Origin of the sequence: Flavobacterium panici (genome assembly GCF_903819335.1) — a bacterium.
GTDB lineage: Bacteria > Bacteroidota > Bacteroidia > Flavobacteriales > Flavobacteriaceae > Flavobacterium > Flavobacterium panici.
The window spans coordinates 252,016-335,730 of sequence record NZ_CAIJDE010000044.1 but is presented as its reverse complement, the minus strand read 5'-3'; the positions used below and the strand labels follow the sequence as shown (position 1 = coordinate 335,730).

Sequence of the window (83,715 nt, the reverse complement as noted above, 5' to 3'; positions counted from 1 at the left end):
GAATACAAGATTTTGATTTAAGTGAAAAACAGATTAAAATTATTATTGAAAAACTAAAAGTTTTCAATGAAAAAAAGAATTAAATAATAAAAATTTAATTTAAAATTTAATAAAAAAAATATTTTATGCTTTCCTAAAAAAAGTTTACTAAACTTTTGGTTTTTATTATATTAAAATTAACTTTGTCTATAGGATTAGTAGAGTTATAAAATAATATTCGAAACCAAAAAAGCTATATTTTGAAAACAACCGAAAGCATATCGTATTATATTCTTCCAAAAAATGATACTTATAACAATTGTTGTTATATGTGCTTCTGTTGTTAATTACCAACGCAATCCGTTCGTTATTAGATTAAATTCTAAATCTAAAAAACGAAATCTCAATTTCATCACCAGATTACTTTTATTGAAAATACAATCATCTAATTGATGCATAAACTGCAGCAAAAGGATTTTTGAATATACCTATATTTTAAAAGAAAACAATTAACCAACTAAAAAATAACTAAAATGAAAACAATGCAAACCTGCTGCTGTAAATAAAAAAAGCCATTTCTGCGGCAACAGAAATGGCGAGGCTTAAAGAACATTTATCACTAAATCAAGGAAACAATCAGAGTGCTGAAAATTCAGCTCTCAGGGCGCCTTGTTAATTACTTAAACCATTACAAAGAAATGAAAAAAAATATAAACCTCATTTTATGGGTTACAATTTTGTTAACATCCCTGCAATTTCAGGCACAAAATACAACACCGCTTATTCAATCTAAACTCGACGGAACGGTAGTCGATGATATTACAAATCAGCCAATTATAGGTGCATCAGTAACAATTAAAGGTACAACTCACGGTGTACAGACAGATGCTGAGGGAAAATTTTATTTTCAAACGGGTCAGAAATTTCCTTATACCTTAATCGTAAGTTACATAGGATATAAGAAACTAGAATTTATAGTAGAGAAAAATCCGGTTACGATTCATTTAAAAGAAGAAAGACAAGAACTGGACGAATTAGTTGTTGTGGGTTACGGAACTCAAAAGAGAAAAGACATTACGGGTTCTGTAGCTTCTGTTCCAAAAGCCAACTTATCCCAGGTAACTTCATCGGCAGATAACTTATTACGAGGCGCTGTTGCCGGTGTGGTAGTTACACAAAGTTCTGGTCGTCCTGGTGCCTCTTCAAGTGTACGTATACGTGGCGGAAACTCAATCACAGCGGGTAACGAGCCTTTATATGTAGTAGACGGAATTTTAATTTATAATGACAACAATAACAGTTCTGCCGGAATATCAAATGCCGGAGCAAGCTTAAATGTTTTGTCTACTATAAATCCTGCTGATATTGAATCTATTGAAGTTCTTAAAGATGCCTCTGCAACTGCAATTTACGGTTCTCGTGGTGCAAATGGAGTTGTGATTATTACAACTAAAAAAGGAACTAAAGGACAAGATAATATTTCATATCAAGGTTACTTTGGATTCCAAAATGTTTCTAAAAGACTTCATGTAATGAATGCCAGCCAATGGGCTAGTTTACGAAATGATGTTCAGGCAAGTATTGGTCAGGCTCCGTCTTTTTCTGCAGCGCAGATCGAAGCTTTTAAAACTTCTGGAAGTTACGACTGGCAGGATGCAGCATTTAGAACTGCGGCTCCGGTTCAAAATCATCAATTATCATTTTCAGGCGGAGACGAAAGATCAAGATATGCCGTTTCTGCAGGATACTTTGATCAGGAAGGTACTGTTTTGGGATCTGATTTTAGACGTATCTCTCTTCGTATCAATTACGAAAGAAACTATTCTCAAAACTTTAAATTTGGTATTAATGCCAATTATAGTAACTCACTTTCTAATGGTATAGCTAATAACGGAAGCGGCGGAAGAAATCCAAACCCTTTGGTTAGTGTTTTGTTAACTGCTCCTGTAGTGCCAATTAGAAATGAAAACGGAAGTTATAATGTAACTAACAATCCTTATGCAACTTCTGTTAACGGTTTTGTTCCAAACCCAATTAATGATTTGGAAAATACAATTAACGAAACTAAAATAAATAGAATTCTAACCAGCTTATTTGGTGAATATAAAATCACTAAAAAACTGACTGCTAAAGTTGCTGTAAGCGGTGACGTTATCAATACAAAACAAAACTATTATGCCCCTGCAAATACCTCAAATGGTGCAGGAACAAAAGGTTCAGCAGCTGTTGGAGACAGATTGGTAAGTTCTGTACTGAATGAAAATACTTTAAACTATAATACCAACTTCGGTGAAAATCATAAATTCTCAGCTTTAGGAGGTTATACACTTCAATACACACAAGGCGAAGTGGTTACAGCTGGAGCTAATACATTTGTAAATGATGCCAATACGTATAATGCACTTCAGGATGGTGTTGCGGTAAAACCTGGCAGTGATGCTTTTGAAAGTGTTTTAAAATCATGGCTGGCGAGAGTTAACTATTCTTATAAAGGAAAATACAACTTTACACTTTCTGCTCGTGCGGATGGATCTTCAAGATTTGGTTCTGAGTCACTTTGGGGTTATTTCCCTTCAGCAGGTTTCTCATGGAATATTACGGATGAAGAATTTGCAAACAACATTAAAGGTGTAACGGAGGCTAAACTTAGACTTACTGCCGGAACAACAGGAAACCAGGAAATTGGGAACTATTTAGCTTTGGCTCAAATGGGTTCTGTAAACTATTCTTTTGGCGGAACATTATACACTGGTCTTGCTCCTACCCGATTGGCAAATCCGGATTTGAAATGGGAAAAAACAACGCAATATAATGTTGGTTTAGATTTATCATTATTAGAAAGAAAAATCAATTTTGTTTTTGATGTGTATTACAAAAAAACAAACGATTTGTTAATCAGCGTTCCGGTGCCGTTAACTTCAGGATATGCAAGTGTACTTCAAAATATTGGAGGTGTTGAAAATAAAGGTATCGAGATTGGTTTAACAACTGAAAACCTTAAAACAGAAAATTTCTCTTGGAATTCAAATGTAGTTTTCTCTGCTAACAGAAATAAGGTTGTAGCTATAGGAAACGGAGTAAATCAGTTTTTCCCTGTAGTACCAAACGGTTCTTTATTACAACAGCAGCCGGTTACGGTAAAAGTGGGATTACCATTAGGAACTTTTTGGGGATACAGAACAAATGGAATTTTCCAGACTCAGGAAGAAGTTAATACACAGCCAAAAATCAACAGTTTAGCGAACACAAAAGTGGGGGACAGAAAATATGTTGACACAAACGGAGACGGTGTAATTACTGCTCTTGACAAAGGAAATTTAGGTTCATCTCAGCCAAAATTTGTTGGAAGTTTCAGTAACACGATTTCTTATAATGATTTTGATTTGAACTTTTCTTTCCAGGGTTCTTATGGCGCGAAAATCTTCAACGCTTTAAACCAGCAGTTAGAAATTTCTACTCTTGGAACAAATGCTAATGTTACGTTAGAAGATCGTTGGACACCAACAAATCCAAGTAACGAAATTCCGAGAGCAACAAGTTCACCGTTAGGAATTGTTTCTGAGCGTTATGTAGAAGATGCTTCTTTCTTGCGATTAAAATTAATCACGCTTGGTTATACATTACCTAAAAGTACCTCTAAAAAACTGGGAGCAAAAAGCGTAAAATTCTATGTTTCTGCAGAAAACCTTGTTACATGGACAAAATACACTGGTTATGATCCAGAGGTAAGTTCATACGAACAAAACAACTTATATCCGGGAATTGATTTTGGTTCTTATCCAAACTCAAAAACATTCATCTCGGGCTTGAACGTAACTTTCTAAGTAAAAAAATATATCAAAATGAAAAAGATTATAATAACATTCCTTTTAAGTGTCGGACTATTTGTATCGTGCACGGACCTGGAGGTAACACCAACCTCTTTTGTAACCGAAGATAAATACTTTATAACCCAAGATGACGCCGTTGCGAGTGTAACTGCAGTTTATGCTTCTTTAAGCCTTGATCCGGGAGAGCAGAGTTTATTCGGAAGAAACCTTTATTTCCTTACAGATATGGGTTCTGATTATGCTGCAGCCGGAGTTTCTGCAACAAACCCACAAGTTAGAGCGATGAGCAGTTTAACACATGATGCAACAAATGACCGTGTACAAGTCGCGTGGAGACAAATTTATGCAGGAATCAACAGAGCCAATATTTCTATTGATAATATCCCAAAAGTATCTGGTTCTGAAGTTGTAAAAACAAGATTAATCAATGAAGCTAAATTTATCCGCGGATTACTTTATTTTCAGGCTGTTCGTATTTGGGGCGGCGTTCCAATTGTTTTACACGAACCAACTTCTATTCAATTAGAAAGTTTAAAATCAAGAAGAGAATCTGTAGATAATGTGTATGCTCAAATTATTTCAGATCTAACCGCTGCCGAAAGTTTACCTGCAGCTTATTCTGCTCCAGATGCCGGACGTGCCACTTCTGGAGCTGCAAAAGCAATTTTGGCAAAAGTGTATTTGACAAGAAAAGATTATCCAAATGCTATTTTAAAAGCAAGAGAAGTTATTAACGGCGGATACGGTTATGCTTTGTTCGAAAACTTTCAGGACATTTTTACGAAAACAAAAAAGAATGGAAAAGAACATATTTTCTCTGTTCAGTTTGAGCCAAACCAAGCCGGAAACGGATCTAGCGGAAGCACATTTCAATCTACCTCATTTACTGGATTTACAGCTACAGAACCTGCAGATATTATTTCAGATGTAGCCTTGTTTTATGATATTTATCAACCTGGAGATACTCGTAGAGATGTAAGTTATGCTAAACAATTACTTAATCCAACAACCGGAACGCTGTATACTTTTCCTAAACCTATTTTCAAAAAATATTTGGATTTAACCAATTTAGCAACTCCAGGAAACGTAGCGATTAACTTCCCTTTAATTCGTTATGCAGACATTTTATTGTCTTTGGCGGAAGCCATAAATGAGCAAGGTGCACCAACTGCAGAAGCTTATGAATTGCTTAATCAGGTAAGAAGAAGAGCTTACGGAAAACCAATTGCAACACCAGATGCAACTGTAGATTTAGTTGGATTAAACCAAACCACTTTTAGAGCTGCCATTCAGGAAGAACGCAAAAAAGAATTTGTTCAGGAAGGACAACGCTGGTTTGATTTAGTTCGCTGGGGAACTTTAGTTACTGAAGTTAAAAAAGTTACGGCTAAAAACTCGGTTTCAGAACGTAATAATTTATATCCGATTCCGCAAAGCGAAAGAAATATTGATCCGGTAGGATTGCCACAAAATCCAGGTTATTAATAAAATGATAAAAAAACTGTTCATCCTTGCCCTATTGGTTGCTGCACAATCTCACCTATTTGCACAGAAAAAGCAACCTAACATCATCGTCATTTTGGCGGATGATTTAGGTTTCTCAGATATTGGTGCTTTTGGCTCAGAAATTAAAACGCCAAACCTGGATAAACTTGCTAAAAACGGGCTTATTCTAAACCAGTTTTATAATGCAGGCCGCTGCTGTCCTTCGCGGGCTTCATTGCTCACGGGTTTATATTCACATCAGGCAGGTATTGGCGATATGGTTCAGGATAAAGGATTTCCGGCTTATCAGGGATATTTAAACGAGCATTGTATCACTATTGGGCAAGCACTTAAACAGGCAGGTTACAGTACAATTGTTTCAGGAAAATGGCACGTTGGTTTAGTGCCATCAGCCTGGGCAGTTAATAGAGGATTTGATGATTCTTTTACATTACAAAACAACGGGAGCAGTTATTTTAACTCGGAGCCTTTATATAACGACGGAAGAAAAGTTACTTTTTTGAAAGGAGATAAAGAAATTATCCGCACAGATACTTCAACTTATCTGACTCAGGAAATTACCAATTTCGCCATTAGTTCTTTAGAAAAACAGCACAATCAGCAAAAACCTTTTTTTCTGTATGTTGCTTATAATGCTCCACATTGGCCCATTCAGGCATTGCCGGAAGATATTGCAAAATACAAAGGCAAATACCTAAAAGGATGGGATAAATTGAGAGCAACTCGTTTTAAAAAATTAAAAGAACTGGGAATCATTGATAAAAACTGGGACTTATCCAATCGTTTTGAAAAAGTGCAGGATTGGGAAAAACTAAGTGTCGAAGAAAAAGACAAATGGGATACCCGAATGGCAATTTACGCTGCCATGATCGACAGAATGGATGCCGGAATTGGAGAAATCCTGCAGAAAGTAAAGTCATTGGGTGAAGAAGATAATACGCTTGTTCTTTTTCTTTCGGATAATGGCGGAAGTGCTGATGATGTAAAAAACTGGAATTATGTTACACAAAAAAATGGAACACAAGGTTCAGCTGCATCGATTGATAGTTACGAAAGTCCGTGGGGAAATGTGAGCAACACGCCTTTTCAACTATTCAAAAAGAACACGCACGAAGGCGGAATTGCTTCTCCTTTTATTGCTTATTATCCAAAGTATATTAAGTCCGGAACAGTAAGTAACAGAGTAAGTCATGTGATTGATATTTTCCCGACTTGTCTGGAATATGCCCATTTTCAATATCCTGATGCTTTTCAAGGAAAAAGTCTCACACCTTTAGAAGGAATCAGCTTAAAAAAGGAATTTGAAGGACAACAATCTGATGCGCATGAAGCTTTGTTTTGGGAACATGAAGGTAGTAAAGCAGTAAGAAAAGGCCAGTGGAAAGCAGTAGCCGAAAACAATCAGCCTTGGGAATTATACAATCTTGCTACAGATCGAACAGAAACAAAAAACGTAGCAAAATTAGAACCGAAAATACTCCAAACCCTAATTGAGTTACATCAAAAATGGGCAGTAAAAGTAGGTGTCGAAGATTGGAATAAAATAAAATAACTCGCTGGGTATAATATTTAAACCCATAGAAGCATAGATTTTATAACTAAAAAAGAATGCAAAAAGAAACACATTTCTTTCACATAGTTAAACTCTGTGCATTTAAACTAAGTGAAACGCCTTTTTTTGAGAGGACAGAAGCTATGTTTCTATGTGTTAAACATTAACATCAACGAGTCAAAATAGCAGAGTTAAACAGTGATTACGAATTAAATAACTAAAAATTTAATCTAATGAAAAAGTTTAAAAATAACATTGCAATCAAAAGTCCGCAAAAAGGGCTTTTGATTACTGTATTGCTTCTTGCACAATTGAGTTTTGCGCAAACAAAACCAGAAGAATTTAAAGGAGTTATTGGCAAAACCTTAGCCGAATCCAAAGAATATTGGCCTGAACCGGTCACGCCTCCTAAAGGTTCCCCAAATGTCGTTTGGATTATTCTGGACGATGTAGGTTATGGCGCTTCAAGCGCTTTTGGAGGTCAAATCGAAACTCCGGTTTTAGAAAGTTTAGCCAACAACGGATTGCGATATACCAATTTTCATACAACGGCAATTTGCGCTCCTACCCGCTCTGCTTTATTAACCGGAAGTAATTCGCATAAAGTACACGTTGGAGGATTCTCACACACGATTATGTCGGCTGGATTTCCGGGTTGGGACGGAAGATTACCTTCTAAAAATGGAACCGTTGCTGAGATTTTACGTGACAAAGGATACAATACTTTTGGCGTAGGTAAATATGGGATAACGCCTGACGAAGAAGCAACAGATGCCGGACCGTTTGATCACTGGCCAACCGGAAAAGGATTTGAACATTTCTACGGCTTTTTAGGTTCTGCAACAGATCAGTATAAACCTGATTTAATTGAAGATCAAGCTCATATTACGCCTGACGGAAGACATCTTAGCGAACAAATTACCGATAAAGCAATTAGTTATATTCAGAAACAACAAAAAGCAGCGCCGGGAAAACCATTCTTTTTATACTATTCTCCCGCAGCCGTTCATGCACCTCATCAGGTAGCTCAAAAATGGAGCGATCCGTATAAAGGAAAATTTGATGATGGTTGGGATGCTTATCGCGAAAAAACACTAGCTAATCAAAAGAAACTTGGCGTTATTCCTGCTGATGCTGTTTTACCGGAACGCAATTCACTGATTGCAGACTGGAAAAAATTAACGCCGGATCAAAAGAAAGTATATTCAAAATTCATGGAAGTTTATGCCGGATATTTGACGTATACCGATTATGAAATTGGAAGATTGATTACTTATTTAAAAGAAAGCAATCAACTTGAAAATACTGTTGTTTTTGTTTTGATTGGCGATAATGGAGCCAGTAAAGAAGGAACACTTCAAGGAGCTGTAGACAGACAAACCTATGTAAATGGTGATACAGAAGAAAAAGTATTCCAAAATAACTTAAATAGAATTGGCGAAATTGGAACAGCTCAAACATACACCAATTATCCTTTGGGTTGGGCTCAGGCAACTAATACGCCTTTCAAATATTGGAAACAAGATGCCAATTCTGAAGGAGGAACACATAATCCCTTGATTGTTTATTATCCAAAGGCAATCAAAACTCCGGGAATCAGAACGCAATACAGTCACGTAATTGATATTTTACCAACAACTCTTGATATTTTGGGCGTAAAAGCACCGGAATCTATCAGAGAAGTTAAACAAGACACTATTCAGGGATATTCATTTTACAATTCCTTGAATGATGCAAAAGCCGTTTCCTTACATAAAATTCAACATTATTACATCTTTGGATCAAGAGCCATTTATAATGACGGTTGGAAAGCAGCCGCCGCACATCATCCCAATTCAATTGAAGTAAAAGAAGCTTTGAATAATAAAGTAAATCTTCCTCCAAGTGATTTTGACAAAGATGTTTGGGAACTATACAACATCAACGAAGATTTTAACGAAAGAAAAGATTTAGCTAAAAAATACCCTGAAAAAGTAGCCGAATTAAAAAAACTTTTCGATCAGCAAGCCAAGAAAAACAATTTATATCCTTTAATAGACTGGCAGGATGTTTACCTAAGAAAAATACACAAAACGCCGTCTACCGAAGGAAAATCTGCTCAGGAATTATTAACCAAAGCAAACAAGTAAAAAAATTTACTTAAAAATTCTACTAAATCCATAGATAAATAAATATTAAAAAAAGAAATAATGAAAAAATTTGAAATTAACTCAAAAATCAAAAGTTCCGGAAAAGGTTTTTTGATTACGGCATTGCTGGCTGTACAGTTTGGCTTTGCACAAGATACTCAAGAGTTCAAAGGAACAATTGGTAAAACATTAGCCGATTCAAAAGAATATTGGCCAGATCCTGTAAAAGCGCCAAAAGGTGCACCAAATATTGTCTGGATTTTATTAGATGATGTTGGATTTGGAGCTGCAAGTGCTTTTGGAGGTTTAATCCAAACTCCAACTTTTGAAAATCTGGCTAATAATGGTTTACGTTATACCAACTTTCATACAACCGCAATTTGTGCGCCAACGCGTGCTGCATTATTAACGGGAAGAAATTCTGGAAGAGTGCACGAAAGCGGATTTTCACACACTATTTTATCGGCTGGTTTTCCTGGCTGGGACGGAAGAATTCCTTCTGATAAAGGAACAATTGCAGAGATTTTACGTGAAAACGGATACAACACTTTTGCAGTTGGTAAATATGGGGTAACTCCAGATGAAGATGCTACAGATGCAGGACCATTTGACAGATGGCCAACCGGAAAAGGTTTCGATCATTTCTACGGATTCCTTGGTTCTCAAACAGATCAATACAATCCTGATTTAGTGGAAGATCAGGCGCATGTGAAACCAGACGGACGTCACTTAAATGAATTAATTACAGATAAAGCAATCAGCTACATTCAAAAACAACAAAAAGCGGCACCTGGAAAACCATTCTTTTTATACTATGCGCCGGGAGCTGTTCACGCACCTCATCAGGTTGCTGAAAAATGGATAGAGCCTTACAAAGGAAAATTTGACGAAGGTTATGATGTGTATCGTGAAAAAGTATTAGCAAACCAAAAGAAATTAGGCGTTGTTCCTGCTAATGCGGTATTACCAGAGCGTAATGCACTTATTACAGATTGGAAAAAATTAACTCCGGATGAAAAGAAAGTATACGCAAGGTTCATGGAAGCTTACGCCGGATTCCTGACTTATACTGATGCTGAAGTTGGAAGAGTGGTAAATTATCTAAAAGAAAGCGGCCAGCTTGACAACACTTTGATTTTTGTTGCTATTGGCGATAACGGAGCAAGTAAAGAAGGAACTTTACAAGGAACAATCAACCAAAGTTTATTCTCTCAAGGAAAAACAGAAGCAGAAAATCTTCAAAGTAATTTAAACAATATTGGAGAAATTGGAACTGCAAAAGGTTTAAATACAAACTATCCTTTAGGATGGGCGCAGGCAACAAATGTTCCTTTTAAAAACTGGAAACAAGATGCACATTCTGAAGGTGGAACGCGTAACCCGTTAATTGTTTTTTACCCAAATGGAATTAAAGAGAAAGGCGGAATCAGAAATCAATACAGCCACGTAACAGATTTATTGCCAACAACTTTAGAAATTGCCGGAATCAAAGCGCCGGAATATATCAAAGGAATTAAACAAGATATTATTCAGGGATCTTCTTTCCAGGCTTCTTTAGACAATCCAAAAGCTGAGTCATTGCACAAAGTTCAGTACTACTATATCTTTGGAAACAGAGCTATTTATAAAGACGGATGGAAAGCAGCTGCGGCACATTTACCAGATTCATTTGCTGTAAAACAATCTTTAGGTAAAAACGAAAAACCTGTTGCAAGCAATTTTGATACTGATGTTTGGGAGTTATATAACTTAAATGAAGATTTTAACGAACGTAACAATCTGGCTAAAAAATATCCTGAAAAGTTAGCTGAACTTCAAAAATTATTTGATGAGCAGGCAAAAGAAAACAATGTTTACCCATTGATTGACTGGCAGGATGTTTACAACAGAAGAATCCACAATACAGGAGCAGATAAAGGTAAAACTTTGCAAGATTTAGTGAAGCAAGTAACTAAACCTGCAGATACTGAAACTGCAAAATAATCATTTTCACAACCTGCAAGGTTTTCAAAACCTTGTAGGTTTATCAATAAAAACAGAAGATTCTAACAAATTAGTGAAAAAATAAAAAATAAAACTCGACTATATCCATAGAATTAGAAGTTAAATTATTTATTTTTACATTAACATATTAAAATTCAAAAAGATATGAAACGAGTAGATTATGAAATCATAGGAAAAAAAATTGTCGTTGGGGCAATTGTATTTTTAGTTCCGCTGGTAATTTTAGCTGGAGGATTAGCATTAATTAATCAATTTTTAAAATAAGAAATCATGGCAATAGTTCAAAAAGAAAAACTAACAAGAGATTTAAGTATCAGTTTATTAATTTACAGCTTGCCAGTAGCGGCAATTTTCCTGTATTTTAAATTAACAGGCGGAGCGGTAAGCGAATCGCATATTGCACTTCCTTCATTTTTAGAATTCGCAAAACCAGCATTTGAAAACATCCGCACGTGGGGATTAACCGTTTTCATGGTAGTTTTGGGAATTATAGAATTTGCGGCAGGTTTATATGATGACGAATGGACAGGCGAAGAACGTAAAGTAGATATCGTTTGTTTCTTAGCTCCAAAATTACTTTTACCTCCAGTAATTGCATTTTTCAGCTTAACAGCTTTACCTTATTTATTACCAAATTTAGCTAACACACTTTCATGGGTTCCGTTTTGGGGAGGATTTTTCCTAATCGCAATTGCCGATGATTTAACACAATACTGGTACCACAGATTACACCATCAAGTACCATTTTTATGGCGTTTTCACAGAACACACCACTCTGCTCCATATATGGGAATGGCGATGGCTTCAAGACAAAACTTTATTTACACGGTTTTCTTTTCTCAAATTTATTTGACTGCAACTTTAACTTATTTAGGTTTAGGATTACCGGCTTTATTTGTTTTGGTAATTAAAAGTTTCATCACTTTAGGCGCGCATTCAAGCATTGCATGGGACAAACCATTTTACAAATACAGAGTTTTACATCCAATTGCATGGGTTTTAGAAAGATTAATTTCTACTCCGGCAACACACCACGCACATCACGCAGATACAAGCGGCGACGGTGTTGGACATTTTAAAGGAAACTTTGGAAACATGTTTTTCATTTGGGACATGATTTTCGGAACTGGATTAATCACTCGTAAATTCCCGGAATCTTACGGAACAAAATCATACAAACAAGAAGAATGGTACGCACAATTTTTATGGCCAATATTCAAATCTAAAAAAGAAGGAAGTTCTCTTGCCGAAGGCGTATTGGCATTTCCATTAAAAGCAAAACCTGTAGAAAAAGCAGCAGAAACTGTTGAACAAACTCCGGTTTTAGAGCAAGCTTAATTTTAAAAAGCAATAAAAAATATAAAGTACGGCAGTGTATTCAAATTAACCTTGAATACGCTGCCAGCTTTTATCAAAACCTTTCCATCATGAAAAATAAAATAAATATTACCACACTAATTCTGCTGTTTACAATAGTAGGTTTTTCGCAAAATAAAAGCACAACTACAGTTTCATTAGATGTTTATTACAGCAAAATTCAGGCTGAAAAAAAACCACAGATAATTGATGCCCGCGGTGCAGAAGAATTTGCTTTAAACCATATTAACGGCGCAGTAAACTTCAATTTAGAGTCAAAAGATTATGCTGAACAAGTTGCAAAATTAGACAAATCAAGACCTGTTTTTACGTACTCAATTGGAGCCGGAAGAAGCGTTTGGTTAGCAGACGATTTATTAAAAAAAGGTTTCAAAGAAGCCTACAGTTTAGAAGGCGGAATTGCCAACTGGATTGGAAACGGAAAACCTTTTTATGCCAATTCTAAAAGCAAACTGACTTTAGCAGAATACAACAAAATCGTTGCTGATAATAAAACCGTTTTGGTAGACATTGGTTCTAAATATTGCGGTGCGTGTATAAAAGTAAAACCAGTTCTGGAAACCATTAGAGCGCAATACGGAGAAAATTTAAAAATCGTAGAAATCGAGTTAGAAACCAGCCCGCAAGTAATCGCCGATTTAAAAACGGTAAAGGTCTTCCCTACTTTGATCTTATATCAAAATGGTAAAATCGTTTTCAAAAAAGACGGTTTAGGCGATTTGAAAAATGATGTTGATGTGGCTTTAGCTTCGAAATAAATTCAAATCATCATTCTTAAAATACATGAAAACTTTGTCAAAGTTTCAAACTTTGACAAAGTTCGCTACAATCGTGTCAGGCTGAGCGAAGTCGAATGTCAGGCTGAGCGAAGTCGAAGCCCGCGCTAGAAACTCTACAAAGATTGAATTTTCGTACAACGGACTTCACATAGCTTGTCATTTCGAGGAACGAGAAATCGCACTAGTGATTCCGTAACGAAACCCACACAGTTTGTCATTTCGACGAAGGAGAAATCTCCACGAGTAACTCCGCAACGAAAATCCAATCTCTGTAGAGTTTCTTGCGAAGATTTCTCCTTCGTCGAAATGACAAAGATTATGAAATATACCCTAATTCAAAAACAAAATATAACCAACCATAATGGCAAACTATAAAAAAATAACAAAAATTATTCTACCCATTTTAATAGTACTCCTTATCCTCGCAGCATTCTTATTATGGCCCATAAATACAGACGGAACATTAATTAAAGCAGATGAAAAACTAGCCGAAGGAAAAACAGCATTTCTGTCTCAAAAAGATACAAATTCAGAAAAAAAGCCAAACATTATAATTCTCGTTGCCGATGATTTAGGCAAATATGATATTTCTCTTTACGGAGGAAAATCAACGCCAACACCACAAATTGATTCGCTTGCAGCTTCTGGAGTAACTTTTACCGATGGATATGTTTCAGCATCGATTTGTTCGCCTTCGCGTGCGGGATTATTAACCGGACGTTATCAGGAACGTTTCGGGCATGAATATCAGCCGGGAGATCGTTATCCAAAAAACAATTTAGAATATTATGCATTCAAATATTTAATCAACACGAACAGCTGGCGATTAAATGATAAAATAAATTACCCAAACGAAGCTTCAATCGCAACGCAGGGATTACCAAAATCTGAAATTACGTTTGCTGATTTAGCTAAAAAACAAGGTTATAATACTGCAATAATAGGAAAATGGCATTTGGGTCATAACAAAGGATTTTTTCCTTTAGACAGAGGTTTCGATTATCATTACGGATTTTATCAGGCTTTCTCTCTTTACACGCCGGAAGATGATAATCCGGATATCATCAACCACCATCATAAAGATTTTACTGATAAAATGATTTGGGGGAATGGCCGCGTTGGAATTGGACAAATTCGCCGCGATACCACTATCATAAAAGATAAAAAATATCTAACCGAAACTTTTGCAGATGAAGCAGAAACTTTTATCGACAAAAATAAAAACAAACCATTTTTATTGTATGTTCCGTTTAATGCTCCGCATACGCCATTTCAGGTTCGCAAAAAATATTACGATCGTTTCCCGAATGTAAAAGACGAAAACAAACGTGTCTATTTTGCAATGATCAGCGCACTTGACGATGCCGTTGGAAGAATTAGGGAAAAAGTTAAAAAAGAAGGTTTAGAAGAAAACACTTTAATCTTTTTTATCAGCGACAACGGTGGTGCCGATTATACTTTTGCAACAACAAATGCGCCATTAAAAGGCGGGAAATTTTCTCATTTTGAAGGCGGTATAAATGTTCCGTTTGTACTTTCGTGGAAGGGAAAAATCAAACCGCATACTGTTTATAAAACTCCGGTAAGTTCATTGGATATTTTTAGCACAATTGCAGCCGTTACTCATTCTGGTTTACCAAAAGACCGAGTTTATGACGGAATTGATTTAGTTGATGTTGTCAATAACAATAAAGAAGCACACAAAGATTTATACTGGCGTTCAGGCGATGCAAAAGCCATCAGAAGCGGTGACTGGAAATTAATCATCAGCGGAAAAACGCATGAAAAATGGTTGTATGATTTATCAAAAGACAAATCTGAAACTACAGATCTGGCGACAAAAAATCCTGAAAAAGTAAAAGAATTACAAACTGCTTTACAAATCTGGGAAAAAGGTTTAATCAAACCACTTTGGCCTAATTTGACTTATTATGAATTCGACTTTGGTAAACAAAAATACTTTGTTGATTTATAACAATTACAACAGTCCTGCAAGGTTTCCAAAACCTTGTAGGTCTTTCATTTTAAATACTATATCACTAACTAATACCTACAAGGTTTTGAAAACCTTGCAGGAAATCAAAAAATAAATGTCAACTCAACCTAAACAATTTAACATACACGAAGACTGGACAGTCGTAATTTTAGGATTTATAATCATCGGGATTTCCCTTTTTATATTTCTTCCCGAAGTTCCTGTTTTCGGCTGGTCAAATACTACAGATTTATTTACGAAAGTATTTGATTTAGCAAACCTTAAAATCCTTTTAATTCAGTTTTTATATCTCATTTCAATTGGCACAATCGGAGCATTTTTAATTGGAAGATCCGTAAAATATTTTCTATTTACTTTTCCGATAGTTTATCTTTTAACCTTGATTGCACTTATTCTTGCGGGAAATTCAGCCATAAAATCTATCAATTTAGAAGCCGTAATTTTCAGTTTGATAATTGGTTTAGCAATTGGGAATTTCTTCAAACTTCCGGAATGGTTTCGTTCATCGCTTTCTACAGAAGTCTTTGTAAAAATCGGATTGGTATTATTGGGAACCGGAGTAATTTTTTCAGATATATTAAAGGCAGGTTCATTAGGCTTAATTCAGGCATTGGTTGTTGTGATATCCGTCTGGTATTTTGCCTTTTGGCTTTGCCGAAAATTAAAAGTCGACGACGAATTAACGATGATGATTTCGAGTGCCGTTTCTATCTGTGGTGTTTCTGCAGCCATTGCAACTTCGGGTGCCATAAAAGGCGATTCAAAGAAATTATCGTATGTCATTTCGATTGTTTTGGTAACTGCAATTCCCATGATGATTTTCATGCCGATTATTGCCAAATATTTCAATTTCCCTGAAGAAGTAACCGGAGCCTGGCTTGGCGGAAGTATTGACACATCTGGAGCCGTTGTAGCATCTGGAACTTTAGTTGGCGAAACGGCTTTAAAAATCAGCACAATTGTAAAATTCTCTCAAAACGTTTTGTTAGGATTAGCTGCTTTTGCCATTTCCGTTTATTGGACGTATTCGCATAATACTACTTCAGAAGCTGCAGAATCAAAACCAACTTTAAAAGTGATTTGGGAACGTTTTCCAAAATTCGTAATTGGTTTTATCGGTGCTTCTTTAATCTTTTCCTTTTTAATTTCTCCCGAAACCAGAGACGGCGTAAAAGACAGTTTAAAAAACCTGCAGGGAATTTGGTTTGCATTAGCTTTTACAAGCATAGGTTTAGAAACTAATTTTAAAGATTTACTGAGTAATAACAGCCGTAAGCCATTGTATGCTTTTTTAATTGCACAATTATTCAATGTGATTGTTACGTTGATTATTGCGTTTTTGCTTTTTAGTTAAATTTTTTTCGCCACGAATTGCACGAATTATCACGAATTAAATTTGTGGAAATTTGTGTAATTCGTGGCAAACCCATTTAGTATGTCATTGCGAGGAACGAAGCAATCTCATTTGCTAAATCAAACTTTGTGTCTTATTGTTAGTGTGGTTGCTTCGTTCCTCGCAATGACTAAGCTATTTTTTTATTTTCACACAAAAAATCAATCAATTAAAAATCAATCAATTACCTTTTTAAAACATACCTGCACCCCATTATATCACATCTTTTTTTCAAAAAAAGCAAAGATTAATTTGGATATTACAATATTAAATATAACTTTGTCTATAGAATTAGTAGAATTTAAAATTAAAAACTTACATTTTGAAAACAACAGTCAATAATACGTATCCCATTCTTCGTAAAAAAAACACTTATAACACCTCTTGTTATATGTGCAGCTGCTGTTAATTCTTCCTTATACGTTCGCTTTGAATCGGTTTAAAATTAAAAACGGAAACTATAAATCGAACTGTGTTTATTCCCAAATTTTATTGAAATATTCCTTTGATGCTTTTGCCTCAGAAGATATCACGTTATACTAAATCAAAAATGAAAATAGAGACGACAAACTAACATTCTTTTTGATTACCAAAGGTCATTTCTGCGGCAACAGAAATGACCTGATTTTAAGAACATTTATCACTTACAAAAACAAAAAAACAAACGACAAAAAGTACATTGCAATGAATACAAAAATTACAAAACTTCTTTTTTCTATTCTCTTAACCGGAGTTGTAACTTCTCACGAGTTACATGCTCAAACAGAATCAAAACCCAATATTATTTTGATTTTGGTTGACGATATGGGGTATTCAGATTTAGGAAATTATGGTTCCGAAATTAAAACACCAAATCTCGATAAGCTAGCTACAGAAGGTTTACGCTTACGCGAATTTTACAATAACTCAATTTGTGCGCCAACACGCGCTTCCCTCCTAACCGGACAATATCAGCATAAAGCCGGAGTTGGATTTTTTGATGTTAATTTAGGTTTACCGGCTTATCAGGGTTATTTAAATAAAGAATCTTTGACATTGGGAGAAGTTTTCCGTTCTGGTGGTTACAGCACGCTTTTATCGGGAAAATGGCACGTAGGTTCTGAAGATCAGGCGCAATGGCCAAATCAAAGAGGTTTTGATAAGTTTTACGGAATCTTAAAAGGAGCATCGAATTATTTTGATACAAAACCACTTCCGTTTGGAAAAACACCATATCCGGTAAAATTAATCCGCAATAATGAAGAATTACATCCAAAAGACGATTCGTATTATTTTACAGATGAAATAGGAAATAATGCCGTCACTTTCCTTGATGAGCAAAACAAAGAAAATAAACCTTTCTTTTTATATCTGGCTTTTACGGCGCCACACTGGCCGCTGCAGGCAAAACCTGTTGATATTGCCAAATACAGAGGGAAATTTGATGAAGGCTGGGATGTTTTAAGAGAAAAGAGAATCCAGAAACTAAAAGCCAGCGGGATTTTACCTGCCGATCAAACTATATCGCCAAGAGATCCTGAAGTTCCGGAATGGAATAAGTTAAGCTACGACGAAAAACAATTCTGGAAAGCTAAAATGGAAGTATACGCCGCAATGGTCGACAATATGGATCAAAACGTTGGCAAAGTTCTGGACAAATTAAAAGCGCTTAAAAAAGACAAAAACACGTTGATTGTTTTCATTTCAGACAATGGCGCTCAGGGCGGATTTAATACCTATAATCCGCTTGGAAGAGGCTTGGTTCGAAATGATGGACCAGTTGGAACTTCGGGTTCATTTGACTATCAGGAACAAAACTGGGCTTATTTATCGAATACACCATTGCAGCAATATAAAAATAATATGCACGAAGGCGGTTTCAGTTCTCCGTTTATTGCTTGGTTTCCATCCAAAATAAAAGCAGGCAGAATCGAAAAAGGAACCGGACATATTATTGACCTCGCTCCTACTTTCTATGAACTAGCCGGAATAGATTACCCAAAAGAATATAATGGTGTGACGACAAACGCTTTGGTTGGAAAAAGTTTGTTGCCTGTTTTATTTAATAATGTTTCACAGGTCGATAGAGGCGCACCATTATTTTGGGAAAGAGCAGGAAACAGAGCTGTTCGCGACGGAAAATGGAAATTGGTTTCCATTTATCCTTCTTACGAATGGGAATTATACGATCTTGAAAAAGACCGAGGCGAAACGACAAATGTCGCTCAGCAAAACCCGGGAATTGTAAACAACCTTTCGGCTTCTTATTTTGAATGGGCTGACAAAACCGGAGTGGTTGAATACAGCAAATTCAAACTAAAACCAGAAACAATGCCAGGCGGTGCGGCGTTAAAAAAATAAAATTATTTTCTAACCATAAAATTAAATCAATATGAATTCATTTTATCAGGAAATTGCAAGACAGCATCAGGAATTATTAATACTTCCTGAAAAGAAATTAATCCATCAGTTTATAGATGAATTGTTTTCGATTTTGTTTTCGAATACTTCAAAATCCTACGGTATTGTGGCGATTATTGAAAATAAATTTGATGGATTAGAAAAACAATTTGACGAGCTTGTTTTAGACTTTGCTCCTAAAAATCAAAATACCAAAAGGCAGACGGAAACCTTTTTTGAAGCCCTGCCCTATTTACATAAAAAAGCGTTGAATGACGCTCAAACTATTTTTGCAAAAGATCCTGCAGCCAAATCTTTAGAAGAAGTATTATATTCGTATCCAGGTTTTTTCGCTATTGCCGTTTATCGATTTTCTCATCAGCTTTGGAAGCAGGATTTAAAATTATTAGCCAGAACAATTTCAGAATACGCGCATATTAAAACCAGCATAGAAATTCATCCGGGTGCCAAAATAGGAAATGATTTTGCGATTGATCACGGCACCGGAATCGTTATTGGCGAAACCACAATTATTGGCAATAATGTTCAAATTTATCAAGGCGTTACGCTTGGTGCTTTGAGCGTTAAAAAAGAGGAAGCTTTTATCAAAAGGCATCCTACAATTGAAGACAACGTTATTATTTACGCCAACAGCACAATTCTTGGCGGACAAACAACTGTAGGCAGAGATTCTATTATTGGAGGAAATGTATGGCTGACGTATTCTGTGCCTTCCAATTCGGTTGTTTACCATAAAAATGAGATGAAGGTTAAGGACAATAATCCTTTTCCCGAACCCATTTTTTATTCTATTTAAATTGAGTATAATTTTTTAACACATAAACCGTCTTGTAAACTTTGTCAAAACACAAAGTTTGTCATTCCGAGGAACGAGGAATCGCACTCGGATATCTACAAAGATTGGCGATTTTGTTTGCGGAATTACTAGTGCGATTCCTCGTTCCTCGGAATGACAAAAAAGTGTTTAAATTACTCAATAATTGAAGCATAAAAATATCAAACACATGAAATATCAGAACATTTTAGAAACCATTGGCAATACGCCGCACATCAAGCTCAACAAGCTTTTTAAAACCCACGAGGTATGGATTAAATTAGAAAAAGCAAATCCGGGATCGAGTATCAAAGACAGAATTGCGCTGGCAATGATTGAAGATGCGGAGAAAAAAGGACTTTTAAATCCTGATTCAATTATTATTGAACCAACATCCGGAAATACCGGAATTGGACTTTCGCTTGTGGCAGCCGTAAAAGGTTACAAAGTAATTATTGTAATGCCGGAATCGATGAGCGTGGAACGCCGAAAAATTATTGAAGCGTATGGTGCTGAATATGTTTTGACGCCGAGAGAAAAAGGAACTTCTGGCGCGGTTGAAAAAGCAAATGAACTGGCTTCAACAATTAAAAACTCTTTTCTGCCTTCGCAATTTACAAATCCTGCAAATGTTGCGGTTCATGAAAGAACAACGGCACAGGAAATCCTAGCCGATTTCCCGGACGGAATTGATTATCTAATTACCGGCGTTGGAACAGGCGGTCACATTACCGGAGTTTCTAAAATATTAAAACAGCATTTTCCCAATTTAAAAACGATTGCCGTTGAGCCAGCACTTTCTCCCGTTTTAAGTGGTGGAATTCCTGCTCCTCACCCATTACAGGGAATTGGTGCCGGATTTATTCCCGAAGTTTTTAACAGAGAATATATTGATGAAATTGTTACTATCGAAAAAAATGACGCTTTTTCATTCGCAAAAAAATTAACCAAGGAAGAAGGGATTTTTGGAGGAATTTCGACCGGAGCTGCATTAGCTGCCGTTTCTAAAAAACTGAAAAATATTCCCGAAGATGCCGTAATCCTGACTTTTAATTATGACACCGGAGAACGTTATCTTTCTGTTGAAGAATTATTCGATTTTTTCTCCTAAAAAACAACAAATCAAAATCTTACAATAAAATAAAACCCGTAATTTTAAGAAATAAATCTTAGAATTGAATAAAAATAAAATAATTAACCGAAAAACCTTAAAACTATGGCAGAATTAGAAAAACAACAGACCGCATTAGGCGATGTTGCTGCAAGACAGTTAGCAATTGCAACTCGTACCGTTCCTCAAATTGGAACTATTACTCCACGCTGGTTAACGCATTTACTACATTGGGTTCCGGTAGAATCGGGTGTATTTCGTTTGAATAAAGTAAAAAATGCCAATCATATCGAAGTAGATTGTTCGGCACGCGATGAAAGAGTTTTACCAAATACTTTCGTTGATTATATCGAAAATCCGAGAGAATACAATCTGGCTGCCGTACAAACAATTGTTGATGTACATACGCGTGTTTCTGATTTATACAGCAAACCATACAACCAGATTTCAGAACAGCTTCGTTTAGCTATCGAAACTATTAAAGAACGTCAGGAAAGCGAATTAATCAATAATAAAGATTATGGATTATTAAGCAACGTTGCTCCTTCTCAAATTATAAAAACAAGAACGGGCGCACCAACTCCGGATGATTTAGATGAATTGTTGACAAAAGTGTGGAAAGAACCAGGTTTTTTTCTTTTACATCCTTTAGCAATTGCAGCTTTTGGACGCGAATGTACACGTCGTGGAGTTCCGCCCCCAACAACTTCTTTATTTGGATCACAATTTTTAACATGGAGAGGAATTCCGCTTATTCCATCTGATAAATTACCAATCGTAAAAGGAAAATCAAAAATTATTCTTTTAAGAACAGGTGAAAGCCGTCAGGGCGTTATCGGATTAATTCAGCCGGGATTACAAGGCGAACAATCTCCTGGATTATCAGTTCGTTTTATGGGGATTAACGAAAGAGCCATTGCTTCTTATTTAGTATCTCTTTATTGTTCTTTGGCTATTTTGGTAGATGATGCTATTGCTGTTTTAGAAGATGTAGAAATAGGAAAGTATCATGAGTACAAATATTAACAACAACGGTTTACCAAACATCGACGATTTGCAAAATTTAGCAAACGAGTTGTTTAAAGCTTTACCGAATGAATTTCCAAAAGAAATCTCATTAAGTCCGGATAAAGCCGAACATCCTCGTGCGACAAAGATTGCAGAAACGATTTTGCACGCCGGAAATGTTGATCAGTTTGGTCAGTTTCCAGTAGTAAGTCCGTCGAGTACACCGCCTGCGCCACCTGCATTTAGCGGATTTGGAGCTTCTCCATCTGTAATAAATTACGGAAATGGAGCTTCAGCTTTGTACCCAAATGCCGGAGCAGGCTTTGATCCGCAAAACAGAAATTCATCTTCAGGAGTTCAGGAAAACCATGATTTAAATATCAATGATCCGCATACCGGATTTCATGATATTAATTTGAAAAACGGAAAATCTCCACAACTTAATGAAGAAAGTCTTTTTTCGGGGTTTTCATTGAACCATCAATATTTGCCATTTCAAACAGAGAATTCTTCTTTTGAGATCGAATTACAGGCTGCTTTGGCATCGGTTGATACACAGTTTAAGAAACGTGAAGATTTTCCGTTAAACGGAAATGAAGTAGCAAATTCATACTATTTTTTAGATCAGAATCCTTTTGCTTTTGATAAAAGAAGTACAGATATCATTGTTGGAAATTCATTCGAACATAAAGAAATCAATCTTTTTAAAGGACATAATTTTGATGCTGCATTGGTAAAAAAGGATTTTCCGATTTTAAGAGAAACCGTAAACGGAAAGCCATTAGTTTGGTTTGATAATGCGGCAACAACTCAGAAACCACAATCGGTAATTGATCGAATTGCGTATTTCTATGAACATGAAAATTCAAATATTCATCGTGCGGCACATGAATTAGCTGCCCGCGCATCTGATGCTTATGAAGCGGCTCGTGAAAAAGTAAAAGCTTTTTTAAATGCTTCTTCTGTAAACGAAATTGTTTTTGTGAGAGGCGCAACAGAAGGAATAAATCTGGTAGCTTCGACTTGGGGCGAACAGAATTTAAATTCGGGAGATGAAATTATTGTGAGTAATCTGGAACATCATGCGAATATCGTTCCGTGGAAACGTCTTGCTGATAAAAAAGGCTTGAAATTAAGGGTAATTCCTGTTGACGACGACGGTCAGATTCTGCTGGATGAATATGCAAAACTGCTGAATTCTAAAACACGTTTGGTTGCTTTTACACAAGTTTCAAATGCATTGGGAACGGTAACTCCGGCGAAAAAAATAGTGGAAATGGCACACGCTGCCGGAGCAAAAGTTTTGATCGACGGCGCACAATCGGTTTCGCACATGAAAGTTGATTTGCAGCATTTAAATCCGGATTGGCTGGTTTTCTCAGGACATAAATTATTTGGTCCAACGGGAATTGGAGCATTATACGGAAAAGAAGATTTACTAAACGAAATGCAGCCGTATCAATCTGGCGGAAATATGATTCAGGACGTAACTTTTGAGGAAATAAAATACCACAAAGCACCGAATCGTTTTGAAGCCGGAACAGGAAATATCGCCGATGCCATTGGCCTTGGTGCCGCAATTGATTATGTAACCAAATTAGGAATTGAAGCTATTGGTCAATACGAGCATTATTTGTTAGAATATGCCACAAGACTTTTAAAAGAAATTCCGGGTGTACGATTAATTGGAACTGCAAAAGATAAAGCAAGTGTATTGTCTTTTAATTTACAAGGTTATTCAAACGATCAGGTTGGACAAGCTTTAAATAAAGAAGGTGTTGCTGTAAGAACCGGACATCATTGTGCACAGCCTATTTTACGCCGAATGGGAGTCGAAACAACAGTTCGTCCTTCATTAGCATTTTATAATACAACCGAAGATGTCGATACTTTTATTAAAACCATTTGGGAACTTAAAAAAGTTAGATTCTAAAAAAATAGAGAGAATGCAATTGATACATTCTCTCAAAAAGATAATTGCTTTTTTTGATATTTTAAGTAATTATACCCTGAAAGCGATTGTTTTATAACAGTCGCTTTTTTTATTAAAACTACGCTTTTTGGCGATAAAAAAACAGTACTTTTTTTAACGAAATTATTCTGCCTTACATTTTTATCAAAAAATCAAACAATTTTCATCAAAAACCAACAAACACGTATAGAAAAGTTATCAATATCACAAAACTGGTTGTAATTGTTATTTTTAGTGTTAAATTATCGCTAAAAATTAACATTAAATTAGGATATTTGAGAGACTAATTTAAACGAAATGAATATGAAAATTAAATTAAAACATTGCTTGTGGTTGTTTTTACTATTTGTACAAATAGCTGCAGCACAAGAATCAATTTCCGGAAAAGTAACAGATAAAAAAGGCCTGCCAATTCCCGGAGCAAATATTGTAGTACAGGGAAAAAATATCAGTGCTCAAACTGATTTTGACGGTCTTTTTAAAATCGCCGCTAAAAAAGGCGAAATATTGGTTGTAACTTATGTAAGTTATAAAACTGTAGAAGTTCCTGCTTCTAATAATATTACAATCCAACTCGATGAAGTTCAAAATGAACTTGAAACCGTAGTTGTTGTAGGTTACGGAACACAATCGAAAAGAAATCTAACGGATAATATCGCGCGTGTAACTGCAAAAGATATCCAGCAGATTCCGGTTTCAAACGTACAAAATGCTTTGGTAGGTAAACTGGCCGGAGTTCAAATTACACAGACAAACGGTAAGGTCGACGGAGGTATTAATATTCGTGTGCGTGGTGCGGCGAGTATTAGTGCAGGCACGCAGCCTTTGTATGTTCTTGACGGAATTCCGTTAATTAATGATGATGAATCAAGCAACGGTGCGCCAACCAACCCGTTATTGACTTTAAGTACTAATGAAATTGAATCTATAGACGTTTTAAAAGATGCGTCTTCGGCAGCAATTTATGGTGCACGTGGAGCAAACGGAGTTGTTTTAATTACTACTAAAAAAGGCCGTGAAGGAAAAGGAACTTTTACGGTAAACCTTTCGCAAGGAGTTAGTGAGGCTACCCATAAAAGAAAATGGCTTAATGCAAAACAATACGTTGAATTATTGCAGGAAGCCGGAAGAAACGTTAACGACTTAGAATCTGTTGAAGATGAGTTAGAATATCTATCTCAGGGAACGGACTGGAGAAATGGTGAAGTCGATACAAACTGGCAGGATATTGCTTTAAGAACAGGTTATACTACAGATGCTGATTTTTCTGCTTCTGGAGGAGATGAAAAAACAAAGTATTTCTTTTCTGGTGCATACAATAATACAACTGGTATTGTTGACAGTAATACTTTAGAAAGATTTACAGCGAGAACAAACGTATCACATAAAGTTACAGATCGTTTAACTTTAGGAATGAACCTTGGTTTTTCGAGATCTTTAATTCACAGGGTTCAGGATGATAATTCATTTTCTTCTCCACTTCAATCTGTTGCTCAGGCGCCAATTTCGCCTGCAAGATTAGAAGACGGAAGTGCAAACCCTAATACAGAATATTCAAACTACCTTTTAGCAAAAGATAATACGTTCTGGAAAACGATTATGCGCAGACTTACAGGTAAACTTTTTGCTGAATTTAGAATCCTTAATTCATTAAAATTTAATTCTGATTTCTCATACGATCTTTTATCACAAACAGAAGATTACTGGCAAGGTAAAAACGCTCCTTTTATGGCCACAGACGGAGCTGTATTTGCGACTTCTGTAAATACAGAAAATTATGTTTCGAGTAACTATTTTACATTTGATAAAACATTTGCAGAAAAACATACTTTTAACGTTGTAGCTGGTATGGAATTCAACAAATACAACAGAAGATATCAGGATGTAAACAGTATTTATTTCTCAAGCGATGATTTTCAAACTGTTGACGGTGGAGCTGAAGTAAATGAAGGTCACGGAAATGAAACGGATTATGCGTTTGTTTCTCAATTTGGAAGATTGAATTATTCTTTCCAGAATAAATATCTTTTAAAAGCGAGTATTCGTCGTGATGGTTCATCTCGTTTTGGAAAAAATGAACGATTTGGAGTTTTTCCAGCCTTCTCTGCCGGATGGGTTATTTCGCAAGAAGAGTTTTTAAAGGATAGTAAAGCTATTTCCAACTTAAAAATAAAAGGAAGCTGGGGTAAATTAGGAAATGCTGAAATCGGGAATTTTGCTTCTCGTCAGCTTTACAGACCAAATCCTTATAACTTAAAATCAGGTCTTACATTTGATCAGCCTGGAAATGATGATTTGACTTGGGAAAAATCAGCTCAAACAGATTTTGGTGTTGAAATTGGTTTTATAGACCGATTTTCAATCGAAGCAGATTATTACCAAAAAGATACTGACGGATTATTATTTGAAGTTCCGTTACCAATAAGTTCCGGAGCGGCTTCTATCAATAAAAATATTGGAAAAATAAGAAGTAATGGTTTTGAACTTACTATCAACACTAAAAATATTGATACAGAAAACTTTAAATGGAATACGAGTTTTAATTTGACAACAAATGAATCAAAGGTTAAATCGCTTCCAAACGATAACAGAGACATTATAGTTGGATACAATATAAACAGAGTTGGAGAAAACATTTCATCTTTCTATTTAGTTGAATATGCAGGAGTTGACCCTGACAATGGAGATGCTTTATTTTACAAAAACACTAAAAAAGCCGATGGTACACGCGACCGTACTACAACAAGAAATTATAGTGAAGCAGAACGTATTATTGCAGGAAACCCTTTCCCTACTTTAATGTCTGGTTTAACAAACACAATTCTTTACAAAGGTTTTGATTTTACCTTTACATTTCAGGGAGAATGGGGCGCGAGTATTTATAATTCAGCAGGAATTTATCAATCAACTGCGGCTGATTATTTTGACAACCAAACAGCTGATCAGTTAAACAGATGGCAGAATCCTGGTGATATTACAGATGTACCTCAAGCCAGATTTGGAGGCTCAAATGGTACACAAGATTCTTCTCGTTACCTTGACAAAGCCGATTTTGTTCGTTTAAGAAATTTAACTTTAGGATATACACTTCCTAAAGATGTTTTGAAAGATTTAGGAATGAGCAGTTTAAGAGTTTATTTTACGGCTGTTAACTTATTAACCTTTACAAACTACGAAGGAAATGATCCTGAAGCAAGAAGAGATGACAGCGGAATTGGAGAAGATTTTTATTCAGCACCTCCGGCGAGAACAACAGCAATTGGTGTAAACTTTAATTTTTAAAAAGAAAAAGATGAAAGCAAATAAACTAATCCTATTTATATTTTTCGCTGCGTTTTTTACAAGCTGCGAAAATGAATTAGACATAGAACCTAAACAGAGAGAAGACGCTAATACAACATTAAGTACCGAAACCGGAGTAACAAATGTACTAACCGGAACTTACGCTCTGGCAGCAAATGGAAATGCTTATGGCGGAAGGGTTTTACTTTACGCAGACTTACTTGGTGTAACAGGAGTTTTAAGCACAACCGATTTAAGATGGCGTGGTACTTTTGGAGAATTAAGACAAATGTATAGTAAAAACATGTTGTCTGATAACGTAATTATCGAAGGCACATATGCGAGATTATATGAAATTATAAACGCATCAAACACGGTTATCGAAAATATCGACAAAGTAAAAGATCCGGACAGACAAGCTGTTATGATTGGCGAAGCTAATTTTTTAAGATCATTGGCTTATTTTGATTTGGTTCGTTTTTTCGCAAAACCTTATGAAACGGGTCAGACAAATAATCAGCTAGGAGTTGTAATAAGACCAAATGCTATTTACGACTTTAGCGTAGATTTATCAAAAGAAAGAAGCACGGTTGAAGAAGTTTATAAAGTTATTATAGACGGTTTAAATCTTGCTTATACAAACTTACCGGAAGATAATGGTTTTTATGCCGATAAATATGCTGCACAAGCTTTATTAGCAAGAGTGTATTTACAACAAGGCAGATACGATTTAGCCAGAGATGCGGCAAATGACGTTATTGAAAACAGCGGACATGCATTGTCACAAAATTACGCAGCTGCTTTTAATCATGATACAGATCAGGCTGAAGATGTTTTCTCAATTCAAATTACCAAACAAACGGGTGTAAACGATGCTGTAACTTTTTATGCATCTGAAGGTAACGGAGGACGAGGCGGAGATTTTTCTATTCGTGATGCTTATCTGGAAAAATTCAGTGATCCTGATGACAGAGCTGAGTTTATCTATGAAAATGAAGATAATGGCAGAATTTTAACTTCTAAATTTACTGATCAGTTTGCCAATGTTGGAATTATTCGTCTGGCAGAAATGTATTTAATTAGAGCAGAAGGAAATTTTGAAGAAGGAACTGCAATTGGGAATACTCCTGTTGATGATATTAATATTATCAGAGAAAGAGCTCATGCTGATGATTTGGCAACAGTTACAATCGATGATATTTTATTAGAAAGAGAATTAGAACTTGGAATGGAAGGATTTTTAATTCACGATATTAAAAGAACCAAACGTTCCATTTTGACAGAAACCCCAGATGGAGATCCGTTATTATTAACTTATGATGCTGATAAATTAGTATTCCCAATTCCGTTAAAAGAAACAGATGCTAACAAAAAAATCACTCAAAATCCCGGGTATAGAATTTAATTGAAGGTTTCTTAAATAAAAAAAACATTCGTTTTCACGAATGGTTTTTTTATTTAAGAACATTTCTCATTTTAGATATATAATTTTAGTACAAACACTTATGTAATAAACCAAAAAAGCCATTCTCCCCACAGAATGGCTTTTTCATTTAATAACAGATTCTAAGTAATATATAAAAGGTAATTTTTAATCAATAATCATCCCAATTATGCTTCAGCTGGTACTTTCATTAATTCCTGAGCAATTGTCAAGGTAACCGGATCTAAATGCCCCGAATAAAAAGTATCTAAAAGTTCCTGAAATATTGGGTTTGCATTTTCTACTTGCGAAAACAAACTCAAAGACGAACGCAATTTACGTGCATCCAAATCTCCCAAAATAGTTTCAATAGATTTGGTCTTAAAGTTTAAAAGAAGCTGTGCAATCTCAACCAAATGTTTAGCTAAAATTGGATGATTCAAATAAGCTTGTGCTTCTTCAAGATCAGCAATGGCGTAATATTTAGCAATATCACTTTTTCCTAATCCTTTTATCTGCGGAAAAATGAACCACATCCAGTGTGTTTCTTTTTTACCTTTTTTCAATTCAGAATAAGCAGTTAGGTAAAGTTTATTTTGTGCATCCAAAAAGCGCGTTAAATCATTATTTGCGTAAGCCATCTGTAATAAATTTATAAAGGTTCAACAAATATTTGCCGTCTTAAATTCTACAGTCAAAACTACTCAGGAAGTTAATTTTTAAATTACATAATTTTCGTCTGTTGTTATATAATTTATACCTCATAAAAAAAGCTGCATCATAAATGCAGCTTTCATTAATAACAAATTGTAACCTTTTATAATTTAAATTCATTCAAAGATTTCTCAATAATTTCAAGACATTCTTTAATTTGATCTTCAGTCATAACTAATGGCGGAGCAAATCTAATTTTATTTCCGTGAGTTGGTTTTGCCAATAACCCGTTGTCTCTAAATTTCAGGCAGATTTCCCAGGCTAAATCAGAATCTTCACCGCTATTAATCACAATTGCATTCAAAAGACCTTTTCCACGAACAAGCGTAATTAAGTTATTTCTCTCCGCAATTTCGTTTAAGCCTTTTCTTAAAATAACACCTAAACGTTCTGCGTTTTCAGCCAGTTTTTCTTCTTTCACCACTTCAAGAGCCGCAATCGCAACCGCCGCCGCAATAGGATTTCCACCAAAAGTAGATCCGTGCTGACCCGGTTTAATAACATTCATGATTTCGTTATTACACAAAACTGCCGAAACCGGATAAACACCGCCAGAAATTGCTTTACCTAAAATCAAAATATCCGGCTGTACATTTTCGTGATGAACCGCTAATAATTTTCCCGTACGTGCAATTCCGGTTTGAACTTCATCGGCAATAAATAAAACATTATGTTTTTCGCATAACGCTTTTGCTTTCGCCAAATAACCTTCTGACGGAACATAAACTCCAGCTTCACCCTGAATTGGTTCCACTAAAAATCCCGCTATATTTTTTGATGAATCTAAAGCTTTTTCAAGAGCTTCAAGATTATCATATTCAATTTTTATGAATCCATCAGTAAATGGCCCAAAGTTTTTACGAGCCGTTTCGTCATTTGAAAATGAAATGATTGTAGTGGTTCTTCCGTGAAAATTGTTCTCGCAAACAATTACCTGCGCTTGGTTTTCTGGAATTCCTTTTACTTCATACGCCCATTTTCTACATACTTTCAAAGCTGTTTCAACAGCTTCTGCACCCGTATTCATTGGCAGTACTTTATCAAAACCAAAATACTTCGTGATATATTCTTCGTAATTTCCTAATTTATCATTGTAAAAAGCACGAGAAGTCAGTGTTAAAGTCTGTGCCTGATCAACCATTGCTTTTACAATTTTAGGATGGCAGTGTCCTTGGTTTACTGCAGAATAAGCCGATAAAAAATCGTAGTATTTTTTTCCGTCAACATCCCATACATAAACGCCTTCTCCTCTTTCTAAAACCACAGGAAGCGGATGATAATTATGAGCTCCGTATTTATTCTCTTTTTCAATCAAAATTTCTGATTTTGACGAAAGGGTGTTTTCTGTATGTGTCATGATATTTAACTTTAAAAAAGCAAAAGTAATAAATTTTTCAAATCTACAAGCCTAAAAAGTATATTTTGACTTCATAATAGCAATTAAAAAGTCAAAACAGCAGTTTTTAAAACAATACAGAATCAAATTTAATTTTTAGAAATTTTGACTTTATAATCTTTTATTAAAAAAAATGGCTACTTTTATGGCTATATAGTTTTGTCCCTACGGGACAATTTGTTGGGGGCGCTATATTTAATGCTACCGATATTTTATCTCTACGAGATATTTTTGAAATAATGGATAAATATCATGAAACGGTAATATCATCAATAATCCATGATATGATTATTAGAAATTAAATCAATAGCAACGTAACTCCGTTAGGAGTTAAATATCGGTAGAAAAAAGAATAAGATAACGGTAAAATGTCCCGTAGAGACTATACAGTAAAACACGAATTTATTTCAAACAAAATATTTAAAAAATAAAACGTTTAGCAACTTAACTCCGGTAGGAGTTACAGATCGGTAGAAAAAAAAAGAATTTGATCACGCTAAATGTCCCATAGGGACTATATAATAAAACACGAATTCATAATATTCTAAAAACAAAACGTATAGGGGTTTAACTCCGTTAGGAGTTGCGGATCGGTAGAAAAAAATGATTTAATTACCGTAAAATGTCCTATCGGGACATCTGAAAAAACGTATTTATTTTTAAACAATATTTGGAAAAATAAAATTTAACATTACAAAATGGATAGTTTAGACGAATTTGATATCAACATAATTAAAGAATTAGAAAAAGACGGAAGAATGGCTTTTTCTGCCATTGCGGCCAATTTGAAAATATCAAATACAATGGTGCATCAACGCATTAACCGATTATTGGAACAAGGAATAATTGGCGGTATAAAACCTATTATTCAGGAGAAAAAAATTGGTTTTGACTGGGCATCTTTTACCGGAATTACTTTAAATAAAGATTCTGATTCGGATAGAATTATCGAAGAATTAAAAAATATTCCCGAGATTACAGAATGTTATTATGTAACAGGTTCGTTTACACTTTACATCAAAATTGTAGCGAAGAATCACGAACATATGCGAAGAATTCTTTACGAGAAAATCGACAATATTCCGGGAATTGCAAAAACGGATTCTATTATTGAATTAGGCTGCGCTTTTAAAAGAAATATCATTTTATAATTAATTTATCTGGTGAAATATGTATCTACGTATATTGCTTTTATTTACCTTTTTTTGCTGTAAATCTTTGCTGTTTTCGCAGACTGCAGTTTCAAATCCATCTAAAAGTGATTTTACAAGAACACTTTCTATTTTAGCTTCTGACTGGTTGCAAGGACGTGGTGCAACTCAAAAAGGCGGTTATATGGCCTCAGAATATATTGCGTCGATGATGGGTTTATATCAGCTGAAACCTTATAGTCCTGACAGGTATTTTCAAAATTTTAAAGTTTTAGAACATACCGTAAAAAAAGCGTCTTTTGAAATCAAAAAAGGAAACAAAACTATTGCACTTTCAGAGAATGATTTTGAATTAACACCAATCTCACAATCTTTACAAAAAAATACTCAAGTCGTTTTTGCTGGTTACGGATTGAGCGTTCCTGAGGAAAATTACGACGACTATAAAAATCAAAATGTAAAAGGCAAAATAGTTGTTGTTTTGAGAGGTTTTCCAAATCATAATGACACAACTTCGGCCGTATATCAGAAATTTAAAAAATTATTTCCAGAAGAAAATAATTTAGAAGAAATGAAACTGAAAAATGCAATAAATAAAGGCGCTGCTGCTTTAGTTATTATCGATTATAATCAAAACTTTAGACTAAAAAATTCAAATCAAAATGATGTTTTTCATTCTTTAAAAAATGAATCCAGCGTTTCGATACCGGTTTTCAGATTGAGCAAATCAACAGCTGAAAAACTTTTATCAGACAATAAAATTTCATTAGAAACATTCGAAAAAAAAGCACAAAACCTTCAAACGGCTTCTGCTCTATTAAAAAACACAATTATTAATTTCTCTATTGATTTGCAGACTAGAACTTTTTCTGTTCGAAATGTTTTAGGAATGCTTCCCGGAAAAGACACCACAAAAACTATTATCGTTGGTGCGCATTATGATCATTTAGGGATTAAAAATGATTCGATTTATCATGGTGCAGATGATAATGCATCGGGAACATCAGGAATGCTGGCTTTGGCAAAAAACTGGTCAGAATCTAAAATACAGCCAAAATATAACATCCTTTTTGCAGCGTGGACTGCCGAAGAAATGGGACTTTTGGGAAGTGAATATTTTGCTCAGAATTTAAAAAATCAAAAAATCCTGCTCTGCATCAATATGGATATGATTTCTAGAAGTGCTCCCGAAGATAAAGCGCGTAGAATTCTCAGTATTGGAACGCAAAAAGAAACCGAATATTTAAAGAAAATTGCCAATGAAAGTAACGCTAAACTTCAAAACCCGTTTAATTTAGATTTATGGGAAACTAACGGACATTCTGGAAGTGATTATGCGTCGTTTACCGCAAAAGGAATCCCGATAATGACTTTCTTTAGCGGTTTTCACGAAGATTATCATACACCGCGCGATATTGATTCAAAAGTAGATTTAGATAAAATACAGGATGTATTATTTATTGTCAACAATTCTCTTTTAAAATTTATAGAAAATCAGCCAAACTAAACCAAGATAGACCATGAAAAATAAGCTACTTCTCAAATCGTTTACAATTATTTCTTTGCTATTAACGAGCTGTTTTGTTCAGGCGCAGAACCCGAAGGGAAAATTATTTATTATTGGCGGCGGCGATCGTTCTGATGATTTAATGAAACAGGTTTTAGATGTAGCAGAATTAGGCAAAAAAGATTATATCGTGGTTTTACCGATGTCAAGCGAAGAACCGGACAGTTCGTTTATCTTTTTTAAAACACAAATGGTAAAACTAACTTCAAATCCAATTGTGATGCTGAATTTCAATAAAGAAACAGCTCAAAATAAAGCCCTTACAGATTCTGTTCAAAATGCTAAATTGATTTTTATAAGCGGCGGCGATCAAACCCGTTTTATGAAAGTCGTTCATAATACTCCCATAAAAACCGCAATTTTAAAAGCCTACGAAAACGGAAGTACAATTTCCGGAACAAGCGCCGGAGCAGCCGTAATGTCTGAAAAAATGATTACCGGAAACCAGAAATTACAAAAAGAATATACAGGAACTTTTTCTGTTATTAAATACGATAATCTCGAAACTGATAAAGGTTTGGGTTTATTAAAAACGGTCGTTATCGATCAGCATTTTTTAAAAAGAAACCGTTACAACCGTTTACTTTCTGCTTTAATTGAATTTCCTGATTTAACGGGAATTGGTATTGACGAAGCAACTGCCATTATTGTTAGAAATAATAAAGTGGAAGTTGCCGGAGAAAGTGAAGTAATTGTTTTTAAGAATCCAAAAGGCATTGTAAAAGCAAAAAAAGACAATCTAATTTCGATTGAAAAATTAGAAATGAGCATTTATACTGCCGGACAAAAATTTAATATCAAATAAACATGTTTCCGTATTCTAAAATCTTAAAAATAACTTTTTTAATCTGTTTTGGTTTTCAGCTTTCGGCACAAAAAATCAGTACAAAAGAAAGCAGCCGATTAGAAAAACTGGCTGAAAAAGCTACTATAATCCGCGATAATTGGGGTATTCCGCACGTTTACGGAAAAACCGATGCCGATGCTGTTTTTGGTTTATTGTATGCACAATGTGAAGATGATTTTAAAAGAATCGAAATGAATTATATAGAAAAACTTGGTCGTCTTTCTGAAATTAAAGGCGAATCGGTTTTATATAATGATTTAGAAATTAAACTTTTAATTGATGTTGATGAAGCCAAAGCTGATTATAAAAAAGCACCAGACTGGCTTAAAAAACTTCTAAACAGTTATGCCGATGCCATCAACTTTTATCTCTATAAACATCCCGAAGTAAAACCTGCACTTTTAACGCATTTTGAACCGTGGTTTCCGCTGCTTTGGACAGACGGAAGTATTGGCGCTATTAGCACCGCAGATCTTTCTACCGGAGAATTAAAAGCTTTTTATTCTGGGAATACTGATAAAGTGGCGTATGTAGAAAGAGAAAAATATGTGCAAACAGGATCAAATGGTTTTGCTTTTGCACCATCAAAAACCGAAAGCGGGAATTCGATTTTATATATTAATCCGCATACAACATTTTATTTCAGGCCAGAAGTTCAAATTTCAAGTGAAGAAGGTTTAAATGTTTATGGCGCCGTAACGTGGGGTCAGTTTTTTATTTATCAGGGATTTAATGAAAATTGCGGCTGGATGCATACGTCTTCAAATGTAGATGTTGCGGATATGTATGCCGAAAAAATCACCAATAAAAATGGAAAACTTTTCTACGAATTCGATTCTAAACTTTTACCTGTTATCGAAAAAGAAATCACGATAAAATATCTGGAAAAAGGAAAACTAATTCCGAAGAAATTCAAAACCTACGCAACAAATAACGGTCCAATTATGGCCAAACGCGATGGAAAATGGATTAGTTTAAAATCAAATAATCGCTCGATGACAAGTTTGATTCAGAGCTGGATTCGAACTAAATCGACCAATTTTGACGATTACAAAAAAGCAATGGATTTAAAAGCCAATACTTCTAACAATACGGTTTATGCCGACAGCAAAGGAAATATTGCGTATTGGCATGGCAATTTTATTCCAATTCGTGATAAAACTTTAAACTGGGCAAAAGTTGTTGACGGCTCAATTTCTGCAACACAATGGAAAGGTTTGCACGATGTCAATGAAACCGTTCATTTATACAATCCAACAAATGGCTGGCTTCAAAATTGTAACTCTACCCCATTTTCTGTCGCAGGAAATAATAGTCCGAAAAAAGAAAACTATATTCCTTATATGGCTCCTGATGGAGAAAATTTTAGAGGTGTAAATGCCGTTCGAATTTTCAGCAATAACGAAAAATATACTTTAGACAAAGTTATCGCGAATGGTTATGACACTAAATTATCCATTTTTGAAATATTAATTTCGAGTTTAATTAATGTTTTCGAAAAAAATATAAAACCGGAATCTGTTGAATATTCAGAATTAGCTGAACCTATTTCAATTCTAAAAAGCTGGGATTATTATGCTAAAGAAAATTCTGTTGCCACAACTTTAGCCGTTGAATGGGCATATAAATTAGACCCAATTATTCAGAAAGCTTATATAGATGAAGGAGAATTAGATCAGGTTGAAAACACTAAAAACTTTGCAAAAAATGCGACTGCAGCACAAATGATTCCGCAGCTGCAAACGGTTATAAAAGAATTGAGCTCAAAATGGGGAACCTGGAAAATGGCTTGGGGCGAGGTCAATCGTTTTCAGCGTTCAAGCGGAGAAATTGATTTAAAATATGATGATAACCAACCGAGTTTACCAATTGGTTTTGGTCCCGGTTCGTGGGGAAGTTTGCCTTCTTTTAAAGCGAATTATCAAAATAATTCTAAAAAACGATACGGTTACAACGGCAACAGTTTTGTGTGCGCGGTTGAATTTGGTTCAAAAATAAAAGCAAAATCATTATTAGCCGGCGGAAACAGCGGCGACGCCAATTCAAAGCATTTTACCGATCAGGCAGAAATGTATCGAAACGGACAATTTAAAGATGTTTTGTTTTATAAAGAGGACGTTCTTAAAAATGCCGAACGAACTTATCATCCCGGAAAATAATTTTGTTTGATAAAATGTGTTAAATAAACCTCGCGAAATAGCTTCCGAGGTTTTTTTGTAACATAATATTTCTGATATTTGTTAAAAATTGTAAAAAAATGAAAAATTTAGCCACCCTTATTTTTGCTGCAATATTGTTTTCAACTACTATGAATGCACAATTAAAACCCGTAAAATATTCTGAAGGAAGCCAGGCATTGAATGGCTTATTTATAAAATCTGCTAAAAAGAGCGCTAATAATCCCGGAATCCTGCTTTTACCAGCTTGGTTAGGAATCGATAATGCTTCAAAAGGAATTGCTGGAGAGTTATCAAAATTAGGTTACCATGTTTTCATCGCTGATATCTATGGTGAAGGAAATTATCCAACAAACACTTCTGAAGCAGGAAAACAAGCCGGATTTTATAAAAGCAATCCTGAAGCTTACCAAAAACGAATTAATGCAGCTTTGCAGGAATTAGTAAAATCCGGAGCAAATGCAGATAATATTGTTGCTATTGGTTATTGTTTTGGAGGAACCGGAGTTCTTGAAGCAGTACGTGGACATCTTAACGTAAAAGGAATTGCTTCTTTTCACGGCGGTTTAGGTAAAGATGCAGCAAGAAAAACAGAACCAACTCCAGTTAAAGTTCTAATTTGTCACGGAGCTGATGATCCATTTGTTCCAAAAGAGGAAATTGTATCATTCCAACAAGAAATGCGTGATGCAAAAGCTGATTGGCAAATGATTTATTATGCAAATTCTGCACACTCTTTTACAAATCCAGAAGCCGGAAATGACAATTCAAAAGGGGCTGCTTATAATCCAGTTGCAGCAAAAAGATCTTTTGAGCATTTACAGCTTTTTTTAAACGAAGTTCTTAAAAAATAATACTTTTTATGGCGCACGGATGACACTAATTAAACAGATTTACGCTGATTATAATAAAATTAATTCGTGTAATTTGTGGCAAAAAACCAGTGCAAACCCGTTCAATCAGTATAATCCGTGGGCCAAACCAATAACCAAAATCAAATCAACCAAAAATAACCAATGTCACACAACAAAATTAGAGAAGACAAAACCTGTTTAAACTGCAGGCATGTTGTTGAGCAAAAATTTTGTCCAAACTGCGGACAGGAAAATTCAGATTCCAGAAAAACTTTTCATCATTTGTTTATTCACTTCTTTGAAGATTTAACGCATTATGAAAATGCTTTTTGGAAAACAATACGCAACCTTCTTTTCAAACCGGCAACGCTGACAAAAGAATACCTTTCAGGAAAAAGATTATCTTATCTGGCACCGGTTCGTCTTTATATTTTTATCAGTTTTATTACTTTTCTTTTAATTGCCATATTTCCAAGTAAAGTAGGCGATCAAATTAGTAAGGGTGAAAAAGAAATTTCTACAAAACTCATTAATCAGGATAAAAAAGGAACTAAAGGTGCCTACAAAACACATTTTGAATTAAAAACGATGAAAGAAATCGATTCGATTCAAAAGTATGGCAAGGAAGATGAAAAACTCTCAGAGCTTGAATACTGGCTTTATGAAAAATCAGTTCATGTTACAGAGAATAATTCTAAAAGAGAAATTGTAGAAAAATTCATTGAATCGTTTTTCCATAATATTCCTAAAATCTTGTTTATAATAATGCCATTTTTCGCTTTCTTTCTATGGATTTTCCATAACAAAAAGAAATGGTATTATTTTGATCACGGAATTTTTACGCTGCATTATTTCTCGTTTTTACTGCTCATTTTCCTCATTATGTTTATTGTAGAAAGAGTCGTTGGATTATTTGGAGAAGACAGCCCCATTAGCTTTATTGCGAGTATCGTTAATGTTGTAGGCACAATATGGATGTGTTACTATTTTTATCCGGCGCATCATCGTTTTTATGGAGAAAGCAGAATAGTATCGTTTGTTAAAAGCGTAATATTATTCTTTATTAATTTCTTTTTTATTCTATTTTTACTAACATTTTATGTTTTATACACATTTATCAATTTACACTAATATACTATAATGAAAAAAATTGTAATTCTATTATTAATTGCTTCGGCTTTTTCATGTAAAAATGCGCAGTCTGTTGCTTCGAAGGATAATTCAGATCCAACGAAATACGTGAAACTTATCTCTGAAAAAGACCTTAAAAAAATGCTTTATACTGTTGCTTCTGATGAAATGCAAGGTCGTGAAACCGGATCACCAGGACAGAAAAAAGCGGGTCTTTATATGATCGAGCAATACAAAAAAAGCGGTGTGTCATTTCCTAAAGGCGCATCTGATTATTACCAGCATATTCCTGCATCCTATTTAAATGCAAGACGTAATCAAAATTTACCTGATTCTGAGAATATCTGGGCTTATATCGAAGGTTCTGAAAAACCGGATGAAGTTTTGGTAATTTCTGCTCACTACGATCACGTTGGTATTAAAGATGGTGAAGTTTATAACGGAGCTGACGATGATGGTTCTGGAACTGTAGCGGTTATTGAAATGGCAAAGGCTTTCGCGAAAGCTAAAAAACAAGGCCACGGACCAAAACGTTCTATCTTGTTTTTACACGTAACTGGCGAAGAGCACGGTTTACACGGATCTCGTTTTTATTCTGAAAATCCTTTGTTTCCTATTGCAAACACAATTTCAGATATCAACATTGACATGATCGGACGTCGCGATGTTGAACATGCTAACACAAACAATTATGTATATGTAATTGGTGCCGACAGATTATCATCTGACTTACACAATGCGGTTGTGGCTCAAAATGAAAAATACATCAAAATGGACTTAGATTTTAAATTTAACGATCCAGCAGATCCAAATCACTTTTACGAGCGTTCTGACCACTACAACTTCGCAAAACACGGTATTCCAGCAATTTTCTTCTTCAACGGAGTTCACGAGGATTACCACGGAAAAGGCGACGAACCTCAAAAAATCGAATACGACGCTTTAACTAAAAGAACAAAACTGGCTTTCGTACTAGCTTGGGAATTAGCGAATAGAGAGAATAGACCGGTGGTTGATGAACCGATTAAATAATAAGTGACAAAGGTTCAGAGTTTTTTGAAACTTAAATCATAAAAAAAGGATAAGCTAAGCTTATCCTTTTTTTATTTATATTTTATAATTTAGCTAAAGCTCCAAAATAAAACCTTTGTCACTTTGTCACTTTGAGCCTTTGCACCTCTTCCTAGTCATTCATAGAAATCAAAAACTCCTCATTGTTTTTTGTTTTCTTGAAACGGTCGTTTACAAAATCCATAGATTCTACCGGGTTCATATCTGAAAGATATTTACGCATGATCCACATTCTTTGTAATGTTTTCTCGTCCAATAATAAATCATCGCGACGTGTACTTGAAGAAGTAAGATCGATTGCAGGGAAAATACGTTTGTTTGCAATTTTACGATCTAACTGAAGTTCCATGTTACCGGTTCCTTTGAATTCTTCAAAGATAACCTCATCCATTTTAGAACCTGTTTCTGTCAATGCAGTTGCGATGATACTTAATGAACCTCCGTTTTCTACATTTCTGGCCGCTCCAAAGAAACGTTTTGGTTTTTGTAATGCATTAGCATCAACACCACCACTTAACACTTTTCCAGATGCCGGCTGTACTGTATTGTAAGCTCTTGCTAAACGTGTAATTGAATCTAAAAGAATAACAACATCGTGTCCACATTCTACTAAACGTTTTGCTTTTTCAAGAACGATATTGGCAATTTTCACGTGTTCTTGCGGTTCTCTGTCAAAAGTTGACGCGATAACTTCTCCGCGAACACTTCTCTGCATATCTGTAACCTCCTCAGGACGCTCATCAATCAAAAGAACGATCAAATAAACTTCTGGGTGATTAGCAGCAATTGCGTTGGCAATATCTTTTAAAAGCATTGTTTTACCTGTTTTTGGCTGAGCAACGATCATTCCACGCTGTCCTTTTCCAATAGGAGAAAACAAATCGATAATACGGGTTGATATAGAACTGCCTTTTTCGGCTAACTTGAATTTTTCAGAAGGAAAAACCGGGGTCAGGTGTTCAAAAGAAACTCTGTCACGAACCACCTGCGGATCATGTCCGTTGATTTTTAATACACGAACAAGAGGGAAAAATTTCTCGCCTTCTTTTGGAGGACGAACCACACCTTTTACAGTATCTCCGGTTTTTAAACCAAATAATCTGATTTGTGAAGTTGATAAATAAATATCATCCGGTGAAGCTAAATAATTATAATCAGAAGAACGTAAAAATCCGTAACCATCAGGCATCATTTCAAGAACACCTTCACTTTCGATAATTCCGTCGAATTCAAAATCTGAATCCCTGAAATTATTGTTCTTTTTATTTTTATTGTTTTGGTTTTGATGATTCCCATTATTTCCGTTTCCGTTCCCATTTTGGTTTGGGTTTTGGTTTTGATTCGGATTCTGGTTAGGATTTTGGTTTTTATTCTGATTAGGATTAATCTTTTTAACCGAGGCAGTATTTTCAGTTTTTTCAGCAACTGGTGCTGTTGTATCATTTTCTGTAACTTCTTCAGCAGCAACTACTTCTTTTACAGTTTCTTTTTCCTTTTGCAGAGCGACCTTTTTTTCATAAGCTGACTTATTGAATTTTACAATTTTAGGTCCTTTTTTCTCCGGAGTTTTAGTTTCGACAGCTTCTTCAGCTTGTGCTGTCTGCTTTTCTTCTACAGCCGCAGGAGTTTCAATTTCCTTTGGAGCTTCCTCTACACTATCAAATTCAAGAACAGGGGCATTTTTACTGACTGTTTTTTTAACCGGAGCAATTCGGGCTCTTTTTGGCTTGTCATTATTTGCTTCCTTTTCTGCAATAGTTTCTGCAGGCGGTGCTGATGCCGCCTCCTGGTGCGCTAATATCTGAGTAATCAGAGTATCTTTTTTAACGCCATTAATCTTTATTGTTTTAGCTAATTTAGCTATTTCTTGAAGCTCAGAAAGCTTCATTTCTTTTAATGCAGAAATATCAAACATGAATTGTTCTATGAGTTTAATTATTTTAAAGGAAATACTGTAAAAAGAATAGGTAGATATTTTTTTTCAATTGCCCGCAGTATGAAGTGCTTACGGTATTATGATGCAATAATACGAATAAAATTTAATCATACAATAGTATTTTAAAAAAAGAAAATATATTTTTGTAAAACAATTTTAGATCATGATACAAAGAATTCAAACCGTATATCTAATTCTTACCTTTGTTGTTACAGGGGTTTTAATGTTTTTTATGCCGCTTTGGACATTAAATACTGGGAAAGCTTTCTATTTTATGCAAGACCAGTTTTACACAATTTTACTAGGCTTAAGCACAATGCTTACGATTGTTAGTATTATTTCATACAAAAAGAGACAAAATCAGTTTGTGATGAATCGACTGAACATAATATTAAATTTAATTTTATTAGGATTATTTGTTTACCGCTCTCTAAATTTATCTGGAGACACAACAACAATTGTGTCAGAGAAAGGTATTGGGATGTTTCTTCCTATTGTTGCTATCGTGTTATTAGTTCTTGCTAATAAGGCCATCAAGAAGGACGAAGATCTTGTAAAATCTGTAGATCGTTTGAGATAAACCTATAAACTTAATTTTTTTGTGCGAAGAGAACCCGAATTTATATTCGGGTTTTTTTGTGCCTGATTTTTAAAACAAAAGGTAAAATCTGAAATGATTTTCAAAAAACAATTTTGTAAGATAATTTATTCATAAATTTGCTTTTTGTTCTAAATTACTTATGGCAGATAAAATAAAGATACACCTTGCTGATGATCATCAGGTTCTTATTGATGGACTGACCAATTTACTGCAGACAGTTCCAAATTTTGAAATTGCCGGCAGTTCTTTGAATGGTCTCACTATATATGATGATGTAGTCCGTAATAAGGCTGATATTTTAGTTTTGGATATCAGTATGCCGCAAAAAGACGGAATTGAGGTTTTAAAAGAATTCAGTCAAAAAGGATTTCCTTGTAAAGTAATTATTTTATCCAGTTATGATGATTTAAAAATCATTAAAGAAGTAATGAAATTGGGTGCCAAAGGCTATTTGACTAAAAAATGTGCCGGTGAAAACATCATTGAAGCTATCGATGCTGTATATCAGGATCAGGAATATTATTCTGATGCGGTACGGGAAAAAATCTTTAGCATGTTTTCTCAAAATAATCCCAAATTAAGCAAGAATGTTTATACTGAAAATCCAATTTTAAGTCCGAGGGAAATGGAAATCATAACACTCATTTGCTTAGAATACAGTGGAAAAGAAATAAGCGAGCAGCTTTTTATCAGTATAAATACAGTCGAAACGCATCGCAAAAATATTATGAAAAAACTCAATATAAAAAACACCATTGGGCTTGTAAAATATGCTTTAAAAAACAACCTAATAAACCCATAAATTAAAAATCAAGAGAATAATATCCCGAAATATGTTTTTTATTAGAATTTTAATATCGCTTATTATGCTTATCTCTACTGGAGATAAGGTTTTCAGCCAGCAAAATACTACATCAAAAGAATCTAATATTTCTATTGTAAAACCAGCAAAAAAAGAGTTTTCTGAGCAATCAAAAAGAGAACAGTTACGAAACAAAAAAGTGGTAAGTCTATTTGTTGTTCTAATCGTGATTTTATTTTTTCTTTTTTATCTCGTTTATCAAAACAATAAACTAAAGCAAAAAATTAAGCGAAAAGACACCAAACAAAAAATCCTTTTAGATGTAATAAATGCAGGGATTGACAGTCAGGAAACTGAACAAAAAAAGATCGCAGCTTTTTTACATGACAATATCAATTCGCTTCTCTCTTCTGCCGGATTACATTTGAATGTTTTTACAGCTAAAAACAATATACAATCCGAAGAAATTCAAAAGGCAAAAGCTATTTTATCAGAAGTCCACGATCTGCTGCGTGATATTTCGCATGATCTTGTGCCAACTCTTTTAGTTCGTTTTGGATTGATTTATGCTTTAGAAGACTTATGCGAACGAAACTCCAATTCTAGCATTAATTTTGAGTTTACAAGTTCTGTTGCAACAGATACGCGATATTCTGAAAAATTTGAAACCAAACTCTATTTCATTGTTTCAGAATTATTCAACAATATTATAAAACACAGCGAAGCGCAAAAAGCCCAAATTTCAATACATGAAAACAACAACCAGTTAATCATTATTATTCATGATAACGGAATAGGTTTTAGTGCCGAAAAATTAAATGAAATTGAAGGTTTTGGTTTAAACCGAATTCGGGTGAGAATTAAAAAATTAAAAGGAAGTTTTTCTATAATTTCAAGAGCAGATGAAAATACGGGAACCTCAATTAAAATAAAAGTTCCGATTTCATAAAGCCTTATTTTTTACCAATCTCGATAATTTCCAAATCCTTTATTTTATCATCGTCAATAACAAAACGAAGCATAGTTCGCATTTGATGGAAACCGCTTTTTCCTGCCGCACCGGGATTCATATGCAATAAATTGTTTTTTTTATCAAACATCACTTTTAAAATATGCGAATGTCCGCAGATAAATAATTTCGGTGGATTTGAAGCCATTTCTTCCCTAATACCAGGATTGTATTTTCCCGGATAACCTCCAATGTGCGTAATCCAGACTGAAACATTTTCGCATAAAAATCTATTATGAAGCGGAAATTCTAATCTTGCCTGCGCATCATCAATATTTCCGTAAACACAACGAAGCGGTTTTAGCTTTTTTATAGTATCTGTAACATGTAAATCGCCAATATCTCCAGCATGCCAGACTTCATCAGCCTGATTGACATATTTTAAAATAACATCATCAATATGAGAGTGAGTATCGGAAAGCAGAAGGATTTTTTTCATTCTTTTTTAAAGGGACAAAGGTTCAAAGAAACAAAGATACAAAGGTTTTTTCTGTAGAGGCGCACAGCAGTACGTCTTTCGTCAGGTTTTCATTTCTTTATAAATACAAAAAATCCGATCTGTTAGATCGGATTTTTATTTACGGTTGGTTTAGACCTGACAGGTTTTTAAAACCTGTCAGGTCTGCAGCACTGTTTTTATTTCTTCGGATTTTGATTTTTAACTTCTTTCAAATCCTTAGAGTCTTTGGTATCCATCATTTCCATTAGTTTTAATCCTAATAAACCACTGATTGAACCATCAGAACCACCATTTCCAGAAATTAAAACATCTGGAATTACTTTGATGTTTCCTTTACCAATTTCCTCGGTTACTTTATATCTCGTAAAGTTATCGCCTCCCATTGCGCTAACCTGAAGCTGGTATGCTTCTGCAGTAGATTTACCAATTGCCATAATCTTTTCAGCTTCTGCAAGACCGGTTTTTGAAATTCTTTCGGCTTCGGCACTAGCATTCAGTTTAGTTGCTTCTGCCTGTGCTCCTGCTCTTGCTTTTGTTGCTTCGGCCTCTGCATTGGCACGCATTTTTGTAGCTTCTGCTTCTGCGTTTACATTCAGTTTTAAACTCGTTGCGTCCCCTTCTGCTTTCTTAACTGTAGCATCTGCAGTACGCTGAGCGATTTCAACACTTTGAGAAGCACGTACAATTTCTTTCTGCATATCAGCAATTGCCGTTTCTTTCTCCATTCCCTGACGCTGCTCTTGCGCCATTCTTTGGGTTTGGTAGGTTTTTTGCTCTTCTTCAGCCAGTTTTCTGTCTGTTAAAGTTTTCATTAATGAATCTGGCGGAACAATATCTCCAATCAGGGTATCAACCGCATTTACGTTATATTCATCAAGTACTAATTTGATATGATTTTTAGCCGATTCCTGACGCTCTTTTCTGGTTGTCAGGAACGAAATCACATCGCTGTCCTGAGCCGAGTTTCTGAAATAGTTACCAATTGTAGGCTCTAAAACCTGAGAAACCAAGTTGTTCATGCTTCCGAAACGAGCAATTACTTTTGGAGCTTCTGCTGCCGGTACGTGAATAATCTGCGCAACGTCAAGATTGAATGGGAAACCGTCTTTTGAACGAACCGTAATTGTAGAAAGATTTTTATCTAAATCGTGTGATTCGCTGCGTGCGTTTGCCCAGTTTAAAACTAAGTTCGTTGTTGGAACTGCTTCTAATTTTGTGGTGTATTTATTCAACGCATATTTTCCAGGTCCAAAAGGTTCCATCCAAACACCACGCTGTCCTTTTGAAACAATATTACCGTGTTTAAAAGTATCTCCGGTTACATCTTGTCCGTCTTCTCCAATATAAGAAATCACAACTCCAACATAACCAATTGGCACATCTGTCATTGGGTTTTGCTCAATTAAAACTCCCCAAGTATTGATATAGTAAGAACCGGCTAACATAACCTGAGGCTGCAAACCACGATTCCCGCCATGTTCCAAAAATTTATCAAAATCCTGAAAGTTATTATGATCGTTAACAAATTTACCTGCAATTTGTCCCTGCGGAATTGGTTCACCGTCCAGAGCAGTTACAATACCAATCATGTTTTCAAAAATTTTAATTTGATCTGCAATTACAATCTCAAACAAAAATGTATTAATACGGTAAGAACCCGTTGTGATAAAAGCGGTCTGACGTCCTTTTTGACCTCCATTGTCTAAAAAGGCAGTTGCATCCTGAAAATTATCACTTTCTACTTTTCTGGCTAAGATTCTTCCGGTTGGAATTTCTTTTCCGTCTTTACTTAAAACCAGTCCAATTTTTCCTTCCGGAATTAATGTAAAACCAGTCATATCTATTGAATACTGCCAAATCCACATTCCCCAGTATAAACCCGGAGCAAGTGTTTTTGCCTGATAACCGGCTTCACCTTTTGTAGCGATAATTCGGCCGTCTGGTAATGATTTGTCCGTGCCAAACAAAACGAATTTTTTGGTCACTAAACCAATTTTATCTTCTGGAACTATTACCATTCCGAAGAAAACACGTAAAATAAATTTGTAAAAAAGAATGGCAAATACAATTAAAAGTATCCACCAATAAGAGGTAATTTCATTCATAGTTTTAGATATTTAATGGTACAAACATAGGAGAAATATGAAATGTTAAAATGAAAAATTTTAAAAATTAACATTTGGAATTTTCTGACCAAAAATGTTAAAAAATGATTTTAATTATATCGTTGGAATTGTCAATTTGTGACACGATTTTTAGCTGGGCAAACTATGATTTGCATTTTGGGTTTTAAGGGATTTTAACAAAGATTCTGAGATTCTGAGAAGCTAAGGTTCTAAGTTTTGTTTTTAGATTTTTATTGAAATGGATATTTATCGATTTTAAAATATATCGGAAATATTATACCTATAATATATAATGCATTTCCAATCTGGCGTTAGACGCACTGCTGTGCGTCTCTACCCATTAATTGAGGATAAAAAAACTTAGTCCCGATAACTATCGGGATAGCAACTCAGAATCTTAGCATCTTCAAAAAAACCTTTGTACCTTTGCACCTCAGTACCTCTGTACCTTAAAAAAAACCTCTGTACCTCACAATGAGATATTTTATTCATTTTGCTTATAACGGAACTCATTATCATGGCTGGCAGTTTCAGCCTAACGCATCATCAGTTCAGGAAACTTTAAATAAGGCACTTTCAGTTTTATTGAATTCGGAGATAAATGTGATGGGTGCCGGAAGAACAGATACTGGTGTTCATGCCGAGGAAATGTACGGGCATTTTGATTTAGAAAAATCAATTGATATTCCGGTTTTGGTGCACAAGCTGAATTCGTATTTACCAAAAGATATTGCGGTTTATAATATAATTCCCGTTCACGATGATGCGCATTGCCGATTTGACGCTACAAAACGAACGTACGAATATCATATTAATACAGTAAAAAATCCGTTTTTAGAGGAATTGAGCTGGTATGTAAATCAAAAGTTAGATATTGATTTAATGAACAAGGCAGCAAAGCTTTTATTAAACCATACCGATTTTCAGTGTTTTTCGAAAGTGAATACAGATGTTAATACTTTTGACTGCACGATTTTTGAGGCGTATTGGAAAAATGAAAACAACAAACTGGTTTTTACAATTTCGGCGAATCGTTTTTTACGAAATATGGTTCGGGCAATTGTGGGAACTTTGATTAATATAGGATTGCACAAAATTACGCTGGCTGATTTTGAAAATATTATTGCCAGCAAAAACAGGGAAAAAGCCGGGTTTTCGGTTCCGGCGCATGGTTTATATTTAACCAAAATTTATTACGATTATTTATAGCTGTAGGCTATAGGCTTTAAGCAGTAAGCTTCAAGCACTTTATTAAAAGCCTATTGCCTAAAGCCTAAAGCTTAAAGCTTAAAGCATCAAAAAAAAATGAAAGCAAAAGCATTTGATACTGGTTTATTTAAAAGAATTTTAAAATATACGAAACCTTATAAGTGGCGTTATTACGGCGTTATTATTTTTGCGGTTTCGCTCTCCATATTTGCAGCACTTCGACCATACTTATTAAAGCAAACGGTCGACGGCTATATCAAGACACACGACAAAGAAGGTTTACTATTATACATTATTTTAATGGGAGGCGTTTTGTTGATGGAAGTTTTTTCTCAGTTCTATTTTGTGTATTGGGCAAACTGGCTTGGGCAGGATATTGTAAAAGATATTAGGAACAAACTTTTCAAACATATTTTAAGCTTTAGAATGAAATATTTTGATTTAGTTCCGGTTGGACAATTGGTTACCAGATCCGTTTCAGATATCGAATCGATTGCACGTATTTTCAGTCAGGGATTATTTATGATTATAAGTGATTTGATGAAAATGCTCGTGGTTTTGATTTTTATGTTTTACATGAACTGGAAGCTGACTTGGATTGTCATTGTTGCAATGCCAATTCTGGTTTACATTACCCGAATTTTTCAGCGTAAAATGCAGGTTGCTTTTGAGGAAGTAAGAACACAGATTGCCAATATGAATTCCTTTGTTCAGGAACGCGTAACGGGAATGAAAATCGTTCAGCTTTTTAACCGTGAAAAAATCGAAGCCGAAAATTTCAGGGTTATTAATGACAAACATAGAGTTGCTTGGATTAAAACCATTTTGTACAACTCCATCTTCTTCCCTATTGCCGATATTATTTCCTCGATTACTTTAGGTTTAGTAGTTGTTTTTGGCGGGTTCAAAATTTTAAACGGCGATAACTTTACCACGTTTGGAGATTTGTTTTCGTATACTATGTTCATCGGAATGCTTTTTAATCCGCTGCGCCAAATTGCAGATAAATTTAACGAGATGCAGTTGGGAATGATTGCTGCCAATCGTGTTTTTGATATTATAGATACCGAAGATCATATTCAGGATACAGGAAAAATTGAAGCTCCGGTTTTTGACGGAAGCATCGAGTTTAAACAAGTTCGTTTTAGTTATATTCCAGAGGAAGAAGTAATAAAAGGGATTGATTTATCTGTAAATTCCGGACAAACCATTGCAATTGTGGGTTCTACTGGAGCCGGGAAATCTACCATTATCAATTTGCTGAACCGTTTTTATGAAATCAACAGCGGAACAATTTACATTGACGGGCAAAATATTGAAGATTATACTTTGGCTTCATTAAGAAAACAAATCGCAGTGGTTTTACAAGATGTGTTTTTGTTTGCCGATACGATTTACAATAATATTACGCTTCATAATCCTGAAATTACCCGCGAACAGGTTTTAGATGCTGCAAAGAAAATTGGTGTTCATGACTTTATTATGAGCCTTCCTGATAATTATGATTTTGATGTAAAAGAACGCGGCGTTATGCTTTCGTCCGGACAAAGACAGTTAATTGCATTTTTACGCTCTTATGTAAGTAATCCAAGTATTTTGATTTTGGATGAAGCGACTTCTTCAATTGATACCTATTCTGAAGAATTGATTCAGCGTGCAACGGAAACGATTACTAAAGGAAGAACTTCGATTATTATTGCGCATCGATTGGCAACAATTGTAAATGCTGATAAAATTGTAGTTATGGATAAAGGTTTAATTGTGGAACAAGGAACACATCAGGAATTGTTATCGAAAACTGATGGTTATTATAAAAACTTATACGATTCTCAATTTTCGGTTGCGAATTAATTTATAAAACAATTTGAGATTTAGATTAAAAAAAATAACATCCCGACGTGCATTTTTAATTTATGTAGCCGTCTCTATTCTTATTACTGTTTCTTCTGTATATATATTGAGTAATTTGATTACTGATCTTACCGAAAAAGCAAATGAAGAGTCAGCACAGCGCAACTTTATTAAAAAGCAGGAATTTTTGTCTCAGGAATTTTCGAAATTTCTGGAACAGGAAAACAGAATAAAGCATGTTTTAAAAATAAGCCGACCAGAAGAACTGGCTTCTAACTTACATGTTTTGTCTTCGGTTCAAAACACCAATTTATTGGTAGCCAATAATTGGTTTCAGATAAATGATAATAAAATTCAGTTTGGAACCGATTCTATTTCGGATGACCTAAAAAAAGATGCAGAAGATTTTATCCAAAAAAATAAAGATCAGGATCATATCAATGTTATTATTCCGCAGGGACAAGAATGGGTCTGGAGAATTTATTTCAGACTTACTTCAAAAAATACAGTTGTTCGTTATGGTTACGATATTAACTTAAAAAAACTTGTTGATTATTTTTCCAGTATAGATGTCAAATCGACTAACAATTATGCTTTTATTTTTGATAAATCAGGAAGATGTATTTATCATCCCGAATTGAATTTTATAGGAAAAAATATTTATGAGATTTCCTCTACCCGCGCAATTGATACCATATTTACTAAAAAGCAGGATTATGCAAAAAGAGTTGCGATGTCTGAATATTTAGGGCTGGATGTTATTCGATTTACAAAAAAATTAGACCTTAGAAATACACATTGGTTTATATGTGTTAATTTCCCAAAAAATGTTAGTGACGAAAATGTAGCGTTGATTAATAAATATTCAACTTGGATTTATTCGATTACAACGGTTATGCTTTTGCTGATTTTCTATTTATTCTCATATGCAAACAGACGCGCGTATAGAGAAAAAGGAATTGCAATTAAAGAAAAAAACCGACTTCTGGTAGAGAACGAAAAAATTATAAAAGAAAAAGCCCTTATTCAGCTTCAGCATTTAAAAGAACAGATAAATCCGCATTTTTTATTCAATTCGCTTAACTCCTTATATATGTTAGTGGGAAGCGATGTAAAAACGGCGCAGAAATTTACGCTGAATCTTTCTCGCATTTATCGTTATTTAATTGATCCGCCAGAAAAAAATGTCGTTTCACTAAAAGATGAATTATTATTTATTGAGAAATATATCTTTTTACAGCAAACCCGTTTTAAGGAAGAATTGTTCTTTTCGATAAAAATCGAAGACGAAGAAGCTTTAGAAAAATTTATTCCATATCTGGCATTTCAGGTAGTGGTTGAAAATGCTATTAAGCATAATATGGCAACGGTCGAAAATCCGTTGACAACAGAAATTTTAATACAGAAAGATCAGGTAATTATTAGTAATAATCTTCAAAAAAAGGCTCACAGTGAACCCAGCACTAATTTTGGTCTAAAATACCTGTCGAGCATCTATACTTTCTACTCCAGAACCAATTTAAAAACCTCAGAAAAAGACGGCAATTTCGTTTGTATTTTACCTTTAATATCCATTCACTCCTAAAAAAAAGCCATTCACTCCGTTTTGTTTTTTTTCTGAACTAAATTCGAATAGTTTCGATGAAAATTAACTTAAACTTAACACCAAAATGAGGGAAAAGGCATTCCTACATAATGTAAAATTACTTTGCTTATTAATTTTATTATTATTCATTCCTGTTACAGTTCTTTCGCAAAAGAAAAAGAAAAAAGAAACAGAGACTGAAGTTGTAAAAGATTCTACTGACTCCAAAAAAGGAAAAAAATATAGTGATCTTATAAAAAAGGGCACATTAAAAAAAGGGCTGTTCAATATCATTCAGGTTAAGACTGATGTTTATTTTGAAATTCAGGATAGTTTATTTAAAAGAGAATTTCTGATTGTAAACAAATTATCACAAGTTCCTTTCCAAATTAACGAAGCTGGTTTAAATAAGGGAATGAATTATGAAAACAAAATCATTTCTTTTTATAAAGATACAATTGCAAAGAAAGTTTGGGTAAAAACATATGTTCCTAAAGTTTCTTCACCAAAAGAAGATGCCATTACAGCATCTGTAATTGACAATTTCTCTGAATCTATAATTGAAGTTTTTGATATTGAAACCAAAAACAACGATTCGAGCGCTGTAGTAATTAAAGTAAATAAGATTTTTGACGGAAAACAAAAAAGCTTCAATGATGTTTTGAGCAACACTGGTATTGGAGGTTCTGTAAAATCTGATTTATCGTACATAGAAAGTTTAAAAGCTTTCCCAAAAAATATTGTAATAAAATCGCAGCTTTCAACTTCTTTCGTCGAAGGCACATCGTCATTACCAATTACCCTTGGTGTGACAAGTAATATTATTTTATTGGATAAAACTCCAATGAAACCTCGTTTTTCTGATAACAGAATTGGTTACTTCTCTGAAAAGCATTGGTATTTTGCCGATGCACAGCAGGCAATGCTTGAAAAAGAATTGATTACCCGCTGGCGTTTAGAACCAAAGAAAGAAGATGAAGAACGATATTTGAAAGGTGAATTAGTAGAACCTAAAAAACCAATCGTGTATTATATTGATCCATCGACCCCAAAACAGTGGAGAAAATATATTATTGAAGGCGTACACGATTGGCAGGTTGCTTTTGAAAGAGCGGGATTTAAAAATGCAATTATTGCTAAAGAACCTACTGAAAAAGATTTAGACTTTGACATTGATGATGTACGTTATTCGGTTATTACCTATGCGGCATCACCACAATCCAATGCTATGGGCCCTTCGGTTGTTGACCCAAGAAGCGGAGAAATTATTGAAGCCGACATTATTTGGTGGCACAATGTTATGACTTCGCTTCAAAGCTGGATGCGTATTCAAACCGGAGCAATCGATCCGAAAGCAAGAGGAAATGTATTTAGTGAGGAACATATGGGCGAAGCAATTCGTTTTGTATCGTCTCATGAAGTTGGACACACATTTGGATTAAAACATAATATGGGCGCTTCTTTCGCTTATGATGTTGAATCTTTACGTTCTAAAGAATTCACGGAAAAAATGGGCGGCACTGCTCCTTCTATCATGGATTATGCCCGTTACAATTATGTAGCACAACCGGAAGATAACGTAACTGCAATTACCCCAAAAATTGGTGAGTACGACAAATACGCTATCGAATGGGGGTACAGATGGTACGGTCCAAACGAAAATGAAACGGCAAGACTAAACGAAGCTATTACAAAACATCAAAACGACCCAATTTATTTTTACGGTGAGCAAGGCTCTCAAATCGATCCTCGTTCGCAGTCTGAAGATTTAGGAAACGATGCTGTAAAAGCAAGCGAGTACGGATTGAAAAACTTAAAACGTGTTGTAGATAATATCTTAAACTGGTCCTACGATAAAGATAAGTCTTATTACGAAACTGGTAAACTGTATATTGGAGCTATCGGACAATGGCAAACGTACAATGGTCATGTATTAACCAATATTGGCGGTGTTTACTTAAACCCAACAGTTCACGGTGATAACAAACAGAGTTATGTTCCGGTTCCTGCAGCAATGCAAAAAAGAGCAGTAGATTATCTAGTAAAAAATGTAATTACAATTCCGCAATGGTTGTTTTTTAATGACGTTTTAGACAAAACAAATCCGCTGAAAGATTCTCCTTTTGGGCCTTATGAGTACACGCCATATACAATGTCAAGAGCATTACAATATGATGTTATATATAGTTTATTCAGCGATGACCGTTTACTTCGAATGACAGAAAATGAATTATATCAGCGAAATAAAACCACCGAGAAGGTTTTTACCGTAAATGAATTGTTTAAAAAAATGCATCAGAATGTATTTGCAGGAACTATCCAAAACAAATCACTTACTATTCTGGAGCGTATGACACAAAAGAATTATGTAGATGTTTTAATTATTTCGACAAATAAATTATTTGAAAAAACGGATGTTAAAAAAACAATCCAAATACAAGAAACATTACAAATGCCTCATTTATGTTCTTTAGATGATGCACATATGGCGAGAAACATTAATAATTCTTTCTTAAAAAGAGTTACAGAAGTAACATCAGATAAAAAAGGGGAATTAACAAAAGTACTTCAATTATTAAGAACAAAAAGAAGTACCGGAGATGAATCGACCCAAAATCATTACCGCGATTTAATACAACGAATCGACAAAGCTTTGAACAATACAACCTTTTAATACATAACCCAAACCCAAAACATGAAAAAAATTCTACATGCCCTACTGCTGTTCCTGGCCATCGCAGGATATGCGCAGGAAACCCGAACTATTACGGGGATCATTCAAGATGAAGCTGACTTGTCGCCAATTCCTGGTGCATCGATCTTTGTTGAGAACAATTCTATCTCAAACAAAACTGCTATGGCAGGTATTATTCAAAGTGAAGGAATCGGAACTACTACTGATTTCGACGGTAAATTCTCTTTGAAAATTTCAAAAAACATTACTTCTTTGAGAGTTACTTTCATGGGATACAAATCGTATACTCTTGAACTTTCTGCTCAAAAAAATTATACGATCAACTTAACATCTGAAACTGCAAAACTTCAGGAGGTTGTTGTAACAGGTTACCAAAAAATTGAGAAAAGAAAACTTACTGCTGCGGTTTCAAAAATCGACATGTCTGCAATCCAGCAAACAGGGGTTTCTAGTATTGACCAATTATTAGTTGGACAAATTGCCGGAGTTGCTGTAAGCACACCATCTGGAGCACCTGGAGCGCCTGCGAAAATCAGAATCAGGGGTACAGCTTCTCTTAACGGTACACAAGATCCTTTATGGGTACTTGATGGATTGCCATTAGAAGGAAATGAAGTTCCTAAAAACTTTGACAAAGACAATATCGACGTATTAGGCAACTACTCTATTGCTGGTTTAAATCCAGACGATATTAAAGATATTACGATTTTAAAAGATGCTGCTGCAACTGCTATTTACGGTGCGCGTGCTGCAAATGGTGTAATCGTGGTAACTACTAAAAAAGGTAGAGCTGGTAAAATGGTAGTAAGTTTCAATACGAATACATTTATCACACAAAGACCTGAGTTTTCTAAATTAAACTTGATGAACTCAAATGAGAAAATTGATTTAGAACTTAACATGGCAAGCCGTGCAGATTTGACTTACAGAGACACTGGCGGAGATATTTCTCGTATCCTAAACGGAGCTGGTGAATTAGACGCTTACAGAGCTGGAGGATTTTCTGCTTTAAGCCCTGCATCACAACAATCTATCAATTCTTTAAGAGGAAACAACACAAACTGGGGTAACTTATTATACCAAACAGCTATCAACACGCAGCATGGTTTAAGTTTATCTGGTGGTGGAGAAAAATCAGATTACTATTTCTCTTTAGGATACTATGATGAAAAAGGAGCGACTATTGGAACTGGTTTCAAACGTTACAACTTAACATTAAAAAACAACTACCAAATAACAGATAAGTTTAAAGTTGGTGTTGGTATTTTTGGTTCTGAAAACAAAACTACATCTTACCTTACAGATACAGATGCGTTTACAAACCCATCAAATTACTCAAGAAACGTAAATCCATATTTAACTCCATACAACGAAGATGGAAGTTATAAATATGACCCGGACATCGCTGGTTATTCTGGTCGCTATGTTCCTTTTAATATCTTGGAAGAAAGAGCAAATACTTCTTACGATTTAAAAACAAGAGCTATTAAAGCATTATTAGATGCTGAATATAAAGTTACTAAAGACTTAAAAGTAACGTCTCAATTAGGTTTACAATTAGACAATACTGCTAGCGAAAAATTTGCTGGTAAAGAAACTTATTACACAAGAAAGCAAAAAGAAAAATCACGTTATTTTACTAACGGAGCTTACAATTATTTCCTTCCGGAAGGTGGAATTATTCAAAACTCAAATACAGACTTTTTTCAGTATAACTTGAAAACAATGATAAGTTACAAAACTGAAATTGCTGAGAAACACGAAATCGAAGCAATGGTTGGTAATGAGTTAAGAAGAAACTACACAACATCTGTTTCAACTAAAGGATTTGGTTTTGATGAGAAAAATTTAACTACACAGCCAATTCTTTTCCCTAACGCTGGTTTCGCTAAGGAATCTGATTATAAACAATATGCTAAAAGTGAAAATGAAAATGCTTTTGCTTCTTTCTTCGCTACAGCAGCTTATACTTACAACAGAAAATATAGTGTATTTGGAAGTGTGAGATACGATGGTTCAGATTTATTTGGTGTAGATCCTAAATACAAATATTTACCACTTTGGTCAACATCTGCATCTTGGGCAGTGTCTGAAGAAGATTTCTTAAAAGATAACTTAACACTTTCTAACTTAAGACTTCGTGCTTCTTACGGTTTACAAGGAAATATTGACAAAAATACTTCTCCTTACGTAATGGGTACTAACGGAACAACTATTATTTTGCCAGGACAAACTGAGCCAATTATTACAGTTGACAGCCCGCCAAACGAAAAATTACGTTGGGAAAAAACTACTAACACAAACGTTGGTGCTGATATAGGTTTATTCAACAATCGTATTAGCCTTGTAACTGATTTATACGGAAGAAAAAGTTCTGACTTAATTGGTTTAAGAGCGCTTCCATTAGAAAATGGTTTCGAATATACTAACATGAACTGGGCACAAGTAAGCAATAAAGGTTACGAAATTACTTTGTCTACAAAAAACATTGACCGTCCAAACTTTCAATGGAATACAAGTATTAACTTTTCTCATAACAAAAGTAACATAGACCGTATCGAAGTACGTGATACTGACTACTTACCTAATAGAGAAGGACGTCCGGTAAATGCAGTATTCGGATTTAAAACAAACGGAATCGACGAAAACGGATATCCTTTATTTATCAATAAAAAAGGAGAAACTGTAAACTCTCAAACATTCTTTGGTTTATATGATCCATTTGCAGATATTTTCCCGGGAGAATTGGCACAGTCAAACTTATCAGCTGCTGAATTTAGAGATTTGTTTACTTACTTAGGAGACAGAGACCCTAAATTTACAGGAGGTATTACCAACACATTTAAAGTAAGTAATTTTGACTTAACAATTGCTGCTTCATTTAATATTAAACAAACTGTTACAAAAACTCCTCCATACAACGGAACTATCGTAGACAGAGGACAAAACTACAGTAGAGATATTTTAGATGCATGGTCACCAACTAATACATCTTCTAACTTACCAGGAATCACTAGTAAAGATTCAGGAACAGGAGATTCTTATATGGCATACCTATGGTATTCTGGGCAAAATCAAATTCCAACCTACAATTATTTAGATACATGGGTTAGCGAAATGAGTTATATGAGATTAAGCAGTTTGCGTTTAGGTTATACATTCCCTAAAGCATTTACAGATCAAATTAACATTTCAAGCATCAGACTTAATGTTGAAGCTAGAAACTTATTCGTAATTAGTTCTGATTACAAAGGTTACTTTGACCCTGAAACTTTCGGAAACATTTATGCACAACCAGTTCCTAAGTCATTCACTTTAGGATGTAATGTAACTTTCTAATAAAAATAAAGATGAAAAAATTCTCAAAATATATACTACTTTTTGCTGCAGCACTTGCAGTAACAAGCTGTGATGACTATCTGGATATCCAACCAGTTGGTCGTGTTATCCCGGAAACATTAGAGCAGTACCGCGCAGTTTTAACAAAAGGATACGACGTATATCCTGAACACAAATCATTAACGGCAGTTCGTACAGACGAATTAACGATGAATGAATTTAGTGATGACGTAACATACTATAGAGATATTTATATTTGGAAAGATGCAAATCCGGATCGTATTACAACTACTTTTCAATATGCAGATTTATACAAAACTATCTTTTATACGAACGTAATCATTAACGAAGCGTCTAAAAAATTAGATGTATCTCCAGAAAGAAACCAGTTAGTTGGAGAAGCGTATGCTTTAAGAGCAATGGCTTACTTTGATTTAATTAACCTTTTTGGAAAACCATATAATGCAGCAACAGCAGGTTCAGACAAAGGAGTTCCTTTAGCGTTAGAAATTGATTTAGAGCAAGCTTTCGTACCTCAGACAGTAGAAGTAATTTACAATCAAATTATTTCTGATACTCAGGAAGCTGAAAAATTCATCAACAAAGATTCTCAAACAAAAGGTTTAAACTACCGTTTCTCTAAAGTTGCTTTATACAGTTTAGAAAGCCGTATTTATTTATATGTACAACAATGGCAAAAATCGCTTGACGCTGCAAACAAAGCGTTAGCAATTAACAACGCTTTAGTTGATTTAAAGGCTACACCTGTATTTGCAACAAAATACGATTCAAAAGAATCTATTTTAGCTCTTGAAGATGGTTTAATAAACAACTTAAAAGGTGCCGTTTATGCTTCACCAGATTTAATTGCTGCTTACAGCAAAACAACTGATTTACGTTTTCCTCTATATTTCTTAGCAAGCGGAAGCCGTTACAGAATTCAAAAAGGTGGAAATATTGATCAAAAATGTTCTTTCAGAACTTCTGAGTTATATTTAACAAAAGCAGAAACTTCATTAAAACTGAACAATATTGCTGATGCTAAAACAACTGTTTTAAGTTTTATCAAAAACAGATACACTGCTACAGCTTATGTACAACTTGAAATTGAAGTTAACGCAATGAATGCTGCAGATTTAACAAATTTCATTTACGAAGAAAGACACCGTGAGTTTGCTGTTGAAGGACAACGTTGGTTTGATTTGAGAAGAACATCTCAAAAACAAATCGTTCACACTTTTGACGGTGATAATTATACATTGATACAAAACGATCCGCGATATACCATTATTTACCCAGCAGACGCGAGATTAAACAATCCCAATCTATAAATACCTATTGTTTTTTTTTTAAAGAGGTCCAGTTGCAAAGCTGGGCCTCTTTTGCATTTATTTACATCAAGAACATTGTGAACGGTTTCAAACGTTAGAACACAATAAATCACGGTTCGTTTCCTGTGGTTGAAACCACAGGCTATATTTGAAATAAAATTAAATTTTGATTAAAGCTTAAATAAACACAGCCCGTGGTTTCAACCACGGGAACACGATATAATCACAATCCATAACCCATAGTTAAAACCACAGGCTATATTTGAAATAGAAACATTGAATTTTCATTAACAATTTAATAAACATAGCCCGTGGTTTCAACCACGGGAACACAATATAATCACGATCCATAACCCATAGTTGAAACCACAAGTAATATGTAAAACATAACAAAAAAGATTAAATAACAACAAAACTGCAAACTCCTATAAAAACTTGTTGTAAAAAAACTATAGACAATTATATTTGCAAAATCATTTAAGAGCTTCTCACTTAAAAATGAAACTTTTTAACTTATCTCAAAAGGAAAATGAAAATTGCCATTGTCGAAGACGAATATCTTGCATCCACTTACCTAAAATCAATTTTAGAGCAGCAGGACATTTTACAGATAGCCGAAATTGCAGTTTTAAAATCGGTAAAAGAAGCAGTCAAATTTTTTAAACAAAACAATGTTGACTTAGCCTTTATGGACATTCATTTAGGCGACGGAAAAAGTCTTGAAATATTTGAAAAAGCCACAATCTCCTGCCCTGTCATTTTTGTTACCGCTTATGATTCTTATGCCATTTCGGTTTTCAAACACTTTACTATCGATTATCTTTTAAAACCTTTTGAAGAACAAGAACTATTAGAAGCCCTAACCAAATTCAAAAAAATAAAAGACAGTTTCAATGCCGATGCAACACTGCAATCTTTAGTTGCTATCGAAAATCCTGAAACAAACAAAATACAACGTCACTTTTTAGTAAATCACGGTTATAAACTAATTTCAGTAAACGAATCTGAAATTACCTATTTTGCCGCATCGGGAAAGCATTTATTTATCTATGTAAAATCAGGAAACAGTTATTTGTACAACAGCACGATTACTGATATTATAAACAGTCTCGATCCGTTTATCTTTTTCAAAATAAACAGAAAATATATCGTACATCGAAATATTATAAAAGAAGTCGTAAAACATTCGCATCAAAAAATCGAACTAATTCTTACCGTTCCTCCTATCGAAAACGACCCGATAATCATCAGTAAAAAAGAAATAAATAATTTCAAAAACTGGCTCGATCAATAAAAATTATTATTTCTGAAATACTAAAAATGCTAAAATTTACGCTTTCGTAGAAGATTGAAAACTGCATAATTCACAATTTGAAGTTTTAAACTGACCAAATAAGTGTCAAAATCATTCTAAAAAGTTAAAATAGCGTTATAAGAATCATAAAGTTGATATTATGTAACTTAGAATATAACTTTCTTCATTTCATAATTCTTTATCTTTGAGAGACAAAAATTTAAATGAAAAAGAAAATGCCACACAACAGATTTTATCCTAACGAAGAATTCAAAGAAATAGAAATAAACGCATCATTACAACTTAAATACGCAATTTCAAACAGAGGAAGATTAATAAGCTTTACAGACGAAATTGAAAATGGCCGAATTCTTAAAGGCGGTTTAAGCGATGGATATCCTACTTTTAGATTTAAGGTTAAAAAAGATGACAAAATCATTAACAAATATTTATTTCTCTACAAATTAGTTGCCCAATACTTTCTTCCAAAACAATCAGAAGATCAAACCTATGTCCTGCATCTCGATTACAACCGAAGCAATGACGATATCAGCAATTTACGCTGGGCAACAAAACAAGAAATGATGGCGCACAGCCGCAAAAGTCCGCGTGTGATTCAGGCAAAGAAAAACCTGATCGAACACAACTTAAAAGCCGACGGACGAAAATTAACAACCACAAAAGTCATGTTAATTAAAAAAATATTAGCAAGACCAGAACAAAAAACACGTCTTAAAATGATCGCTAAACAATTCGGCGTAAGCGAAATGCAGATCCGCAGAATTGCCAGCGGTGAAAACTGGGGACACGTGAAGGTTTAATTATTAATTGTAAATGGTTAATTGTGAATTATTAATTGACCTAACGATTGTCAGGCTGAGCGAAGTCGAAGCTCTCGCAAAACTCTTCCATATAGTTCCACGAAAGTTTAATGGTTAATTGTAAATTTGTTAATGGCTGATAATGCTTAATTAATAATTTACAATTAACCATTATTTTGTCAGGCTGAGCGAAGTCGAAGCCCGCGCAAAGCACATCCACATAGTTTCATAACAACAAAATATATAGCCACAGATTACACAGATTAAACGGATTTTAAAAATCTTTTTAATCCTGATAATCTGTGGCTTTATTATTATTTAATAATTTCTGTCACTCTGAGCGAAGTCGAAGAGCTTTTTTACAAGTAGCAGGGCTTCGACTTCGCTCAGCCTGACAAATGAATCAATATTTCAAATTTTCCACATTTTACCTTTTTACTTTTTTACATGATACTCTTTTTAAAATAAATCATTAAATTCGCAAGCACAAATAACAAAAGAAAATCGATAAGTGAGTTTCGGAATCCATAAACCTCATTTTCGATAGTTAATACTAAAAACACAAAAAATGAAATACGACGTTATTGTTTTAGGAAGTGGTCCTGGAGGATATGTAACAGCGATTAGAGCTTCACAATTAGGCTTTAAAGTAGCTGTAGTTGAAAAAGAAAACCTTGGTGGTGTATGTTTAAACTGGGGATGTATCCCAACAAAAGCATTATTAAAATCAGCTCAGGTTTTTGATTATTTAAAACACGCTTCTGACTACGGATTAAAAGTTTCTGAATTCGATAAAGATTTTCCTGCTGTTGTTCAACGCAGCCGTGGTGTTGCAGAAGGAATGAGCAAAGGTGTTCAATTCCTAATGAAAAAAAACAAAATTGACGTTATCGAAGGTTTTGGAAAACTAAAACCAGGAAAAAAACTTGACGTTACAGATAAAGATAATAAAGTTACTGAATACAGCGCTGATCACATTATCATCGCAACCGGAGCTCGCTCTCGTGAGTTACCAAACTTACCACAAGATGGTGTAAAAGTAATTGGTTACCGTCAGGCAATGACATTACCAACGCAGCCAAAATCTATGATTATTGTAGGTTCTGGAGCAATTGGAGTTGAATTTGCTCACTTCTATAACTCAATGGGAACAGATGTTACTATTGTAGAATTCATGCCAAACGTAGTTCCTGTAGAAGACGAAGATATCTCAAAACAATTTGAGCGTTCTTTGAAAAAAGCCGGAATTAAAGTTATGACAAGCTCATCTGTTGAGCGCATTGACACAACTGGTGCAGGAGTAAAAGCATTTGTTAAAACTGCAAAAGGAGAAGAAGTTCTAGAAGCTGACATCGTACTTTCGGCAGTTGGAATCAAAACAAACATTGAAAATATTGGTTTAGAAGAAGTTGGAATCGCTGTTGACAAAGATAAAATCTTAGTAAACGCTTACAACGAAACTAACATTCCTGGATACTACGCAATTGGAGACGTTACTCCAGGTCAGGCTTTAGCTCACGTAGCTTCTGCAGAAGGAATTAACTGTGTAGAAAAAATTAAAGGACTTCACGTACAGCCAATAGATTACGGAAACGTTCCGGGTTGTACTTACGCAACTCCAGAAATTGCTTCTGTAGGTTTAACAGAAAAACAAGCAAAAGAAAAAGGATACGAATTAAAAATTGGTAAATTCCCATTCTCAGCTTCAGGAAAAGCAAAAGCTGCAGGAACTCCAGACGGATTCGTAAAAGTAATTTTCGATGCAAAATACGGAGAATGGTTAGGATGCCACATGATTGGTGCTGGTGTTACAGATATGATTGCAGAAGCAGTTGTAGCTCGTAAACTAGAAACTACAGGTCATGAAATCCTTAAATCTATCCACCCTCACCCAACTATGAGCGAGGCAGTTATGGAAGCTGTTGCAGATGCTTACGGCGAAGTAATTCACTTGTAAAAATATACCGTTTTACGGTCATATATAATTTTCAATTTAAAAATCCGATTTGTGAAAGCAGATCGGATTTTTTATTTTATCATTTCGAGGAACGAGAAATCTTCACAAGAAACTCGACAAAGATTGGCGATTTACTTTGTCGAGTTTCTTGTGAAGATTTCTCGTTCCTCGAAATGACAAAAATTGGCGATTTTGTTTGTGGAGTTTCTCTGTCGATATACAAGTGCGATTTCTCGTTCTTCGAAATGACAATACTTTGTCTTAAAATCTAATTTGTGAAAGCGAGTCGTTTCTTTATGGCGTGTCCCTCCGGGTCAGGCTGTCCGCTATATCTTTTATGGCGAACCCCGCCATAAAAGGATGCCGCTCCCATCCTTCACGCACAGTAGTTTTCAAAAGATAAATTATAAATTATAGGCAATTATGATACATCTACCTGCTTTGTGAAAGCAAATCGGTTTTATTATTTCTGCATATTAAAAATCTTACTTGTCAACTTTTAAGTTGACAACATTCTCAACTATTCGTTAGACATTTGGTCATTACAAAACAAGATAGTTTTGTCATTTCGACCGAAGGGAGAAATCGCACAAGAAACTCTACAAAGTAAATCGCCAATCTTTGCCGATATACGAGTGTGATTTCTCGTTCCTCGAAATGACAATACTTTGTCTTAAAACAAAAACAATGAACAACGAGAGAAAACTTAAAATTCACACCAAATATCAAAAAAGAACACACAAACACATTACAATTCCATCAATTAAACTAGAAGGCAAATGGCTTGAAAAACTTGGATTTAAAAAAGGTGAAGTTGTAATTGTAGAGCAAAAGAAAAACAGACTTATCATTACTAACGAAAAAGATAAAAATTAAAGGCAATCTTTGTCATTCCGAGGAACGACAATCCTTTAACTAAAAACATAAACTTTAAAATTTATAAAGAAAAATTTGTTAAAAACTTCACATTAAAAAATTTCACTATCGTCTTATAATTCTTATTTTTATTCTTTATAAATAAGATTTTATGACATTACCTTTTACAGAAATAATTGAAGCCACAACTAGTGATCCTAATTTACTAATGTGGAAATTTTATGATGAAGATAAAGAAATAAAAAACGGAGCAAAACTAACCGTTCGCGAAAGTCAGCACGTAATGCTTTTAAACGAAGGTCAGCTTGCTGATGTTTACAAACCGGGGCTTCACACTTTATCTACAGAAAACATCCCAGTTTTAAGCAAGCTGAAAGGCTGGAAATACGGTTTTGAAAGTCCGTTTAAAGTCGATGTATATTTTTTCAACACACATCAATTTATCAATAATAAATGGGGAACTCCCGCACCTATTCTGCTGAATGATCCACAATTCGGGCAAATCAGAATTCGCGCTTTCGGAAGTTTTGATATTAAAATTGTTGATGTTGCCAAATTCTTCCGTCAGTATGCAGGAACTTATGAGCAGCTTACGATTTTTGAATTGCAAAACCAGTTACGAGATTTCGTTGCTCCAAAATTTGGAGAAGTTCTCGCAAACGAAAACATAACCGTAACCGACATTGCCGGAAATATTACCCAATTAGGCAAAAAAATCGAACCGTATCTTAAACCTTATTTTCTTCAATTAGGAATTGAATTAACGCAGTTTGTAATCACCAGCGTTACATTACCAGAGGAAGTTACAGCACATTATGATAAAATCACCAATATGAATATGGTAACCGATATGGATAAATTTACCAAATTCAATACCGCAACCGCAATTGGCGATAAAGGAACCGCGCTTCACGATGCAACCCAAAACGCATTGAGCATGGGAATTCTTTTAAATCAATTACAACAAAATAAAGAAACTCCGAAAGAAGAAGTAAAAGACGATTTAACATCTAAACTTCAAAAACTAAAATCTTTATTTGATGCCGGTTTAATCGACGAAGACGAATTCAAAACAAAAAAATCTGAATTATTAAGTCAATTATAATGGAAGAGAAAAAAGTCAATTCGTTTTTAGACAGACTAAAACAAAAAGCGCAAAACCAAACTAATTACGGTGGAGAAACAGAAATCAACGATGCAAAAATGAATGCAAAAGATTGTCCAAACTGTGGCGCCGGAAGAGCAAAACAAGACGGCGTAACGCATTGCGCTTATTGCGGATTTGAGTTTATAACCGTAAAACTTACAGACGGAGTTTATATTAAAAAAGAAGATAATTCAATTTAAAATCATATCACGTGTTCGGACTATTTAATAAATCAAAAGACCCAGAAAAAAACCAAAATAATAAAGAAGTCAATAAAGAAACATTTCCAGATTGGTACGCAGAACTTCAGGAAGCGCAGCAAAGATGGTTTGCCTTTTTAGAAAAACTCGAAGCAAAAATGGAAGAACTGGCAACAGCTTCGATTCCAGAATTGAAACAGCTTTTACAAGAAGATGAAGACCTTTATAAAAGAACTTTTCACAGAGTTTTTTCCGGTATTAACGGTCAGTTAAACAATATTAGAGACAAAGCCAGAGATACATACGAAGAAAAAATAAGCCGTATTTATTATGATCTCGATTCACAGATTTCTGTTTTAGATAAAAATCATGATTTACTTTCAGATTTTAGAAGCGCTTGTTCAGATCGATACAATGATTTTGACGACAAATTTGATTATTGGAGAAAACAAATCGAAAAAACTCAGGAACGCGATCTCGAAATCGAATACAAAAAAATATTAGACGAATACGAAGCCATTAAAAACAAATTCAGCTGTACGCAATGCGGCGGAAATATCGAAATCGAAAAAATATTTTTAATCGAAACCTATATTTCATGTCCATATTGTCAAACGCAAAATACATTTGCACCAAGTACACAAGGCCGAAATTTACAAAACATTGCACGAGGACTTGCCGAACAAAGAACCGCACATTTATACGAAGCTTTTGAAACCGAAGATAAAAAAGAGCGTGAATTGTATCACCAACGTCACGAATTAAGTCTGAGCAAAATACACGAATCAGACAAAAAAGTGCTGAGTGAAATTCAGGCAAAAATGGACGATCTCGAAGAACAAAGGCAATTTGTAATTAAAAATGCTCCAAAACTTTATCAGGTTTATCTGCGCGCCATGTATGACGAATGGAATAAAATTACGCCCGATTTAAAAGAGCACAACGAAAAAATGTATCAAAATCAAGTACCCAATTAATAATTATTAATCCTTAAAAATCAACAAATGTTTAAAAAACTTTTTGGAGCTCTAACTGGAGACAACAAACAAGAAAATCAAAATTACGAGCAGACACAAACATCAAATGAAAGTCATGAAGATAGTTATGAAGATAACTACGAAAATGAATATCAGGAAGTAGAATACGATCCGGAAACTTTACACGGAACGCATTATGATGTTGAAGATTTTGATGCCGAAGTTGCAGAAAGAGCCGAAGCATGGATTGCAGACGAACGCGCAAGCGGAGAAAACCTTGACGAAAAAGACATTCAAAACATATATTTCAATTACAGAAGAACGGTTTATACAGAATGGAACAATTGCGACTCTGACCAAATGATTCGTTTTGAGCACGCAAATTCTTTAAAATACAGCGGAGTTCAAACTTCAGGGTTTGTAAAAGTTGATGAAAACAATCCGTTTCTTGAACCAGTTCACGGTGTAGATTTAAGAACCTATACAGCGATGTGCCTTAAAATTAGTGCAGGAGTTGATTATCTTGAAGTTTGCAAAGCAATGGGCTTCGAATCTGTAGTTTGGGAAGAATTAAACACAATCTGGCCACAGCGTATGGGCGAAGATACTTCGTTTACAGTTACAACTTTGTTCGGACAATATTATGCTGAAAATGTAACCGTTCCGCAATTAGAAAACCTTAAAGCTGAAATTTCAGAAGAAGGTGCTGCAAATTTGGAAAGAATCAGAACAGACCGTTATTTCTACGAAGAATTAGCCGGAGCAAGACAAGCTGCATACGAATACGGAATCGATGGTGCACAATGGATTTTAGAGAACTTTGGAATCAACCTTGCCGATTTCCAATCTGTAGCAATGCAGTGGATGACAGAGCAAAACCAAAACTGGAATTCAGCAGATATCACAGAATTCCATGATTATCAACAAGCAAAGCAAAAAGAATATGCTGCAAAATTTGCTGCAGAACAAGGCGGAAATATCGCAGACGATGTGAATTTCTAAATTGATTTCTTTTCATGATAAAAAAACCGATTTGCCAAAACAAATCGGTTTTTTATTCGTTTAAATTTAACCGAATTTCAAAAGTCACTTTAAAAATATATACAATGGAAAACACACCCATTTTTTTCGCCGATGGAGAAAATCCAAAAATGATCGAAGCGTTTAAAAAAGCGCAGGAAACCTTTAAATATTTCTGGAGAGAGTTATCCTGGGAATACCGCAGAATAATTCCCGGACTTGATGTTGCTTGTGTAAAACTCGCTTTTACTCAGGAAATAGACGGAGAAACTGTAGTGGAACACATGTGGATTAATGATGTGAATTTTGACGGCGAAACTATTTATGGCGTTTTGGTTAATCAGCCAAGCGAATTAACCAATGTCAATAATGGAGACGAAGTACAAATTCCAATCAACCAAATCAGTGACTGGTTATTTGCAATTGGAGGAAAAACATATGGGGCATTTACCATTCAGGCAATGCGTTCCGAAATGAGCGACGACGAAAGAGAAGATCATGATGAAGCCTGGGGATTAGATTTTGGAGATTTCAACGATATTTTAGTCGTTAACGAGCAAAAAGAAAAACCGGAGAATCTTATAGAACATCCTATGAGCAAAAACATGAAAGACAGTCTTATAGACTTCGTAAAAAATAATCCGGAAGAAGTGACTGCACAAGATGAATTAGGTTATACTTTTTTACATAGAGAAGCCGTTGCAGGAAATCTTACTTCGGTAGAAATATTATTAGAATCAGGAGCAGATAAAAATGTAAAAACTGCCAGCGGAAAAACAGCACTTGATTTTGCAAAACAATTAAATTGGGAACATTTAATTCCTGTATTATAATATTTTTATTCAAAATCCGATTTGTAAACAAATCGGATTTTTTCTTTACATAAATATCAATTTATCTTTTTATCCTAAACCAATAATGTGGTATTTTTGCAGCACCAAATCTAATCTTCGCCTGCGATGAAAAAAATATTTTTCCTTGTTATAATAATCTTGTTCCCGGCAAGTATATTATTTTCTCAAACAAAAAAAGAAAACACAGTTACTGACGCTCAAAATGTTTTTTCAAGACCTTATGACTATGTAAATGATTTCGAAAAAATCTTAAATCCAGATCAAATTACAAACCTCACAAATACTTTAAAGGCATTTGAAAAACAATTTCTATACAAAATTACAGTTGTAACAACTTCAACAATACAGCCTTATACCTCTTTCCCTGATTATTCTTTAGAATTAGACAAATATTTGGCAAAAGATCCAAAACTAGATCCAACAATTCTAATCGTAGTAAGCAAAGAATTAAGACAAATTCAGGTTCAAAGTATTGATCTTATTCGTTATAAACTTAGCGATAACGATACCCAAAATATCATTACAACCTATGCCGTTCCCGAATTTAAAAAAGGAGATTATGGCAAAGGCTTAGAACTTGCCGTTGATCAAATTATGAATAAATTAAAAACATATTAATTTATTCTTTTAACGAAAAATCTTATATTGTATTCGTTTTAATCATAAAAAGAAAGTATGACATTAGAAGAATACAAAAAACAATTTTCAGAAGATGATGCTGTAGGATGGCTTGAAATCGATAAAGAATTTGAACGTCTTTATCCAGATCAGGAACCTAAACATTTTGCTCCGGCCATAAGTTATATGCTTGGCGGAGAACATCCGCTGGACGGCGTAAGCATTTACGAAAGCAAAAAACAAACAGATCATTTTCACTTTGTAACCTACGGATTTTCTGAGTTATATTATGATGAAAACAAAATCGAAGATGAATTTAGCAAATGGGGATTTGAACTCACTTTTAGGCTAAAACCTTTTGCCGAAGATAACGGAAACCCAAGCTGGGTAATTGCCCTTTTACAAAACATTGCCAAATATGTTTTTGACAGCGGCAACTGGTTTGAAGAATTTCATTACATGCCCGCAAACGGCCCTATAAGACTCGATACCGAAACCGATATTACAGCTTTAGTAATCGTTGCCGATCCTGAAATCGAAAAGAAACAAACTCCGCATGGTGAACTTTCTTTTTTACAAATAGTAGGAATAACTTCTGCAGAATACGAAGCCATAAAAGAAAATTCCGGAATTGTCGAAGAATTAGTTAATAAGCTAAAAGAAAACAATCCGCTGTTAATTACAGATTTAACTAGAAAATCATAAAATATCAAAAATCCGATTGGTGAAAACAAGTCGGATTTTTTGATTTCCGTCTGTTAAAAATAATTTACCCCAGCATTAATTTTAATAACTTTATCGGTAAATAATAACGCTATGAAAGAAATATGCATTGTTGAATTCACTTCTAATTTAGGTCTAAAAGAACCGAAACCAGGAAAAGAACCAGGCGTAAATCGTTTACCGGATTGGTTATGGAAACATAATTTGCATAAAGCAATTAATCCAAAAAACATCATAAGGGTTGACCCTCCAAAATATTCGAATATAAAAGATCCCGAAACCAATATTCTCAACGCAGATTCATTAGTTACCTACGCCAGAGAACAAGCCTATTTAATAAACAATTTATTGAGTGCCAATAAATTTCCGTTTATTTTAGGCGGCGATTGCAGCATTCTTTTAGGCCCCGCAATGGCTTTAAAACAAAAAGGAAATTACGGCTTATTTTATCTTGACGGTCATACTGATTTTATGGATGTTTCGCTGTCTGAAACCGGTGGCGTTGGCGGCATGGCAGCTTCAATTGTTACCGGAAACGGGCATCAAAAATTAACCAATATTCTCAATTTATCTCCTTATATAAAAGAAGAAAACCTTTGGTGCGTTGGCAATCGCGAATACGATGATGAATACGAAAATGAAATCCAAAAATCTTCGGCAACATATCTAAGTCTTCAGGAACTGCGAAAACAAGGTATTGCAAAAGCTGTAAAAACATTTCTTTCAGAAGTTGAAAACAAAAACTTAGATGGTTTCTGGCTTCATATTGATGTCGACATTCTTAACGACGATATTATGCCGTGCGTGGACAGCAGAACGCCAGACGGTTTAACCTATGATGAATTTAATGAACTTACCTCCTATCTATTTGAAAGTAAAAAACTAAGCGGACTTGAAATAACAATTCTCGATCCGGATTTAGACGAAACCGGAAAATATACCAAAGATTTCGTAAACAATATTACACTTACTTTCAACAAACATTTCAACACTTGATTTAAAAACATAAACACCAAATAATCAATATTTTAATATTATTTTTACTTACTGACAAACCGTTGTCACAATGCCATTTTACCTTTACTAAAAATAAGATTTATGGAAACGAAAGACGGAAAATTAGCAGTTTATGCCGAAACCAGAGCAGACTGGCGCAAATGGCTGACAGAAAACAGTGTAAACGAAAAATCAGTCTGGCTGATTTTGTTTCATAAAAAAAGCCAAACTAAAAGCGTAAATTTAATCGAAGCTACAGAAGAAGCACTTTGTTTTGGCTGGATCGACAGTTTGTGCAAAAAACGCGACGGCGAAAGTTATTATCTCACCTTTTCGCATCGCAATCCAAAAACCAGCAAATGGAGCAAACCCAACATAGAAAGAGTCGAACGAATGATCCAGGAAAATTTAATGACCGAACACGGACAAAAACTAATCGACATTGCCAAAGAACAAGGAAAGTGGATTACGGATTAATAGAATAATTTGGGTGTACCTATAGATCATTTTTAAAACAAAATACAACAACCCAATTTGATGAAAATAACAGAAATTACAAAAAGTGATTTTGAACCTTTAAAAATCCTGTTTTTAAAAGAAAGACGAAGAACATTTTCGTGGCTTGATACATCAGAATTTAAATTAGATGATTTTGAAAAACATACGCAGGGAGAATATATATTAGTGGCACATATTAATGAAATTCCGGTTGGTTTTATTTCGATTTGGATGCCAAATAGTTTCATTCACCATTTATATGTTGATCAGGAATATCAAGGGCAGAAAATTGGAACTGAATTATTAAAAGCAGCCATTCAAAAAACTCAATTTCCACTCACTTTAAAATGTTTAGAAAACAATATCAAAGCCGTTGAGTTTTATAACAAAACAGGATTTATAGAAAAAGAAAAAGGACGCTCTGAAAACGGAACCTACATTTTATTTGAGCTTTCAAAAGATATTAATTAAAATTCAAAACCATGAATCAGGAAATCCAGGCATACAACGATTCACAAAACGCTGAAGACAAAAAAATATGTGATATTTTAAGTGTCGAAATTAACGATTTCCTGCAAGAAGCCGAAAGCAAAATCTGGCATCGGCATCCGGTTTGGTTTTTAGACGGAAATCCTGTTGCCGGATATAGTAAACTTAAAGATTCTGTCAGACTGCTTTTTTGGAGCGGACAATCTTTTGAGGAAAGCGGACTTCAAAATGAAGGAAGCTTTAAAGCCGCCGAAGCACGTTATACAAGCCCGGATCAAATCAATATCGACGATTTAAAAAGATGGCTTGATAAAGCCAGAAACATTCAATGGGATTATAAAAATATTGTAAAACGTAAAGGCCTTTTGATTCGGCTGAAATAATTTAAACTTTTTAAAACACTTTAAAGCAACCATTTAACTTTTTTTTCATCTATAAATAAACTACCAAAATTTAAACCGATGAAAAAATATTTACTTCTTCTTGTTTTAATTGCATTCTCTTCCTGCAACGATAATGATGATAACCATTCTGACGAAAATCGTTTAGAAGGCAAATGGAGCTGGATTCGCACTTCTGGCGGATTTGGAGGACCAACCAGTTCAGAAACATCAGATCAAAAAGTTGTAATTGAGATCTCAAATTCTACAATTAAAACCTATATAAACGGAAATCTGTCCCAACAGCAGAAATTTTTTATCATAACAAAAAAATCTGTTTTTGGCGGAGACAGAAAAATGATTGTTATTGATAAAGGCGACTTCATTACACAAGAATATTATTTTGACAGGTCATTTGAGTTTCATGGCAATAAACTGTATTTAATACAAGAATGTATTGATTGCTCTACATCAGAATATGAACGCGTCAAATAATTGTAATTTGTTAATTATGAATTGTTAATTCAAAACTCAATTAAGTTAATAATCAATAATTAACAATTAATATTTAATAAATTTTTATCGATAAACAATAAATTACTATATTTGTTGCATACTTATTTTAAATCAAAATATTATGTCAACAAGATCAACTTACATTTTAAAGCTCCTATACGTAGTGTCATGGATTGCTTTTATTGGGCTTTGTATAAAAGCAGGAACACTTTTAGCCTCTTACGGAGTTAGTATGTTTATCAGCGAAGTTGGAGCAAAAAACCTGCAGTTAGGTTTAGATTTATCTTCGTTAAAAGCGTACGACGTTGTCGATTACTCTATTATGGTTTTCTCTATTACGGTAATTACAATTTTAGAAGCTTTGGTGTTTTATTCTGTCATTCAAATTTTCCTGAAGATTAATTTTGTCAGCCCGTTTCATGAAACAATTGGAAAACTGATCCAGAAAATGAGTGGATTCTCCTTACTTGTTGGCATTTTTAGCAACATAACCGTTAATTATTCTCAAAAATTTACTGCAATGGGAATTCAGCTTCCCAATCTTACCGAACATATTGGACTTGGAGATGCGTTCTTATTTTTTGCCGGAATTTTATATTTTATCTCACAGCTTTTTGCAAAAGGAATCGAACTTCAAAAAGAAAGCGAATTAACCATATAAGTTATGCCAATTATAGTAAATTTAGATGTAATGATGGCGAAACGAAAAATGTCATTAAATGAACTTTCAGAAAAAGTTGATTTGACCTTATCTAATCTTTCCATATTAAAAACTGGCAAAGCAAAAGCCGTTCGTTTCAGCACGCTCGAAGCAATCTGTAAAGTTCTGGAATGCCAGCCGGGAGATATTTTAGAGTTTGTCGAAGAATAAGGTATTAGAATTTTATTCGTAATTTCGTATTAAAGAGAACTTTAGGTTCTCTTTTTTTGTTTAATAACTTTTTAAAACCGTCAAAATGAATATCTTAATCGTATACAGCCATCCGAGCAAAAAGTCCTATACATTTCAGGTTTTAGAACAATTAAAATCTGCAATTGCAAAACAAAACTGGAATCTTGAAGTTTCAGATTTATACGCTTCTAATTTTCAAAGCGATATGTCTGAAGAAGAATATGATAGAGAAGGTTTTGCAAAACTTAATCTTCCCATTTCTAAAGATGTTTTAGCAGAACAGCAAAAAATCGAAAAAGCCGATTGTATTATTTTTCTATATCCAGTTTGGTGGAGCGATTGTCCTGCAAAACTAAAAGGCTGGTTCGACCGCGTTTTTTCGGTTGGATATGCTTACGGACAAACCGACGATTTCCCGAAAATGAAAACAATTCCATTTGGACTTGTAATCTGCACCGCCGGACATCCAAATGCTTTTTTAACCGAAATTAAAATGGCGCAAAGTATGGAAACCATAATGCTCGAAGATCGTTTAGGAAAACGCTTTGAAAATAAAGAAATGCTGATTCTGGGCGGAACTTTAGATTTGGAAAATGTGATGGAAAATCATTTTTTACAAATTCAAAAAGCCGTTGAAAATATTAAAAGTTATATTGCCTAAAAAATAGAAACTCATATTATAAAACAATCCCAAATAATGACAATAGAAGAAATAATGGACATTCAAATGTCAGCATTTAACAATAGATCCATACAACAAATGATGCCTTTGTACAGTGATGATATTAAAGTTTATAATTTTCAAGATCTTACATTAGCAATAAACGGCAAAAAAGAATGCGAAGAAATGTTTATCAACCTTTTTAAACAATCCCCAAATTTGAATGCCGAAATAATAAAATCCATCTTTTTTGATAACAAAGTAATACTTCACGAATATGTTTCTGGCCGAAATGGCGATGAAACTAAAAAAGAACAAGTTGTTATTTTTGAGATAACAAATCAAAAAATAAGCAGAATGGATATCATGAGATAATTTGAAAATTAGAAAATTAGAAAATGAGACAATTATATAATTAACTCAAAGTAAAATCTAAAATCAAAACATCTGTCCGAAATACACCTCATAATTGTCTAATTAAAACCTAACTTATTGATTTTTAAAGAATAAATTTGATATACAACTTAAAAACCATAAAAATGAGTGCATCAGATTTTACTACAGCAATATTAGTCAATCAATCTCCGGAGGAAGTTTTTAATACCGTTACAAACGTGCGCGGCTGGTGGTCAGAAGAAATTGAAGGAAATACAGCCAAACAAAATGATGAATTTAATTATCATTATGAAGATATTCATCGTTGCAAAATTAAATTGACAGAAGTAATTCCGAATCAAAAAATTGTCTGGCTGGTTGAAGAAAACTATTTCAAATTTACCGAAGACAAAACCGAATGGACTGGAACAAAACCAACTTTTGAAATCAAAGAAAAAGACGGAAAAACAGAACTTCGTTTTACCCATTTTGGTTTAACTTCAGAATACGAATGCTTCGAAATTTGCCGTGATGCCTGGACAAATTATATTCAAAACAGTCTTAAAAAACTAATAGAAACCGGAAAAGGCGAACCAAACGCAACCGGAAAACCCCAAACCGAAAACGAAAAAAAATTATCTCAAAATTAAAGGTTTTATTTGGCCCACGGGTTTTACGGATGAAACGGGTTTTCGCAGTTTATTTTAAAATATGCCACAGATTTAAAGGATTAAAATGATTAAAAAAAATCTGGGCTAATCCTTTAAATCTGTGGCAAAAAAAATAAAAAAGCAACCAGTGAAAACCCGTTTCATCCGTAAAACCCGTGGGCAAAAAAAGCAAAACCTTAGCATCTCAGCATCTCAGTAACTTAGAATCTTTTTTTCAGCTACAACAATAGTAGATTTGGCTACACCTATCTTTTTGATGTTACGCAACTTTGTAATATCAAAATTTAGAACTTATGAAAATTATAATTACAGGTTCTCTAGGGAACATCAGCAAGCCTTTGGCAAAAGAATTAATTGAAAAAGGACATTCCGTTACCGTAATTGCCAGCAGTAACGAAAGAAAACAAGAAATCGAAACCGTAGGCGCAAAAGCAGCCATTGGTTCTGTAGAAGATGTAGATTTTTTGGCTAAAACATTTACAGGCGCAGATGCCGTTTACTGCATGATTCCGCGTGCCAATTATTTTGATCCTAATTTGGATTTAGATGCTTTTACACGCAAAATCGGAAACGCTTATGCCCAAGCCATTAAACAATCTGGTGTAAAACGTGTTGTTTTCCTGAGCAGTATTGGCGCACATTTAAAAGAAAAATCAGGAATTATTCAACGTTACAATGAAATCGAAGCCGTTTTAAATCAGCTTGCAGATGTTTCGATTACGTTTATGCGTCCAACATCTTTTTATTACAATTTGCTGGCTTACATTCCTGCAATAAAAAATCAAGGTTTTATTTCTGCAAATTATGGTGCCGATGAATTAGTTCCGTGGGTTTCACCAAATGATATTGCAGAAGCAATTGCCGAAGAGCTTACAACTCCGCTTGACGGAAAAAAAGTTCGTTATGTAGCCAGCGAAGAATTAAATGGACATGAAACGGCTCAAATTTTAGGAACAGCAATTGGGAAACCAGATTTAAAATGGAATTTCATAAGTGATGAAGAAGTCCTAAACGGATTAATTTCAGTAGGAATGCAACCCAAAATCGCAGCAGGTTTGGTCGAAATGTACGCTGCACTTTACAACGGTTTATTGGGCGAAGATTATTATAAAAACAAACCGGCAGTTTTAGGAAAAACAAAGCTGGCAGAATATGCAAAAGAATTTGCAGCAATATATAATCAAAAATAGGTAATTTAGGCTATGGCAAATCAACAACCACATCGAATAAAAAGTATCAGCGAATTTCATGAGTTTAGGGATTTGCCAAAGCCTGAACATCCGCTTGTTAGCGTATATAATTTTGAAGATTTAAAATTTCTCAACGAACAAGAACCTAAAAGCCTTATTCTTGATTTTTATTCTATCGCATTAAAAAGAAATGCCAATGCTGTAATGCGCTACGGACAACAGGAATATGATTTTAAAGAAGGCGTTTTGTTGTTTATTGCGCCCGGTCAGGTTTTTTCTATTGAAGGAAATTCAGAACTGCAGCACACGGGATATTCATTACTCGTTCATCCCGATTTTTTATGGAATACGCCGCTTGCCCAGAAAATCAAACAATACGAATATTTTGGATATTCGGTTTACGAAGCGCTCCATCTTTCTGATAAAGAAGAAAAAATGATTATCGATATCATGAAAAATATTCAGCAAGAATATCAATCTAATATCGATAAATTCAGTCAGGATGTTATTATAGCGCAAATAGAATTACTTCTAACCTATTCTGAACGTTTTTATAACCGACAATTCATAACCCGAAAAATAAGCAATCATGAGATTTTGGCCCGTTTAGAAAAATTGCTGGAAGAATATTTTACAAACGATTCTTTATCTAAAAAAGGTTTGCCAACAGTTCAGTTTATTGCCGATAATCTAAACGTTTCTCCCAATTATTTAAGCGGATTACTAAAACATCTTACCGGACAAAGCACACAGCAGCACATTCACGACAAACTGATCGAAAAAGCAAAAGAAAAACTTTCGACTACAAACTTATCCGTAAGCGAAATTGCTTATGAATTAGGCTTTGAACATCAACAGTCATTCAGTAAATTATTCAAAACAAAAACAAGCATTTCTCCTTTAGAATTCAGACAGTCTTTCAATTAAAAAAAATCCAGGCAAAACACGCATAATTTTCCTATATTCGTAACAATAAAATCAAAATTATGAATCCCGTTTTAAGGAATACTTTGGCTGTTATTGCCGGAATTATTATTGGAAGTATTGTTAATATGAGTATCATTTTAATCAGCGGTTCAATTATTCCACCGCCAGATGGAGTCGACAACACAACCATGGAAGGTTTGCAAAAAACAATGCATTTGTTTGAAGTACAGCATTTTATTTTTCCATTTCTGGCTCACGCAATCGGAACATTTGCAGGAGCAGTTACAACCGCTTTAATCGCGATTAATCATAAAAAGAAATTAGCCTTGGTAATTGGAGCTTTCTTTTTACTAGGCGGAATCGTAAGTGTTTGTTCTCTGCCAGCACCAATGTGGTTTACCTTTATAGATTTGGTTTTTGCTTATATTCCAACTGCCTATTTGGCCTTGAGATTAGTTTGTAAAAAGACGCAGAAAACAGCCTATTAAAATTCAGTAAAATGAGCGGGAAACCATCCAAACAAAAACCGGCAAAAATGTGTTACGAACATATTAGCGGAAAACTTGGTCAATTGCTCGCTGTAACTTTTGCAGAAAAAGGATGGATTGCCAAGAAAAATCCCGCCGACAAACACTTTTATATTACCGATTTAGGCGAAAAAGAATTCACAAAATTAGGCATCGATATAACACAGATAAAACCTGAAGATTTATAAAAATTTTCAGGTTTTTTTAATTCAAAAAGTACTTCTAAATTTCATAACTTAGTTTGCTGTTTAATCCTGTAGATTATGACTAAGAAAGAAATCGTAGAAAACTTCTTAAAACTTGCTGCAAGCGGGCATCCGCATGAAGCCTTTAGACTTTATGTAGGCAAAAATTTTAAGCATCATAATATTCATTTTAAAGGAGATGCCCAGACTTTAATGCTGGCAATGGAAGAATCAGCAAGAAAAAATCCAAATAAAATTTTTAAAATTCATCATATCATTGCTGAGCATGATTTGGTCGCTGTACATTCGCATTTAAAACAAAATTCAACCGATTTGGGATTTGTCGTAGTTCATATTTTTAAATTCGAATCAGATAAAATAATTGAACTCTGGGATTTAGGACAGCCTATTCCGGGTGAAATGGTTAATGAAAATGGAATGTTTTGAATTAATTGTGAATTGTTAATGGTGAATTGTTAATTATTAACTGAGTCAAAAACTGAAAACTGCGACTGCGACTGAAAACTAAAAAAAATCGAGACTGAAAAATGAACCTTAAATACAAAATTCCTGCTTTATTACTTTTGACTTTTCTTTTGTCATACTGCTATTCTTCTGCACAAAAGAAAGATGCTTACACTTCTAAAATTGACAGTCTGGTTGAACATACAACTTCTCCGGTTTTTAACGGTGTTGTTTTGATTTCTAAAAATGGAAAAACAGTGTATTCAAAAGCAAAGGGTTTTGCCAATTTTGAAACCAAAAAACCTTTAACGGTAAACTCTCAATTTGAGATCATGTCAAACAGCAAACAGGTTGCTGCGGTTTTACTTTTGTTAGAAGTTGAGAAAGGCAAAGTCAATTTAAATGCTCCAATTAAAAAATATCTTCCGGAATTAACGCAGCCGTGGGCAGATTCGGTTACGGTTCATCAGCTTTTAAATCATACACACGGAATTATTGATTTGCAAAAACCTTTGGCTTTTAAACCCGGAACTCAGTTTAGCTACGGAAATTTAAGTTTTAGCCTTGCTGAAAAAATTGTTGAATTAAGTACTAAAAAAAGTTATACCGAAGTGGCGAATGTTCTTTTTAAAAAATTAAAAATGAACAATACTTTTTGTTATGCAAAAGATAAAACCCAAAATTTAGCTACGGGATATTTTAACTCAAATGGAAAGTTTGAAGCTGTAAAAACTACACAGATTACACCGCAAAGTTTAGGCGCAGACGGAGTTGTTTCTACTGTGAATGATTTATCGATTTGGAATAATAATCTTCATAAAGGAAAAATCCTAAAACCGGAAACGTATCAATTAATGTTGAAATATAATATTTCGGCACAGCATGATTTCTTCGGAAAAGCAGATGAAGGTTATGGCTACGGAATTAAAATTATTGAGAAAGAAGCGGTAAAATATGTAGGTCACACCGGTTTAGGCGACGGATTTTCATCAGTAAATTTATATTTCCCTGAAAGTGATGTCAGCTTAATTGTGTTAGAAAATCAAATGAACGAAAGCCGCGATTTGTTTTATATTTCTGAATTTAAAATCAAAAATATTTTACTGAAAAGCGATTTAGTACATCAAAAATAAAAGACAATGGCAAAGAATAAAACAGCAGAAACCCAAAGCAGTGTTATTGATTTTATAAATACTGTAGACAGCGAAGCAAAAAGAAATGATGCTTTTGAACTGGTAAAAATAATGAAAGCGATTACAGGTTTTGAACCTAAAATGTGGGGACCAAGTATTATTGGCTTTGGAACTTATCATTACAAATATGCCACGGGACACGAAGGCGACGCACCTTTGGCCGCTTTTTCTCCCAGAAAAGCCGCAACAACAGTTTATTTTTATTTACCCGAAGAAAAGAGAGAAGAACTTTTTTCAAACTTAGGAAAATATAAAGTATCTAAAGCATGTATTTACATCAAGAAATTAGCTGATATCGACGTTGAAATCTTAAAAAAGATTATTTCGCTTTCGATTGAAGAAGTTAAAAATTTATATCCCCAAAAATAAAAATGATCACATTCTTAATCGTACTATTAATAATAGTGCTTCTCGTTTACAATTTTTTACAACATCCAAAATTCGGAAAAAAGCCTTCCGGCGAAAGGTTAGCTTTAATTGAAAAATCGCCTCAATATAAAAACGGAAAATTCGAAAACCAAAATTTCACACCAGATCTTGCTGAAGGCGCGACTTATTTTAGCGTTTTAAGTGAATTTTTCTTCAAAAAAGTCGACAGGAAAATCCCAACCGATTTAATTCCGTCAGTCAAAACCAATTTACACGAAATTCCTCTCGATCAGGATGTTTTAGTTTGGTTTGGACATTCCTCTTATTATATTCAGTTAGAAGGAAAACGATTTTTAATCGATCCTGTTTTTAGCGGTAACGCCTCTCCTATTGCGGGAACTACAAAATCGTTTAAAGGAACAGATATTTACGCCGTTGATGACATTCCTGAAATTGATTATTTGCTGCTTACACATGATCATTATGATCATTTAGATTATAAAACAATTCTTCAGCTAAAGCCGAAAACTAAAAAAGTAATCACAGCACTTGGCGTTGGTTCTCATTTTGAGTTTTGGGGATTTCCAAAAGAAAATATTATCGAAAAAGACTGGCATGAAAAAATAGAATTAGACGAAAATCTAACGCTTTATACAACTCCGTCAAGACATTTTTCTGGCAGAAGTTTTAAACGCTGCAATACACTTTGGACTTCTTTTGTTTTAGAATCCAAAGATTTTAAAATGTATTTGGGCGGAGACAGCGGCTACGACCAGCATTTTGCAGAAATTGGCGAGAAATTCGGCCCTTTTGATATTGTTTTAATCGATAACGGTCAATACAATAAAAACTGGAAATACATTCATAATATGCCCGAAGATGTGATACAGGCGATTCAAGATTTAAAAGCAAAAAGAGCATTTCCGGTTCATTCGTCAAAATTTTCATTATCACTGCATTCCTGGGATGAGCCCTTAATTAGAGTTACAGAACTAAATGCAAATTCAGCAAATCCAGTTCCTTTAATTACACCAATGATTGGAGAATTAGTTGAACTGAAAAATGAAAATCAGGAATTTAAGCAATGGTGGAAAGGGGTGAAATAATTTTAGATTGCAGATTTTAGATTTTAGATTGAAAACCTGAAACTTGAAACACTCCTTTGTCACCCTGAGCGAAGTCGAAGGGTACGCAAAGGGCTTCGACTTCGCTCAGCCTGACAAGACTTGAAACTTGAAAAACCTGACACAAAAAAATGAAACAAAAAATAAACTTCCTAACGATTGTATTTCTGATAACATGCAGTATGTTTTCTCAAAATACTTATGTGTTTTTAGGATCATACAATCGAGATAAAACGGCAGAAGCGATTCAGGTTTATCAATTAGATACTTTAAACGGAAAACTTTCAAAAATAGCCTCAGCAAAAGACATTATAAATCCTTCGTATTTGACTGTTTCGCCAAATGGAAAATATGTTTATGCCTGCACGGATACCAAAACGCCAAATGCCGGAAGCATAAGTAGTTTTGAATTTAATCCAGAAAATAAAAGTCTGACTTTTTTAAACAGCCAGAGAAGCGGCGGTGAAAATCCGGTTTATGTTACGGTTCACAAAAGCGGAAAATGGGTTGCAAATGCAAATTATACAGAAGGAAGTGTTTCGGTTTTCCCAATTCTGGAAAACGGAAAAATTGATTCTATAGCGCAGAATTTTCAATATATGGATGGAAGTACACATAAGGAAAGACAAACAAGATCTCATATTCATTCGGCCATATTTTCACCTCAATTCGATTATTTATTTTTACCTGATTTAGGTGCCGATAAAATTCGCAGTTATGCTTTTGATGAAAATAAAAAACAGCCTTTAACTGAAGCTCAAACTCCATTTGCAAAAACGGATTTAGAAGCCGGACCAAGACATTTTACTTTTCATCCAAATCAAAAATTTGGGTATTGTATTGAAGAAATGGCGGGGCAAATAAGTGTTTATAATTATGAAAACGGAACTTTAAATAAAATTCAGCGTATTGCGACACATCCTGATAAAATAAAAGAAGGTTTTGAGAGTTCTGACATTCATATTTCACCAGACGGAAAGTTTCTATACGCCACAAATCGCGGAAAGGAAAATAACATTGCCATTTTTTCTATTGATGAAAATGGATTATTGAAAAACATTGGTTATCAATCGACTTTAGGAAAACATCCAAGAGTTTTTGCCATTGATGAAACCGGAAAATTCTTAGTTGCTACAAATGTTATTTCTGGAAATATTATCGTTTTTAGAAGAAATCCTAAAACCGGATTATTGAAGAAAACTGGAAAAGAAATTAAAATGGAAAACGTTTCTTGTGTGCAGATTAGAAGAATTTGATTGCTTGATGGATGGATGGATGGATGGCACACGGATTTTACGGATTGAAACGGGTTTACGCAGAGGTTTTGTCATTTCGACTGAAAGGAGAAATCGCACAAGTAATTCCGCAACGAGAATCGCCAATCTTTGTCGATTTACGAGTGCGATTTCTCCTTTCAGTCGAAATGACAAACTTTATGTACAAAAAACAAACTATAAAAACGCTATAAAATAACATTATAAAAAATGAAAAAAATAACTGTTTTCTGCGGATCTAGTTTTGGTACCGAAGAAATATATAAAGAACAAGCCGAATTATTGGGGAAGACTTTAGCCAAACAAAATATTGGTTTGGTTTATGGCGGAGCAAATGTGGGTTTAATGGGCGCTGTTGCAGATGGAGCTTTGAGCGAAAACGGAACTGTAATTGGAGTTCTTCCAAATTTTTTAAGATCAAAAGAAATTGCACATCAAGGTTTAACCGAATTGATTTTGGTAGAAAGCATGCACGAGCGCAAAACCAAAATGAATGATTTATGCGACGGTGTAATTGCGCTTCCGGGTGGTTTTGGAACTCTTGAAGAGCTTTTTGAAATGCTGACTTGGGCGCAATTAGGCTTACATAAAAAACCTATCGCAATTTTAAACATCAACGGATTTTATGATTCGCTTTTAGAATTACTTCAAACCATGAGTGAAAAGGGTTTATTGAAAGAAGCCAATCAAAAAATGCTTTTGGTAAGCGATGATATTGACGATTTATTAAACCAAATGAAAAATTACACTCCGCCAACGGTTGGAAAATGGATTGAAAAAGACAAAGTTTAAATTTAGATTTACCTTCAATTAAACTCTTTTAAACTGCTTTTTATAGTCACTTGGATTCAATCCCGTATGTTTTTTAAACAAGCGATTCAGGTGACTTGCATCGCTAAAACCAAATTCATACACAATTTCATTAATCTGCATATTGGTAAATTTTAATCTCGTTTCGATTAATTTTACTTTGTAAGCCATTGTGTATTCCTGAATACTCTGCCCTGTTTTGGTTTTAAAATATTCGCTGATGTAAGTTGATGAAACATTAAATGCTGCCGCCATATTCGACGCTTTTAATTGTTCCGGCTGATAAATATTCTGATGTACATAATTCAATAAATCCAAACTGGGAACTACGTTGTTTTGATTAAGGTTTAAAGGCGCAATAAGCGATATATTTCTGGCTGCAATTGTAATAATTGTATTTAGAATTTGCTTAATTACTTCCTGCTGCTGCGGAAAATTAGTACTTTCTTCTCTAATAAGTGCTTCAATCATTGCCCTTACCAAAGGTTTGTCTGTTACTGTTTTTAAAATACAGCCTGGCCTGTGGTTGTGATTGTGAAAAATAAATTCAAGTTTTTGGATCCAGTCGCTGCTTTGTGTTTTAAGATAACTGTCGTGAAATCGTATAAAGAAAAATTTCGTTTTCTCTGTAACTTCAAAACTATGTGTATCTTGCGGAAAGATTAAAAAAAACTTATCGCTGCTGTAAGGCCATCGATGATCGTTTATAATTTGAGTTCCTTTTCCTTCGAGAACAAAAACCATTTCAAAAAAAGTATTTTTACGTTCTTTCGCTTCATATTCTAAAACTTCTAAAAACTGAAGTTCAAAAGGATGGTATAAATTTCTAATTTCCATCTCGCAAAAGTACAAATTATTCCAATGATTGTACAAATTTTAAAAAGCTGTTATCCGCAACTTTGTAGTATAAAATCACTTAATATGGAAACAACCTCTTTTTTATTATTACGTCTTGCAATTGCAATCAGCATGTTTGGCCACGGATTAGTCCGACTGCCAAAACTTACAACTTTCAGTAATTGGATGGTTGGCACTTTTGAAAATTCAATGCTGCCAAAAATCCTTGTAACACCGTTTAGTTATATTTTACCAATAGCCGAATTTACCATTGGTCTTTTGTTGTTATTAGGCTTGTTTACCAAACCAGCTTTAATTGCCGGAGCTGTTGTTATGCTGGTCTTATTGTTTGGTACTTCGATGATTGAGAACTGGGAAGCCGTTCCATCACAATTAATTCACATTGCTTTTTTTGCTTTGCTATTGCATTTTGCAGCTTATA

General features: G+C 34.4%; 70 protein-coding genes (1 of these 70 only partly in view). 64 read left to right on the top strand and 6 right to left on the bottom strand.

What is annotated here, in order from left to right; genetic code table 11:
* Window positions 1-677 precede the first annotated feature (677 nt).
* The 16 genes from FLAPXU55_RS13960 to FLAPXU55_RS13885 all read left to right on the top strand — a co-directional run bounded on the left by FLAPXU55_RS13960 (window position 678) and on the right by FLAPXU55_RS13885 (window position 28,537).
* Complete coding sequence (locus FLAPXU55_RS13960) at window positions 678-3,803, top strand: SusC/RagA family TonB-linked outer membrane protein (protein ID WP_180858444.1); 3,126 nt, start codon at window positions 678-680, stop codon at window positions 3,801-3,803.
* 18 nt (window positions 3,804-3,821) lie between these two features.
* Entirely contained in the window at window positions 3,822-5,294 is a 1,473-nt protein-coding gene (locus FLAPXU55_RS13955; protein WP_180858442.1) for a RagB/SusD family nutrient uptake outer membrane protein, read from the top strand.
* A 4-nt stretch (window positions 5,295-5,298) separates the two neighbouring features.
* Entirely contained in the window at window positions 5,299-6,867 is a 1,569-nt protein-coding gene (locus tag FLAPXU55_RS13950) for an arylsulfatase (RefSeq protein WP_180858440.1), read from the top strand.
* 233 nt (window positions 6,868-7,100) lie between these two features.
* Complete coding sequence (locus FLAPXU55_RS13945; RefSeq protein ID WP_180858438.1) at window positions 7,101-8,996, top strand: arylsulfatase; 1,896 nt, start codon at window positions 7,101-7,103, stop codon at window positions 8,994-8,996.
* 60 nt (window positions 8,997-9,056) lie between these two features.
* Window positions 9,057-10,979 carry an arylsulfatase gene (locus tag FLAPXU55_RS13940; protein ID WP_180858436.1) on the top strand — a complete coding sequence of 641 codons (1,923 nt, stop codon included), beginning with the start codon at window positions 9,057-9,059 and terminating at the stop codon, window positions 10,977-10,979.
* 291 nt (window positions 10,980-11,270) lie between these two features.
* Complete coding sequence (locus FLAPXU55_RS13935) at window positions 11,271-12,338, top strand: sterol desaturase family protein (RefSeq protein WP_180858434.1); 1,068 nt, start codon at window positions 11,271-11,273, stop codon at window positions 12,336-12,338.
* An 89-nt stretch (window positions 12,339-12,427) separates the two neighbouring features.
* On the top strand, window positions 12,428-13,135 hold the full coding sequence (locus FLAPXU55_RS13930) for a thioredoxin domain-containing protein (RefSeq protein ID WP_180858432.1): 708 nt from the start codon (window positions 12,428-12,430) through the stop codon (window positions 13,133-13,135).
* A gap of 382 nt (window positions 13,136-13,517) precedes the next feature.
* Window positions 13,518-15,131, top strand: a complete 1,614-nt coding sequence (locus FLAPXU55_RS13925) for a sulfatase-like hydrolase/transferase (protein WP_180858430.1) — start codon at window positions 13,518-13,520, stop codon at window positions 15,129-15,131.
* A 115-nt stretch (window positions 15,132-15,246) separates the two neighbouring features.
* The gene (locus tag FLAPXU55_RS13920; protein WP_180858428.1) at window positions 15,247-16,506 is read left to right on the top strand and encodes a YeiH family protein; all 1,260 of its coding nucleotides are present in this window, start codon (window positions 15,247-15,249) and stop codon (window positions 16,504-16,506) included.
* 723 nt (window positions 16,507-17,229) lie between these two features.
* A complete protein-coding gene (locus tag FLAPXU55_RS13915) occupies window positions 17,230-18,885 on the top strand; it encodes an arylsulfatase (protein WP_180858426.1) in 1,656 nt (551 codons plus the stop codon).
* A gap of 31 nt (window positions 18,886-18,916) precedes the next feature.
* Window positions 18,917-19,741 (top strand): serine O-acetyltransferase EpsC, encoded by an 825-nt coding sequence (gene epsC, locus FLAPXU55_RS13910; RefSeq protein ID WP_053471682.1) that lies wholly within the window; start codon window positions 18,917-18,919, stop codon window positions 19,739-19,741.
* 208 nt (window positions 19,742-19,949) lie between these two features.
* Entirely contained in the window at window positions 19,950-20,870 is a 921-nt protein-coding gene (gene cysK / locus FLAPXU55_RS13905) for a cysteine synthase A (RefSeq protein WP_180858424.1), read from the top strand.
* 105 nt (window positions 20,871-20,975) lie between these two features.
* Window positions 20,976-21,896 (top strand): family 2A encapsulin nanocompartment shell protein, encoded by a 921-nt coding sequence (locus FLAPXU55_RS13900; RefSeq protein WP_053471684.1) that lies wholly within the window; start codon window positions 20,976-20,978, stop codon window positions 21,894-21,896.
* On the top strand, window positions 21,880-23,811 hold the full coding sequence (locus FLAPXU55_RS24185; RefSeq protein WP_180858422.1) for a family 2A encapsulin nanocompartment cargo protein cysteine desulfurase: 1,932 nt from the start codon (window positions 21,880-21,882) through the stop codon (window positions 23,809-23,811). The genes FLAPXU55_RS13900 and FLAPXU55_RS24185 overlap by 17 nt, the downstream gene beginning before the upstream one ends.
* A gap of 342 nt (window positions 23,812-24,153) precedes the next feature.
* Window positions 24,154-27,132, top strand: coding sequence for a SusC/RagA family TonB-linked outer membrane protein (locus FLAPXU55_RS13890; RefSeq protein ID WP_180858420.1), 2,979 nt, complete (start codon window positions 24,154-24,156; stop codon window positions 27,130-27,132).
* 10 nt (window positions 27,133-27,142) lie between these two features.
* Window positions 27,143-28,537 (top strand): RagB/SusD family nutrient uptake outer membrane protein, encoded by a 1,395-nt coding sequence (locus FLAPXU55_RS13885; RefSeq protein ID WP_053471687.1) that lies wholly within the window; start codon window positions 27,143-27,145, stop codon window positions 28,535-28,537.
* A gap of 206 nt (window positions 28,538-28,743) precedes the next feature.
* Here FLAPXU55_RS13885 and FLAPXU55_RS13880 read toward each other — a convergent pair whose 3' ends face one another.
* Window positions 28,744-29,196, bottom strand: a complete 453-nt coding sequence (locus FLAPXU55_RS13880; protein WP_053471688.1) for a DUF1810 domain-containing protein — start codon at window positions 29,194-29,196, stop codon at window positions 28,744-28,746.
* A 176-nt stretch (window positions 29,197-29,372) separates the two neighbouring features.
* Entirely contained in the window at window positions 29,373-30,626 is a 1,254-nt protein-coding gene (gene rocD / locus FLAPXU55_RS13875) for an ornithine--oxo-acid transaminase (protein WP_180858418.1), read from the bottom strand.
* A gap of 737 nt (window positions 30,627-31,363) precedes the next feature.
* Here rocD and FLAPXU55_RS13870 point away from each other — a divergent pair.
* The 7 genes from FLAPXU55_RS13870 to FLAPXU55_RS13840 all read left to right on the top strand — a co-directional run bounded on the left by FLAPXU55_RS13870 (window position 31,364) and on the right by FLAPXU55_RS13840 (window position 39,424).
* On the top strand, window positions 31,364-31,816 hold the full coding sequence (locus FLAPXU55_RS13870) for an Lrp/AsnC family transcriptional regulator (RefSeq protein ID WP_180858416.1): 453 nt from the start codon (window positions 31,364-31,366) through the stop codon (window positions 31,814-31,816).
* Between the two features lie 19 nt (window positions 31,817-31,835).
* Window positions 31,836-33,323, top strand: a complete 1,488-nt coding sequence (locus tag FLAPXU55_RS13865; RefSeq protein ID WP_180858414.1) for a M20/M25/M40 family metallo-hydrolase — start codon at window positions 31,836-31,838, stop codon at window positions 33,321-33,323.
* A 13-nt stretch (window positions 33,324-33,336) separates the two neighbouring features.
* Window positions 33,337-34,188 carry a cyanophycinase gene (locus tag FLAPXU55_RS13860; protein ID WP_180858412.1) on the top strand — a complete coding sequence of 284 codons (852 nt, stop codon included), beginning with the start codon at window positions 33,337-33,339 and terminating at the stop codon, window positions 34,186-34,188.
* Window positions 34,189-34,190: 2 nt separating this feature from the next.
* Window positions 34,191-36,389, top strand: coding sequence for a penicillin acylase family protein (locus FLAPXU55_RS13855; RefSeq protein WP_180858410.1), 2,199 nt, complete (start codon window positions 34,191-34,193; stop codon window positions 36,387-36,389).
* A 98-nt stretch (window positions 36,390-36,487) separates the two neighbouring features.
* Complete coding sequence (locus FLAPXU55_RS13850) at window positions 36,488-37,261, top strand: dienelactone hydrolase family protein (protein WP_180858407.1); 774 nt, start codon at window positions 36,488-36,490, stop codon at window positions 37,259-37,261.
* Between the two features lie 162 nt (window positions 37,262-37,423).
* On the top strand, window positions 37,424-38,392 hold the full coding sequence (locus FLAPXU55_RS13845; protein ID WP_053471695.1) for a DUF3667 domain-containing protein: 969 nt from the start codon (window positions 37,424-37,426) through the stop codon (window positions 38,390-38,392).
* A gap of 9 nt (window positions 38,393-38,401) precedes the next feature.
* Window positions 38,402-39,424 carry a M28 family peptidase gene (locus tag FLAPXU55_RS13840; RefSeq protein ID WP_180858405.1) on the top strand — a complete coding sequence of 341 codons (1,023 nt, stop codon included), beginning with the start codon at window positions 38,402-38,404 and terminating at the stop codon, window positions 39,422-39,424.
* A 151-nt stretch (window positions 39,425-39,575) separates the two neighbouring features.
* Here the strand turns inward: FLAPXU55_RS13840 and rho are convergent, their stop codons facing one another.
* Complete coding sequence (rho, locus tag FLAPXU55_RS13835; protein WP_180858403.1) at window positions 39,576-41,378, bottom strand: transcription termination factor Rho; 1,803 nt, start codon at window positions 41,376-41,378, stop codon at window positions 39,576-39,578.
* Between the two features lie 184 nt (window positions 41,379-41,562).
* Between rho and FLAPXU55_RS13830 the strand changes: the two genes are divergently transcribed.
* From FLAPXU55_RS13830 to FLAPXU55_RS13820, 3 genes are all read left to right on the top strand, one after another.
* Window positions 41,563-41,979, top strand: a complete 417-nt coding sequence (locus FLAPXU55_RS13830; protein WP_053471698.1) for a DUF4293 domain-containing protein — start codon at window positions 41,563-41,565, stop codon at window positions 41,977-41,979.
* A 160-nt stretch (window positions 41,980-42,139) separates the two neighbouring features.
* Window positions 42,140-42,802, top strand: coding sequence for a response regulator (locus tag FLAPXU55_RS13825; RefSeq protein WP_053471699.1), 663 nt, complete (start codon window positions 42,140-42,142; stop codon window positions 42,800-42,802).
* 64 nt (window positions 42,803-42,866) lie between these two features.
* A complete protein-coding gene (locus FLAPXU55_RS13820; RefSeq protein ID WP_235992050.1) occupies window positions 42,867-43,751 on the top strand; it encodes a sensor histidine kinase in 885 nt (294 codons plus the stop codon).
* A gap of 4 nt (window positions 43,752-43,755) precedes the next feature.
* Here FLAPXU55_RS13820 and FLAPXU55_RS13815 read toward each other — a convergent pair whose 3' ends face one another.
* Both FLAPXU55_RS13815 and FLAPXU55_RS13810 read right to left on the bottom strand, forming a co-directional pair.
* The gene (locus tag FLAPXU55_RS13815) at window positions 43,756-44,250 is read right to left on the bottom strand and encodes a metallophosphoesterase family protein (protein ID WP_180858399.1); all 495 of its coding nucleotides are present in this window, start codon (window positions 44,248-44,250) and stop codon (window positions 43,756-43,758) included.
* Window positions 44,251-44,447: 197 nt separating this feature from the next.
* Window positions 44,448-46,376: an SPFH domain-containing protein gene (locus FLAPXU55_RS13810; protein WP_180858397.1), complete on the bottom strand. Its 1,929-nt coding sequence runs from the start codon at window positions 46,374-46,376 to the stop codon at window positions 44,448-44,450.
* 495 nt (window positions 46,377-46,871) lie between these two features.
* Between FLAPXU55_RS13810 and truA the strand changes: the two genes are divergently transcribed.
* The 37 genes from truA to FLAPXU55_RS13625 all read left to right on the top strand — a co-directional run bounded on the left by truA (window position 46,872) and on the right by FLAPXU55_RS13625 (window position 82,418).
* Window positions 46,872-47,606 carry a tRNA pseudouridine(38-40) synthase TruA gene (gene truA / locus FLAPXU55_RS13805; RefSeq protein ID WP_180858395.1) on the top strand — a complete coding sequence of 245 codons (735 nt, stop codon included), beginning with the start codon at window positions 46,872-46,874 and terminating at the stop codon, window positions 47,604-47,606.
* Between the two features lie 96 nt (window positions 47,607-47,702).
* The gene (locus FLAPXU55_RS13800; protein ID WP_180858393.1) at window positions 47,703-49,457 is read left to right on the top strand and encodes an ABC transporter ATP-binding protein; all 1,755 of its coding nucleotides are present in this window, start codon (window positions 47,703-47,705) and stop codon (window positions 49,455-49,457) included.
* Window positions 49,458-49,470: 13 nt separating this feature from the next.
* Complete coding sequence (locus tag FLAPXU55_RS13795; RefSeq protein WP_180858391.1) at window positions 49,471-51,042, top strand: sensor histidine kinase; 1,572 nt, start codon at window positions 49,471-49,473, stop codon at window positions 51,040-51,042.
* An 85-nt stretch (window positions 51,043-51,127) separates the two neighbouring features.
* Window positions 51,128-53,716, top strand: a complete 2,589-nt coding sequence (locus FLAPXU55_RS13790) for a zinc-dependent metalloprotease (RefSeq protein ID WP_180858389.1) — start codon at window positions 51,128-51,130, stop codon at window positions 53,714-53,716.
* 21 nt (window positions 53,717-53,737) lie between these two features.
* Window positions 53,738-57,076 (top strand): SusC/RagA family TonB-linked outer membrane protein, encoded by a 3,339-nt coding sequence (locus tag FLAPXU55_RS13785; protein WP_180858387.1) that lies wholly within the window; start codon window positions 53,738-53,740, stop codon window positions 57,074-57,076.
* Window positions 57,077-57,087: 11 nt separating this feature from the next.
* The gene (locus FLAPXU55_RS13780) at window positions 57,088-58,407 is read left to right on the top strand and encodes a RagB/SusD family nutrient uptake outer membrane protein (RefSeq protein ID WP_180858385.1); all 1,320 of its coding nucleotides are present in this window, start codon (window positions 57,088-57,090) and stop codon (window positions 58,405-58,407) included.
* A 529-nt stretch (window positions 58,408-58,936) separates the two neighbouring features.
* Window positions 58,937-59,701: a LytR/AlgR family response regulator transcription factor gene (locus tag FLAPXU55_RS13775; RefSeq protein WP_180858383.1), complete on the top strand. Its 765-nt coding sequence runs from the start codon at window positions 58,937-58,939 to the stop codon at window positions 59,699-59,701.
* 224 nt (window positions 59,702-59,925) lie between these two features.
* Window positions 59,926-60,522 (top strand): HNH endonuclease, encoded by a 597-nt coding sequence (locus FLAPXU55_RS13770; RefSeq protein WP_234984732.1) that lies wholly within the window; start codon window positions 59,926-59,928, stop codon window positions 60,520-60,522.
* Between the two features lie 568 nt (window positions 60,523-61,090).
* Window positions 61,091-62,479 (top strand): dihydrolipoyl dehydrogenase, encoded by a 1,389-nt coding sequence (lpdA, locus tag FLAPXU55_RS13765; RefSeq protein ID WP_053471710.1) that lies wholly within the window; start codon window positions 61,091-61,093, stop codon window positions 62,477-62,479.
* Window positions 62,480-63,166: 687 nt separating this feature from the next.
* Complete coding sequence (locus FLAPXU55_RS13760) at window positions 63,167-63,355, top strand: SymE family type I addiction module toxin (RefSeq protein ID WP_180858381.1); 189 nt, start codon at window positions 63,167-63,169, stop codon at window positions 63,353-63,355.
* Between the two features lie 151 nt (window positions 63,356-63,506).
* Window positions 63,507-64,460 carry an SPFH domain-containing protein gene (locus FLAPXU55_RS13755; protein WP_180858379.1) on the top strand — a complete coding sequence of 318 codons (954 nt, stop codon included), beginning with the start codon at window positions 63,507-63,509 and terminating at the stop codon, window positions 64,458-64,460.
* On the top strand, window positions 64,460-64,702 hold the full coding sequence (locus FLAPXU55_RS13750; RefSeq protein ID WP_180858377.1) for a hypothetical protein: 243 nt from the start codon (window positions 64,460-64,462) through the stop codon (window positions 64,700-64,702). Before FLAPXU55_RS13755 ends, FLAPXU55_RS13750 begins: the two co-directional genes overlap by 1 nt.
* Window positions 64,703-64,713: 11 nt before the next feature.
* Window positions 64,714-65,679 carry a hypothetical protein gene (locus tag FLAPXU55_RS13745; protein WP_180858375.1) on the top strand — a complete coding sequence of 322 codons (966 nt, stop codon included), beginning with the start codon at window positions 64,714-64,716 and terminating at the stop codon, window positions 65,677-65,679.
* 27 nt (window positions 65,680-65,706) lie between these two features.
* The gene (locus FLAPXU55_RS13740) at window positions 65,707-66,681 is read left to right on the top strand and encodes a DUF6620 family protein (RefSeq protein WP_180858373.1); all 975 of its coding nucleotides are present in this window, start codon (window positions 65,707-65,709) and stop codon (window positions 66,679-66,681) included.
* A gap of 104 nt (window positions 66,682-66,785) precedes the next feature.
* Window positions 66,786-67,532 carry a DUF2314 domain-containing protein gene (locus tag FLAPXU55_RS13735; protein ID WP_180858371.1) on the top strand — a complete coding sequence of 249 codons (747 nt, stop codon included), beginning with the start codon at window positions 66,786-66,788 and terminating at the stop codon, window positions 67,530-67,532.
* A 126-nt stretch (window positions 67,533-67,658) separates the two neighbouring features.
* Window positions 67,659-68,171, top strand: coding sequence for a TPM domain-containing protein (locus tag FLAPXU55_RS13730; RefSeq protein ID WP_180858369.1), 513 nt, complete (start codon window positions 67,659-67,661; stop codon window positions 68,169-68,171).
* 57 nt (window positions 68,172-68,228) lie between these two features.
* Window positions 68,229-68,876, top strand: coding sequence for a suppressor of fused domain protein (locus tag FLAPXU55_RS13725; RefSeq protein WP_180858367.1), 648 nt, complete (start codon window positions 68,229-68,231; stop codon window positions 68,874-68,876).
* A 111-nt stretch (window positions 68,877-68,987) separates the two neighbouring features.
* Window positions 68,988-69,890, top strand: a complete 903-nt coding sequence (locus FLAPXU55_RS13720) for an arginase family protein (RefSeq protein WP_180858365.1) — start codon at window positions 68,988-68,990, stop codon at window positions 69,888-69,890.
* 102 nt (window positions 69,891-69,992) lie between these two features.
* Complete coding sequence (locus tag FLAPXU55_RS13715) at window positions 69,993-70,367, top strand: YdeI/OmpD-associated family protein (protein WP_180858363.1); 375 nt, start codon at window positions 69,993-69,995, stop codon at window positions 70,365-70,367.
* A gap of 60 nt (window positions 70,368-70,427) precedes the next feature.
* A complete protein-coding gene (locus FLAPXU55_RS13710) occupies window positions 70,428-70,859 on the top strand; it encodes a GNAT family N-acetyltransferase (protein ID WP_180858361.1) in 432 nt (143 codons plus the stop codon).
* 11 nt (window positions 70,860-70,870) lie between these two features.
* Window positions 70,871-71,260, top strand: a complete 390-nt coding sequence (locus FLAPXU55_RS13705; protein ID WP_180858359.1) for a DUF1801 domain-containing protein — start codon at window positions 70,871-70,873, stop codon at window positions 71,258-71,260.
* A gap of 78 nt (window positions 71,261-71,338) precedes the next feature.
* Window positions 71,339-71,752 (top strand): hypothetical protein, encoded by a 414-nt coding sequence (locus FLAPXU55_RS13700; protein WP_180858357.1) that lies wholly within the window; start codon window positions 71,339-71,341, stop codon window positions 71,750-71,752.
* A gap of 142 nt (window positions 71,753-71,894) precedes the next feature.
* Window positions 71,895-72,434: a hypothetical protein gene (locus FLAPXU55_RS13695; protein ID WP_180858355.1), complete on the top strand. Its 540-nt coding sequence runs from the start codon at window positions 71,895-71,897 to the stop codon at window positions 72,432-72,434.
* Window positions 72,435-72,437: 3 nt separating this feature from the next.
* Window positions 72,438-72,644: a helix-turn-helix domain-containing protein gene (locus FLAPXU55_RS13690; protein ID WP_053471727.1), complete on the top strand. Its 207-nt coding sequence runs from the start codon at window positions 72,438-72,440 to the stop codon at window positions 72,642-72,644.
* Window positions 72,645-72,729: 85 nt separating this feature from the next.
* Window positions 72,730-73,326, top strand: a complete 597-nt coding sequence (locus FLAPXU55_RS13685) for an NAD(P)H-dependent oxidoreductase (protein ID WP_180858353.1) — start codon at window positions 72,730-72,732, stop codon at window positions 73,324-73,326.
* A gap of 36 nt (window positions 73,327-73,362) precedes the next feature.
* Window positions 73,363-73,701 (top strand): nuclear transport factor 2 family protein, encoded by a 339-nt coding sequence (locus tag FLAPXU55_RS13680; RefSeq protein WP_180858351.1) that lies wholly within the window; start codon window positions 73,363-73,365, stop codon window positions 73,699-73,701.
* 164 nt (window positions 73,702-73,865) lie between these two features.
* Entirely contained in the window at window positions 73,866-74,351 is a 486-nt protein-coding gene (locus tag FLAPXU55_RS13675; RefSeq protein WP_180858349.1) for an SRPBCC family protein, read from the top strand.
* Between the two features lie 314 nt (window positions 74,352-74,665).
* Complete coding sequence (locus FLAPXU55_RS13670; protein WP_180858347.1) at window positions 74,666-75,562, top strand: NmrA family NAD(P)-binding protein; 897 nt, start codon at window positions 74,666-74,668, stop codon at window positions 75,560-75,562.
* A gap of 12 nt (window positions 75,563-75,574) precedes the next feature.
* The gene (locus tag FLAPXU55_RS13665; RefSeq protein ID WP_180858345.1) at window positions 75,575-76,489 is read left to right on the top strand and encodes a helix-turn-helix domain-containing protein; all 915 of its coding nucleotides are present in this window, start codon (window positions 75,575-75,577) and stop codon (window positions 76,487-76,489) included.
* Window positions 76,490-76,548: 59 nt separating this feature from the next.
* Window positions 76,549-76,977 (top strand): hypothetical protein, encoded by a 429-nt coding sequence (locus tag FLAPXU55_RS13660; RefSeq protein ID WP_053471735.1) that lies wholly within the window; start codon window positions 76,549-76,551, stop codon window positions 76,975-76,977.
* Between the two features lie 11 nt (window positions 76,978-76,988).
* Window positions 76,989-77,204: an ArsR family transcriptional regulator gene (locus tag FLAPXU55_RS13655; protein ID WP_180858343.1), complete on the top strand. Its 216-nt coding sequence runs from the start codon at window positions 76,989-76,991 to the stop codon at window positions 77,202-77,204.
* A gap of 75 nt (window positions 77,205-77,279) precedes the next feature.
* Entirely contained in the window at window positions 77,280-77,648 is a 369-nt protein-coding gene (locus FLAPXU55_RS13650; RefSeq protein WP_180858341.1) for a nuclear transport factor 2 family protein, read from the top strand.
* 101 nt (window positions 77,649-77,749) lie between these two features.
* Complete coding sequence (locus FLAPXU55_RS13645; protein WP_180858339.1) at window positions 77,750-78,799, top strand: serine hydrolase domain-containing protein; 1,050 nt, start codon at window positions 77,750-77,752, stop codon at window positions 78,797-78,799.
* Window positions 78,800-78,805: 6 nt separating this feature from the next.
* Window positions 78,806-79,228, top strand: a complete 423-nt coding sequence (locus FLAPXU55_RS13640) for a DUF1801 domain-containing protein (RefSeq protein WP_053471739.1) — start codon at window positions 78,806-78,808, stop codon at window positions 79,226-79,228.
* A 2-nt stretch (window positions 79,229-79,230) separates the two neighbouring features.
* Complete coding sequence (locus tag FLAPXU55_RS13635; RefSeq protein ID WP_180858337.1) at window positions 79,231-80,334, top strand: MBL fold metallo-hydrolase; 1,104 nt, start codon at window positions 79,231-79,233, stop codon at window positions 80,332-80,334.
* Window positions 80,335-80,483: 149 nt separating this feature from the next.
* Entirely contained in the window at window positions 80,484-81,608 is a 1,125-nt protein-coding gene (locus FLAPXU55_RS13630) for a lactonase family protein (protein ID WP_180858335.1), read from the top strand.
* Between the two features lie 228 nt (window positions 81,609-81,836).
* A complete protein-coding gene (locus tag FLAPXU55_RS13625; protein WP_180858333.1) occupies window positions 81,837-82,418 on the top strand; it encodes an LOG family protein in 582 nt (193 codons plus the stop codon).
* An 18-nt stretch (window positions 82,419-82,436) separates the two neighbouring features.
* Here FLAPXU55_RS13625 and FLAPXU55_RS13620 read toward each other — a convergent pair whose 3' ends face one another.
* The gene (locus tag FLAPXU55_RS13620; RefSeq protein WP_180858331.1) at window positions 82,437-83,273 is read right to left on the bottom strand and encodes a helix-turn-helix domain-containing protein; all 837 of its coding nucleotides are present in this window, start codon (window positions 83,271-83,273) and stop codon (window positions 82,437-82,439) included.
* Between the two features lie 84 nt (window positions 83,274-83,357).
* Between FLAPXU55_RS13620 and FLAPXU55_RS13615 the strand changes: the two genes are divergently transcribed.
* On the top strand, window positions 83,358-83,715 hold the 5' portion of the coding sequence (locus FLAPXU55_RS13615) for a DoxX family membrane protein (RefSeq protein ID WP_180858329.1). Its footprint extends 35 nt past the window's final position; the window shows 358 of its 393 coding nt (coding positions 1-358); the start codon lies at window positions 83,358-83,360; its stop codon lies beyond the right edge, outside the window.

Coding starts and splice junctions, on each gene's coding strand:
- FLAPXU55_RS13920 (WP_180858428.1), top strand. CDS start 15,247: ATGTCAACTCAACCTAAACAATTTAACATACACGAAGACTGGACAGTC.
- FLAPXU55_RS13775 (WP_180858383.1), top strand. CDS start 58,937: ATGAAAATTGCCATTGTCGAAGACGAATATCTTGCATCCACTTACCTA.
- FLAPXU55_RS13870 (WP_180858416.1), top strand. CDS start 31,364: ATGGATAGTTTAGACGAATTTGATATCAACATAATTAAAGAATTAGAA.
- FLAPXU55_RS13820 (WP_235992050.1), top strand. CDS start 42,867: ATGCTTATCTCTACTGGAGATAAGGTTTTCAGCCAGCAAAATACTACA.
- FLAPXU55_RS13640 (WP_053471739.1), top strand. CDS start 78,806: ATGGCAAAGAATAAAACAGCAGAAACCCAAAGCAGTGTTATTGATTTT.
- FLAPXU55_RS13855 (WP_180858410.1), top strand. CDS start 34,191: ATGTTTCCGTATTCTAAAATCTTAAAAATAACTTTTTTAATCTGTTTT.
- FLAPXU55_RS13755 (WP_180858379.1), top strand. CDS start 63,507: ATGACATTACCTTTTACAGAAATAATTGAAGCCACAACTAGTGATCCT.
- FLAPXU55_RS13630 (WP_180858335.1), top strand. CDS start 80,484: ATGAAACAAAAAATAAACTTCCTAACGATTGTATTTCTGATAACATGC.
- FLAPXU55_RS13680 (WP_180858351.1), top strand. CDS start 73,363: ATGACAATAGAAGAAATAATGGACATTCAAATGTCAGCATTTAACAAT.
- FLAPXU55_RS13760 (WP_180858381.1), top strand. CDS start 63,167: ATGAACAACGAGAGAAAACTTAAAATTCACACCAAATATCAAAAAAGA.
- FLAPXU55_RS13675 (WP_180858349.1), top strand. CDS start 73,866: ATGAGTGCATCAGATTTTACTACAGCAATATTAGTCAATCAATCTCCG.
- FLAPXU55_RS13840 (WP_180858405.1), top strand. CDS start 38,402: ATGAAAAAAATTGTAATTCTATTATTAATTGCTTCGGCTTTTTCATGT.
- FLAPXU55_RS13725 (WP_180858367.1), top strand. CDS start 68,229: ATGACATTAGAAGAATACAAAAAACAATTTTCAGAAGATGATGCTGTA.
- lpdA (WP_053471710.1), top strand. CDS start 61,091: ATGAAATACGACGTTATTGTTTTAGGAAGTGGTCCTGGAGGATATGTA.
- FLAPXU55_RS13735 (WP_180858371.1), top strand. CDS start 66,786: ATGGAAAACACACCCATTTTTTTCGCCGATGGAGAAAATCCAAAAATG.
- rho (WP_180858403.1), bottom strand. CDS start 41,378: ATGTTTGATATTTCTGCATTAAAAGAAATGAAGCTTTCTGAGCTTCAA.
- FLAPXU55_RS13655 (WP_180858343.1), top strand. CDS start 76,989: ATGAGCGGGAAACCATCCAAACAAAAACCGGCAAAAATGTGTTACGAA.
- FLAPXU55_RS13780 (WP_180858385.1), top strand. CDS start 57,088: ATGAAAAAATTCTCAAAATATATACTACTTTTTGCTGCAGCACTTGCA.
- FLAPXU55_RS13730 (WP_180858369.1), top strand. CDS start 67,659: ATGAAAAAAATATTTTTCCTTGTTATAATAATCTTGTTCCCGGCAAGT.
- FLAPXU55_RS24185 (WP_180858422.1), top strand. CDS start 21,880: ATGAGTACAAATATTAACAACAACGGTTTACCAAACATCGACGATTTG.
- FLAPXU55_RS13800 (WP_180858393.1), top strand. CDS start 47,703: ATGAAAGCAAAAGCATTTGATACTGGTTTATTTAAAAGAATTTTAAAA.
- FLAPXU55_RS13885 (WP_053471687.1), top strand. CDS start 27,143: ATGAAAGCAAATAAACTAATCCTATTTATATTTTTCGCTGCGTTTTTT.
- FLAPXU55_RS13645 (WP_180858339.1), top strand. CDS start 77,750: ATGAACCTTAAATACAAAATTCCTGCTTTATTACTTTTGACTTTTCTT.
- FLAPXU55_RS13865 (WP_180858414.1), top strand. CDS start 31,836: ATGTATCTACGTATATTGCTTTTATTTACCTTTTTTTGCTGTAAATCT.
- cysK (WP_180858424.1), top strand. CDS start 19,950: ATGAAATATCAGAACATTTTAGAAACCATTGGCAATACGCCGCACATC.
- FLAPXU55_RS13650 (WP_180858341.1), top strand. CDS start 77,280: ATGACTAAGAAAGAAATCGTAGAAAACTTCTTAAAACTTGCTGCAAGC.
- FLAPXU55_RS13845 (WP_053471695.1), top strand. CDS start 37,424: ATGTCACACAACAAAATTAGAGAAGACAAAACCTGTTTAAACTGCAGG.
- FLAPXU55_RS13825 (WP_053471699.1), top strand. CDS start 42,140: ATGGCAGATAAAATAAAGATACACCTTGCTGATGATCATCAGGTTCTT.
- FLAPXU55_RS13670 (WP_180858347.1), top strand. CDS start 74,666: ATGAAAATTATAATTACAGGTTCTCTAGGGAACATCAGCAAGCCTTTG.
- FLAPXU55_RS13635 (WP_180858337.1), top strand. CDS start 79,231: ATGATCACATTCTTAATCGTACTATTAATAATAGTGCTTCTCGTTTAC.
- FLAPXU55_RS13940 (WP_180858436.1), top strand. CDS start 9,057: ATGAAAAAATTTGAAATTAACTCAAAAATCAAAAGTTCCGGAAAAGGT.
- FLAPXU55_RS13700 (WP_180858357.1), top strand. CDS start 71,339: ATGAAAAAATATTTACTTCTTCTTGTTTTAATTGCATTCTCTTCCTGC.
- FLAPXU55_RS13915 (WP_180858426.1), top strand. CDS start 17,230: ATGAATACAAAAATTACAAAACTTCTTTTTTCTATTCTCTTAACCGGA.
- FLAPXU55_RS13955 (WP_180858442.1), top strand. CDS start 3,822: ATGAAAAAGATTATAATAACATTCCTTTTAAGTGTCGGACTATTTGTA.
- FLAPXU55_RS13625 (WP_180858333.1), top strand. CDS start 81,837: ATGAAAAAAATAACTGTTTTCTGCGGATCTAGTTTTGGTACCGAAGAA.
- FLAPXU55_RS13830 (WP_053471698.1), top strand. CDS start 41,563: ATGATACAAAGAATTCAAACCGTATATCTAATTCTTACCTTTGTTGTT.
- FLAPXU55_RS13690 (WP_053471727.1), top strand. CDS start 72,438: ATGCCAATTATAGTAAATTTAGATGTAATGATGGCGAAACGAAAAATG.
- FLAPXU55_RS13705 (WP_180858359.1), top strand. CDS start 70,871: ATGAATCAGGAAATCCAGGCATACAACGATTCACAAAACGCTGAAGAC.
- FLAPXU55_RS13945 (WP_180858438.1), top strand. CDS start 7,101: ATGAAAAAGTTTAAAAATAACATTGCAATCAAAAGTCCGCAAAAAGGG.
- FLAPXU55_RS13660 (WP_053471735.1), top strand. CDS start 76,549: ATGAATCCCGTTTTAAGGAATACTTTGGCTGTTATTGCCGGAATTATT.
- FLAPXU55_RS13810 (WP_180858397.1), bottom strand. CDS start 46,376: ATGAATGAAATTACCTCTTATTGGTGGATACTTTTAATTGTATTTGCC.
- FLAPXU55_RS13935 (WP_180858434.1), top strand. CDS start 11,271: ATGGCAATAGTTCAAAAAGAAAAACTAACAAGAGATTTAAGTATCAGT.
- FLAPXU55_RS13750 (WP_180858377.1), top strand. CDS start 64,460: ATGGAAGAGAAAAAAGTCAATTCGTTTTTAGACAGACTAAAACAAAAA.
- FLAPXU55_RS13620 (WP_180858331.1), bottom strand. CDS start 83,273: ATGGAAATTAGAAATTTATACCATCCTTTTGAACTTCAGTTTTTAGAA.
- truA (WP_180858395.1), top strand. CDS start 46,872: ATGAGATATTTTATTCATTTTGCTTATAACGGAACTCATTATCATGGC.
- FLAPXU55_RS13790 (WP_180858389.1), top strand. CDS start 51,128: ATGAGGGAAAAGGCATTCCTACATAATGTAAAATTACTTTGCTTATTA.
- FLAPXU55_RS13785 (WP_180858387.1), top strand. CDS start 53,738: ATGAAAAAAATTCTACATGCCCTACTGCTGTTCCTGGCCATCGCAGGA.
- FLAPXU55_RS13740 (WP_180858373.1), top strand. CDS start 65,707: ATGTTTAAAAAACTTTTTGGAGCTCTAACTGGAGACAACAAACAAGAA.
- FLAPXU55_RS13860 (WP_180858412.1), top strand. CDS start 33,337: ATGAAAAATAAGCTACTTCTCAAATCGTTTACAATTATTTCTTTGCTA.
- FLAPXU55_RS13685 (WP_180858353.1), top strand. CDS start 72,730: ATGAATATCTTAATCGTATACAGCCATCCGAGCAAAAAGTCCTATACA.
- FLAPXU55_RS13950 (WP_180858440.1), top strand. CDS start 5,299: ATGATAAAAAAACTGTTCATCCTTGCCCTATTGGTTGCTGCACAATCT.
- FLAPXU55_RS13900 (WP_053471684.1), top strand. CDS start 20,976: ATGGCAGAATTAGAAAAACAACAGACCGCATTAGGCGATGTTGCTGCA.
- FLAPXU55_RS13720 (WP_180858365.1), top strand. CDS start 68,988: ATGAAAGAAATATGCATTGTTGAATTCACTTCTAATTTAGGTCTAAAA.
- FLAPXU55_RS13815 (WP_180858399.1), bottom strand. CDS start 44,250: ATGAAAAAAATCCTTCTGCTTTCCGATACTCACTCTCATATTGATGAT.
- rocD (WP_180858418.1), bottom strand. CDS start 30,626: ATGACACATACAGAAAACACCCTTTCGTCAAAATCAGAAATTTTGATT.
- FLAPXU55_RS13715 (WP_180858363.1), top strand. CDS start 69,993: ATGGAAACGAAAGACGGAAAATTAGCAGTTTATGCCGAAACCAGAGCA.
- FLAPXU55_RS13710 (WP_180858361.1), top strand. CDS start 70,428: ATGAAAATAACAGAAATTACAAAAAGTGATTTTGAACCTTTAAAAATC.
- epsC (WP_053471682.1), top strand. CDS start 18,917: ATGAATTCATTTTATCAGGAAATTGCAAGACAGCATCAGGAATTATTA.
- FLAPXU55_RS13925 (WP_180858430.1), top strand. CDS start 13,518: ATGGCAAACTATAAAAAAATAACAAAAATTATTCTACCCATTTTAATA.
- FLAPXU55_RS13930 (WP_180858432.1), top strand. CDS start 12,428: ATGAAAAATAAAATAAATATTACCACACTAATTCTGCTGTTTACAATA.
- FLAPXU55_RS13890 (WP_180858420.1), top strand. CDS start 24,154: ATGAAAATTAAATTAAAACATTGCTTGTGGTTGTTTTTACTATTTGTA.
- FLAPXU55_RS13850 (WP_180858407.1), top strand. CDS start 36,488: ATGAAAAATTTAGCCACCCTTATTTTTGCTGCAATATTGTTTTCAACT.
- FLAPXU55_RS13695 (WP_180858355.1), top strand. CDS start 71,895: ATGTCAACAAGATCAACTTACATTTTAAAGCTCCTATACGTAGTGTCA.
- FLAPXU55_RS13665 (WP_180858345.1), top strand. CDS start 75,575: ATGGCAAATCAACAACCACATCGAATAAAAAGTATCAGCGAATTTCAT.
- FLAPXU55_RS13770 (WP_234984732.1), top strand. CDS start 59,926: ATGAAAAAGAAAATGCCACACAACAGATTTTATCCTAACGAAGAATTC.
- FLAPXU55_RS13960 (WP_180858444.1), top strand. CDS start 678: ATGAAAAAAAATATAAACCTCATTTTATGGGTTACAATTTTGTTAACA.
- FLAPXU55_RS13880 (WP_053471688.1), bottom strand. CDS start 29,196: ATGGCTTACGCAAATAATGATTTAACGCGCTTTTTGGATGCACAAAAT.